This window comes from Pseudomonas sp. NS1(2017) (genome assembly GCF_002269425.1).
In the GTDB taxonomy this organism is placed as follows: Bacteria; Pseudomonadota; Gammaproteobacteria; order Pseudomonadales; family Pseudomonadaceae; genus Aquipseudomonas; species Aquipseudomonas reactans.
Window position 1 is genome coordinate 1,999,176 of record NZ_CP022960.1, and the last position, 88,116, is coordinate 2,087,291.

The 88,116-nt window shown below is 60.8% G+C and carries 74 protein-coding genes; 26 read left to right on the forward strand and 48 right to left on the reverse strand.

Translation table 11 applies throughout. The annotated features are described in order from the left end of the window. Positions 1 to 112: 112 nt before the first annotated feature. The 6 genes from CI807_RS09470 to CI807_RS09500 all read left to right on the forward strand — a co-directional run bounded on the left by CI807_RS09470 (position 113) and on the right by CI807_RS09500 (position 6,531). Entirely contained in the window at positions 113 to 1,027 is a 915-nt protein-coding gene (locus tag CI807_RS09470; protein WP_003188099.1) for a branched-chain amino acid ABC transporter permease, read from the forward strand. 2 nt (positions 1,028 to 1,029) lie between these two features. Further along, positions 1,030 to 2,307, forward strand: a complete 1,278-nt coding sequence (gene livM, locus CI807_RS09475) for a high-affinity branched-chain amino acid ABC transporter permease LivM (RefSeq protein WP_095014486.1) — start codon at positions 1,030 to 1,032, stop codon at positions 2,305 to 2,307. Then, a complete protein-coding gene (locus tag CI807_RS09480; RefSeq protein ID WP_028615532.1) occupies positions 2,304 to 3,179 on the forward strand; it encodes an ABC transporter ATP-binding protein in 876 nt (291 codons plus the stop codon). The genes livM and CI807_RS09480 overlap by 4 nt, the downstream gene beginning before the upstream one ends. Then, entirely contained in the window at positions 3,176 to 3,892 is a 717-nt protein-coding gene (locus CI807_RS09485) for an ABC transporter ATP-binding protein (RefSeq protein ID WP_016976934.1), read from the forward strand. The genes CI807_RS09480 and CI807_RS09485 overlap by 4 nt, the downstream gene beginning before the upstream one ends. A gap of 789 nt (positions 3,893 to 4,681) precedes the next feature. After that, positions 4,682 to 5,446 carry an SDR family oxidoreductase gene (locus CI807_RS09495; RefSeq protein WP_095014487.1) on the forward strand — a complete coding sequence of 255 codons (765 nt, stop codon included), beginning with the start codon at positions 4,682 to 4,684 and terminating at the stop codon, positions 5,444 to 5,446. Between the two features lie 179 nt (positions 5,447 to 5,625). After that, positions 5,626 to 6,531, forward strand: coding sequence for a cation diffusion facilitator family transporter (locus CI807_RS09500; protein ID WP_095014488.1), 906 nt, complete (start codon positions 5,626 to 5,628; stop codon positions 6,529 to 6,531). On the opposite strand, the gene CI807_RS09505 is transcribed toward CI807_RS09500, so the two are convergent. The 5 genes from CI807_RS09505 to ureE form a co-directional block, all read right to left on the reverse strand. After that, a complete protein-coding gene (locus tag CI807_RS09505; protein ID WP_095014489.1) occupies positions 6,503 to 7,621 on the reverse strand; it encodes an AGE family epimerase/isomerase in 1,119 nt (372 codons plus the stop codon). The genes CI807_RS09500 and CI807_RS09505 overlap by 29 nt on opposite strands. 182 nt (positions 7,622 to 7,803) lie before the next feature. Next, positions 7,804 to 8,376, reverse strand: coding sequence for a HupE/UreJ family protein (locus CI807_RS09510; protein ID WP_028615536.1), 573 nt, complete (start codon positions 8,374 to 8,376; stop codon positions 7,804 to 7,806). 22 nt (positions 8,377 to 8,398) lie between these two features. After that, on the reverse strand, positions 8,399 to 9,013 hold the full coding sequence (gene ureG, locus CI807_RS09515; protein ID WP_016972570.1) for an urease accessory protein UreG: 615 nt from the start codon (positions 9,011 to 9,013) through the stop codon (positions 8,399 to 8,401). A 13-nt stretch (positions 9,014 to 9,026) separates the two neighbouring features. Next, positions 9,027 to 9,701: an urease accessory protein UreF gene (locus CI807_RS09520; RefSeq protein WP_095014490.1), complete on the reverse strand. Its 675-nt coding sequence runs from the start codon at positions 9,699 to 9,701 to the stop codon at positions 9,027 to 9,029. Next, positions 9,698 to 10,213 carry an urease accessory protein UreE gene (ureE, locus tag CI807_RS09525; RefSeq protein ID WP_095014491.1) on the reverse strand — a complete coding sequence of 172 codons (516 nt, stop codon included), beginning with the start codon at positions 10,211 to 10,213 and terminating at the stop codon, positions 9,698 to 9,700. Before ureE ends, CI807_RS09520 begins: the two co-directional genes overlap by 4 nt. Before the next feature lie 277 nt (positions 10,214 to 10,490). Here ureE and CI807_RS09530 point away from each other — a divergent pair, with 277 nt between their 5' ends. After that, positions 10,491 to 10,988 carry a C40 family peptidase gene (locus CI807_RS09530; protein WP_016976943.1) on the forward strand — a complete coding sequence of 166 codons (498 nt, stop codon included), beginning with the start codon at positions 10,491 to 10,493 and terminating at the stop codon, positions 10,986 to 10,988. A 5-nt stretch (positions 10,989 to 10,993) separates the two neighbouring features. Here CI807_RS09530 and CI807_RS09535 read toward each other — a convergent pair whose 3' ends face one another. After that, positions 10,994 to 11,626: a TetR family transcriptional regulator gene (locus CI807_RS09535; protein ID WP_025857330.1), complete on the reverse strand. Its 633-nt coding sequence runs from the start codon at positions 11,624 to 11,626 to the stop codon at positions 10,994 to 10,996. Between the two features lie 151 nt (positions 11,627 to 11,777). Further along, entirely contained in the window at positions 11,778 to 12,230 is a 453-nt protein-coding gene (locus CI807_RS09540; RefSeq protein ID WP_095014492.1) for a hypothetical protein, read from the reverse strand. 359 nt (positions 12,231 to 12,589) lie between these two features. Between CI807_RS09540 and CI807_RS09545 the strand changes: the two genes are divergently transcribed. Continuing rightward, entirely contained in the window at positions 12,590 to 14,659 is a 2,070-nt protein-coding gene (locus CI807_RS09545) for an AsmA family protein (RefSeq protein ID WP_095014493.1), read from the forward strand. A 110-nt stretch (positions 14,660 to 14,769) separates the two neighbouring features. Here the strand turns inward: CI807_RS09545 and CI807_RS09550 are convergent, their stop codons facing one another. Both CI807_RS09550 and CI807_RS09555 read right to left on the reverse strand, forming a co-directional pair. Beyond that, a complete protein-coding gene (locus CI807_RS09550) occupies positions 14,770 to 15,300 on the reverse strand; it encodes a bacterioferritin (RefSeq protein WP_016976947.1) in 531 nt (176 codons plus the stop codon). Positions 15,301 to 15,398: 98 nt separating this feature from the next. Beyond that, entirely contained in the window at positions 15,399 to 16,298 is a 900-nt protein-coding gene (locus tag CI807_RS09555) for a LysR substrate-binding domain-containing protein (protein WP_095014494.1), read from the reverse strand. A 135-nt stretch (positions 16,299 to 16,433) separates the two neighbouring features. On the opposite strand from CI807_RS09555, the gene CI807_RS09560 reads away from it, so the two are divergent. Beyond that, positions 16,434 to 17,075, forward strand: coding sequence for an FMN-dependent NADH-azoreductase (locus tag CI807_RS09560; protein WP_095014495.1), 642 nt, complete (start codon positions 16,434 to 16,436; stop codon positions 17,073 to 17,075). An 80-nt stretch (positions 17,076 to 17,155) separates the two neighbouring features. After that, positions 17,156 to 18,046 (forward strand): triacylglycerol lipase, encoded by an 891-nt coding sequence (locus CI807_RS09565; RefSeq protein WP_095014496.1) that lies wholly within the window; start codon positions 17,156 to 17,158, stop codon positions 18,044 to 18,046. Here CI807_RS09565 and CI807_RS09570 read toward each other — a convergent pair. Then, on the reverse strand, positions 18,043 to 18,912 hold the full coding sequence (locus tag CI807_RS09570) for a DMT family transporter (protein ID WP_028615544.1): 870 nt from the start codon (positions 18,910 to 18,912) through the stop codon (positions 18,043 to 18,045). The genes CI807_RS09565 and CI807_RS09570 overlap by 4 nt on opposite strands. A gap of 97 nt (positions 18,913 to 19,009) precedes the next feature. Here CI807_RS09570 and CI807_RS09575 point away from each other — a divergent pair, with 97 nt between their 5' ends. The 3 genes from CI807_RS09575 to CI807_RS09585 all read left to right on the forward strand — a co-directional run bounded on the left by CI807_RS09575 (position 19,010) and on the right by CI807_RS09585 (position 21,364). After that, on the forward strand, positions 19,010 to 19,798 hold the full coding sequence (locus CI807_RS09575; protein WP_095014497.1) for a helix-turn-helix transcriptional regulator: 789 nt from the start codon (positions 19,010 to 19,012) through the stop codon (positions 19,796 to 19,798). Positions 19,799 to 19,869: 71 nt separating this feature from the next. Further along, positions 19,870 to 20,169 carry a PsiF family protein gene (locus CI807_RS09580; RefSeq protein WP_016976953.1) on the forward strand — a complete coding sequence of 100 codons (300 nt, stop codon included), beginning with the start codon at positions 19,870 to 19,872 and terminating at the stop codon, positions 20,167 to 20,169. A 181-nt stretch (positions 20,170 to 20,350) separates the two neighbouring features. Then, complete coding sequence (locus CI807_RS09585; protein ID WP_016976954.1) at positions 20,351 to 21,364, forward strand: AI-2E family transporter; 1,014 nt, start codon at positions 20,351 to 20,353, stop codon at positions 21,362 to 21,364. Between the two features lie 100 nt (positions 21,365 to 21,464). Here CI807_RS09585 and CI807_RS09590 read toward each other — a convergent pair whose 3' ends face one another. Beyond that, a complete protein-coding gene (locus CI807_RS09590; protein ID WP_095017527.1) occupies positions 21,465 to 22,733 on the reverse strand; it encodes an Hsp70 family protein in 1,269 nt (422 codons plus the stop codon). A gap of 238 nt (positions 22,734 to 22,971) precedes the next feature. Here CI807_RS09590 and CI807_RS09595 point away from each other — a divergent pair, with 238 nt between their 5' ends. From CI807_RS09595 to CI807_RS09605, 3 genes are all read left to right on the forward strand, one after another. Then, complete coding sequence (locus CI807_RS09595; RefSeq protein WP_095014498.1) at positions 22,972 to 23,916, forward strand: DnaJ C-terminal domain-containing protein; 945 nt, start codon at positions 22,972 to 22,974, stop codon at positions 23,914 to 23,916. A 182-nt stretch (positions 23,917 to 24,098) separates the two neighbouring features. Then, positions 24,099 to 24,443, forward strand: a complete 345-nt coding sequence (locus CI807_RS09600; RefSeq protein WP_157742014.1) for a hypothetical protein — start codon at positions 24,099 to 24,101, stop codon at positions 24,441 to 24,443. A 70-nt stretch (positions 24,444 to 24,513) separates the two neighbouring features. Further along, positions 24,514 to 31,527 carry an NEL-type E3 ubiquitin ligase domain-containing protein gene (locus tag CI807_RS09605; protein ID WP_095014500.1) on the forward strand — a complete coding sequence of 2,338 codons (7,014 nt, stop codon included), beginning with the start codon at positions 24,514 to 24,516 and terminating at the stop codon, positions 31,525 to 31,527. A 61-nt stretch (positions 31,528 to 31,588) separates the two neighbouring features. On the opposite strand, the gene ureC is transcribed toward CI807_RS09605, so the two are convergent. From ureC to CI807_RS09635, 6 genes are all read right to left on the reverse strand, one after another. Continuing rightward, entirely contained in the window at positions 31,589 to 33,289 is a 1,701-nt protein-coding gene (gene ureC, locus CI807_RS09610) for an urease subunit alpha (protein WP_095014501.1), read from the reverse strand. Between the two features lie 15 nt (positions 33,290 to 33,304). After that, positions 33,305 to 33,613 carry an urease subunit beta gene (locus CI807_RS09615; RefSeq protein ID WP_095014502.1) on the reverse strand — a complete coding sequence of 103 codons (309 nt, stop codon included), beginning with the start codon at positions 33,611 to 33,613 and terminating at the stop codon, positions 33,305 to 33,307. Then, positions 33,610 to 34,143 carry a GNAT family N-acetyltransferase gene (locus CI807_RS09620; RefSeq protein WP_095014503.1) on the reverse strand — a complete coding sequence of 178 codons (534 nt, stop codon included), beginning with the start codon at positions 34,141 to 34,143 and terminating at the stop codon, positions 33,610 to 33,612. Before CI807_RS09620 ends, CI807_RS09615 begins: the two co-directional genes overlap by 4 nt. A 5-nt stretch (positions 34,144 to 34,148) precedes the next feature. Then, positions 34,149 to 34,661 carry a GNAT family N-acetyltransferase gene (locus CI807_RS09625; protein ID WP_095017528.1) on the reverse strand — a complete coding sequence of 171 codons (513 nt, stop codon included), beginning with the start codon at positions 34,659 to 34,661 and terminating at the stop codon, positions 34,149 to 34,151. A 9-nt stretch (positions 34,662 to 34,670) separates the two neighbouring features. Further along, on the reverse strand, positions 34,671 to 34,973 hold the full coding sequence (locus CI807_RS09630; RefSeq protein ID WP_010213535.1) for an urease subunit gamma: 303 nt from the start codon (positions 34,971 to 34,973) through the stop codon (positions 34,671 to 34,673). A 160-nt stretch (positions 34,974 to 35,133) separates the two neighbouring features. Continuing rightward, positions 35,134 to 35,973, reverse strand: coding sequence for an urease accessory protein UreD (locus CI807_RS09635; RefSeq protein WP_095014504.1), 840 nt, complete (start codon positions 35,971 to 35,973; stop codon positions 35,134 to 35,136). Between the two features lie 339 nt (positions 35,974 to 36,312). On the opposite strand from CI807_RS09635, the gene CI807_RS09640 reads away from it, so the two are divergent. Then, entirely contained in the window at positions 36,313 to 42,204 is a 5,892-nt protein-coding gene (locus tag CI807_RS09640) for a DUF4329 domain-containing protein (RefSeq protein WP_095014505.1), read from the forward strand. A 22-nt stretch (positions 42,205 to 42,226) separates the two neighbouring features. Here the strand turns inward: CI807_RS09640 and urtE are convergent, their stop codons facing one another. The 18 genes from urtE to cbiE form a co-directional block, all read right to left on the reverse strand. After that, entirely contained in the window at positions 42,227 to 42,925 is a 699-nt protein-coding gene (urtE, locus tag CI807_RS09645; RefSeq protein WP_095014506.1) for an urea ABC transporter ATP-binding subunit UrtE, read from the reverse strand. Positions 42,926 to 42,937: 12 nt separating this feature from the next. After that, the gene (gene urtD / locus CI807_RS09650; protein ID WP_177409572.1) at positions 42,938 to 43,771 is read right to left on the reverse strand and encodes an urea ABC transporter ATP-binding protein UrtD; all 834 of its coding nucleotides are present in this window, start codon (positions 43,769 to 43,771) and stop codon (positions 42,938 to 42,940) included. After that, positions 43,768 to 44,835, reverse strand: coding sequence for an urea ABC transporter permease subunit UrtC (urtC, locus tag CI807_RS09655; RefSeq protein ID WP_095014508.1), 1,068 nt, complete (start codon positions 44,833 to 44,835; stop codon positions 43,768 to 43,770). Before urtC ends, urtD begins: the two co-directional genes overlap by 4 nt. After that, positions 44,835 to 46,337 carry an urea ABC transporter permease subunit UrtB gene (urtB, locus tag CI807_RS09660; RefSeq protein WP_095014509.1) on the reverse strand — a complete coding sequence of 501 codons (1,503 nt, stop codon included), beginning with the start codon at positions 46,335 to 46,337 and terminating at the stop codon, positions 44,835 to 44,837. The genes urtC and urtB overlap by 1 nt, the downstream gene beginning before the upstream one ends. A gap of 100 nt (positions 46,338 to 46,437) precedes the next feature. Beyond that, on the reverse strand, positions 46,438 to 47,703 hold the full coding sequence (gene urtA, locus CI807_RS09665; protein ID WP_095014510.1) for an urea ABC transporter substrate-binding protein: 1,266 nt from the start codon (positions 47,701 to 47,703) through the stop codon (positions 46,438 to 46,440). A 187-nt stretch (positions 47,704 to 47,890) separates the two neighbouring features. After that, a complete protein-coding gene (locus CI807_RS09670; RefSeq protein WP_095014511.1) occupies positions 47,891 to 48,901 on the reverse strand; it encodes an iron ABC transporter permease in 1,011 nt (336 codons plus the stop codon). Then, positions 48,898 to 49,845 (reverse strand): ABC transporter substrate-binding protein, encoded by a 948-nt coding sequence (locus tag CI807_RS09675; protein WP_095014512.1) that lies wholly within the window; start codon positions 49,843 to 49,845, stop codon positions 48,898 to 48,900. Before CI807_RS09675 ends, CI807_RS09670 begins: the two co-directional genes overlap by 4 nt. Continuing rightward, positions 49,842 to 50,624 carry an ABC transporter ATP-binding protein gene (locus CI807_RS09680; RefSeq protein WP_095014513.1) on the reverse strand — a complete coding sequence of 261 codons (783 nt, stop codon included), beginning with the start codon at positions 50,622 to 50,624 and terminating at the stop codon, positions 49,842 to 49,844. The genes CI807_RS09675 and CI807_RS09680 overlap by 4 nt, the downstream gene beginning before the upstream one ends. 124 nt (positions 50,625 to 50,748) lie before the next feature. Next, positions 50,749 to 52,857, reverse strand: coding sequence for a TonB-dependent siderophore receptor (locus CI807_RS09685; protein ID WP_095014514.1), 2,109 nt, complete (start codon positions 52,855 to 52,857; stop codon positions 50,749 to 50,751). A 150-nt stretch (positions 52,858 to 53,007) separates the two neighbouring features. Further along, on the reverse strand, positions 53,008 to 54,390 hold the full coding sequence (locus tag CI807_RS09690) for a PepSY domain-containing protein (protein ID WP_095014515.1): 1,383 nt from the start codon (positions 54,388 to 54,390) through the stop codon (positions 53,008 to 53,010). Between the two features lie 120 nt (positions 54,391 to 54,510). After that, positions 54,511 to 56,571 carry a TonB-dependent copper receptor gene (locus CI807_RS09695; RefSeq protein WP_095014516.1) on the reverse strand — a complete coding sequence of 687 codons (2,061 nt, stop codon included), beginning with the start codon at positions 56,569 to 56,571 and terminating at the stop codon, positions 54,511 to 54,513. A 93-nt stretch (positions 56,572 to 56,664) separates the two neighbouring features. After that, positions 56,665 to 57,054 carry a DUF2946 domain-containing protein gene (locus tag CI807_RS09700; RefSeq protein WP_095014517.1) on the reverse strand — a complete coding sequence of 130 codons (390 nt, stop codon included), beginning with the start codon at positions 57,052 to 57,054 and terminating at the stop codon, positions 56,665 to 56,667. Positions 57,055 to 57,065: 11 nt separating this feature from the next. Continuing rightward, positions 57,066 to 57,548, reverse strand: coding sequence for a copper chaperone PCu(A)C (locus tag CI807_RS09705; RefSeq protein ID WP_095014518.1), 483 nt, complete (start codon positions 57,546 to 57,548; stop codon positions 57,066 to 57,068). A gap of 47 nt (positions 57,549 to 57,595) precedes the next feature. Beyond that, a complete protein-coding gene (locus CI807_RS09710; RefSeq protein ID WP_095014519.1) occupies positions 57,596 to 57,991 on the reverse strand; it encodes a DUF2946 domain-containing protein in 396 nt (131 codons plus the stop codon). Between the two features lie 97 nt (positions 57,992 to 58,088). Then, positions 58,089 to 58,379 carry an addiction module antidote protein gene (locus CI807_RS09715; RefSeq protein ID WP_095014520.1) on the reverse strand — a complete coding sequence of 97 codons (291 nt, stop codon included), beginning with the start codon at positions 58,377 to 58,379 and terminating at the stop codon, positions 58,089 to 58,091. Positions 58,380 to 58,388: 9 nt separating this feature from the next. Beyond that, entirely contained in the window at positions 58,389 to 58,685 is a 297-nt protein-coding gene (locus CI807_RS09720; RefSeq protein WP_095014521.1) for a type II toxin-antitoxin system RelE/ParE family toxin, read from the reverse strand. Between the two features lie 370 nt (positions 58,686 to 59,055). Further along, the gene (locus CI807_RS09725) at positions 59,056 to 59,775 is read right to left on the reverse strand and encodes a cobalt-precorrin-6A reductase (protein WP_095014522.1); all 720 of its coding nucleotides are present in this window, start codon (positions 59,773 to 59,775) and stop codon (positions 59,056 to 59,058) included. Further along, positions 59,772 to 60,977: a precorrin-6y C5,15-methyltransferase (decarboxylating) subunit CbiE gene (gene cbiE / locus CI807_RS09730; protein WP_095014523.1), complete on the reverse strand. Its 1,206-nt coding sequence runs from the start codon at positions 60,975 to 60,977 to the stop codon at positions 59,772 to 59,774. The genes CI807_RS09725 and cbiE overlap by 4 nt, the downstream gene beginning before the upstream one ends. A 38-nt stretch (positions 60,978 to 61,015) precedes the next feature. On the opposite strand from cbiE, the gene cobG reads away from it, so the two are divergent. The 5 genes from cobG to CI807_RS09755 all read left to right on the forward strand — a co-directional run bounded on the left by cobG (position 61,016) and on the right by CI807_RS09755 (position 66,365). Further along, positions 61,016 to 62,362, forward strand: a complete 1,347-nt coding sequence (cobG, locus tag CI807_RS09735) for a precorrin-3B synthase (protein WP_095014524.1) — start codon at positions 61,016 to 61,018, stop codon at positions 62,360 to 62,362. Then, positions 62,355 to 62,981, forward strand: a complete 627-nt coding sequence (locus CI807_RS09740; RefSeq protein ID WP_016976987.1) for a precorrin-8X methylmutase — start codon at positions 62,355 to 62,357, stop codon at positions 62,979 to 62,981. Before cobG ends, CI807_RS09740 begins: the two co-directional genes overlap by 8 nt. Further along, entirely contained in the window at positions 62,981 to 63,712 is a 732-nt protein-coding gene (locus CI807_RS09745; RefSeq protein WP_095014525.1) for a precorrin-2 C(20)-methyltransferase, read from the forward strand. The genes CI807_RS09740 and CI807_RS09745 overlap by 1 nt, the downstream gene beginning before the upstream one ends. Beyond that, the gene (cobJ, locus tag CI807_RS09750) at positions 63,712 to 65,349 is read left to right on the forward strand and encodes a precorrin-3B C(17)-methyltransferase (protein ID WP_095014526.1); all 1,638 of its coding nucleotides are present in this window, start codon (positions 63,712 to 63,714) and stop codon (positions 65,347 to 65,349) included. The genes CI807_RS09745 and cobJ overlap by 1 nt, the downstream gene beginning before the upstream one ends. 236 nt (positions 65,350 to 65,585) lie before the next feature. Beyond that, positions 65,586 to 66,365 carry a hypothetical protein gene (locus CI807_RS09755; protein WP_095014527.1) on the forward strand — a complete coding sequence of 260 codons (780 nt, stop codon included), beginning with the start codon at positions 65,586 to 65,588 and terminating at the stop codon, positions 66,363 to 66,365. Here the strand turns inward: CI807_RS09755 and CI807_RS09760 are convergent. The 13 genes from CI807_RS09760 to CI807_RS09825 form a co-directional block, all read right to left on the reverse strand. Beyond that, entirely contained in the window at positions 66,362 to 66,958 is a 597-nt protein-coding gene (locus tag CI807_RS09760) for a MarC family protein (protein ID WP_003171467.1), read from the reverse strand. The two genes, CI807_RS09755 and CI807_RS09760, sit on opposite strands and share 4 nt — an antisense overlap. A gap of 176 nt (positions 66,959 to 67,134) precedes the next feature. Continuing rightward, positions 67,135 to 69,906: a hybrid sensor histidine kinase/response regulator gene (locus tag CI807_RS09765; RefSeq protein ID WP_095014528.1), complete on the reverse strand. Its 2,772-nt coding sequence runs from the start codon at positions 69,904 to 69,906 to the stop codon at positions 67,135 to 67,137. Between the two features lie 100 nt (positions 69,907 to 70,006). Further along, a complete protein-coding gene (purD, locus tag CI807_RS09770) occupies positions 70,007 to 71,299 on the reverse strand; it encodes a phosphoribosylamine--glycine ligase (protein ID WP_016976992.1) in 1,293 nt (430 codons plus the stop codon). A gap of 242 nt (positions 71,300 to 71,541) precedes the next feature. Further along, a complete protein-coding gene (purH, locus tag CI807_RS09780) occupies positions 71,542 to 73,149 on the reverse strand; it encodes a bifunctional phosphoribosylaminoimidazolecarboxamide formyltransferase/IMP cyclohydrolase (RefSeq protein WP_095014529.1) in 1,608 nt (535 codons plus the stop codon). 82 nt (positions 73,150 to 73,231) lie between these two features. Next, entirely contained in the window at positions 73,232 to 73,552 is a 321-nt protein-coding gene (gene fis / locus CI807_RS09785) for a DNA-binding transcriptional regulator Fis (protein ID WP_002555375.1), read from the reverse strand. Beyond that, the gene (dusB, locus tag CI807_RS09790; RefSeq protein WP_016976994.1) at positions 73,549 to 74,562 is read right to left on the reverse strand and encodes a tRNA dihydrouridine synthase DusB; all 1,014 of its coding nucleotides are present in this window, start codon (positions 74,560 to 74,562) and stop codon (positions 73,549 to 73,551) included. The genes fis and dusB overlap by 4 nt, the downstream gene beginning before the upstream one ends. A gap of 185 nt (positions 74,563 to 74,747) precedes the next feature. Continuing rightward, positions 74,748 to 75,962 carry a DUF3426 domain-containing protein gene (locus CI807_RS09795; protein ID WP_095014530.1) on the reverse strand — a complete coding sequence of 405 codons (1,215 nt, stop codon included), beginning with the start codon at positions 75,960 to 75,962 and terminating at the stop codon, positions 74,748 to 74,750. Positions 75,963 to 75,992: 30 nt separating this feature from the next. Beyond that, entirely contained in the window at positions 75,993 to 76,871 is an 879-nt protein-coding gene (gene prmA, locus CI807_RS09800; protein ID WP_095014531.1) for a 50S ribosomal protein L11 methyltransferase, read from the reverse strand. Between the two features lie 288 nt (positions 76,872 to 77,159). Further along, entirely contained in the window at positions 77,160 to 78,521 is a 1,362-nt protein-coding gene (gene accC, locus CI807_RS09805) for an acetyl-CoA carboxylase biotin carboxylase subunit (protein WP_010213490.1), read from the reverse strand. Positions 78,522 to 78,538: 17 nt separating this feature from the next. Continuing rightward, positions 78,539 to 79,000 carry an acetyl-CoA carboxylase biotin carboxyl carrier protein gene (accB, locus tag CI807_RS09810; RefSeq protein WP_095014532.1) on the reverse strand — a complete coding sequence of 154 codons (462 nt, stop codon included), beginning with the start codon at positions 78,998 to 79,000 and terminating at the stop codon, positions 78,539 to 78,541. A gap of 24 nt (positions 79,001 to 79,024) precedes the next feature. Further along, positions 79,025 to 79,480, reverse strand: coding sequence for a type II 3-dehydroquinate dehydratase (gene aroQ, locus CI807_RS09815; RefSeq protein ID WP_010213488.1), 456 nt, complete (start codon positions 79,478 to 79,480; stop codon positions 79,025 to 79,027). A 253-nt stretch (positions 79,481 to 79,733) separates the two neighbouring features. Next, complete coding sequence (locus tag CI807_RS09820; protein ID WP_095014533.1) at positions 79,734 to 81,695, reverse strand: methyl-accepting chemotaxis protein; 1,962 nt, start codon at positions 81,693 to 81,695, stop codon at positions 79,734 to 79,736. 53 nt (positions 81,696 to 81,748) lie between these two features. Beyond that, entirely contained in the window at positions 81,749 to 83,419 is a 1,671-nt protein-coding gene (locus CI807_RS09825; protein ID WP_095014534.1) for a PleD family two-component system response regulator, read from the reverse strand. A 234-nt stretch (positions 83,420 to 83,653) separates the two neighbouring features. Here CI807_RS09825 and CI807_RS09830 point away from each other — a divergent pair, with 234 nt between their 5' ends. From CI807_RS09830 to speA, 4 genes are all read left to right on the forward strand, one after another. Further along, complete coding sequence (locus tag CI807_RS09830; protein ID WP_095014535.1) at positions 83,654 to 84,721, forward strand: DUF2333 family protein; 1,068 nt, start codon at positions 83,654 to 83,656, stop codon at positions 84,719 to 84,721. A 2-nt stretch (positions 84,722 to 84,723) separates the two neighbouring features. Further along, a complete protein-coding gene (locus tag CI807_RS09835; RefSeq protein ID WP_095014536.1) occupies positions 84,724 to 85,260 on the forward strand; it encodes an NUDIX hydrolase in 537 nt (178 codons plus the stop codon). A gap of 316 nt (positions 85,261 to 85,576) precedes the next feature. Next, a complete protein-coding gene (locus tag CI807_RS09840; protein ID WP_012722004.1) occupies positions 85,577 to 85,948 on the forward strand; it encodes a translation initiation factor Sui1 in 372 nt (123 codons plus the stop codon). A gap of 143 nt (positions 85,949 to 86,091) precedes the next feature. After that, positions 86,092 to 88,005, forward strand: a complete 1,914-nt coding sequence (speA, locus tag CI807_RS09845) for an arginine decarboxylase (protein ID WP_095014537.1) — start codon at positions 86,092 to 86,094, stop codon at positions 88,003 to 88,005. The last annotated feature ends 111 nt before the right edge of the window (positions 88,006 to 88,116 follow it).

Here is an 88,116-nt window from a genome sequence, read left to right on the forward strand (position 1 = left end):
GGTTTTTCGCGAGCAAGCTCGCTCCTACAAGGGGTATCGCCGAGCCTCTGTTTTCCTCCAGAAGCGCCGCACACCCACCGGTGTGCAGGTGCTCACCGCGTGAGATTGCGTTATGGATGGTATTTTCCTGCAGCAACTGGTCAACGGCCTGACCCTCGGGTCGGTCTATGGCCTGATCGCCATCGGCTACACAATGGTCTATGGCATCATTGGCATGATCAACTTCGCCCACGGCGAGGTTTATATGATTTCCGCTTACCTCGCGGCGATCAGTCTGGCACTGCTGGCTTACTTCGGCATCGAATCCTTCCCGCTGCTCATTCTCGGCACCTTGATCTTCACCGTCGTCGTCACTGGCGTATACGGCTGGGTAATCGAACGTGTCGCCTACAAGCCACTGCGCAACTCCACCCGACTGGCACCGCTGATCAGCGCCATCGGTATCTCGCTGATCCTGCAGAACTACGCGCAGATCGCCCAGGGCGCCAAGCAACAAGGCATTCCCACCCTGCTGGCCGGGGCCTGGCGTGTCGATATCGGCACAGGTTTCGTTCAGTTGACGTACACCAAGGTGTTCATCCTCGTGGCGGCGTTTGCCGGCATGGCGTTGCTCACTTACATCATCAAATACACCAAGCTCGGCCGCATGTGCCGCGCCACCCAGCAAGACCGCAAGATGGCGTCGATCCTCGGCATCAACACCGACCGGGTGATCTCCTATGTGTTCGTCATCGGCGCCGCCATGGCGGCATTGGCTGGCGTGTTGATCACCCTCAACTACGGCACCTTCGACTTCTATGCCGGCTTCATCATCGGCATCAAGGCGTTTACCGCAGCGGTACTCGGCGGCATCGGCTCCCTGCCTGGGGCGATGTTGGGCGGGATCATCCTCGGTATCTCCGAGTCGTTGTTCTCGGGGTTGATCAACTCTGACTACAAAGACGTGTTCAGTTTCTCCCTGCTGGTGGTGATTCTGATTTTCCGTCCCCAGGGCCTGCTTGGTCGCCCACTTGTGGCGAAGGTGTAAACATGTCTGCTGCCAAACCCATCGATATCAAGAAAAGTGTGGTCGATACAGTCCTCGCCGGGCTGATTTCACTGGTCGTGTTCGGTCCGATCGTCGGCGTGGTCCTCGACGGCTATAGCTTCAACCTGGAACCGGCCCGCGTGGCCCTGTTGGTGGCCATCGTGATGGTCGGCCGCTTTGCCATGAGCCTGTTCCTGCAAACACCCAAGGGCCTGAAGATCCTGCAGGGCTTCGAGAGCACCGGCTCCGGCGTGCACGTGCTGGCGCCGGACTACAAGTCGCGGCTGCGCTGGATCATCCCGGCACTGATCGTGATCGCCATCGTGTTCCCGATCTTCGCCAACAAGTACCTGCTCACCGTGGTGATCCTCGGGCTGATCTATGTGTTGCTCGGCCTGGGCCTCAACATCGTGGTGGGCCTGGCAGGCCTGCTCGACCTGGGTTACGTGGCGTTCTACGCCATCGGCGCCTACGGCCTGGCATTGGGTTATCAATACCTCGGCCTGGGCTTCTGGACGGTGTTGCCACTGGCGGCCATCGCCGCAGCGTTGGCGGGGTGCATACTCGGGTTCCCGGTGCTACGAATGCACGGTGACTATTTGGCCATTGTGACCCTGGGCTTTGGTGAAATCATCCGTCTGGTGCTCAACAACTGGCTGTCGTTTACCGGCGGACCCAACGGCATGCCGGTGCCATCGCCGACCTTCCTCGGCCTGGAGTTCGGCAAGCGCGCGAAGGATGGCGGGATTCCCTTCCATGAATTCTTCGGCATCGACTACAACCCCAACATCAAATTCCTGTTCATCTACATCGTGCTGTTCCTGGTGGTGCTGGCCGTGCTGTACATCAAGCATCGCCTGACCCGCATGCCGGTCGGCCGCGCCTGGGAAGCCTTGCGCGAAGATGAAATCGCCTGCCGCTCCATGGGCCTGAACCACGTGTTGGTCAAACTTTCGGCGTTCACCATTGGTGCATCGACGGCGGGCTTGGCCGGGGTGTTCTTTGCCAGCTACCAGGGCTTCGTCAACCCGTCGTCGTTTACCTTCTTCGAGTCGGCGCTGATCCTGGCCATCGTGGTCTTGGGCGGCATGGGCTCAACGGTGGGCGTGGTGATTGCGGCGTTTGTTCTGACCGTCGCGCCTGAACTGCTGCGTAGCTTCTCCGAATACCGCGTGCTTCTGTTCGGCGTGTTGATGGTGGTGATGATGATCTGGCGACCACGCGGCTTGATCCGCATCAGCCGTACCGGTGTGACCCCACGTAAAGGAGTGGCGCCATGAGCAAGGAAGTCGTCCTTTCCGTGGAACATTTGATGATGCACTTCGGTGGCATCAAGGCCTTGAGCGATGTGAGCCTCAAGGTGGAGCGCAACTCGATCTTCGCCCTGATCGGCCCCAACGGCGCCGGCAAGACCACGGTGTTCAACTGCCTCACCGGCTTCTACAAAGCCAGCGGCGGCAAGATCCAACTCAACCTTCGCGGCAAGCAGACCGACGTGATCCAGTTGCTCGGCGAGCGCTTCCAGCCCACCGACTTTGTGTCGCCCAAAAGCTTCCTCAGCCGGGTGTACTACAAGATGTTCGGCGGCACCCACCTGGTGAACCGCGCCGGCTTGGCGCGGACGTTCCAGAACATTCGCCTGTTCAAGGAAATGTCGGTGGTGGAAAACCTGCTGGTGGCCCAGCACATGTGGGTCAACCGCAACATGCTCGCGGGCATCCTCAATACCAAGGGCTACCGCAAGGCCGAAAGCGACGCGTTGGACCACGCGTTCTATTGGCTCGAAGTGGTGGACCTGGTCGACTGCGCCAACCGCCTGGCCGGTGAACTCTCCTACGGCCAGCAGCGCCGCCTGGAGATCGCCCGCGCCATGTGCACGCGTCCGCAGATCATCTGTCTGGACGAACCGGCTGCGGGCCTCAACCCCCAGGAAACCGAAGCCCTCAGCGCGATGATTCGCCTGCTGCGCGACGAACACGACCTCACCGTGGTGCTGATCGAACACGACATGGGCATGGTAATGAGTATTTCCGACCACATCGTGGTGCTGGACCACGGCAACGTGATCGCCGAGGGTGGGCCGGACGCGATCCGCAACGACCCGAAAGTGATTGCCGCCTACCTGGGCGCCGACGAAGAGGAGTTGGTATGAGTGCACCTATCCTCGAAATGAAGGACCTGGACGTGTATTACGGCCCGATCCAGGCCCTGAAAAAAGTCTCGCTGCACATCAATGAAGGCGAAACTGTCAGCCTGATTGGCTCCAACGGCGCGGGCAAATCCACGCTGCTGATGTCGATCTTCGGCCAGCCACGTGCCGAGTCGGGGCAGATCCTCTACAACGGTGTCGACATTACCCACAAGTCGTCGCACTACATCGCGTCCAACGGCATTGCGCAATCGCCGGAAGGGCGGCGAGTGTTCCCCGATATGACCGTCGAGGAAAACCTGTTGATGGGCACCATCCCCATTGGCGACAAGTTTGCCCAGGAAGACATGCAGCGCATGTTCGAGCTGTTTCCACGGCTCAAGGAGCGGCGTACGCAGCGCGCCATGACCATGTCCGGTGGCGAGCAGCAAATGCTCGCCATCGCCCGCGCGTTGATGAGCCGACCCAAGCTGTTGCTGCTGGACGAGCCGAGCCTGGGCCTGGCACCGATTGTGGTGAAGCAGATCTTCTCGACCCTGCGTGAGCTGGCCTCAACTGGGATGACCATCTTCCTGGTGGAACAGAATGCCAACCACGCGCTGCGCCTGTCGGACCGCGCGTATGTGATGGTCAACGGCGAGATTCGCCTGACCGGCACCGGCAAGGAATTGCTGGTGAATGAGGAAGTGCGCAACGCCTACCTCGGCGGTCACTGATAGCACGCTGACTCTGTAGGAGCGAGCTTGCTCGCGAAGAACGCCAACGATAACGCGTGCATGCTGAATGAGCGCGGTGCCTTTGAGTTCTTCGCGAGCGAGCTCGCTCCTACAGTTGTTTTAGGGTGTCCTTTGGGGGGGCGCCAAATTGTGGAAAACAAATCCAGCCTCCCTCCAAAGCGCGACATATAGCCGCCGCAAATCCCTGTTTTGTCACAGTTTTGACTTGTCCCCATCCGCTGTGGAACCGGCTGTGGGTAACGTGGGAGTAGCTGGCTGGAAGCCAATGAATTCGGGGCTTGCAGCGCGGCGGTTGTTTTTTGATCAGGCGGTTTTTGGTCGCCGGTCCAAGCCTTTGTCAACCTGTTTAAAGACACAGGTATATGACCGGAATATGTCCCGCCAGCCTGTGGATAAGTCTGTGACTAAACTCTGGAAAGACCGCCGCAGAGGCCGGAATGACTGGCCTGGAGCCATCGTTCTGATTTTCCGCTTACCGAAGGGCCTTCATACGGCCTGGCCAAGGTCAAGCAAAAAACTTTCTAAAACTGCCTGCAGCCCTTGTTTATAGCGGCCTGAAGCATTGTGTAGTTGCCCCCAAAGACTGTGGGCGCAGCTGTGGATAACCTGCGCGCACATAGCTGCAGGCCACGTTCCGTATGGCTTTGAGAGATCTGATTAAAAAGTGACCAGTCATGTATCAAGTTGTGTGCTTAGCGGTTGCCGCCATCGCGGCGTACGGGCATTCTGCTGGCTGATTTTTTCCCCGATGCCCGCAAGGAGAACACCATGTCCGACACGCTGTTTATTACTGGCGCAACCTCAGGTTTCGGCGAAGCCTGCGCCCGTCGTTTTGCCGAAGCCGGCTGGAAACTGGTGCTCACCGGCCGTCGTGCCGACCGCCTGAATGCGCTGGTCGAAGAGCTTTCCAAGCAGACTGAAGTGCATGGCCTGGTCGTGGATGTGCGGGACCGCAAAGGCATGGAAGATGCCATCGCCAACCTGCCGCCGTCGTTTGCCAAACTGCGTGGGCTGATCAACAACGCCGGCCTGGCCGTGGGCACCGACCCTGCGCCCAAGTGCAGCCTCGACGATTGGGAAACCATGGTCGACACCAACATCAAGGGCCTGCTGACCACCACCAACCTGCTGCTGCCACGCCTGATCGCTCACGGTCGTGGTGCGGGCATCATCAACCTGGGGTCCATCGCGGGTAATTATCCGTATCCGGGCAGCCACGTGTATGGCGGTTCCAAGGCGTTCGTGAAGCAGTTCTCGCTGAACCTGCGTTGCGACTTGCAAGGCACGGGCGTGCGCGTGACCAACATCGAACCGGGCCTGTGCGAGAGCGAGTTCTCGCTGGTGCGCTTCGGCGGTGACCAGGCGCGGTATGACGCGACTTATGCGGGTGCCGAGCCGATCCAGCCGCAGGACATTGCGGACACGATCTTCTGGGTCATGAACACGCCGGCGCATGTGAACATCAATCGGTTGGAGCTGATGCCGGTGAGCCAGACCTGGGCTGGGTTTGCTATCGAGCGTGGGGCGAAGTAAGGCTATAGACCGAGTTGCTACTATCGCCGGCAAGCCGGCTCCTACAGAAGAACGCTGTCGACCTGTAGGAGCCGGCTTGCCGGCGAGGCGGCAAATCGGCCAAAACACGACATAAGGTACACTCCACCCGGTAAAACCCCTCCGCACCGTGCGGATTTAAGGTTTTGACGGGAGGAAATGTGAGTAACCGAGGTGAGCAGGCACTGCTCAAACAATCGACCATCCTGATGTTCGCCGTCGCGATCGCCGGGATTGTCACGGGTGTGATTTCTGGCGCCCAATCCATTCTGTTCGACGGCTTTTTCTCGCTGATCGCCACCGCCATCAAGGTGTTGATGCTGATCACGGCCAAGCTGATCGCCAAGAAAAGCAACGAGCGTTTCCAGTTCGGCTATTGGCACCTGGAGCCGATGGTGCTGCTGATCGAAGGCAGTTTCCTGCTGCTGATCGCCATCTATGCGTTCCTCAACGGCGTGTTCGGCATTATCAATGGCGGCCGCGAGATCGAGTTGGGGCTGGTGATCATCTACGCGACGGTGTTTACCGTCGTCGAGTTCGCCTACTTCTTTTACGTGCGTTATCGCAATCGCCGCCTGAAATCATCGCTGATCCAGTTCGACAACATCAGTTGGCTGGTGGACGCGATGTTGTCGGTGGGCTTGCTGATCAGCTTCCTGGCGGCACTGTTGCTCAAGTCCCAGGGCTACGGCGAGTGGGCGGTGTATGTCGACCCATTGATCCTGATCCTGCTGGCCCTGAGCATGCTGGCGCCGGCGTTCAAGATCCTGCGCCCGGCCTTGCGCGAGGTGTTGGGAATTGCGCCGGACCAGTTGGACGACACAGTGCGCGAAGTGATGGAAGCGGCGCAGGCCAAACATGGTTTCGACGACTACGTGTCGTACGTGCAAAAGCACGGGCGGGCGCGGTTTATCGAGATTCATGTGGTATTGCCGGCGGATTACCCGGTGGATAACGTCGCGACGCTGGACGCGCTGCGCGAAGAGATATCCACAGGGCTCGGCACGCCGGATGCGGCGCGCTGGCTGACGATCAGCTTTACCGGAGATCGCAAGTGGATTGCATAAGGCCCTGGTAACAGGTGGCCAAGTGATACGGCGTGGTCGACGGCATGTCCCGTCGGCTTACGGCGCCCTTGGCATCCAGGCATTCATTCCAGCCTTTTGCATGCAGAAAGTGCTGTTGCAGCGCCAGCAATTGGCGTTGCAGCACCGCTTTGCTGTCCGGTCGCAAGGTCAGTGCCCGCAGGTACTCGGCCTGGGCCCAGATACGTTGGGTGCCGTCACGCACGGTGCCGTCCAGCGCCAGCATGCCGCTGACCGAACCGCTGACGTTATCCACTCCCTTGAGTTCTGCGTAGGCGAAAGCCCGGGTCAGGGACGCATGCAGCGGCGTACCGCGCAGCACATCCGACGACTCCAGCAAGAAGAACCATTCGAACTGGTGCCCCGGTTCGAACCAGTTATCCACAGCGCCCAGCGGTTTTTCCATCATCACGCCGTGCTGGCGGTCGATGAAGCGCTGCTGCATGGCCGTCGCCAACGCCAGCAGGGCAGCTTGTACGTTGGCATCCTCACGCACGGCGAGGGTGGCGAGGAAGCCTTCGGCCAAGTGCATCAGTGGGTTTTGCAGTGGGCCCGACTTCAGTGACGACCAGTTGCGCTCCAACACGGCTTCGTACAGACCGTCGTCTGTGGAAAATCGCTCGGCGACCACTTCCAGGGCGGCATTGAGCACCGACTCCACCAATGGCTCACGCACTTTGGCCCAGTAATGGGCGCAGGCAAAGATGATGAAGGCGTGGGTGTAGAGGTCTTTGCGCTTGTCCAGCGGCTGACCGGACGGGTCGATGCTGTAGAACCAGCCGCCGTGCTCGGCGTCGTGGAAGTGCCGTTGCAGGGAGCGGAACAGTGCCGCTGCGCGTTCTTCAGCAAAGGCCGCGCCGGGCTCGCCGATCAGGCTGGCAAATAGGTACAACTGCCGGGCGCAGGCCATGGCGCGGTAGCGTTGCGGGGGCAGTGGGTGATGGTCGGCGTCCAGCGCCTCATAGGGCAATGCCAGGTCGGCATTCCAGCCCGGGCCTTGCCAGAGCGGCACGATCAGGCTGTGGAAGTGCGTAAGCACGGTGTTCAAGGAGGGTTGGGAAGCGCTGGGCATTGGCTGGCGTCGTCACGGCAGGGGTGTAGGCGCGCATGGTATCAGGCTTGGGTTCTGTGTTGTTTGTACTGCCGCCTTCGCGAGCAAGCCCGCTCCCACAATTTGACCGAGTACTTCCTTGGAATGCGGTTAAATTGTGGGAGCGGGCTTGCTCGCGAAGAGGCCCTTATCGGCGCCGAAAATCAGCCTGCGAGCAACCAGACCCCCGTCGCCGCCGACGCCGCCCCCGCAATCCGCACCAACGGCGCCGCCGCAGCCGGCAGGAAGCGCACCACCGCATAACCGGCCGCGTGCAGCACGGCAGTCGCACCGACAAAGCCAGCGGCATACGCCCACGGGCTGGACATGTCCGGCAGCTCCAGGCCATGCGCCACGCCGTGAAACAGCGCGAACAAGGCCGTAGCCCCCACCGCCATGAACAGCGGCGGGCGCACCGCCAGCGCCACCGCCAGGCCCAGGGCCAGCACCGACGCGGCAATCCCGCTTTCCAGCGCCGGCAACGCCAGGCCTTCAAAACCCAATACGCCGCCAATCAGCATGGTGCCGACGAATGTGCACGGCAGTGCCCAGCGCGCCGCGCCTTTTTGCTGGGCGGCCCACAAACCGACGGCGACCATCGCCAGCAGGTGGTCGATGCCGCCCAGGGGATGGCTGATACCGGCCACCAGGCCGTTGTCGCCGTGGCCCGGGTGAGCGAAGGCCAGGGCAGGGGCCAGCAGCAGAGCGGCGGCGGTGAAGAGTTTCTTGAGGCTCATGGACAGGTTCCTTATGGGTTGATCAGGCGGCGGTCAGCAGGCCTTGGCGTTCGATGAAGGCGACGATGTCATCCAGGCCGACACCGGTTTTCTGGTTGCTGAACACAAAGGGTTTGCCGTTGCGCATGCGGGTGGTGTCGCTGTTCATCAGCTCCAGCGACGCGCCGACCAAGGGCGCCAGGTCGATCTTGTTGATCACCAGCAGGTCGGACTTGCAGATCCCAGGTCCGCCCTTGCGCGGCAGCTTGTCGCCAGCGGACACGTCGATCACGTAGATGGTCAGGTCCGACAACTCCGGGCTGAAGGTGGCCGAGAGGTTGTCGCCGCCGGATTCCACCAGAATCAGGTCCAGGCCGGGGAAGCGGCGGTTGAGCTGGTCGACAGCTTCCAGGTTGATCGAGGCGTCTTCGCGGATCGCGGTGTGCGGGCAGCCGCCGGTTTCCACGCCGATGATGCGTTCCGGCGCGAGGGCCTGGTTGCGCACCAGGAAGTCGGCGTCTTCGCGGGTGTAGATGTCGTTGGTGACCACCGCGAGGTTGTAGCGATCACGCAGCGCGAGGCACAGGGCCAGGGTCAGGGCCGTCTTGCCGGAGCCCACCGGGCCGCCGATGCCGACACGCAAAGGTTGTGTGTTCATATGTGCTTTTCTCCTAGGAACGGAACAGGCGGCTGTATTGGCGCTCGTGGGCCATGCAGGCCAGGGACAGGCCAAACGCGGCGCTGCCGAAATGGTGGGGTTCGATGCGGCTGGCGTCCTGCTGGGCTTGTTGCAGCAACGGCAGCAATTCACTGGTCAGGCGTTGGGCGGCTTGCTGGCCCAGGGGCAGGGTTTTCATCAGCACGGCCAGTTGGTTTTCCAGCCAGCTCCAGAGCCAGGCGGCGAGGGCGTCGGCGGGGCTGATACTCCAGGCGCGTGCGGCCAGGGCCCAGCCCACAGCCAAATGCGGTTCTGCGCACTCTTGAAGGAAGGTGCGGGCAGCTTCATCCAGTTCCGGCAGGCCGTTGAGCAGTTGTTGCAGGGAGTAGCCCATCTGCCGGCTCTCCTGGTACAGCTCGCGGGTCTCACGGCTGGCGCGATGTTCTTCGCACAGCTGGGCCAGGCGTGGCCAATCGGCCTCACAGGCTGCTTGGCAATGGGCGAGCAACACCGGCGCTTCGAAGCGCGCCAGGTTGAGCAGCAACTGATCGCTGATCCAGCGTCGCGCACTGGCAGCGTCGTTGACGCGACCGTTCTCCACCGCCATTTCCAAACCCTGGGAATAGCTGTAGCCACCAATCGGCAATTGCGGACTGGCCAGACGCAGCAGCGCCCAGGCTGGGTTCACAGGCGCACGCCGAACTGGTGCACGCCGAACTGGTGCAGCTTGGGCGGGTAGTTGAAATCTTCATCGCCATGGCGCGAATGATGATGCCCGCCGCCGTAGGCGCCATGTTCCGGCTGGAACGGCGCTTCGAGGGTCTGCGTCTGCGCGCCCAGCTGTTCGAGCATGCCCTTGAGTACATAGTCATCGAGCAGGCGCAGCCAGCCATCGCCCACCTGCAACGCCACATGCCGGTTACCCAGGTGATACGCCGCGCGCGTCAGTTCAAATGCGCTGCTGCAGGTGACATGCAGCAGTTGTTCAGGCCGGGCGCACACGCGTACGACTCGTCCGTCTTCAGCCTGTAGGAATTCGCCATCGTGCAGCGGCGGCTGGCCGCGCTCCAGGAAAAGGCCGACGTCTTCACCGTCGGCACTGAAACAGCGCAGGCGGCTTTTGCTGCGGGCTTCGAAGTTCAGCAGCAACTCGGCGGCCCAGAGGGCTTGGGGGGCGATTCGACGGTGGATCACCAGCATCAGGAAGCTTCCAGCTATGAGCGATGAAACAGCTAGAGCAAGGGGCTTGCCAATCTCGATAGGGAGTAGGAATTGCCTGTAGGCAATGGTGGTAATGCCACTAAACAGGGCGAAGCAGAATTCCGGATATGCTCCAAAGTGGTGCGCAATGTTGCGTGTTGCACGCGTGCTGGGCGTTTTCGGATTTTCCCTACAGGGTATGAGGAATCGGCGTTCATCACCTTACCCGCGAGATGATTAGTCTGTGCGCCGTGTTTAATTCACTGCGACGTTCATCATGTTCAAGTCATTTTGTTGTCTGGTCATTGTCAGTCTGTCTTTCGCCCTTTCATCGGCCTCTGCCAATCTGAAACCCCCGCCGTCTTTCAGCGCTTCGCTGGCGCCAGCGTCTATCGAGGATGTGGTGGACCGCGCCCACGAATTGCTGGGCACGCCGTACAAATGGGGCGGCACCTCGGCGGATCAGGGGTTCGATTGCAGCAGCCTGCTGGTCTATCTGTTCAAGACCGAGGCCAATATCAAGATACCGCGCACCACCGCCGCCATGCACCGCTCCACGGCTCCGACCATCAAGCGCAACGCACTCAAGCCCGGCGATGCGGTGTTTTTCAAGGCAAACGGGCGTGGCCAAGTCAGCCATGTGGGGCTTTATATAGGCCAAGGCAAATTCATTCATTCGCCACGTACGGGCAAGAACATCCGTATTGATTCGTTGAGCAACAGCTACTGGAACAAAAACTACACCACGGCCAAGCGTTTTCACTCGGCGGGGTGATTGCATTATTCGGTACTGCCCAGCCCTTGCCAGTGCTTCAAACCGATAAAGATAAAGCGCAATTGCTGGGTGATCTTCGCCTGGGGCGTGAGGTGGTCAGGCAGGGCCTGGGCCGGTGGGTCGATGATGTCGGGGAGGGTGGCGAACACACTTTTGACGATCAGGTCGGCCATCACATGCAGGCCCTCTGCATCCAGGTGCTGCAGTTTTGGCATGAACGTCAGGTCGGCCGCCAGGTCGCGGGTGATGTCTTCACGTAGCGCACCGATGGCTTGGCGCACGGCCAGGCAGCCGCCGTATTGCTCGCGGGCCAGGAACAGGAATTGCGAACGGTTGGCCGAGACCACATCGAGAAAGATTCGCACCGAGGCATCGATAATGCCGCCCATCACGAATTCGTTATGGCGCACCAGGCGGATGGTGGCGCGAAAGGTCTGGCCGACTTCACTCACCAACACGAGCCCCAACTGGTCCATGTCGGCAAAATGCCGATAGAAACCGGTGGGCACGATACCGGCGGTCTTCGCCACTTCACGCAGGCTCAGGCTGCCAAACCCACGGCCACACTCCATCAAATGGCGGGCTGCGTCCATCAGGGCGAGGCGGGTCTGTTGCTTCTGTTCGGCGCGGGGCAGCATTGGCGGGCGGGCTTTGTTGGCAAGTACAGCGACGCACTCTAGCAAAACAGGTCTGTTGACGTCGAACTTGGCGGGAGACGGGCGTGACGCGATCTACAGGAAAGCAAAAGCCCGATCGACAGATCGGGCTTTTTTCTCGGCCACCACGGGGTTAGCTCTGTGCTTGATGCAGTTCTTGCAGACGATCAGCACCGCCCTCAGCAACGCCTTCGGTGTAGGCGCGTTTGTTGGCTTGTTCAGCACCGCCTTCGACCAGACCTTTCTGTTCCAGACGATCACGGCCACCTTCGGCAACAGCGTTGCGTTCCATCAGGCGATCAGCACCACCTTCAACCAGGCCTTTCTGTTCCAGGCGGTTGCGGCCGTTTTCGGTCAGGCCATCGGTGTAAGCGCGTTTGTTGGCTTGTTCCGAACCATTTTCGGCCACAGCGCCTTTAGCGTAGTCACGATTCTCTTCTTCTTGCGAACCGCTGCGAGCAACGGTCTGGCTGAAAGGAACGGCGTCAGCTTTGACTTGTGGAGTGGCTTGTTCGGCGGCTGGCAGGGCAAAGGCACTGGAAGCCAGGATGGATAACAGGGCGGTAGCGAGTAATTGGCGTTTCATGATGGGTTGCTCCTTGGGAGGGCGATAAAGTGGGTACAGGGCTAATGCTACTCTCGATAAGTCGATATAAAAGTTCATAAACACAATGGTAATAATCAACAGAATTGATTGTTCTAGGCGGAGGCTCTAGATCGGGCCTCTCAAGCACGCGGTTTTGCACCGGGGTGGGTATTTTCGACACGTGCGTGGGTAACAATGGTGCGAGGTCGTAGGGAGAATCTGTCGAAGTGGTCAGAAATTGAGGTTTTTCCAGGCAAATCGGGGATCGGGTTAAACCCCCAGGCGGTTTGCCAGTCGTAGTTCTATAAGCTGTCCTTAAAGGCTGTCACCCAGCCAGTCGTATTCAGGAGTCCTGTGCAATGACGCGCACTCGTAAAATCGTCGCTTGGAGCTGCGCCAGCTTCGCTTTGTTAATCGCCGTGGTGGTGTTGGTCCTGGTGTTCTTTGACTGGAACCGCATCAAGCCGCCCCTCAATGCCAAGGTCTCCGAAGAATTGCATCGACCATTTGCCATCAACGGCAACCTGGCGGTGGTGTGGGCGCGTGAGCCCGATGAAGGCGGCTGGCGCGCTTGGGTGCCGTGGCCGCATGTGATTGCCGAAGACCTGACCCTGGGCAACCCGGACTGGTCGAAAAACCCGCAAATGGTCACCCTCAAGAAGGTGGAGCTGCGCATCTCGCCCCTGGCGTTGCTGGTGCAGCGCGTGGTGATCCCGCGTATCGACCTCACCGAGCCGAGCGCGCAGTTGCAGCGCCTGGCCGATGGCCGCGCCAACTGGACCTTTAAGTTCGACCCCAAAGACCCGAACGCCGAACCTTCCAACTGGGTGGTGGATATCGGCGCCATTGGTTTCGACAAAGGCCATGTGACCCTTGACGACCAGACCCTCAAGACTCAGCTGGATGTGATCATCGACCCGCTGGGCAAACCCATCCCGTTCGGCGAAATCGTCGGCGACGCCGATGCCAAGAAGGCCCTGGAAAAAGGCTCCGCTCCCCAGGATTATGCGTTCGGCCTCAAGGTCAAAGGCCAGTACCATGGCCAGAAACTCGACGGCAGCGGCAAGATCGGTGGCCTGCTGGCTTTGCAGGACGCGGCCAAACCCTTCCCGCTGCAAGCCCAGGTCAAGATTGCCGACACCAGCATCGCCCTGGCCGGCACCCTGACCGACCCGCTGAACCTGGGCGCGCTCGACCTGCGCCTGAAACTCGCCGGTTCCAGCCTGGGCAATCTCTATCCCCTGACTGGCGTGACCCTGCCGGATTCGCCGGCTTACTCCACCGATGGTCATCTGATCGCCAAGCTGCACGAAGCCAATGGCGCGTCCTTTCGCTATGACAACTTCAACGGCAAGATCGGCAACAGCGATATCCACGGCAACCTTGCCTACGTCGCCAGCCAGCCACGGCCCAAGCTCAGCGGCGCGCTGGTCTCCAACCAACTGCTGATGACCGACCTCGCACCGCTGATTGGCGCCGACTCCAACGCCAAACAAAAAGCCCGTGGCGGCGACAGCAAACAGCCGGCGACCAAAGTGTTGCCGGTGGAAGAATTCCGCACCGAGCGTTGGCGCGTCATGGATGCCGACGTGGAATTCACCGGCAAGCGCATCGTGCACAGTGCCGATCTGCCGTTTACCGACCTCTACACCCACCTGGTTCTGAATGACGGCGTACTGAGCCTCGAACCCCTGCGTTTCGGCGTGGCTGGCGGCAAGCTGGATGCGCAGATTCGTTTGAATGGTCGCATCACGCCAATGGAAGGCCGCGCCAAACTCACCGCGCGCAACTTCAAGCTCAAGCAGCTGTTCCCAACCTTCGAACCGATGAAAACCAGCTTTGGTGAACTCAATGGCGATGCCGACATTTCCGGACGCGGCAACTCCGTAGCAGCCCTGCTGGGCAGCTCAAACGGTAACCTGAAGATGCTGATCAACGACGGTGCCATCAGCCGCAGCCTGATGGAAATCGCCGGGCTCAACGTGGGCAACTACGTGGTAGGCCGCCTATTTGGCGACAAGGAAGTGAAGATCAACTGCGCGGCGGCGGACTTTGGCATCAAGACAGGCTTGGCGACCACGCGGTTGTTTGTGTTCGATACCGAGAACGCCATCATCTACATCGACGGCACGGCGAACATGGCCACCGAGCAGTTGGATCTCACCATCACCCCGGAATCGAAAGGCTTCCGCCTGTTCTCCCTGCGTTCACCGCTGTACGTCAACGGGCCGTTCATCAAGCCCAATGCGGGTGTGAAAGCCATTCCGCTGGCGCTACGGGGGGCGGGCATGGTGGCGCTGGGTGTAATTGCCGGGCCGGCGGCCGGGTTGCTGGCATTGGTTGCGCCGAGTGGTGGTGAGCCGAATGAATGTGCGCCGTTATTGCAGCAGATGAAGGAAGGCAAGGCGCCGAAAACCGTAAAAGGTTGATCGGCCACAAAAATGTAGGAGCCGGCTTGCCGGCGATGAGGGCCTTGAACTCTGTCGAGATCGTGAGGCCAGCATCGCCGGCAAGCCGGCTCCTACAGGGTATTGCGGTGTTACAGGCTTTCTAGGATATCCGCCATATCGTCCGCGTGCTCTTCTTCCTGAGCCAGGATTTCTTCAAACAGGCGACGTGTGGTCGGGTCTTTATCGCCAATGTATTGGATGATTTCGCGGTAGCTGTCCACGGCAATCCGCTCGGCAACCAAGTCTTCGTAGACCATTTCCTTGAGGTCTTTGCCGGCCACGTATTGGGCGTGGGAGTTCTTGGTCAGCAGGTCCGGGTTGAACTCCGGCTCACCGCCCAATTGCACGATGCGTTCGGCGAGTTTGTCCGCGTGTTCGGCTTCCTGGGTGGCGTGTTCGAGGAACTCGTCGGCGGCGACGGACGCCTTGATGCCGCTGGCCATGAAGTAGTGGCGCTTGTAGCGCAGCACGCAGACCAGCTCGGTGGCCAGCGATGCGTTGAGCAGGCGGATGATTTCTTCGCGGTCGGCGTCATAACCTTCAGTCACAGCACCGTTTTCGACGTTCTGGCGGGCGCGGCTGCGCAGGGTCGCAACGTCAGTCAAGTTTGCTTCGGTCATCTCAATCTCCTGGTACTAATCCGGTTTTGCGCCACGCTCTGCCGGCGTGATCGCTCCAAGTTGTGAGTCCTGCACAACACAAAAAGTTTTATCGGATTTTACAAGGCGTGACCGGAGAGCCTGACTTCCTCCTGCATCCACTGGAAAAATGCCCGCACTGGCGGATGGCGCTCGCGGCCCGGTACGCACAAGGCGCTGTAACCGGCGCCGTCCACGCTGATCTGCGGCCGGTAAGGCACCAGTAAACCTGACGCGAGACTTTCCGATACCAAAATGTTGCTGGCCAGGACCAGGCCCTGACCTGCGATGGCAGCTTGCAGGGCGTAGTGCTCTTCATCGTATTCGCGCAATGCCGGCGCATCCTGCAACCAGCGTTCCCCGGCCTTTTCGCACCAGGCTTGCCAACCGAGCGCGTAGAGCTTGGAGTTGTGCCAGCGTACGCTGATCAATGTGGGGGCTTGCGTTTGCGCCAGCGCCACCTGCTCAGGGGAGCCGTATACCGCAAAGCATTCATCGAACAGGCACAGCCCATAGAGGTTGGGGTAGTCGTCAAGGCTGTAGCGGATCACCAGATCGACGCTGGCATCCTGCTGCAGGTCGACTACGTCGCATTGGGTATCCAGGCGCAGGTTGATACCGGGGTGCGCGGCGTAAAAACGCCCCAGCCGTGGTACCAGCCATAAGGCGGCGAAGGCTGGCGTGGTGGATACGGTGAGGTGCCCGGCGCTGCGTTGTGGGCGCAGGGTGTCGAGGCTTTGCGCCACGTCCAGCAGGGCGCCGTGCAAACTGTGGAACAGTCGCTCACCACACTCCGTCAGGCGCACCTGGCGTGGCAGGCGTTCGAACAATGGCACCCCCAGCCAGGTTTCCAGGCTGCGGATCTGGTGGGAGACCGCTGTCGGCGTGACCGACAGTTCCTGGGCTGCGGCCTTGAAGCTGAGCAGGCGCGACGCCGATTCAAAGGTGCGCAGGGCGGTGAGTGGCAACGAGGCAAACATTCCAGCTCCATGGATGAAATAGATTCATCCAGATCAATTATTGCTCATTTGTCGGAAGTACCACGCGGCTCTAGATTTGCCGCAAGAAAGGCGGTCGTCCAGGTCGTCCGAGTCTAACCCGCGAAGGTCCTACAGATGAAAAAAATGCTTGTTATTCATGCCAGCCCCCGTGGCGAACGTTCCCACTCGCGGCGTCTGGCCGAATCATTCCTCGATGTGTGGCAAGCCGCCAACCCGGACGCGCAGATCACGCGGCGCGAAGTGGGCCGAGCGTCCATTCCCCACGTCAGCGAAGCCTTCGTGGCAGCGAATTTCTACCCCGAGCCGCAATCCATGCCCAAGGTGATGAAGGCTGACCTGCAACTGAGCGATGAGCTGGTCGGCGAGTTGATCGACCACGAAATCCTGGTGATTTCCATGCCCCTATACAACTTCGGTGTGCCCAGCGGCCTTAAGGCCTGGATTGATCAGATCGTGCGTATGGGCCTGACCTTTGACATCACCCAGGACAGCCAGGGCATCGCGCAGTACCAGCCTTTGCTCCAGGGTAAGCGTGCGCTGATCATCACCAGCCGGGGCGGTAATGGCTTTGGTCCGGGTGGCGAGTTTGAATGGATGAACCATGCCGACCCACACTTGCGTACGGTACTGGGTTATATCGGTATCGATGACGTCCGGGTGATTGCTGCCGAGGGTGAAGAGTCGGACAAGAGTGTGTTCCAGCGTGCCTATGCAGAAGCCGAACGCCAGTTGCACGACCTGGCTGGGCATTTCTGAAAACACCCGGATGTCACGGGGCGGTCACGTTGATTGGTCTAGGATGGACCTATCACCTTATCGCCTTGGACGCCCGCTCCATGCCTCAATCCCTTGCCACGCGTTACCCTCTGGTGCTGGTCCCCGGCATGCTCGGGTTCGTACGCCTCGCAGGGTTCCCCTATTGGTACGGCATCGTCCCGGCACTGCAGGCGGGCGGGGCGCAGGTGTTTCCCGTGCAGGTGGCGCCGCTGGATTCCAGCGAAGTGCGTGGCGAGCAATTGCTGGTGCAGATCGAGCGCATTCGCCGTGAAACGGGGGCCGACAAGGTCAACCTGATCGGGCACAGCCAGGGCTCGCTCACCGCGCGGTATGCGGCGGCCAAGCGCCCGGAGTGGGTGGCGTCGGTGACGTCAGTGGCCGGGCCCAACCATGGCTCGGAGCTGGCGGACCACATTCACCTCAATTACCCGGTGGATGGCGTGAAGGGGCGGATCATGAGCGCGCTGTTTCACGGGGTCGCCTGGCTGATGGGCGTGCTGGAAACCGGCTATCGCGGGCCACGCTTCAAAGCGGATCTGCAGGCCTCCCACCACTCGCTGACCAGTGCGGGCGTGGCGCTGTTCAATCAGCATTATCCACAGGGGCTGCCGCAGACATGGGGTGGGCAGGGGCCCGAAGAGGTCAATGGCGTACGTTATTACTCATGGTCCGGCACCTTGCAGCCGGGCATCACCGACCGGGGTCGCAACCTGTTCGACGGCACGCACCGCAGTTGCCGCCTGTTCGCCCGCAGCTTTGTGCGCGAAAAGGGCCAGTGTGACGGCATGGTCGGGCGCTACAGCTCACACCTGGGGATGGTGATCGGCGATGACTACGCCCTGGACCACTTCGATATCGTCAACCAGTCCCTGGGTCTGGTGGGCAAGGGCGCCGAGCCGATCCGACTGTTTGTCGAACATGCCCGGCGCTTGAAGGAGGCCGGGGTTTAACGCACCGGCGTGGTCCAGCGCTCCGACAGAATGACCCCGCCCAAGGTCAGCAGGCCACCCACCAGGTGATATAGCGCCAACTCTTCTTTCAATACCACGGCGGCAATCAGCGCGGTGATCAATGGCAGCAGGTTGAAGAACAGCGTGGTGCGGCTCGGGCCCAAGGTCTTCACCGAATGCATCCACGCCAGCGGCGCGACCATCGAGGCCAACAGGCACGCATACAGCACCAGCGGAATGTTCGCCCAACCCAAGCCAGCCTTCGCCGAGAACAGGAACAGCGGAAACAGCACCACCACCGCCACCAGCACCTGCAGATACAGCAACACCAACGGTGGCAGGCGCAACTGCCATTTTTTCAGCAGGGTGCTGTAGACCGCGTAGGCCAGGGTCGCGACCAGCATCATGCCGTCCCCCAGGTTGACCCCGTGTTGCAGCAGTGCGTCGAGGCTGCCGGCGGAAACCACCACCACCACACCGGCGAATGACAGCACGGCACCGGTCATCGCGCCGTAGGTGAGGCGTTGGCCAAGGCTGATGATCGCCGCCGTCAGTGCCATCAACGGCATCAACGACAGGATGATGCCCATGTTGGTCGCCGTGGTCAGCGAAGCCGCGTAGTACGCCAGGCTCTGGTACACCGCCATGCCCAGCACGCCGAGGATGAACACCTTGCCCAGGTTCGGACGGATCAGCGCCCAGTTGGCGATCACCGGCTTGATCATGAACGGCGTGAACAGCAGCGCCGCCAGCAACCAGCGGTAAAAGCCGATTTCCGCCGGGAACAGTGCGCCCACAGCCAGCTTGTTGACGACGGTGTTGCCGGCCCAGATGAAAATGGCCAGCAAGGGATAAGCGTATTGCATCGAAAGTAACCAAGTGTGTTGATGAGGCAGGATTATCCATTGTCTGGATCGAAGCCTATACTGCGATCCAGACAAACCACCTCTGTATCCAGACAATATGGCCAAGCACAACGTACGTCTTGCGGATTTCCCTCGCCTGCCGAGTCCGGTGTACTTCCGTTATTCGGATTTCGCGCCCGACACTGAGTGCACGCCGCACCAGCATTTCTGGGGCTCGCTGGATTACTCGGCCAGCGGTGTGATGCGCATGGAAGTGGCCGGCAACCGCTTCATGTCGCCGCCGCAATACGCGGTGTGGGTGCCGCCGCACACCGAACACAGTTCCTACAATGCCGAGGCGATCGTCTATCACTCGGTAGGGTTGGCGCCGGAACTCTGTGAGCAGTTGCCCCAGCAGCCGTGCACCCTGGCGATCAGCGATATCCTCAAGGCCATCCTCAGTGATTTCGCCCAGCGTGACGTGAACATGCCGCAGACCGAGTCTGACATCCGCCTGGCCCAGGTGCTGGTGGACCAGCTCAAGCAGGCGCCGATACACGAATGTTTTTTGCCCTACGCCCGACACCCCGGTTTGCTCGGCGTGCTGGAAGGCATGCAGGCCGACCCCGCCGACAACCGCCCCTTGGCGCACTGGGCCGAACAAGTCCACGTGAGCGAACGCACCCTGGCGCGCCTCTTTGTGCGGGAGTTGGGCATGAGCTTCGGCGAATGGCGTCAGCGCCTGCGCTACCTGGCGGCCATCGAAGCCCTCGACAGCCCGCGCAGCGTGCAACATGTGGCGTTTGACCTGGGTTACAGCACCGCCTCTGCTTTTATCGCCATGTTTCAACGGCAGGCGGGCTGTACACCGGAGCAGTATCGACGGACGCATATCCGTACCCGGTGAAGTTGTAACAGGCTTTGACTACACTGCTGGGTAGTCCGTGCCCTTCGGTGCGGTAACAGGGAGAAAACTCCATGAAGATGCTGCGAATTCCGCTGTTGATGATGGGCCTGCTGCTGTGTTCCCAAGGCTTTGCTGCCACCGCTCAGCAAAATAAAATGACCACCTGTAACGCCGAAGCCACCACGAAGACGCTTAAAGGTGATGACCGCAAGGCCTTCATGAAGACCTGTCTGTCTGCTCCAGCAGCCAATGACGCCAAGACGCTTACGCCACAGCAGCAGAAGATGAAGGATTGCAATGCGGACGCCAAGACCAAAGCCTTGACCGGCGACGCGCGTAAAACCTTTATGAGCACCTGCCTGAAGAAATAATAGCCCCAGGCCATAGAAGGCTGCGACACTCGCACACAGCCCTGCTGTAGGAGCGAGCTTGCTCGCGAAAAACCTGAACGATAACGCGTGTCTTCAGACTAAAACGCGGTGTCCTTGCGTTTTTCGCGAGCAAGCTCGCTCCTACATCAACATCCTTTAACGCCGTTCGTTTTGAGGCTGTATGCCAACGTTTTCTCAGCGTCACGTGATATTGCTGGCCAGCTACATCATCATTTTCGGCGGTCTGCTGCTGGTACTGCCGCTCAAATTGCTGCCCAGCCTGCTGGCCGGTCTGTTGGTGTTCGAGCTGGTCAACATGCTCACTCCCCAACTGCAACGGCTGATCGAGGGCCGGCGTGCGCGCTGGCTGGCGGTGGCCTTGCTCGGCACTTTGATCGTCAGCGTGCTGACTTTGATCTTCGCCGGCGCCATCAGCTTCCTGCTCCACGAAGCGGAAAATCCCGGGGCTTCCCTCGACAAATTCATGGGCGTGGTCGACCGCGCGCGTGGCCAACTGCCGCCGTTCCTCGACGCTTACTTGCCTGCCAGTGCCGCCGAGTTCCGCGTGGCCATCGGCGACTGGCTGAGCAAGCACCTGAGCGAACTGCAGCTTGTGGGCAAGGACGCCGCCCACATGTTCGTCACCCTGTTGATCGGCATGGTGCTCGGCGCCATCATCGCTCTGCAACGCGTGCCCGACCTGACCAAACGCAAACCCCTGGCCGCGGCGTTGTTCGATCGCCTGCACCTGCTGGTCCAGGCCTTTCGCAACATCGTCTTCGCGCAAATCAAGATCGCCGCGCTCAACACCGCCTTCACCGCTGTGTTCCTCGCCGTGGTGTTGCCGCTGTGCGGGATTCACCTGCCGCTGACCAAAACCCTGATCGTCCTCACGTTCCTGCTCGGCCTGCTGCCGGTCATCGGCAATCTGATGTCCAACACGCTGATCACCATCGTCGCGCTGTCGCTGTCGATCTGGGTGGCGGTGGCGGCGTTGGGTTACTTGATCGTGATCCACAAGATCGAGTATTTCCTCAATGCGCGGATCGTCGGTGGGCAGATCAGTGCCAAGTCGTGGGAGTTGTTGCTGGCGATGCTGGTGTTTGAAGCGGCGTTTGGCTTGCCAGGAGTGGTGGCGGGGCCGATTTATTACGCGTATCTCAAGAGTGAGCTGAAGCTGGGCGGGATGGTTTGACGCAGTAACCTGTAGGAGCGAGCTTGCTCGCGAAGAACGCCAACGATAACGCAGCGCTCTCAGGTGTTTCGCGAGCAAGCTCGCTCCTACAGTTGATCTTTTAGTAGCCGTACCGCTTGCTGGCCTCAATCGCCAGACCACTGCCGATACTGCCAAAGATATTGCCTTCCACATGCCGCGCATTCGGCAACATCGCCGAAATGCTGTGGCGCAGTGCCGGAATGCCGCTGGAACCGCCGGTAAAGAACACCGTGTCCACTTGCGCCACGCTCACCGAAGCGTCGTTGAGCAACTGCGTCACGCTGCCACGCACACGCTCCAGCAAACTGTCGATGGACGACTCGAACAACGCCCGGCTCAAGTCCACGCTCAGGCCGGCTTCGATACGGTCCAGTGCCACATGACGGCTGTCTTCGTGGGTCAGTTGGATCTTGGTTTCTTCCACTTCCATGGCCAACCAGTGTCCGGCACGCTGTTCGATCAACTTGAACAGGCGGTCGATGCCACCCGTGTCTTCAATGTCATAGCGCATGCTGCCTAATGCCAACTGGGATTTTTGCGAGTACACCGAGTTGATGGTATGCCAGGTGGCCAGGTTCATGTGGTGGCTGGTGGGCATGTAGGCGCCGCTCTTCATGCGGCTGCCGTAGCCGAACAGCGGCATCATGCCGTTCAGCGAGAGCTGTTTGTCGAAGTCGGTCCCGCCGATGTGCACGCCGCCGGTGGCGAGGATGTCGCTCTGGCGGTTGTCGTTGTGGCGACGATTTGGTGACAGGCGCACCAGTGAGAAGTCGGAGGTACCCCCGCCAATGTCGACGATCAGCACCAACTCTTCTTTCTCGATGGTCGACTCGTAGTCGAACGCCGCCGCGATTGGCTCGTACTGGAACGAAATGTCCTTGAAGCCGATCTTGCGCGCCACGTCGACCAGGGTGTTTTCCGCTTCCTGGTCGGCCATTGGGTCGTCATCGACGAAAAACACCGGACGGCCCAGCACCACTTCTTCGAATTCACGGCCGGCGTTGGCTTCGGCGCGGCTCTTGAGCTGGCCGATAAACAGCGCCAGCAGGTCGGTGAAGGGCATCGCCGTGCCGAGCACGCTGGTGTCGTGCTTGATCAGCTTGGAGCCCAGCAGGCTCTTGAGCGAGCGCATCAGCCGGCCTTCGTAGTTTTCCAGGTACTCGTGCAGCGCCAGGCGACCGTACACCGGGCGGCGTTCCTCGAAGTTGAAGAACACCACCGACGGCAGGGTGATTTTGTCGTCCTCCAGCGCAATAAGCGTCTCCTCGCCGGGGCGGATCCAGCCGACGGTGGAGTTGGACGTGCCAAAGTCGATGCCGCAGGCACGGGCTGGGGATGAGTTTTCCATGACAATCAGGTTCCGGTTGAAAAACGGCCGCGCAGTGTATGCCAGTCGAGGGCGGATGCGTAGGCCGACCATCTGTTAAATCTTCCTTGAAACCTGGGGATTTGCCCCCACATCTGCTGCATACGGCAAGCGCCGATAACACTTTGACGCACCCCCAGGCCACATCACTCAACAGGTGCAAACCAGCGCACGTTGTGCCCCGGGCTGTGCGATCTCGATTAAGGATGGTGAACCGCCGATGGATTTCAAAGACTACTACAAGATATTGGGCGTAGAGCCGACGGCTGACGACAAGGAAATCAAGGCGGCCTACCGCAAGCTCGCGCGCAAATATCACCCCGATGTGAGCAAGGAAAAAGACGCCGAAGCCAAGTTCAAGGACGCGTCCGAAGCCTATGAGGCGCTCAAGAGCGCCGACAAACGCGCCGAATACGACGAACTGCGCAAATACGGCCAGCATGGCCAGCCGTTCCAAGGGCCACCGGGCTGGCAGAGCCGTGGCGGCTTTGGCGGTGGCGGCGGTGGCGAGGACTTCTCGGACTTCTTCAGTTCGATCTTCGGCTCTCGTGGCGACGGTTTCGGCGGCGGCCAGCGCCGTCCGACCGGGCGCAAGGGCCAGGATGTTGAGATGCAACTGACCGTGTCCCTTGAAGAGACGCTGTCCACCGAGTCCAAGCAGATCAGCTTCCAAGTGCCGCAATATGACCCTTCGGGCCGGCATGTGAGCAACACCACCAAGAGCCTGAACGTGAAGATCCCCGCCGGCGTGGCCGACGGTGAGCGCATTCGCCTCAAGGCGCAGGGCGCGCCGGGGATCGGCGGCGGGGCAAATGGTGATCTGTACCTGATCATCAAGTTTGCACCACACACCAAGTTCGAGGTGGAAGGTCAGGACCTGGTAATCACCGTGCCGCTGGCACCGTGGGAGTTGGCGTTGGGTACGGAAGTGGCTGTGCCGACGCTGACCGGCAAGATCAACCTCAAGGTGCCTGCCGGCAGCCAGAACGGCCAGCGCATGCGCGCCAAGGGCCATGGCTTGCTGAACAAGAGCGGGGAGCGGGGTTATCTGTTCATCCAGCTCAAGGCCGTGATGCCTAAAACGTCCGATGACGATACTAAGGCGTTGTGGGCGAAGCTGGCAGAAACCTGCGATTTCAACGCGCGGGAAGGCTGGAGCAACTGACTGGATAGTTAGGCCCAGACCTTGGTGGGCCATGAATATGCTCCTCATTTCTCGATGAGGTAACGATTCATGGCCCATTCTCAAGCCCCACCCATCCGGGAGACCAGGGGCAGCACTTCACGACGCTCGTCAACCATATACCGCAGGTTTTGGTCGGGGCATCCGAGCAAAATCGGGTTGCCTTGCGCCAGCTCAAGCCTGAACTGCCCGCCTGGTACATCTGCGCTACCCAAGCACAAAAAGACACGCTCAACAAAGGCAATGCCCTGGAAGACTTGCTGAAGGCACAAGAGGCATGGGCCGCCGATGGGCGCTTATCGGGCACGGAAAAAGCCGCCTTGCGCAAGACCTTCGACATAGCAGGTCGTAGGTTGGGCAAGCCCACTCAGGACATCCGTCCCGGCCAGGTGATGACGGATGAACAATACACAGCCGACTACTCCACGCTGGCCGAGGAAACTCAAAACATCCGGCGCAGGCCTTGCGACAAAACGATGGGCCGGAAAAGCGCGGAAACCAAGTCATAACTATGCAGGCCATCAACACCGGACCGCTCGATAGGCTGAGGTCTTTACCTCACCTCAAGGACGATCCGTCATGTCACAACGCAACTCAACTGCCACGCTCGTCGGCGTGTTCAACGCCGGCGCTCGCGGTGTTCATTACGACTTCCTGAAAAACCGCGTGCCCGCCTGGTTCAACCAAGCGAGCACGCAACGCCAGGAAGAACTCGCCAACCTTGAAATGGAGCAGTTGCCCAGTTGGTATCGGGCCGCTTCAGTCGAAGCGAAAGGCATCCTGGGTGACAGCCATACCCGCTATCGCGAGACGTTGAACACCATTGAGAATCGCCTTGGTGGCCTCACCGATATTTCGGAGTTTTCGGAAAAGCTGCTGAAAGAGGCGATCAAAAAAGAATTCAACCTGGACATCGATGTTCGCAACACCTACTTCGCGCGTAAATACCGCCGGGTACGTGGGCGCTCAGACATGTTTGGTGCTTTTGTACTGGAGCCGCAGGACAACTCGACGCTCAACGACCGGTATCAGGGTATTTCCCTGCTGGAAGCCGCCCTGGCCAACTTCGAGCCTGACGATGAGCTGCCGCTGACGTGTGCCGATTGCCGCGTCATCACCACGTTCAGCGCGTACGACGGCGAAATCATTCCAACGGTCTACGCGGTCACGTCCCAGGCCGTGGCAATCCCTGCGCATGCCTTTGCCAAGCTCTGTCGCACCCTGGACCTGGGCGCGCTCTATCAAGCACACCTCAAAGAAGTGCTGTATCCCGCAGCGCTGGCCGAGCGCAACGCCCTGGACCAACAGCTGCAAGAACATCACCGTCAACAACTGGCGCTCAGCGTTGAGGTCGCTCATCTACAGCTCACCACAGACCATAGCAGTGGCCGTGTTTTGGCAGGTATCAGCGACAGTGCCTACGAGATGCTCAAGCAAGTGCTGGCCGATACGCCGAACGTGAATCTGGATGGTCGGAGGGTCACGTTTGCGGCATTAAAAGCCTTCGGGATCGAGCTGGTCGGGCCCTTGCTTATCGGCCCGGATCGTACCGACAGCACCCGAGTCGAACGGCTGCTGGTGTACATCCCGAATGACCCACAGCAACCGCTCAGGGAATATGCCTCCAGCGCCGATTTCATGGCCGACCTCAGGACGCGCCTGCACAGCGTCTCTTACCGGCGCTTTTTCAGCCGGTTTATTTCGAAACGTGAGCAGGGCAACTTCTTCAAACAATTCAACCGTTTGTATCAGCCAGCGGGCAACGACGATGCGACGCTCGATTACCCGCTGCAGCCCAATCCTGGGCACTTGCGTCTGGATGACAGCCCCCTGTGGGGCAATGTGTGGGAGCGCATGGCCAACGCGTATACCGCTAAGATTTATGTCGATGCGCGGGCGGTCGCCGTGCCGACGGGAGACGAGGATGCCAAGGCTCGAACCGAGCGGTTGGAGAGCTACCTCGATGCGGTACTCAGTGTTCTAAACGTGGCTGCTTTTATGGTGCCGGGGCTGGGGCCGATCATGCTGGCCGTGGGCGCGGCGCAGATGTGTTACGAGGTTTACGAAGGGATCGCAGCGGCTGAGCAGGGTGATACGAAAGAGGCGTGGGCGCACTTTTCCTCGGTGGCACTCAATGTGGCGTTCTTTGCCGCCGGTGCCAAAGTGTTACCCAACGTCAAATACGTGAACACGCTGGATAATCTCAAGCCGGTCACGATGCCGTCGGGCAAGCAGATGTTGTGGAAGGCGGACCTTGACCCGTACGCGTCCACAGTCGAACTGGCGCCGCAGTCCAAGGCCGACAAACTGGGGCTGCACCAGGTCAACGACCAGAAGGTGTTGCCGCTGGAGGGCAAGCATTACCAGGTCAAACAGGACACGGACACCGGCCAATACCGAATCCAGCATCCGACCCGGCCCGACGCCTATGCACCAAAACTGGAGCACAACCATCAGGGTGTCTGGAGCCATGAGCTTGAAGAGCCGTTGACCTGGGACGACCCTACACTGCTCAAACGACTGGGATTGGCCGAGCACGCGGATCAAGTCCGTGTCAGTGGGGTAGAGCCTGATACCTTGCGGGAAACCTTCGTGAATCATGAGCCGCTCCCGCTGGTGCTTGAGGAAACCCTTCATCGTTTCGAGATCCATCAAGAACTCACGACGTTCGTCGAGCAGATGGGCAGTACCGATCCACTGGTTTACGCAAAAGCCGACCCCGCGTTGCAACTCGACCTCATGCAGCGCCGTGGCCTGCTGCCCGACACGCCATTGCTCAGGATCATGGACAGTAGCGCCAATGTTCTCTGGGAAAGCGCCGGCCCGGCATCGGCCCCAAAAAAAGTAGTGGCGCTGAGCCAAGGCAATATGGACCGGGGCGAACTGCTCAACGAGGTGCTGTACACCTTGCAAGGGGATGACCCTGCGCTTACGGAATTTCCCGGCAGCCCTCAGGACTCATTGCATTCTCGAGCCCAGCAACTGCGCCAGTTCATCGCCAGCACGGCGGCGTCCCTCAAAGGCACGTTGGTGGAAGAGCGTTTCAAGGCCTCTACCCGCACCGATGATCCAGATGTTCAACGGGTGCTGGATGCTTACCCAAAACTGTCGCCAGCGGTGGCCGCGCGCGTGCTTGAAACGCTGGGCGCTGATGATTTGCAGGTGTTTCGCCGCACCGGTCGCCTGCCTGAAACCCAAGCCGCGCAAGCGCAGTGGTTTGAGCAGGAAACCCGCGTATCCCGTGCCTATGAAGGGTTGCACCTGGACACGCTGACGGACATCGACAGCCAGCGGCTGGCCTTGCGTACCCTTGAAACCCTGCCGGGGTGGCGGCGTGGAACACGGTTTGAGTTACGTCAATATTCGGCGCAAGGGCCGACACTGGATGCCATCGGCTCCCCGGATATCACGCCGGCCAGGACGCTGGTTATCCAGGAGAACGGTGAGTTTGTAACCCAAGGGGCAGGGGACTTTTACACGGCGGCCTGGGAGGCAATGTCGCCTCTGGAGCGGCAGGCCATGAACCTGAGTGACAGTTCGCAACTCAAGCAAGCCATCAGGCAATCGCCTTTGCCACGGCCTCAATTACGCACGGTGCTGCTGGAACATCCGATCCTTAAGCCACCCTATGATCCTACGATGCGCTTGTTGGGCGGTGGGCCCGGCTGTAGCCGAATGCGCCGAGTGAGTGGCCCTACATTGCACTCTTCCGAGACACGGGTGCGCAAGCTGTACCCGGCGCTCAGTGAGGCACAAACGGTCGAGTTCATTCGGTCGTCGGGCGTGAACATCTACGGGGTGCTCACTCGATTAGAGGCCGAATACGAGGCTTTGGACAAAACGCTGAAAGCGTGGACGACAGAGCATGCGCCGCAATCGACGCTGACCGAGTTTGACCGTGCCGGTGGTGCGGCGGCAGTTAAGGCCAATGAAATCAGGCGCTGCTGGCGCCGGGAGACGGGGAATAAATTAAGCCTGTCAGGCTCCGATTCGGACCTGCCATTACCGGCCTTGAGCGGGGATTTTAGCCATGTCGAGACGCTTGAGTTGCGATTCTTCAAGTGGTCGGAGAGCGGCGACACGTTCCTCAAACAATTTACTCAGGTTAAACGTTTGGAGATATTCAGTTGCAACCTTACCGAGGTGCCGACGACGGTCGCTGATATGCAAGGCTTGACCTCTTTAAAGCTGCCACGAAATCAAATCCGGCTGACCCCGCCAAATGCCGCAAGACTAAGCGGTCTCAGTGGCCTTGAGACGCTTGACTTACGCCTCAACCCGCTGGGCACCTCCCCGGATGTCAGCGCGATGACCCAGCTCAAAGAGCTGAATCTTTACGCGACGCAACTGGACCAGTGGCCAGCGGGCTTGCAGAACCTTGCTGCTCCGGAGTCGATCAACCTTGAGTTCAACCAGTTACGCGAAGTACCCCAGGCTCACTTGAACCCGCCGCTCGAACGGGTAGAGGCGATGGCCAGGGTCAATCGCGTCACACTGCTGCAGGGGAACCCTTTTCCCGAGGATTACTGGCAGATCTTTGATGCCTACTGGAAACGCCTGGGTGAGACCCGACCCGATTTGGTCGACGGTGCGAAAGTTGGGGCGTTTGACTCTGGCAATCCAAGGTTCGAGGCTGCGCGACAGATCTATCAGGTCCTTATCGATCAGCGGCTCAGGGAGATCATCTGGCGGATGGGCGAAGGGGCGGATGTGGAGTTGGCCCGGCTCAAGCAGGAATACGATTCGCTCACCTCTCAGCTTCAGGCCTGGGAATTCTCAGGGCGTGGTGCGAATCAGCGTTATTTGCGGCCGCAGTTGTTTGATTTCGGTGCGACGATTCAGGATGTCCGTTTCGAGGCGAGGCAACGCATCATGGCGTGCTGGAGACGGCAGACGCCTCAATTGCATGCCTCCGACGGTACACCGATTGGTCTTGAATTGGACCTCAGTGGCCTGAACCTGCCGAGCTTGCCTGACCTTGATACAGATTTCAGCCATGTCGGCTCGCTCAAATTGAGCCGCATGAACCTGGCCACGTCTCCCGAGGGGTTTCTCGCAAGGTTCCAAGGTGTGCGTTGGTTGGATTTGTCAGGCAACCAGTTGCGTGAGCTACCACCTGCCGTGGGTGAAATGCGAGGTTTGACGCGTTTGTTTCTGCAGAACAACCGGATTCGCTTGAGCCCGGAAACGGCCAGGCTATTGTCGGAGCGTGTAACGCTCAGGGCTTTACTCATCAATGACAACGACCTGCGTATCTCCCCCGACTTCAGCCAGATAACCGATATGCGCACGCTTAACATGGCGCATACAGGTCTGACTGACTGGCCGACCGGTTTGGCCGAGCAACCGCTGCTGGACCGTATAGACCTCATCGGCAACCAGATGACCACGATCCCGGCGTCAGTCATCTCGCCACCACAGGAACTACTGGTCCAGAGTGCACGGGTCAATAACGTAACCGACGCGAGCGGCAATCCCTGGTCAGAGACCACATTGCAGCAGGTCCGAGAATATGGCGAGCGCCTTGAGCAGGCGGGGCTGGCCTCGCCCAACCGGCCGAATCGGCTGGTCGCCTCCGTGCCTTTGAACGCAAGCCGCGTCGCCGCTCGTACAGTGACTTACGACGCACCGTTCCAACGCTGGTCCGCAGGCTTTTCCACCGAGCAGGCGGTTACCAGAAAAGCTCAGTGGGATGATCTGCGTGGGCAGGCGGGCGCAGATGGCTTTTTCAATGTATTACGTGACCTGCAGGCGGCCGGCGCCGGCCATGAGGACCTGCAACGGCGGGTGTGGGAGGTCATCGACAGCATCACCGAGAACTCCACCGAATCCGAACACCTGCGCGAGCAAATGTTCGAATGGGCGGGCCGGCCAGCCTGTTGTGATCGTGCTGCATTGTCTTTCAGTAACCTGGAAATCATGACGATGGTTTACAAGGCCAGGCTCCAGGCCATGGATTCAACCCAGGGCTTGGCGCTGTCGAGTTTGTCCAGAGGCATGTTCCGCCTGGACGAAGTCGAGAAGGTCGCCTTGAACGATATTGATCAGCGCAGAACGGCGATTAACAACAATCGGAACCTGACGACGGAGCAAAAAAACCACCAGTTGGCACAATTGGAGGAAGTCGAAATCAGGTTGGCGTATCGGTATGGCCTCAAGGACCGGCTGCACTTGCCAGGGCAGCCGTCGCAAGTCAGGTTCACGGCGTTGGGCAACGTTACCCAAGCGATGCTGGACGCGGCCTACGACAGAATCATCGCGCTGGATAACTCGCCTGAAGAGTTTCAGGCGCTCCTTTCCCGCGAGTTCTGGCAGGACTATGTGACCCAGAAATACCGACCGCAATTCGAGGCACAGGGCAGGCCGTATCAAGAGGCGTTGGCCGCGTTGCACGACAGTTTTTCCGACGGCAGCCTCACGGCCACCGCGTACGACGCGCAGGCCAAGGACTTGCAGGCTCGCCTTGTGATTGAGGATGCCGCGTTGATCGATACGCTGACTCGCCAGGAGATCGCTGAGCGCCTGCTGCCTCGGGAGCCCCTTCAAACCCTGACGGATCCCGCTGAGCGACCGGCATTTGCGTTGGCACTGTCGGAGGCGCAAGCCATTGAGTTCAACGGCAAGCAGTATTTTATAACCAGCATGCCGGACGCCGGTGACGGGCAGCATTACCTGCTACGGGTGCAGAGCCCGAATAATCCGTTCGAACTGGTCAGCAGTGGGGTTGTGGCCAAGCCGGATGTAAAGGGCGTTTGGAGGCGCAGAGGCCAGGTTGGGGGAATGCGTGCGGGCTCGTCTGACGATGAATTTGAGCCCGCCTCGGAGTCCATGCCTGTGTCGCCCTACACCACGGCAGAGCTCAGGTTCATGCGCCAGGAAGCTCACTTTCTGACGCTCAAAAACGAACTGGGGACTTACAACCGTGCCAGTAACGGCAAGTACCCACTCAGGGATTTTCAGGGCAAGCCGATTCGAATCAAACGCCTGGAGACACAGGTAAAAATAGAGTCGGGTGAGACCTATTCCTCGGCGCAAATAAAGCCCTATATAAAGTTTGAAGGGTATGAAAACGTTGGGGCGCTCTATGAAGAGAAACTACAGTGGCGAACCTTTACGGCGGACGATGTGAAAGTGCCTGGAGAGAAGGCTTTGATAGGGCAATCCATGGTCGTGGCCAATCGACGCATCGTTAAAGGCGAGGTGGTGGGGGTGTACGGAGGGGTCGTTATACCTCATGGTTTTTCCGTGGGCACCGAGAGTACGTTTGGCATGGTCGTCGGTCACAAGATCGTGCCGGACGCAGGTTCTTTCCGCACCGAACCGATTTATCTCGTGGGCGACAACATAACGTCCAGAATCAATACCCACTTCGAATATGACGCCAGCGACAAGCCCGTACGACAGGCGCCGGCGGGGTACAACGTTGAAAGTATTGCCTTCAAGGTTGAAGCCGAACACGCGACCAGTCGCCCGGGGGTGAGGAGCGAGTATCTGTTGAGTGCTGTGTTTGCGACTGAAGATATCCCTGCAGGCGTCGAACTGCGGGTGAACTACCGATACTCCGAGGCGGCGATCAAAACCAAGTTTCCTTGAACCTGGTAGTTGAGCGTTCCCCCTTGAGGACGAACACCGTCTTCAAGGGAGCGGGACGTTGTTAAAACAGAAAGTAGCGCTGCGCCATCGGCAGTACATCCGCCGGCTCACACCATAGCAACACGCCGTCGGCCTTGACCTGATAGGTCTGCGGGTCCACCTCGATATCCGGCAGGTAATCGTTGTGAATCAGGTCGGCTTTCTGCACCTCGCGGCAGCCTTTGACCACGGCGATCTGCTTCTTCAATCCCAGGGCTTCGGGCAGGCCGGCGTCCTGGGCGGCCTGGCTGATAAAGGTCAGGCTGGTGGCGTGCAGCGAGCTGCCGAAGCTGGCGAACATGGGGCGGTAGTGCACCGGCTGCGGCGTGGGGATCGAGGCGTTGGCGTCGCCCATCAGGCTTGAGGCGATGGCGCCACCCTTGAGGATCAGGGTCGGCTTGATGCCGAAGAACGCTGGGCGCCACAGCACCAGGTCGGCCCACTTGCCCACTTCGATGGAGCCGACGATATGGCTGACGCCATGGGTGATCGCCGGGTTGATGGTGTACTTGGCGATGTAGCGCTTGGCGCGGAAGTTGTCGTTGCCGGGGCCGTCACCCGGCAGCGGGCCGCGCTGTTTTTTCATTTTGTCGGCGGTCTGCCAGGTGCGTGTGATCACCTCGCCGACGCGGCCCATGGCCTGGCTGTCGGAGCTGATCATGGAGAACGCGCCGAGGTCGTGCAGGATGTCTTCGGCGGCGATGGTTTCGCGGCGGATACGGCTTTCGGCGAAGGCCACGTCTTCGGCAATGCTGGGGTCCAGGTGATGGCAGACCATCAGCATGTCGAGGTGTTCGTCGATGGTGTTGCGGGTGAAGGGCCGCGTCGGGTTGGTCGAGCTGGGCAACACGTTGGGGAAGCCGCAGGCTTTGATGATGTCCGGTGCATGGCCGCCACCTGCACCTTCAGTGTGATAAGTGTGGATGGTGCGGCCCTTGAGCGCGGCCAGTGTGGTTTCGACAAAGCCGGATTCGTTGAGGGTGTCGCTGTGGATCGCCACCTGCACGTCGTATTCATCGGCAACGCTCAGGCAGTTGTCGATGCTCGCCGGGGTGGTGCCCCAGTCTTCATGCAGCTTCAAACCAATGGCACCGGCCTTGACCTGTTCGATCAATGGCTCGGGCAGGCTGGCGTTGCCTTTGCCGGTGAAACCGATGTTCATTGGGAACGAATCACTGGCCTGGAGCATACGCGCCAGATGCCATGGGCCGGAGGTACAGGTGGTGGCGTTGGTGCCGGTCGCCGGACCGGTTCCGCCGCCGATCATGGTGGTGACGCCACTGGTCAGCGCCTCTTCGATCTGCTGCGGGCAGATGAAATGTACGTGGCTGTCGATGCCGCCGGCGGTGAGGATCATGCCTTCGCCGGCAATCACCTCGGTGCTGGCGCCGATGGCCATGGTTACGCCCGGTTGGATATCCGGGTTACCGGCCTTGCCGATCGCGTGGATGCGACCGCTCTTCAGGCCGACGTCGGCCTTGACGATGCCCCAGTGGTCGATGATCAGCGCGTTGGTGATCAACGTGTCGACCACTTCATGGGCGAGCAATTGGCCCTGGCCCTGGCCGTCGCGGATCACTTTGCCGCCACCGAATTTCACTTCTTCGCCGTAAATGGTGAAGTCCTGTTCGACTTCAACAAACAGCTCGGTGTCGGCCAGGCGGACCTTGTCACCGACGGTGGGGCCGTACATGTCGGCGTAGGCTTGTCTGGAAATCTTCATGTGTCTGTCCTCAAGTTAATCCAGATTGCCCATGATGCGTCCGGCAAACCCGAACACCCGGCGACCGCCGCTCAAATCGACCAACTCAATCTCCCGACTTTGCCCCGGTTCAAACCGCACCGCCGTCCCCGCCGGAATATTCAGGCGCATGCCACGGCTTGCGGCACGATCAAACGTCAGCGCGTCATTGGTCTCGAAAAAATGGTAGTGCGAACCCACCTGGATTGGCCGGTCGCCGCTGTTGGCCACGCTGAGGGTGACGGTGCGGCGTCCCACGTTGAGTTCGATGTCGCCAGGCTGGATCTGATATTCACCAGGAATCATGCAGGTTGCCCCAGGGTCTTGAAGTAGATGGCGGTCGGGCTGTAGCGCCCGTCCGGGCTTTGGCAGTAGTCGGGCAATTCACCGATCTTGGTGTAGCGCAGCGACTGGTAGAAGGCTTCGGCGGGTGAGCCGGCTTCGGTGTCCAGGTACAGCAAACCGCGCTTGTGCTGGCGCGCGGCGAGTTCCAGGGTGCTCATCAATTGCTGGCCGAGGCCATGGCGGCGCGCGTTGCTGTGCACCAGCAGCTTTTGCACCTCGGCGCGGTTGAGGCCGTTGGCTTTCTGGCAAAGCGCCAACTGCACGCTGGCGATCACCTGTTCATCGCGCACCACCACCCAGAGCAACAGGCTGGCGTCTTCGATGCTGGCCTGCACGCCGCGCAGATACTCGCGGGCTTGGGCCTCGTCGAAATCGGCCATGAAACCGACGGAAGCGCCGTGCCTGACCGCGTCGAGCAACAGCTCGATCAAGCCCAGGCGATAGTGGGCAAAACTCTCCGCATTGACTCGACGCAGTTGCGCGGCGTTCATCGACGTCACTCCTTGGGCGGTTCGGCGCCCGGGTTCAAGGCCAGTTGCATAAAGGTCAGGTCCAGCCAGCGGCCGAACTTGATGCCCACTTGGGGCATCTGCCCGGTGGTGATGAAGCCCTGGCGCTCATGCAGGCGGATCGAAGCGTGGTTGCCGCTTTCGATGGCGGCGACCATCACGTGTTTGCCGCACGCGCGTGCGCGCTCGATCAACGCCGCCATCAGCAACGGACCGAGGCCCTTGCCGCGCTGGTCGTTGCGCACATACACCGAGTGCTCGACGCTGTAGCGGAAACCTTCGAACGGCCGCCAGTCACCGAAGGAGGCATAACCGGTGACTTCAGCGTTTTCCACCGAGACCAGGATCGGATAACCCTGGGCATGCCGCGCACTGAACCAGGCCTGGCGGTTGCCCAGGTCCACCGGTTGTTCATTCCAGATCGCCGTGGTGTTCAGCACCGCGTCGTTGTAGATATCGCGGATCGCCGGCAGATCATTTTGGGTTGCGTCACGAATCATCATCAGGCCTCACGCAATCGGCTGGTGCACGGTGACCAGCTTGGTGCCGTCGGGGAAAGTCGCTTCCACCTGGATATCCGGGATCATCTCCGGGATGCCTTCCATCACTTGTTCGCGGCTGAGCAGGGTGGTACCGAAGTGCATCAGGTCGGCCACGGTGCGGCCATCGCGGGCGCCTTCCATCAGGGCGGCGGAGATGTAGGCGATGGTTTCCGGGTAGTTGAGCTTCACGCCGCGTGCGAGGCGACGCTCGGCAACCAGGCCGGCGGTGAATATCAGCAGTTTGTCTTTTTCCCGTGGGGTCAGGTCCATGGTTCAAGGTCCTTTATCAAGCTATTCAAATAGAAGACGCCCACCCCTGTAGGAGCGAGCTTGCTCGCGAAAAACCTGAGAGCGCCACATTCATCCGGGATGTCCGCGTTATCGTTGACGCTTTTCGCGAGCAAGCTCGCTCCTACAGAGGGGCGGATGTTCATGTGCTCCAAATTCGTGGTGATACGGCTTCTCGGCCTAGCAGTGCCGGGCGTAGCAATTTCCATAAATCAATCAGCCAGGCGCGTGCATGCAGCGCCTCGCTGGCCAGGCAGCGTGCGACCAGCAGGCCAGGCAATTGGGTCAAATCGCCGCGTACCACGTGGGGCAGGGCGCGGCAGGTTTCCAGCAGTTCAGGATCGATATCGGCCGTCAGCAACAGTGTGGCAAACACCGGTTGCCCGTCCAGGCCGATGGGCGAATCGAGCAACCCATCGGCGCCCACAATGCGCTGGCGCTCATGCCAGAGCAACTGACCGTCGCGGCGGATATCCAGGTGGGATTGGAAGTGGCCGAGGTCGAAACGTTCGCCGCTGGCTGGACGGCCCAGGGCAACCACGTCCCAATAGAACAGGCGTGCATCGCCTTGCAGCGCGATGTGCGTTGTGAGTTCGGCCTGGGCCGCGCTGAACACGATGGTTTCCTGGGGCAGCCATTCGAGCGTGGCGCCGGCTTCCACGGTGAGGTCCAACTGCTGAAACGCAGGACTTTTGGCGCGATACCACTTGGCGGCGCCGGGGCTGGTCAATTGCACCCAGGCGCCGGCGCCGACGTGAGCGCTGATGTCCAGGCGATCACCGCCGGCAATCCCGCCGGGCGGGTGCACGATGATGTGCTGGCACACCTCGGGGCCTTCGGCATACAGGTGTTTTTGCACGCGCAATGGGCCGAGGTGGCGGCGCATCACCGGCCGTGTGGTGTCGCCGAGACGCGCGTAGCCGAGTTCCAGCTCGGCATGCCAGCTGGGGGTGAACAGGGCGGGAGTAACGGGCAGGTTCATGGCGTAGTGGTTGTCGTCAGGACGCTACAGATTAGTGCGTAGCACCGTGGGGCGTGCACGCTCGCTATGCAAATTCATGGAGTTTCGTTTGTACTAGCAAGGGCTATGCCCGCTTTGACTGTGTGGCGTGGCCGCGCACACAACGACAGGTCACAGGTATCAGCTTTGCGCGTATTTGGGGCGCGGCTCATCAATTGCACTGTTTTGGTGCTAGGCCTTGCCTGCCGCAGGAGATAACCAGGACTGCTAGCTACGAGGCCGTGAACTATGTAGCGCATGGCGTCGACGTGATTGGTTGAGGATGTTTGAACTTAATCCTCAACCCTGAAGGAGCCGAAAGTGGCTTTGGATCAATTGCATCAAAATGATAGTCCCTCCCCCTCAGTAGACATATCAGTGTTGGAAGGGCCTTTTTTATACGCGGACGATGCCGCGTATTGGGCGCATCGGCATATTGGTGGTGAGCGTAGCGTTGAGTACGGCGGCGTGATTCTAAAGAAAGGCGCTCGGTTTTTCGCCTCGATACCTCAGCCGAGTACAGGGCAGTTTGTCCGTAGCGATCTAGTCACGGTAAGCCCTGAAGGCAAGATGATTTTCCCCGATGGCTACACACCGTACGCGTTTTACCATTCACATCCGAAGCAGACCCAACCGGCTGGACAGCCTGCTGTGCCCGATGAAATGTGGTCTGTTTATTCCGGGATGTTTTCTTACACCGATATTGAGCGGATCATCGAGAATGGCTCCGTTGTACCCGCTCATTACCTATCTGGACCGGGAGATGCGCTGATCAAGTACGTGGTCAGCGGTTCGATCAGGGAGCGTGAGCTCGTCAGTCGCCTGCGGCCCGAAGACCGTCGACCGTTTGATTTTTTTACCGATTACATCCCGTTGATGGCTGGGGCCGGCGAGTTGAGTGTGGTGCTTGCCAGCAAGGCATGGGGTGGTATTCGTGGGCGTGTCGGCGAAGATTGGCGGATGGGCGTACCGTTGGCGGCAGAGGTGTTGCAGCCGCTTTTCGAGAAGATCACCTCCAGCCCGAACTTCGGCGACCTCTTGTGGGAGAGGGCAAGGTCCTTGGTCGGCTACCAACTCAAGGCCATCGACAAAGAGGAATACCTCGTCATGGTGAAGGAGTGGGAGCCCGCTAGGCTGACATCCCCCGAGCAGCTATTCCCACTGAACCCGGATGGCGGGGTAAGGCTGCCTGACAATTTCCGAATCAGTTCCCTTTACTGTTGGGAGGGCTCGCGCGAAACCCCGGGTAGCGGCCACTTCTTTTCCCCGACGCTACTTGCCGGAGTGGCGGAACAGCTGCGTACATCGCCTGAGCTGTACTTGCAGGAGCCACGTCTGCGACTAGTCATGTTAAGCGGCGATGGCGCATTGCTGTCTTACCGGTTTTCTGCAAGTGATAGCGAAGTGAAGTATCTGGGGAGGGGAGGCGCGACCGTTAACGCGCAATTGAAAGACGGTCGTCTAACCCCGCGTCATTTCGTCTCGCATATGGCTGGCATTGGCGAGTTGGAGACGCTGAGAGCTGGCAGTTCATGGCTCACCGTCGGTCGAGTTTTGCCGGAAGTGACTCTGGTCGATCAGTTGCGAGCGGCCATGAGCCCGGCGTTCATCACGGCGGACGATGCCGCCCGTTATTTGCATGATCGCGTGCGCGATCGCAGCGGGGACATGCTTGGTTTGGTCTTTCAGCGCAATGATGGCCGGTTTGTGTCAACACCGCCTATTTCCGAGCCTGATATGGTCAAGTATCTGGGCCCCGCTGATGCAAGCACCTTCGATACCATGGCGTTGCCGCCAGGCTATCGGGTCCACGGTTTTTTTGTCGCTCACAGCCTCTTTGACGAGACCCAATTGCCTCCCCTGTCTGATGAGACGGTACGGTCCCCACTCTCGCCAGGAGAACTCGCAGCGCTGTCCGACGCTATACCTGTTCATCTCTCAGTGGCAGGCATGATGCGCGGCGACCAAAAGATGTCTGCGTTTTATCATTCGAGCTCTCTGGGCTCATTGGTCAAATATGTCCGCAGTGGATCGCAAGCTGAGAGCACCTTCGGCGCCTTTCTGCAGGAGGCTATACGCACCGGAGTGTTTAAGGTCCAACTGGATGGATTTGACGGCACACCGATTGAAATGGTCAGGAAACTTGCACGTCTCGGCGAGTTTTCCGTTCTGGTTACGAGCCGGGTCTGGGGGGGGAGCCGAGGTCATGTGCCAGCAAATTGGGCGCCGTTCAAGCCCTTCGTCGCCGCATCGGCTATCCCGCCCGTATACAGCTGGATATTTCAGGATGCACCCACGGCTGCAACCTACGGCCACGACCAGTTGGCGTTAACCGCTGGCAATCAATCTGTCGTATTTATCCTTAAAGGCCTTGGGGCCGACGAGTATGTGACGGCGCTTGCGGGCACCGTTTCAGGCTTGAGAGTTTATTCGGGTGATTCACTTGGGCGCCCAGTGCTGGTCAGTGGATTTGAGTTGCACGGGATGTGTTTTTCATCCCGCCCAGCGTTGGGCCAAAATGTCGAACAACGCTGGTTGTATGAGTGTTTTGTGGCGCCGGGCGAGCTGGCGGTGGCGATCGCAGCGTCCCGTGAAGCAGGCGCTACCGTTAAAACCCTTTACTGGAATACGCGTGATGGCGCGCAACTGGAATATCAATTCAGTGGGACGGCGCTGGAAAGTCAGCTTTATGGCGTAACGCCTACCGGCGCTGTGACCGACAATGGCACCTTGGCAGAGCTGTTGGCAGGCAAGCTGACCCCGAGTGAGTTCGTCATGCGTGTCGTTGCCGCAGGTCGGTTGTCGGTGATGAAGACCGGTACGCTGTGGGACGTCCTCGGCCCAGTCGATGAGCGATGGAAACCTTTTGCAGCCTACCCTGAGCCCACCCTCAGTGCGCCGTTTCTAACGGCCGATGATGCCGCACGCTTTGCCCATGAGCAAATTGGCTCGCAGCGTTACGGTGAGCTGTGCGGGCTCATACTGAAAACCGCTGATCAACGATTTGTCGCCACCCTGCCACGACCCTGTCGCGCGGATGACCGGTTTGCAATCCGAGGCATCTTTGCCGCAGACCACGCTGGGGCGCTCATTTTGCCGTCGCTGCACACCCTTTATGGGCAGTACGCTTCATGTCGGGCGCTGGCAATGATGGACAGCGAGCGGATGGTTCGGTACGGCTGGTCGCGCACGCAAGCGTTGATCGACTGGCAACTGTTCGTTGATATCGACCTGCGTCACATCATGGACAATCGTCACGGGTTGTCGGTGGCTTATCTGTCCAGCGCTGAAGATGCCTTGATCGCCTACGACGTCACCGCTTCGGCTGCACAAAGAGAATTGCGCGAACTGCTGGAGCCAGGACCGCAGGGCAGTGCGCTGGACGCTAAGCGCGCTCGCGAGGAACTTGACCCGCAGGGCTGGGTTAGAAAGCTGGCAGCTACCGGGCTACGCATTGTGCAGGGCAACCCGCTGTGGGGCCGCAGCGTTGAGCTGGCGGATGACTGGCAGCCCTTTGCCGCCGAGACAGCCTATGCAAGACCCGACCAAGTGGCCTTCGGGGCGATATTTTCCAGTGTCGAGGAAGCTGTCCTTGATGTTCATTCGCGACAGACGCGTAGTTACCTAACCTCGCAGACAGATTTTCGTTTTGTGTTGAAGCATGGCCATAAAGACGCCTATGTCGTGTCCGAGGCCGTTCCTTGTGATGACAAGAACCCGTTGCTCAATGTGGCCAGCCTGTTCAAGACCGACGCGGGCGGCAGCTTCATTTTTCCTTCCGGTTTCACCCTGTATGGGCTCTTCTACGCGCGCCAGTGGATGCCGGAATCACTGCAGGGTGCGCAGCGCTGGTTGGCGAGGCATTTCATCTCCCCTGCAGACCTGAGTGAGGCCTTTTCCGTTGCTACACGTTGGCGCGACAAGGCGTTGAAGGTCACGTTACCGGTGTATATCTCCACACTGGACGATGCGCTGCTCGAATTTCAGACGCCGGTGTCGACCCGTCTGTTTGATGCACAACCACACGCTTCCGGAAGTTTCGAAGACGTTCACACCCTGCTGGTGAGTGGGCAATTGACGGCGAAGGGGTTTGTGTCCAAGGTTATTTCAGAGTCTTGGTTGAGCGTCATCCGGCCCAGCGAATGTTGGGATGAAACAGGCAAGCTGGGCGCGGACTGGGTGCCTTTCGCCGATTTCAGTCGACGCGCCCTGAGCCCGGCGTTTCTCAGTGAGGACGACGCCGCGCGTTACGCCAAAGCACTGATTAAGGATCACCAGGATCACGTATATGGAGGGCTGATACTCCGGCGAATGGACGGTCGGTATGTGGCCACCGAACCTCTTCCTGTCACGACTGAAAATTTCGACCCAAAATGGATTCTGCCGGATGAAGATGTGCGCATGGATTTTCTCGCGCCAGGCATGAAAATGGTGGCGCGTTATCGCTCTCGCCCGGACATTTTGCCCGGTTTCCCGCTCGCTGAAAAAGAACTGTCGGTGTATCGCAACATGTTATCCACCGAGGTGCTGGGTAAAGCACTCGAGTGTAATCATCTGTGGAGCCGTGAATACTTGTTCGGGCCGGATGGTTCGGTGATCAGTTTTACCTGCAACGACCCCGACCAGGACCTGCTCAGCGTTACGCAGCGAACGCAGCAGACCTTGAGCTATCAACAGTTCAAGCAAGCCCTGTCACCCTCCAGCCGAACGCCGCACAACCCCCAGAGCAACGAGATCGAGCAACAACTGCGTGACGGGCTCAAAACGCCGACCGAGTATGTCAATCTCGTACTGAAAGCAGCCTCCATGACGGTTGTGGAGGGCAACACGATGTGGGGGAGCGCACGCAAATTGCCTGCAGGCTGGTTCTATTCCTACGGTTTTACCGCCCCCGAAGATGGCCTTCATGCGATCGCGAACCGCGCCTTGAGCCCTGTATTCAGCCATATCGATGATGTAGCGCGCTTTGCCCATCACCAGGCCGGCGCGCGCACTGAACTGAGGTACGGCTATATTCTCAAGTCGGCAAATGATCACTGGATCGCCAGCCTGCCGGTCAAGGTGCACAACTTACGACTATCGCCAGACCAGGTGTTTTTTCGAGGCCAATTGCCCACCGGCTGGACAATCCAAGGGCTCTACCTGTGTGCTCCGACACGCCAACCTGACGAATTGACCGTATCACCGGTCTACCGCAGTTTCATCCCGCCACGCCTGCTGAGTGCAGCAATCGGCGCGTTGACGCGCACCACTGCGCGCGTTGTTGAATACCTGCCGCTTTATCTGTCTTGCGCTGACGGTGCGTTGCTCAGCTATCGAGCCACTTCCATCGACGGTGACTGGGGCAGTGAGCTGCGGTTGCAAAGCTACGTGCAAAAACTCAATGCAGCCTTCAACCCGGCCGACTATATCCGCCAAGTGGCTCGGGCGGGTGAATTGAAGGTATTAAGGACCGGGGAGATATGGGCGACCTCGGGTACAGTCGGCCCCGACTGGCTCCCACGACAAGCCCTCACGTTCACGCCTGGTGACAGCGAACGAGTGGCCCTGGGGCCGTTGTTTGCCCACGCCGACGACGCGGCCCGCTACCAGTGGCGCCGCTATCGTCATGAGCGCAACACCCCCCGATTGGCCGCTCTACTTGCCAATACGGCGAACGACACTTTCCTGGTAACTGAAGCGCTGGTCGACAGCGGCCTGAGTGCTGGATGGGGACGGGATGAAGCGCCTGCGAGCCGACGCTTGTTCATCGGAGCTATCAACCCCCAGCGTCCGGCGCGTGACGTTCGCTATCCCCAGGGGTACCGGGTAATGGGCGTGCAGCAATTGTATAAGCTCGCTGACAATCAACAGCTCCAGGTGAATCGCTTTCAACAAGCCCTCGCCGACAACTTCATTGGCCAACCGGAACTCAGTACATTTATCGGTATGTTCCGAGACAACAAAGTGACCGGCGCGCGTTACTACCTCACGCCACGAAACGGCGCGCTGTTGCTCTACTTGCCCAGTTTTCAAAGCGTTGAAACGAACATGCTGTTTTCGGGCTGGGTTGATCCTACCAGTGAAAAGCAAGTGGCGACCCCAAGCCAGGTGATCGCGGTCTTGATCAATTCCGGCCGGATGTACATTCTGGAAACAGACACGTTCTGGCAGCCTCGCGGTCATGTTGCTACTCGGCTGTTGCGCGAGTTACGCAAGGGTTTGCCGGGCTAATGCCGTTTGCGCGGCCTACCGATCAAATCGTGACGAGACCGCGCACACCTTCGCTTTCCATATTTTCACCACGGCCCTGCTGCACGATTTCACCACGGGACATCACCAGGTATTGGTCGGCCAACTCGGCGGCAAAGTCGTAGAACTGCTCCACCAGCAGGATCGCCATGTCGCCACGCTCCGCCAGTTTTTTGATCACCGCACCGATCTCCTTGATCACCGACGGCTGGATGCCTTCGGTGGGTTCATCGAGGATCAGCAGTCGCGGTCGACTAGCCAGCGCGCGGCCGATCGCGAGCTGTTGCTGTTGGCCGCCGGACAGATCGCCGCCACGTCGATGCTTCATTTGCAGCAACACCGGGAACAGTTCGTAGATGAAAGCGGGCACTTCCTTGGCCTCGGAGCCGGGGAAGCGCGACAGCCCCATCAGCAGGTTTTCTTCCACCGTGAGCCGCCCGAAAATCTCCCGGCCCTGCGGCACGTAGGCGATCCCGGCATGCACGCGTTGATGCGGCTTGAATCCGGTGATGGTTTTGCCTTCCCAACTCACTGCGCCTTCTTTGGCTGGAAGCAAACCCATCAGGCATTTGAGCAAGGTGGTCTTGCCCACGCCGTTACGTCCGAGCAGGCAGGTGACTTCGCCGATCTTCACGTCAAACGACAGCCCGCGCAGGATGTGGCTACCGCCGTAGTACTGGTGCAACTTGTCGACTTGCAGCATGTTCAGCTCTCCTCAGCGACCGAGATAGACTTCGATCACCCGCTCATTGTCTTGCACCTGTTCCAGCGATCCTTCGGCCAGCACGCTGCCCTGGTGCAACACGGTGACGTGGTCGGCAATCGCGCCGACAAACCCCATGTCGTGTTCCACCACCATCAGCGAGTGCTTGCCCGCCAGGCGCTTGAACAGTTCGGCGGTGAATTCGGTTTCGGCGTCGGTCATGCCCGCCACGGGCTCATCCAGCAGCAACAGTTGCGGGTCCTGCATCAGCAGCATGCCGATTTCCAGAAACTGCTTCTGGCCGTGGGACAGCAACCCGGCCTGACGCTCTGCTGACGCGCTCAGGCGGATGGTGTCGAGTACTTCGTCGATACGGTCTTTCTGCTCGCCACTCAAGCGTGCGCGCAGGCTGGCCCACACCGATTTGTCGGTCTTCTGCGCCAGCTCCAGGTTTTCGAACACGCTCAGGGCTTCGAACACCGTGGGTTTCTGGAACTTGCGGCCGATGCCGGCCTGGGCGATCTGCACCTCACTCATGCTGGTGAGGTCGAGGTTTTCGCCAAACCAGGCGGTGCCATGGCTGGGCCGGGTCTTGCCGGTGATCACGTCCATCAGCGTGGTCTTGCCCGCGCCGTTGGGGCCGATGATGCAGCGCAGTTCGCCGACGCCGATGTAGAGGTTCAGGTTGTTCAGCGCCTTGAAGCCATCGAAGCTGACGCTGATGTCTTCCAGGCTCAGGATGGTGCCGTGGCGGGTGTTCAGGCCCGGGCCTGCGGCCTGGCCGAGGCCGATCGCGTCGCGGCCGGCGCCTGCATCGAAAATAGGTTCAAGCATGACGTTCCTCATTTCTTCAGCAGGCCGATAACGCCCTTGGGCAGGTACAGGGTGACGATGATGAACAGCGCCCCAAGGAAGAACAGCCAGTATTCCGGAAAGGCCACGGTGAACCAGCTCTTCATGCCATTGACCACACCGGCGCCCAGCAGTGGGCCGATCAACGTGCCGCGCCCGCCGAGGGCCACCCACACGGCGGCTTCGATGGAGTTGGTCGGTGACATTTCGCTGGGATTGATGATACCCACCTGCGGCACATACAACGCTCCTGCCAACCCGCACAGCACTGCGCTCAGTACCCACACGAACAGTTTGAAGCCGCGCGGATCGTAGCCGCAGAACATCAGGCGGTTTTCCGCATCGCGCAGAGCAGTGAGCACCCGGCCGAACTTGCTGCGCGCCAGGCGCCAGCCGATGAACAGGCTCGCCACCAGCAGCGCGACTGTGGCGACAAACAACACGGCCCGCGTGCCCGGTTCGGTAATGCCGAAGCCGAGGATGCTGCGGAAATTGGTGAAGCCGTTATTGCCGCCAAAACCCGTTTCGTTCCTGAAGAACAACAGCATCCCGGCAAAGGTCAGGGCCTGGGTCATGATCGAGAAGTACACGCCCTTGATCCGCGAGCGGAAGGCGAAGAAGCCGAACACCAAGGCCAATAGGCCAGGCGCTAAAACCACCAAGCACATGGCCCAGAGAAAGTGTTGAGTGCCGACCCAATACCAGGGCAATTCGGTCCACGACAAAAAGGTCATGAACGCCGGCAATTCATCGCCGGAGGCCTGGCGCATCAGGTACATGCCCATCGCGTAGCCACCGAGGGCGAAGAACAGGCCGTGTCCGAGGGACAGCATTCCCGCATAGCCCCACACCAGATCCAGCGCCAGGGCGACGATGGCGTAGCAAAGGATCTTGCCCACCAGGGTCAGTGTGTAGGCCGACACATGCAACGGGTTTTCCGGTGACAGCAGTGAACATAATGGCAACGCCAGCAGCAGCGCGAGAATCACCACGCCCACCGCAATCGTTACCTTCGGGCCAGCCTTCTGCGTGGCCGTGAGCATCAATGGTTGGTTCATCAGTCGATCACCCGTCCTTTCAGTGCGAAGAGTCCCTGCGGGCGTTTCTGGATAAACAGAATGATCAGCGCGAGGATCAGGATCTTGCCGAGCACCGCACCAATCTGCGGTTCGAGGATCTTGTTGGCGATGCCCAGGCCAAAGGCGGCCATGACGCTGCCGGCCAACTGGCCGACACCGCCGAGCACCACGACCAAGAAGGAGTCGATGATGTAGCTCTGGCCCAGGTCCGGCCCGACGTTGCCGATCTGGCTCAGCGCGACGCCGCCCAAACCTGCGATACCGGAGCCCAAACCGAACGCGAGCATGTCCACACGCCCGGTGGGCACGCCGCAGCAGGCCGCCATGTTGCGGTTCTGGGTGACGGCGCGCACGTTGAGGCCCAGGCGTGTCTTGTTCAGCAGCAGCCAGGTCAGCACCACCACGCACAGCGCGAAGGCGATGATCACGATGCGGTTGTACGGCAGCACCAGGTTGGGCAGCACTTGAATGCCGCCGGACAACCACTCGGGGTTGGACACCTCGACGTTCTGCGCGCCGAACACCAGGCGCACCAACTGGATCAGCATCAGGCTGATGCCCCAGGTGGCGAGCAAGGTTTCCAGCGGTCGGCCGTAGAGGTGGCGAATCACCGTGCGCTCAAGGGCCATACCGATGGCGGCGGTGACAAAAAACGCCACGGGCAAGGCGATCAGCGGGTAGAACTCGATGGCTTGCGGCACGTAGCGCTGCATCAGCAACTGCACCACGTACGTGGAGTAGGCGCCGAGCATCAGCATCTCGCCGTGGGCCATGTTGATCACGCCGAGCAGGCCGAAGGTGATCGCCAAGCCCAGGGCTGCCAGCAGCAAAATCGAACCGAGGGACATGCCACTGAAGGCTTGCCCGAGGATTTCACCGAGCATCAGCTTGCGTTTGACTTGGGCCAGGCTGGTTTCGGCGGCGGTGTGCACGGCAGCATCGGTTTCGACGCCGGGGGCGAGCAGCGCCTCAAGACGCGTGCGCGCCAGTGGATCACCGGTGCTGCCGAGCAAGCGCACGGCGGCAAGACGAACGACGGGGTCGGGGTCGACCAGTTGCAGGTTGGCCAGGGCCAGGCTGAGGGCGGTGTGCACGTCCTCGTTGGTTTCGGCTGCCACACGCTGATCGAGGAATTTCAGTTGCGCGGGTTGTGCGCTTTTTTGCAGGGTCACCGCTGCGGCCAGGCGCACCTTGGGGTCGGCGGCGAGCAGTTGCTGGCTGGCTTGGACGTTGTCGATCAGGCTGCGCAGGCGGTTGTTCAGGCGCACGGTCTTGGTTTCACCGTTGAGCGTGAGTTGGCCTTGTTCAAGGGCGTCCACCAACTCGATGCGTGCCGGGTCGGGCTGGGCGGCCCAGTCCTGGAGCAGCTTGGCTTGTTGGCTGGGGTTGGCAGCCAGGAAGTCTTCGGCATCGCTGGCGTGTGCCGCCAAAGGCAGCAACAGCAGGGCCATGAGGATGAAGCGGTAAAAGGCAGTGGGCATAACAAAATGTCCTGATCATTCACGGACGGTGTGGGAGCTGGCTTGCCGGCGATGGCGATTTCAAGGACGCCATCGCCGGCAAGCCGGTTCCTACAGAGATTTAGTTGCTCTTGACGGCATAGTCCGGCTTCTTGTCATTGCCGGGGATGTACGGGCTCCACGGCTGTGCCCGGATCGGCTCCTGGGTCTGCCACACCACCGAGAACTGCCCGTCCGCCTGGATCTCACCAATCATCACCGGCTTGTGCAGGTGGTGGTTGGTCTTGTCCATGGTCAGGGTGAAGCCCGACGGAGCCGCGAACGTCTGCCCGGCCAGCGCTTCACGCACTTTGTCGACGTCGGTGGACTTGGCTTTCTCCGCCGCCTGCGCCCACATGTGGATGCCCACGTAGGTGGCTTCCATCGGGTCGTTGGTCACGGCTTTGTCGGCGCCCGGCAGGTTGTGTTTCTTGGCGTAGGCTTTCCAGTCAGCGACAAATTTCTTGTTGACCGGGTTCTCCACCGACTGGAAGTAGTTCCAGGCGGCGAGGTTGCCCACCAGCGGCTTGGTGTCGATGCCGCGCAGTTCTTCTTCACCCACCGAGAACGCCACCACCGGAACATCGGTGGCCTTCAAGCCTTGGTTAGCCAACTCTTTGTAGAACGGCACGTTGGAGTCGCCGTTCACGGTGGAGATCACCGCGGTCTTGCCGCCCGCCGAGAACTTCTTGATGTTGGCGACGATGGTCTGGTAATCGGCATGGCCGAACGGGGTGTAGACCTCTTCGATATCTTTATCCGCTACGCCTTTGGAATGCAGGAACGAACGCAGGATCTTGTTGGTGGTGCGCGGGTAAACGTAGTCGGTGCCCAACAGGAAGAAACGCTTGGCCGCGCCGCCTTCTTCGCTCATCAGGTATTCCACGGCCGGGATCGCCTGCTGGTTCGGCGCCGCACCGGTATAGAACACGTTTGGCGACATCTCTTCGCCTTCGTATTGCACCGGGTAGAACAGCAGGCCATTGAGCTCTTCGAACACCGGCAATACCGATTTGCGCGACACCGAAGTCCAGCAACCGAACACCACGGCGACCTTGTCCTGGGTCAGCAACTGCCGGCCTTTTTCGGCGAACAGCGGCCAATTGGAGGCGGGGTCCACGACTACTGGTTCAAGCATCTTGCCGTTCACACCGCCTTTGGCGTTGATCTCGTCGATGGTCATCAGCGCCATGTCTTTGAGCGAGGTTTCGGAGATCGCCATGGTGCCGGACAACGAGTGCAGGATGCCGACCTTGATGGTCTCGGCGGCCTGGATCGTCCAGGTCATGCCCATGGCGGCAATGGACGCCGAAAGAGTGAAAGCCTTGATCAAGCTGCGACGCTTCATGGTGCGATCTCCGTGAACTCAAGATTGTTATGAGGGGGACAAAGTCAAGGAGGTGATTGCAAGCGCTGTGCCTAGTCGGGAAAGGGCATGAAATAGTCGCTTCGCCGCGTGTTGCGCGCGGGTTGCGCACCATCAAATGGCAGGGCGGGGTGCCAGGTGCATCGCGATGCGCTACAACGGGGCGCGGTCAGCGCTTGCGCATCAGCCCGATGAAAAACACCCCGCCAATCGCCGCCGTGGCCACGCCGATGGGCAGGTCTTCAGGGGCGATCAGCGTGCGCGCAGCCACGTCCACCCATACCAGGAACAGGCTGCCGAGCAGCGCGCACACCGGTAGCAGCCGGCGATGTTCGGCACCCACCAGGCGCCGGGCAATGTGCGGGATCATCAGGCCGACAAAGCCGATGGAACCGCTGATGGACACCAGCACCCCGGTCATCAACGAGGCCACTAGGAACACCTTCAGCCGCACATTGCGTGCATTCAGGCCAAGGGTCACGGCGGTTTGTTCGCCGGCCATCAGCGCGTTCAACGGGCGGGCCATGCTCGCCAGTACCAGCAGGCCCAGTACGACCGTGGCGGCGGGAATCGCGAGCAGTTCCCAGCGTGCCAGGCCCAAGCCGCCGAGCATCCAGAACATCACCGCTGATGCTGCGCGATGGTCGCCCATGAACAACAACAGATTGGCCGCGGCCATCATCACAAACGATACCGCCACGCCGCACAGCAGCAGGCGATCACTCTCCAGCCGGCCGTTGCGACTGGCCACCGCCAGCACCACCAGCATGCTCAGCAGTGCGCCGATAAACGCCGCGATGGGCAAGGTCAGCAGGCCGATGATTTCACCCACATGCAACACCACGATCACCGCGCCCAGGGTGGCGCCTGAGGTGACGCCCAGCAGGTGCGGGTCGGCCAACGGGTTGCGCGTGACGGCCTGCAGCACCGCGCCGATCAATGCCAACCCAGCCCCCACCAACGCGCCGAGCAACATACGCGGCACGCGGATCAGCCAAACGATATGTTCCTGCCCCGCCGGCCAATTCGCCTCACCGAGGCCGAAGGTCTTGTACGCCACAATCCGCCACACCACCTCCACCGGCACCCGCGCCGGGCCAAAGCCCAGCGAAATGACGCAAGAGACCAGCAACGCCGCAGCCAGGGCAATGAGTAGGAAGGTGTAGCGACGGCTGATCATTCGCCGTGGAACCCCTTGGCCAGTGTCTCGACGGCCAGCACGTTATCAATGCCTGGCGTGGCTTGTACGTAAGGGATCACGATGAACCGTTGGTTCTTGATCGCGTCCACCGCTTGCAGCGCCGGGTTGTTCATCAGGAATGCCTGCTTCTGTTCGGCAGTGATTTCGCTGTAGTCAACGATCACGATCACCTGCGGGTTGCGCTCCACCACAGTCTCCCAGTTGACGCGGGTCCAGCTGGCATCCACGTCATCGAGAATATTGCGCCCGCCAGCCGCCTCGATCAGCGCCTGGGGCATGCCGAGGCGGCCGGATGTCATGGCGCGGTCTTCACCGCTGTCGTAGAGGAACACACGCGGTTTATCGGCGGGCAGGTCTTTCTGCACTTCGTCGACCTGCGCCTGCATTTGCGCGATCAAGGTATTGGCGCGGTCCTGCACGTCGAAGATCTTGCCCAGGTTGCGTAGGTCGTTGTAGGTGTCTTCGAGGGTCGCCGCCGGGCGCTTCATCACGAAGGCGCAGGACTCGGTCAACTCGTACACGTTGATGCCCAAGGGTTGCAGGGTGCTTGGCGTAAGGTCGCCGCCCACGCGCATGCCGTAGTCCCAGCCGGCGAAGAAAAAGTCGACGTTGGCGTTGAGCAGGGTTTCCACCGACGGGTATTTGCTCGCCAGCTCCGGCAGGCCGTCGAGGATCTCGGCCATTTCCGGGGTGACCGACTTCCAGCCGGTGACGCCGCTGTATCCGGCCATGCGCGGCTTGAGGCCGAGGGCGAGCATCATCTGGGTCATGTTGATGTCGTGGCTGACCGCGTGTTTCGGCGCTTCCTGAAAGGTCACGTCGCGGTTGCAGCTTTTGATGGTGACCGGGTAATGGGTCGCTTCGGCGAACGCATGTGCAGTGCCGAACAGTAACGCGAGAGACAGCAGGGAGCGCAGGATCATGGTTGGGTTATCCAGGTGATTCGGGGGTAGCCGGACAAGGGATGGGTGTCGATCAGTGCTTCGACGCCAAACACCTCGCGCAGCAACTCGGCGGTCAGCACTTCATGGGGCGTGCCGCTGGCGACGATGCGTCCGTGGTTGATCACATACAGGCGATCACAGAAGGCGGCGGCCAGGTTGAGGTCGTGGATGCTCGCCAGGGTGCCGATGTTCAGGCGCTTGACCAGCCGCAGCAGTTCCAGCTGATAACGTGGGTCGAGGTGGTTGGTGGGTTCGTCGAGGATCAGCAGTTGCGGTTGCTGGGCCAGGGCGCGAGCCAGGATCACTCGTTGTTTTTCGCCGCCAGAAAGGGTGGCGAAGGCGTGGTCTTCAAAGCCCTGCATACCCACTGATTCAAGTGCCTGTTGGATCAGTTGCCGGTCGTGCAAGGTATCGCCATCGAACAAGCCCTTGTGGGGCGTGCGACCCATGGCGACCACTTCATCCACGCGCAGGCCGAAGGCGTCAGGGAACTCCTGCAGCACCACTGCGATGCGCTGCGCGCACCATTTTGCGCTTTGCTTCCACACGTTCTGGTGGTCAAGTAACACGTTGCCCTGCGCCGGCCTGCTGAACCGATAGGCGCAGCGCAACAGGCTGGTCTTGCCGCTGCCATTGGGCCCGATCAGCCCGACAAACTCCCCCGCACCGACCTGCAGGCTCGCATCACGCAGGTGGAACTGGTGATGGCAGTGGCCTGTTGGGGACCAGGACAGGTCGGTGAGGGCAAGCGAATTCATGAAACCCCTGTAGGAGCGAGCTTGCTCGCGAAGAAATCACAGGCACCGGGTGCATCCTGAATGCGCGCGTAATCGTTGACGTTTTTCGCGAGCAAGCTCGCTCCTACGGGGATTTGTGGGGGCATTAGAAGGTGTAGTCCGCCGTGACGAAGAATGAGCGCGGCTCTCCCAGAATCCACTGTTGCCCGTCGTTGTACTGGCTGACGGCATAGGTACGGTCGAACAGGTTGTTCAGTTGCAGGCCCAGGGTGGTGTTGCGCATGGCCTTCCACGACACAGTGGCGTCGACCACGGTGTAGCTCGGCAGCTCGTTCTGGTTGGCCATGTCGGCATAACGCGCATCGACATAACGCACACCGGCACCGGCGCGTATGTCGTCGGTCACGGCCTTGCTCAGCCACAGGTTGGCGGTACGGCGTGGCACGTCCACTGGGCGGTTGCCGTCGCGGGAGACTTGCACCCCGTTGACGTCCTGGCTGAAGTCGTCGTACTGCGCATGCACGATTGCCGCGTTGGCTTGCAGGGCCCAGGCATGGGGCAGTTGCAGGTCGAGGCTGGCCTCCAGGCCACGGGAGGATTGCTGGCCGACTTGCTGCTGATGCTCCGGGTCACCGGGGATGTCGGTGAGCAGTTTCTTTTTGACGATGTGATAAGCCGCCAAGGTCCATTCGCCGCGTTGGTCCCAGAAGGCTTGCTTGATGCCGATCTCGGTCTGCTTGGCGGTGGACAGGTCGAATTGCTGCTGGCTCGGGCTCAGGGAAATCAGGCCGCCGACGCCGTCGGTGCTGGTGGAATACTGGCCGTAAACCGATGTGTCCGGTGTGATTGCGTAGACCAGGCCGGCTTTCCAGTTATTGCCGGTGAGGGTCTTGTCGGACTGGGCGCCTGTGCGCAAGTCATCGCGGTCGACGTGGGCATAGTCGCGACGAATGCCAGTGATCAACGACAGTTGGTCGGTGAGTTGCAGGCGGTTTTCGGCGAAGCCGGCGACGGTTTTGGTGGTGGTAGAAAACAGCGGCGAAAACGCGTTTTGGCTAATGAACGGCGCCGGCGCAGGGTGATTGATATCGATCGGTTGGCCGCTTGGCAGTACATCGTTGAACGGCGAGTTACTGGCGAGGCGGAAGCGAATCCGGTTGTACTCCACGCCGGTCACAGTCTGGCTGTCGAGGCCGAACAGCGTGTGCTTGAAGGTGAAGGTCTGGCGGTCGCCCACCTGTTCCTGATTGTGCTTGATGCCGAAATTGCCGCTGCGGGTGAGCTGGCCTTTGGTGAAGTTGTAGTTCTCGGCGTTCTGCCAGCGGCGTTGGTTTTTCAGGTAATACAGCTCGTTGGCGGCGCTGACGCTGTCGTTGATCTGCCACTCGCTGGTCAGGCGTGTCCACTGGTCGTTGTAGTGCTGGGTGTCGTTGCTGACGTTGTAGTTCTTGTCGCGCAGGCCCTTGTGCAACTGGCCGTTGATCAACGGGGTGCCGAAGTAGTTTTGCGGGCGCTGGTCGCCATAGTCGCTGGCCAGGGTGAAGCTCAGGTTGTCCGCCGCTTGCCAGCGCAGGGCGCCGCTGACGAAGTCGCTGCTGGAGTCGCCACGGTCGATGAAACCGTTGCTGCGCAGGCGATTGAGGTTCAGGCGATAGCTCAGGGTGTCGGTCAGCGAGCCACCGCTGTCCAGGGCTTGCTGCTGGCGATCATAGGAGCCGTAGCCCAGGCGGATATGGTTTTCGATCTCGCCTGCAAACGGCTTTTTCGGCACGGTGTTGATCACTGCACCGGTGGCGCCTTCGCCATACAGCACCGAGGCTGGGCCGCGTAAAACGTCTACCCGCTCCACCGACCAGGTGTCCACCGGGAAAGTCGACGTGCCCATGCCCATGTACATACGGTTGCCGTCGTACAACTGCATCACCGAGCCCTGGCCGGTAAAACCACGGGCCGACAACGAGGTGCCGCCATCGCCCGGCGTGCCGGTGCGGCTGATGCCGGTGGCGCGGGAGATTGCGTCCTGCACACTGGCATCGCCGCGTTCGCGGATTTGCGCGCCGGTCTGGCTTTCGACGCTGCCAGGGGTTTGCAGCGACGTGAGGTTCAAGCGCGAGCCGGCGGTGGTCGGGGTCTTGAGGTCGACGCGTTCGTCATCCACGGCGGGCGCGGTGACGGGGCTGACGGGCAGGGTCAGGGCTTGGGCGTTGTTTTGCAGGGCGAGCAGGCACAGCCCGGACGCAAGGTACTTGTTCATCGGTCGATCAGTCTTCTTGGAGGGATGCTCGCCGCAGGGCGCGGCGAGCAACGATAACGCAGAAAGTGTTATAAGTTAACACTTATTCGCTGCGCGGCAAAAGTCCGCGCAAGGCTACAGAAGGCCTCTGTGTCGGGCATCTCGCCGGTTTCATGCTGAACCTGAGGCAGATTCACGTTGCGCAAAAAAGCGCGACAGCACCAGGCGATCCAGTGCCCACACCGCAATCAAAGACGCGCCAACAAGGGGGAAAATGATCGCCAGGGCGAGCATGATCACCATCGCGGTTTTCCACTTCGGCAGGTCATGACGCAGCGGCGGAACGCCCAGCCCGCCTTGAGGGCGACGCTTCCACCAGATCACCACGCCGCTGACCGCGCTGAGCAAAATCATCAGGCAGATCAACAGCACGATCAGCTGATTGACCCAGCCGAACATCTTGCCTTCGTGCAGCATCACGCCGGTCTCGGTGGCTCGCGCGACCAGGTTGTAATGCTCCCAACGCACATCGGCCAGCACCTTGCCGGTGTACTGGTCCACGTGCAGGGTGGCGTCATTGCGCGGGTCGTTGGCGAACACCGCGACGGTGAATACACCTTCGGCGGTGGTGGGGAAGGTGATGCTGTAGCCGGGCTCGACGTGGCGTGCGTTGGCCAGGTCGACCACCTGCTGCAAGCGCAAGGTGGGCGCCGCCGGACCCGAGTGCATGGCGCCGTGGTTCATGTGTTCGGCGTGGTCGCCGGACATCGGCATCGGCGTGTTTTCGATGGCCCAGGGCACGGTCTGTTGGCTGGCGGTATTGAGCACGCGCGCCTGCTGATCCGATTGCGGCACGTTGTTCCACATCGCCGCTGGGAAGGTGTTCCACAGGTCGGCATATTGCTTGCCCCAGAAGCCGGTCCAGGTCATGCCGCTGAGCAGCATCACCAGCAACAAGGACGCGCCCCAGAAACCGGTGACCGCATGCAGATCGCGCCACAACACCCGGCCACGACTGTTGAAACGCGGCCACAGCACCCCTGCCGAGGACTTGCCACGCGGCCACCACAGGTACAGGCCTGACACCACCAGCATCACGCCCCAACCGGCGGCGAGTTCCATCAGGCGATCGCCGACGGTGCCGATCATCAGCTCGCCATGCAGGGCGCGGGCGATGGCTTGCAGGTTGTATTTCGAGTCCTGCTCACCGAGGACCGTGCCGCGATAGGGGTCGACGAACACGGTTACTTCGCGGCCTCCGTTGTGCATCACGAATTGTGCGCTGCTGGTACTGTCGGCAGGGGGCAGGTATTTGCTGATCGCGGCGTTGGGGTAGGCGGTTTTGGCGCGTTGCAGTTGCTCGTCGGCGCTCAGGGCGTGCTCGGCGGTTTGGACCTTGAGCAGGTCGCCGTACATCAGTGGGTCGAGTTGGGGTTTGAACAGGTAGATGATGCCGGTCAGCGCCAGCAGCACCATGAACGGGGCGACGAAGAGGCCGGCGTAGAAGTGCCAGCGCCAGGCCAGGTTGTAGAAGGAAATCTTTTGAGTGCTCATCAGGGGCTCCGCAAGGCTTGTTATTTATTGATTGTTAACGCAGGACCTGTAGGAGCCGGCTTGCCGGCGATGGCGATCTCACGGGCGCTATCGCCGGCAAGCCGGCTCCTACAAGGTGCGTTAGAAGCTCATGTCTACCTTGGTCCACAGGGTGCAACCAGGCTCCTTGATGGCCTGCGGGTCACTGGCCGGGTAGCCGAAGCCGGCGTTGCCGGCCAGGTTCAGGTGTTCGGCGTAGGCCTTGCCGAACAGGTTGTCGACGCCAGTGCTGACCTTGAAGTGTTTGTTGATGCGATACGCCGCGTTCAGCGAGAACACGCCAAAACCGCCGCTCTTGTCGAAGTCCTTGCCGACCACGTTGCCCTTGTTCTGGTCGATGCGGTTTTGTGCGGCGACCACACGCCACAGCGCGCCGGCACTCCAATCATCTTCGCTGTAGGTGAGGCCCAAGCGTGCATCCAGTGGCGGCATTTGCGGCAGGGCCTTGCCATCGCTGCTGTTCTTGCCCCAGGCGTAGGCGAGGGTCGCGTCGGCCTTCCAGTTGCGCGTCAGTTTGTACGCCGCACCCAATTCGCCACCCATGATGCGCGCGTCGACGTTGCGGGCCTGGGAGGTGGTGCCCATCATTCCGGGCCGGTAGTCGAACAGGATGAAGTCCTGCACTCGACCGATGTAACCCGAAGCCCAAGCTTCCAGGTCGTCGGCTTTGTATTGCGCGCCGAAATCGAGTTGGGTGGTTTTCTCAGGCTTCACGCCGTCGAAGGCATTCACTGAACCGCTCGCGCCGGTGTTGGGCGAAAACAGCTCCCAGTAATCGGGGAAACGTTCCGAGTGGCCCAGGCCTGCGTAGAGGGTGGTGGGGCTGTCGGCCAGGTCGTGTTCATAGCGCACGAAGCCCGAGGGCAAGGTGTCCGCGCGGGTGTTGTCAGCCGTCGGATTGGGGCGCGTCATCATGCCGGAACCGGTGCTCTGCCGGAAATCCTTGGCCGAGGCGCGGTCCAGGCGCGCGCCAGTGATCAGCCGTTCGCGGTCGGCGGCGTACCAGGTCAGTTCGCCAAACACACCATAGTTGTGGAAGTTGGCGTCCTTGACCCGTGGCAGATCTTTGTAGGTATCGATACCCATGCTGCTGCGCTGACGGTGTTCGTTGGTCTGCGCATCCAGGCCGCTGATCAACTGCACATCGGCCCAGCGCCAGGTGGCCTTGATCCGCGCGCCGAGGGTGCGGCGATCAACGTTGGACGCCATCGGCCCGGCCATCATGCCGGTGCCCGAGGGCGTGCGCAGGCTGTAGTTGTCCATCACATGGTCGGCGTAGTTGTAGTAGACCTGGGCTTCGACCTTGTCGAGGACTTCGCCAATGTTGGATTTTTCGAAACGCAGCCCCAGGCTTTCGCGCAGGAACTGCGAACCATCCATGCCGCGCCCGGCGTATCGCGCTTCGCCATCGCCACGGCCGGCAGTGAGTTCCAGCAGGGTGTCGGCGTCGGGGGTGAAACCGACAGCGACGTCGCCGTTCCATTTGTCGTAGCGCGAGGCGACGGTGTCGTTATTGCCGTCCTTGTAGTCGTCAGCGTGGGCTTGGTTGCCGATCACGCGCACATAGCCCAGCGGGCCACCGGCGGCGGCATCGATGACCTTGTCAAAACGTCCGTTGGAACCGGCCAGCACACTGGCGTTGAGGCGCGTGCCCAGCTCGCCGAATTGCTCAGGCTCACGCTCGAACAGCACGGTGCCAGCCGACGCTCCAGGGCCCCAGAGTACGGTTTGCGGGCCTTTGATCACGGTGAGCTTGTCGTAGGTTTCCGGCGAAATGTACGAGGTGGGCGCATCCATGCGGCCCGGGCAGGCGCCGAGCATCATGCTGCCGTTGGTGAGGATGTTCAGGCGCGAGCCGAACATGCCGCGCAGCACCGGGTCGCCATTGGTGCCGCCGTTGCGCACCAGGGCGAAGCCGGGGATGGTCTTGAGGTAGTCTCCGCCATCGCTGGCGGGCACCGGTTGGCGCGGGTCTTTCGGGTTGGTGATCACGGTCAGCGGTGAGCTGGGGGCGATCGCCGTAATGACGGTGGGGCTCAATTCATTTTCATCGGCGTGAGCCATCGGAGCCAGCAGTGCGCCGCACAGAACGGCGAACACGGGAGTACATCCCAAACGGGTGTCAGCAGAAAACCTGGACATGACAAATTCCATCAATCAATCGTAAACAACACGGCCAGCAGCCTGCGGCTGTCTGTCTAAAGTCGGCCGGGGTGAAGTAACGCTGTGAAGTGCTTACGAAGCGATGGGCGGCGCGCGGCTGCGGGCGCCGGGGAAGATGCTTTGCCGGGCATGGCCCAGGCGCGTGGCGGGGGTGAGGGCGTTGGCGGGTGGCGGACTGCTCTGGGTGAAGCTTGAAACGCCGCCGGGCAGGGCGGGGCAGCTGTAGAGCAGGTCGCAATAGCCGCACTTGGACCAGAGGGCGTGGTGTTCGTCAGGGGCTTTTGGGTGATGGGACTCGCCGTGGTCCATCGGCATGTCCATCGACATACCGGCGTGATGGTCCATCGGCATCGCTTGGGAAATCAGCGGACCGATAAAGATCATCAGCATGGCGAACAGGCTGATCCAACCGCCGCGCCTTACGCGGGCGTGCGGGGAAGGCCTGGCGCGAGGGGCGCCCATTACGTGTCAGTCTATTGCGGGTGCTTGTGTGCGTGGCCGGCCATCGGCGGTACTTTCTGTACTGACACTTGCACCGCGACCTTGCCGGCTTTTTCGAAGGTCAGGGTCAGCGGGAATTGCTTGCCGTCGGCCAACAGGCTGCGGTCTTTGATGTCGAGCAGCATCACGTGGTACGCCATCGGGGCGAAGGTCAGGTCACCCTTGGCTGGCACGGCGACGCTAGGCACTTGCTGCATCTTCATCAGATCGCCCTGCATGACGTGTTCATGCAGCTCGGCCTTTTTCGCCACCGGCGTTTCGACGCTGAGCAGGCGGTCCGGGGATTCGCCGGTGTTATGAATCACAAAATACGCGGCGACAGTCGGCGCATTCGGCGGCAACTCCTGGGACCAGGGTTCGCTGACCACCAGGTCGCCGGACTTGTAGTCCTCGGCATTGGCAGCACTGAACACCGGCAGCAGCAACGCAGCCAGAAGCAGGGAAGATTTAAGCATGGCAGTTCTCCAGAACGGTTCTAAACGCAGTTCACTTGCGAAGAAAATCAGACCGTTGGAGAGGCGCGGGGGTTGAGGCTTGGCCATTGCTGGCGCGGGGTCGGGCTTTGCAGCCGGGGCGACGGTAAGCTCTGGGAGGTACTGAATTGGGTGAGATACAACTGCGGCACATGCCCCGGCAACGCCACCAACGGCGCCGAGCCCGAGCAACACCAGCAATGCTGCATGGTGGAATGATCATCCTGCTGCGGCGCCGGAATCTCCAGCTTGCCCAGGGCGATAGTCTTGAGCGTAGCGCCATTGGAGGAACAGAAACTGCCCCACAGCAACTGCTGCACCGGGTCCTGGGACTGTTGCATTGCGCTGGCCATCGGCATGGCAAAGGCGTTGAACAGCACTGCGAGGCAGGCGATCCAGGCGATTGCGAAGCGTTGACGGGCCATGGCGGACAATCCGTAGGGTTAAACGATCAGGGGGGTATTTAGCCTGATCGTAGGAGATAAGTAAAAACAGGGCATGTGGTTTGGTGTCGCACTGCTATCAGATAGCGGTGGCGTGAAGCTTCAGGCCCAACGCTTTCATGACTTTCATGATAGTCGCGAATTCGGGATTGCCAGTGGCGGAGAGGGCTTTGTATAGGCTTTCGCGGCCGAGACCGGCGTCGCGGGCGATTTGGGTCATGCCTTGGGCGCGGGCGATATCGTTGAGAGCGGTGCGAATCAAGAGACCATCGCCTGCATCGTCTTCAAAGCAGGTCTCCAGGTAGGCGGCCATTTCCAAAGGGGTTTTCAAATATTTTGCCGCGTCGAAGCGAGTATAGGATTCGCTCATGAGTCATTCCTAATTGCCAAGGTTTAATGCAATTTGCTTTGCACGCTTGATGTCCCGGCTTTGTGTTGATTTGTCACCACCGACTAGCAGCAAATAAACCGCCTTGTTTCGACGAGTGAAGTAAACGCGATACCCAGGACCGTAGTGGATTCGCATCTCGGACACCCCATCACCTACAGGCTCACAGTCACCGAAGTTTCCGGCTTCTGCCATTCGAATTCTCTTCACAACACGCACTTTTGCGAATGGATCCCGAACGGCCTCCAGCCATTGGACGAACTCAATGGTTTCATTGAAATCAATCATCTCGGATCGTATTCCTTGGGATACATCATGGCAAGTGCGACGCACTGTGAAAACAGTGCATCTCCATCGCGGATGCTGGTGCGAATTCGCGAGGAGAGAGGTTAGGGCGGGGGCTTTTTGCTGAACCAGCCAGCTCGTTCGGAAGTGTTTGTAGGGGGATTCGGCTTTTATGAGAAGGCCAAATGCTTGGTCATTTTGCGGGTTATTTGAAACGAGAGGAATTGCTCGGCGTTGCGCAATTGATTGAGCTGGCTCAGCTGCTGGCGGATCGCGTACACGCCACGTCCCCATTGTAGGAGCCGGCTTGCCGGCGATGAGGTCCCTGAGACTTGCGGTGAGCGTACGGGCCTCATCGCTGGCAAGCCAGCTCCTACAAGGATTGCAGTGTATGCAGGAGGTCTTGGACGTTGGTGAACTCTCGGTCGACGGTTGCCAGAGCGGGGCGTTTCAATACAAGCACCGGCACGCCTCGCTCTCTTGCCACTTCCAGCTTTGGTTCTGTGGCGGTGCTACCGCTGTTCTTGCTGATCAACACATCAATCCCGCGGCGCCTGAACAGCGCGCGCTCATCCTCAATCAAAAACGGTCCCCGCGCCCCGATCACTTCACACCGCTCATTCCCCGGATACACATCCAGTGCGCGCAGCGTCCAGAATTGCTCCGCTGGGATCTCATCAAGATGCTGCAACGGCTCGCGCCCCAACGTGAACAGCGGACGCATGAAGGGCTTAAGTGCTTCAATCAATGAGGCCCAATCACTGACTTCCCGCCAGTCATCCCCCGCCTGCGGCTGCCACGCCGGGCGGCGCAACGCCCAACACGGCACACTGCTCAACCGCGCAGCCTCGGCAGCATTGCGGCTGATCTGCGCCGCATACGGATGGGTCGCGTCGAGAATCAGGCTAATCCCCTCATCCCGAACAAACTGTGCCAAGCCCTCAGCGCCACCATAACCTCCGACCCGCACTTGGCAGGTCAGGTCGGTGGGCACGCGCCCTACGCCGGCCAGGCTGTAGATATGTTCCGGGCCCAAGGTGCGGGCAATCGCCAATGCCTCAGTCACGCCACCCAGCAGCAGAATGCGCTTCATAGCGGCTTGACCACTTCCAGCAAGGTAATCGGCAACGCTTGGCGCCACGTATCGAATTCCCCCAGCGGCTGGGCTTGGGCGACATGGATACGCGTCAGTTCGCCGCCATGCCGGGCGCGCCAGTCCATCAAGGTCATTTCGCTTTGCAAGGTCACGGCGTTGGCGACCAAGCGTCCGCCCGGCCGCAGGTTTTGCCAGCAGGTATCTAGCACGCCGTCGCGGGTGACGCCGCCGCCGATGAAGATGGCGTCCGGTGCCTCCAGGCCGCTTAAAGCCTCGGGCGCTTTGCCGCGAACCAGTTGCAGGCCCGGCACGCCGAGGGCGTCGCGGTTGTGTTCGATCAGGCCTTGGCGACCTTCATCCGCTTCAATCGCCAGGGCGCGGCAGCTCGGGTGAGTACGCATCCATTCGATCCCGATGGAGCCACTGCCCGCGCCCACGTCCCACAGCAGTTCGCCGGGCATCGGCGCGAGACGGGCCAGGGTCATGGCGCGTACGTCGCGTTTGGTCAGTTGGCCGTCGTGTTTGAAGGCTGAATCCGGCAGGCCTGCCAGGCGCGACAGACGGGGTGTTTCGTCAGAGGCCACGCAGTCGATGGCAACCAGATTCAAATCGGCGACTGCCGCGTGTTGCCAATCAACTGCCTGCCCGTCGATGCGCCGCTCATGCGTGCCGCCCAAGTGCTCAAACACACTCATTCGGCTCGGCCCGAAGCCGGACTGAGCCAGCAACGAGGCAATCAACGCCGGACTCCGCCCGTCATTACTCAACACCAACAACCGCACGCCACTGGCCAGATGAGCATTCAGCGCCGCCAACGGCCGGGCGACCACGGATAAGGTCACCACGTCCTGCAACGGCCAGCCCAACCGCGCCGCTGCCAACGACACCGACGAAGGCGCCGGCAAAATCAGCAACTCTTCAGCCGCCACCTGTCGCGCGAGGCTCGCGCCCACGCCATAGAACATCGGGTCCCCACTGGCCAACACGCACACCGGCTCGCCGCGCCGCGCCAGCACCGGTTCCAGGGAAAACGGGCTCGGCCATAACTCACGCTCGCCGCGAATACACACCGGCAACAGGTCCAACTGGCGCTGAGCACCTATAATCCGCGTGGCGCGCAACAGGGCATGCCGGGCATTCCTGCCGAGCCCCTTGAAGCCGTCTTCACCGATGCCTACAACCGTCAGCCAGGGCGACATAACAACTCCTTGAACGACATCCGACGGGCAGGCTTTTCATGCCGCCGGACAAAGCAGGCATAATACCGCGCCTTTACCCATCAACCGGTAGCCCCGTGAACCCAACGCCCGCTGTCAATACCTTGCGCCCCTCGGCTTGTCCGGGGTTGCTGCGTATTGTCCAGGCGCTGGACGGCGGCATTTGTCGGATCAAATTGGCCGGTGGTTCGATCACTACCGCCCAAGCCCACGCGGTGGCGGATGCCGCCCAGGCCTATGCGGGCGGCGTGATCGAGGCGACCAACCGCGCCAATCTGCAGATTCGTGGGATTGGCACTGAAGAAAGCGCGCTGATTGCGATGCTGCTGGCAGCCGACCTCGGCCCCAGCAATGCCGCCGGCGACGACGTGCGCAACCTGATGCTCAGCCCGAGCGCCGGGATCGATCCGCAGATGCTCTTCGATACGCGCCCGCTGGCCGAACAGATCCTGAATACCCTGCAAAGCCACCCGCGTTTTCATGAGTTGTCGGCCAAGTTCGCCGTACAGTTGGATGGCGGTGAGGCGTTGGCGATGCTCGAACATCACCATGACCTGTGGCTGTCTGCGTTCGTGCGCGATGGCGAGACGCTTCTCGCCTTTGGTCTGGCAGGTTGTCCGGGGCTGGATGCACCGCTGGCCGCCGTGCCATTGGACCAGGGCCATGCACTGGTGGTGGCCGTGCTGGAAGCATTTCTCGATATTGCCACTCCCGAACAGACCCGCATGCGGCATCTGTCTGTGGATAACTTGCTGAGTCGTCTAAGCCTGCCGCTGCTGCCTGTCGATGGCTTCAAACGCCCGCCCAGTGGCGCTTTGCTGCACCTTGGCACTTATCCACAAGCGCAAAAGAACCAATGTTACGTCGCCGCCATCGCACCCTTGGGCCGCCTGGATGCGACGATGCTCAGGGGCGCCGCGCAACTGGCCAGTGAGTACGGCGACGGCACGCTGCGCTTCACCCCCTGGCAGGGGGTGCTGCTGCCCAATGTCGAAAAACCGCACGCCGTGACCGAACACCTGGCGCAGCTCGGTTTTCTTTGCTCAATCGACCAGCCCCTGTCGCGCATGACCGCCTGTACCGGCTCCAGCGGCTGCGGCAAGGCCCTGGCCGACACCAAGGCCGACGCCGTCCAACTCGCTGCCCTGGACACCGGGCACAACGTGCACCTGTCCGGCTGCCCGCGCTCTTGCGCCGCCGCACACACCGCGCCGGTGACCTTGCTGGCGGTGAGCCCCGGCCACTACGACCTCTATTTCCGCGAGGCAGCCCACCCCGGTTTCGGCCGGCTGCACGCACGCAACCTTTCTATTGAAGCGACGGGCGCCTTGCTGCGCGCTCGCCCACGGAGCAACACCGATGATTGATTACATCCGCGACGGTCAGGAGATCTATCGCAACTCCTTCGCCATTATTCGCGCGGAAGCCAAGTTGGACCGCATCCCGGCTGACTTGGAAAAACTCGCGGTGCGGGTGATTCATGCCTGCGGCATGGTCGACGCCATCGACGGCCTGCAGTTCTCCGAGGGCGCGGGCAAGGCTGGGCGCGATGCGCTCGCCGCGGGCGCGCCGATCCTGTGCGATGCGCGGATGGTTTCCGAAGGTGTGACCCGCGCACGCTTGCCGGCCAATAACCCAGTGATCTGCACCCTGCGCGACGACAGCGTGCCGGAGCTGGCGCGCGAACTGGGCAACACCCGCTCCGCCGCCGCCCTGGAGCTGTGGCGTCCGCACCTGGAAGGCAGTGTGGTGGTGATCGGCAATGCACCGACCGCGTTGTTCTATCTGCTGGAAATGCTGGATGCGGGCGCGCCGAAACCGGCGTTGATCCTCGGTTTTCCAGTCGGTTTTGTCGGCGCCGCTGAATCCAAGGCGATGCTGGCCGCCGACAGCCGTGGCGTGCCGTTCGTGATCATGCAGGGCCGCCTGGGCGGTAGCGCCATGGCGGCCGCTGCGGTGAATGCCTTGGCCACGGAGGTCGAATAATGCAGGCACGCGGACGTTTGATCGGCCTGGGCGTGGGCCCTGGTGATCCGGAACTGATCACCCTCAAGGCCCTGCGCCTGCTGCGCGAATCGCCCGTGGTGGCGTACTTCGTGGCCAAGGGCAAGAAGGGCAACGCCTTTGGCATCATCGAAGATCACCTGGTGCCGCAACAGACGCTGATGCCGCTGGTGTACCCGGTGACCACCGAAGTGTTGCCGGCGCCGATGTCCTACGAGCAGGTGATCAGCGATTTCTATGACGCCGCCAGCGTTGACGTCGCCGCACATCTGGACGCGGGCCGTGACGTGGCGGTGATCTGCGAAGGTGACCCGTTCTTCTATGGGTCTTACATGTACTTGCACGACCGCCTCGCCGAGCGCTATGGAGCGCAGGTGATTCCAGGTGTGTGTTCGATGCTCGGCGGTGCCTCGGTGCTGGGGGCGCCGTTGGTGTATCGCAATCAGAGCCTGTCAGTTCTTTCGGGTGTATTGCCCCATGAAGACCTCAAGCGCCGCCTGGCGGATGCCGATGCGGCCGTGATCATGAAGCTGGGTCGCAACTTCCCGAAGGTGCGCCAGGTGCTGGAAGAGCTCGGCCTGGCCGGACGTGCGTTGTATGTGGAACGCGCCACCATGGCGAACCAGAAGATCGTGCCGCTGGATCAGGTCGATCCATCGTCGTCGCCGTACTTCTCGCTGATCATCGTGCCCGGTGAACGGTGGCAAGGTTGATGAGCCCGGCGATTGTCATTCTGGGCCAGGGCAGCCTGGCCACTGCGCGCAAGATCCAGCAGGTGTACCCCGGCGCGTTGATCCACGGCCTGGCCGGACGGGTCGACGGCGCGGACCAGGCCTACAGTGAATTCGGCGCGACCCTGCGCCAACTGTATCAGCAAGGTACGCCGCTGATTGCGCTGTGCGCGGCCGGTATCGTTATTCGTACCCTGGCGCCGCTGCTGTTGGAAAAAGGCGAAGAACCCGCCGTGCTGGCCGTGGCCGAAGACGGCAGCGCGGTGGTGCCGTTGCTTGGCGGCCTTGGCGGTGTGAATGTCATGGCGCGCGAAATCGCCGCTGCGTTGAACGTAGCTGCTGCGATCACCACCAGTGGCGAGCTGCGTTTCGGCACCTGCCTGCTCAATCCACCAGCGGGTTATGAACTGGCCGACCTGGAGCTGGGCAAGCGTTTTGTCTCCGACCTGCTGGCCGGCGAAAGCGTGCGCATCGAAGGCGCCGCGCCGTGGCTGGACCAGGCCAACCTGCCCCAGGACCCACAGGCACACCTGGCGATTCATGTGGGCAGTGCCGAGCGCACGCCTGCCGCCAATGAGTTGCTGATCTACCCGAAGACCATCAGCGTGACCTGCAAGCCAGGTGCGCAGCTGGCTGAGCGTGTGCGCACTGGGTTGCATGAGGCGGGCATCGCCGTGCAATCCCTGGCGTGCCTGCTGGCCAGTGATACGCAGATGGCCGAAGTGTCGTTGCATGAAGCGGCGTTGGAGCTGGGTGTACCGCTGCGTTTTGCCAGCGTCACCCAGGACGCCGATATCGTCATCAACGTTGCCGAGCAACCCTTGGACCTGTCGCAAGTCGGCCGTGTGCGTGGTCGTCTGGCCGTGATCGGCCTGGGCCCCGGCGCCGCTGAGTTGATGGTGCCAGCGGTCAAGGCTGAATTGGCACGCTGCACCGATGTGTTGGGTTACGAAACCTACGTGCGCATGGCCGGGCCCTTCCGTGACGACCAGGTGCAGCATTGCACCGACAACCGCGAAGAAATGCAGCGTGCCCGCCATGCCTTCGAACTGGCGGCCCAAGGTCGCTCGGTGGTGGTTGTGTCGTCCGGCGACCCCGGCGTGTTCGCCATGGCCGCTGCGGTGATCGAAGCCCTGCACGAATCCAGCGATCCGGCCTGGCACCAGGTCGACCTGGAAATCCTGCCGGGCGTTTCGGCCTCGCTCGCTACCGCCGCCCAGGCGGGCGCGCCGTTGGGGCATGACTTCTGCGTGATGTCGCTGTCGGATAACCTCAAGCCTTGGTCGATCATTGAAAAACGCCTGGACCTGGCGTCCCAGGCCGACCTCGCGCTGGCGTTCTACAACCCGATTTCGCGTTCACGGCCGTGGCAGTTGGGGCGTGCCCTGGAAATCGTCGCGCTGCACCGCACGCCTGAAACGCCGGTGGTGCTGGGCCGTGATATCGGTCGGCCGGGGCAGACCCTGCGTGTCACCACGCTGGGGCAACTGACGCCGGAGCAGGTGGACATGCGCACCATGGTGCTGATCGGTTCGTCCACCACCGTCACCTTCCCGCGTGCCGGTGGCGGTGAGTGGGTGTACACACCGCGCTGGTACGGCGAGAAACCCGCCACCTGAAAGCCGCCCAACAGGCGCCTGAAAGCTCCGAATGACCCAGGGATTTTCCTGGTGTTGTCCGGGGCTTTTTCTTTTTTCTGCGACGAAATCCGGAAGCCCGCCAGGCATGCCGCGTGATTGCTGGGCGGCGCGGTTTGACGGGGTGCGCCAAGGGATGTTTGTCGTCTGGAAAACGCTTCAGCCAGTGGACTAGGGTGGACATAAGCCCCGAGTTGGGGTGCTTGTGGAGAACCAAAATGGAGCGACATCACAGAAGGATCAACAATAAAAAAAGGCGCACGTTGATTGCCGCCTACAAGCTACCGGGAGCGTCCGGCAAACACGCGGCGCTACCGTTGGACATCGAGGACGACTTCAATGCCGCCGTGGTCAACAACGGCGTCATCTCGTTTGCCGAAGGCTTGTCCGGGTTGAACCGGGAGTACGTGCGTAAAAGCTATTTGCTGGCCAGCAGTTACGTCAGCGATGTGTTGAAAGTCCCGCGTGGCACCGAACGCTGGTACGACGAATTCATCAAGGTAATGGTCAGCCTGGGTTGGTTGCCGGTGCGCAGCCGCTTCGAACGGGTTTCGCGTTCCGGCAAGGGCCTGACCGTACAATTGGCGGCGTTGAACATCATCGCGGCCCTGCTGGCGTCGACATCATTGTCCGGCCACTTGCTGAGCGTTTTGCCGAAATTGGCGGCCGATGCATTGGAGGCGTTGAAGCAGGCACCTGGGACTTTCGAGCTGTTCAAGCGCAACAGCGCGGTACACCAGGGCGGTGATTTCGGCCTGGCGTCCTGTGCAGAAACAGACAGCGAACTGATGATGGTGCTGGTGACCTACAGCAGCCATGGCGTGAGCAAACAGGTGGGTCTGCCTTTCCTGGAATGGGACAGTTCCTCGTTCGAGGCCTTCAGCGGGCAGACGTGCCTGGTGCTGAATACCTCGGTGGTCAACGAAAAGACGATCCAACTGATGCGCGAGAGTGCGGGTGACAAGGTGCAGTCGGCTATCGCCAAATACCGGATCTAAGGCACCAGGTAACCGCGCACACCGGTGAAGATGATTTGCGCGGCCAGGGCACACACGAACAACCCCATCAACCGACTGACAATCTGTAAGCCCTGGTCACCGAGGATGCGTTCGATGCGGTTGGACAGGTACAGCACCACACCCACCGTGAGGCTGGCCAGGGCGATGCTGAGGATGGCGGTGAGCTTGTCATCCCAGTGCGGCTGGCTCACGCCCATCACCAGCAGCGCACCGATGGTGCCGGGGCCGACGGTGAGGGGGATGGTCAGCGGCACGATGGTCACGTCCTGCTGCACGTTGTCGGTCTGCACCGCCGACTTGCCTTGGGCCATGCCCAGGGCGGAGATAAACAGCACACTGCCGGCACCGATGCGGAAGGCGTCGACGGTGATGCCGAATACACTGAAGATCACGCGGCCGAACAAGTAGAGCAACACGCTCGATACCAGGGTCGCCAACGCCACCTTCCACGCCAGGCGCCGCCGTTCTTTGCTGGAGTAGCCACGGGTGAGGCTGATAAAGCAGGACAGCACGAAGAACGGGCTGTAGAGCACCAGCATTTTCAGGTAGACGCTGAATAACACGTGGAGCATGGGGGGCGGCTCGCGGTAGAAGGAGGAAATCCTAGGGGAGTCTATCAGGCCTGTGTTCCACTGTAGGAGCGAGCTTGCTCGCGAAGTGTGTTAACGATGACGCAGCTCATCAGGTTGCACGCCGTGAGCTTGCATTTTTCGCGAGCAAGCTCGCTCCTACAGAAGGTTTGTTTCAATCAGGAAGGGGCGTGCTCGGGCCGCTGTTGGCGCTGCGCCACCCAGAACTCCACCAGCTCACGCAACTGCGACAACTCCACCGGCTTGGCCATGTGCCCGTCCATTCCGGCCTGGCGCGCACGCTCTTTATGTTCCGACAGAATGTGCGCCGTCAGCGCCACCACCGGTGTGCGAATACGCTGGTGGCTGACTTCCCACGCGCGCAGTTGCTGGGTGGCCGAGAAGCCATCGAGGATCGGCATTTCACAGTCCATCAACACCAAGTCATAGCGCTGGGCTTTCATCGCTTCCAGCGCTTCCTCGCCATTGCTGGCAGTGTCCGGGTTGAGATTGAGCTTGCCGAGCATGCCACGGATCACCTTGGTGGAGATGCTGTTGTCTTCGGCCACGAGGATGCGGAAATCCGTCGGCACGGTGATGGCCGCCGGGGCATTGAGGACCGGGCGGGGTGGGACGTTGCCCTTGCTGCGCTGGGTCAGTTCGTCGGCCAGGGTGGTCTTGAGCGTATAGCCGGCCACGGGTTTGGCGAGGATGCGCTTGATCCCGCAATTGCGCGCGATGATCTTGCTCGGCGCGTTGCTGATGCCGGTGAGCATGATCAACAGGATGTCGTGGTTCAGGCTCGGGTCTTCCTTGATCTTCGCCGCCAGTTGCATGCCGGTCATGCCGGGCATGTTTTGGTCCAGCAGCACCACGTCGAAGTAATCGCGCAGGTGCGCCTTGGTGCGCAGCAGTGCCAGGGCTTCCTTGCCCGAAGGCACGGCGCTGACGTTGAGGCCCCAGGCCGAGCATTGTTGCACCAGCACTTTGCGGCAGGTGTCGTTGTCGTCCACCACCAGCACTCGCGCGCCTTTGAGGGGGCCGTCGAGGTCGGAGGTCGGGTGCTCCAGGCGTTCCGGGTCCAGCGGCAGGGTCAGCCATAAGGTGCTGCCCTGGTGGCTGCCGCTCTTGATGCCGAATTCGCCGTTCATCAATAGGATCAACTGGCGGGCGATGACCAGGCCCAGGTGACCGTTCAGGCGGGTGGCGGAGAAGAAATTCTTGCTGTGCAGTTCGCTGTGCAGCAGGGCGTCACGCTCGGCGGCTTCCATCGGCAAGCCGCTGTCTTGCACGGCGATGCGCAGGCGCGGCTTGGTGCTGCGGTCGTCCAGTGCGACGACGATCAGCACTTCGCCTTCGTCGGTCTTTTGCAGGGCGTTTTCCAGCAGGCTCAACATGGCCTGGCGCAGGCGCGTCGGGTCGCCGCTGATCACGCGGGGCACTTGGGGCTGGATAAAGCTGATCAGTTCGACGTTCTGTTGCTCGGCCTTGGCGCGGAAAATACTCAGGCAGTCTTCGATCAGCGCGTTGAGGTCGAACTGCACGTCATCCAGTTCGATCTGGCCGGACTCCAGCTTGGAGATGTCGAGGATTTCGTTGATCAGCGTGAGCAGTTCATTGCCTGCACTGTGGATGGTCTGCACGTAGTCGCGCTGTTTCACCGACAGCGGTGTGCCCAGCAGCAATTCGGTCATGCCCAGCACGCCGTTCATGGGCGTGCGGATTTCGTGGCTGATCTTGGCCAGGAACTCTGCCTTGGCGGCAATCTCTGCGTTGCTTGCCGCCAGGTCGCGGCTGAGGCTGAAGCGCGCTTCAACAATCGCGCGCTGGCGTTCGCCCAGTGCCAGGCTCATCAACAGGCCGCTAAGGCAGATGAAGGCCAGCAACGTAACGATCAGGCCCTGAGGCGAAACCATCGTCAGACCCAGTAGCGCCGGCAAAATGATCAGCGTGCCGATGTTGAACACCACCATCGCCGCCACGAACAGGCGTGCCGGACGGTAGCCTTTCTGCCAGTGATAGGCCGAGACAAACAACATGCTCAAGCCAGCCAGGGCCACCAGGGCATAGGTGATGATGTTCAGCGGCAGGGTGTTGACGAACAACAGCAGCAAGCCGCACAGCACGATGAACAGGATGTCGGCCATCAACAGCTTGTTCAGCGGGTGTGGGCCCAGGGGCATGAAGAAACGGTAGGCAAACATCAATCCGCACGGCGCCGTCAGCAGCAGGGCCAGATAGGCGCCTGGGGTCTGGATTGCGTGCCAGTTGGGCAGCCAGGGGCCGATCAGGTTGAGCAGCAGTGCGAGGCTGAGCATCAGCAGGATTTCGCAGGCCGCCAGCCACAGGCTGCTGCGCGAGCGGTGGTAGGCGAAACGGGTGATGTTGTGCAGGATCAGCATCAGCAGACAGCCGAACAGCAGGCCGTAGATCAGCGTCTGGGTCTGGTCGGCGGCGGCAAGCACGGCCGGTTCCAGGGTGATATAGGGGCGCAGCTCATGTTCCGAGACCAGGCGCAGGTAGACCTCTAAAGGTTTCTGGCTCTGGGGCATCGGCAGCATGAAGTCGCTGCTCGGCAATGGGCGCTCCGCCTGGGGCTGGCGTGTGCCGGTGCTCTGCTGCTCCACCAGGGTGTCGCCGTCCAGTACATAGAGGCTCAGGTGGGACAAATCCGGAGCAAAGACCCGCAGCACTTGTTCGTGCTTGCCGGGTTGCAGTTTGAAACGCACCCACAACGCACCGTCCGGTTCCGCGGCGGTAATGCGGTCCAGTTCGATGGGGCTGAATTGATTGGTGTAGCGCGAGGAACGGATGTCGCTCAGTTGCAGGTCGGCCTGTTCATCAAGCAATACTGCCCAGCCACTGCCTTGTGCGGCGGCCTGGGCCGGGAACAAGCAGAGCAGTGTCAGCAGACTGACAGTAAAACCTATGGCGATCCTGAGCCAGCGCACGGCGAAATCCCTTCGTAGGTTGATGCACGGTTAACTATGCGCGGGTAGGGCTGCATACGGCAAGGGCCAGAGGCCCCTGCCTAGCCGAACGGATAGCGACTTACTGTTTCTCGCCACGCTCCCGCGCAATGGCGCGATAGCCGATGTCCTTGCGATAGAAGCAGCCTTTCCAGTCGATCTTTGCAGCCAGCTTGTAAGCCTGTTGCTGCGCGGCGTCGACACTGGCGCCCATGGCGGTGGCGCACAACACACGGCCGCCGGCTGTCACAACCTGGCCGTCCTTGAGCGCGGTACCCGCGTGGAACACTTTGCCTTCCAGCGTAGCAGCGGCGTCGAGACCTTCAATGACGTCGCCCTTGGCGTAGTCGGCAGGGTAGCCACCGGCCGCCAGCACAATGCCAACGCTCGGACGTGGATCCCACTGGGCTTCTACCTTGTCCAGGGCCTGGGCCAGGGCAGCTTCCACCAGCAACACCAGGCTCGATTGCAGGCGCAGCATCACCGGTTGGGTTTCCGGGTCACCGAAGCGGCAGTTGAACTCGATGACTTTCGGGTTACCGGCTTTGTCGATCATCAGGCCGGCATACAGGAAACCGGTGTACACATTGCCTTCGTCGGCCATGCCACGCACGGTCGGCCAGATCACCAGGTCCATGACGCGCTGGTGCACGTCGGCGGTGACCACCGGGGCAGGGGAGTAGGCACCCATGCCGCCGGTGTTCGGGCCGGTGTCGCCGTCGCCGACGCGTTTGTGGTCTTGGCTGGTGGCCATTGGCAAGACGTTCTTGCCGTCGACCATCACGATGAAGCTGGCTTCTTCGCCGTCGAGGAATTCCTCGATCACCACGCGTGAACCGGCGTCACCGAACGCGTTGCCGGCGAGCATGTCGCGCACGGCGTCTTCGGCTTCCTGCAGGGTCATGGCAACGATCACGCCTTTGCCGGCGGCCAGGCCATCGGCCTTGATCACGATCGGCGCACCTTTTTCACGCAGGTAAGCCAGGGCCGGCTCGATCTCGGTGAAGTTCTGGTAGTCGGCGGTCGGGATTTTGTGGCGCGCCAGGAAGTCCTTGGTGAACGCCTTGGAGCCTTCCAACTGGGCAGCGCCAGCGGTCGGGCCGAAGCAGTCCAGGCCACGGCTGCGGAACAGGTCCACGACGCCGGCAACCAATGGCACTTCCGGACCGACGATGGTCAGGGAAACATTCTTTTCAGCAAAGTCGGCCAGCTGCTCAAGGGCCAGCACGTCGATTGCGACGTTCTCGCACTTGGCTTCAATGGCGGTACCGGCATTGCCGGGTGCTACGAATACTTTCTGGACGCGCGGGTCCTGGGCAACTTTCCAGGCCAGGGCGTGTTCACGGCCACCGCTGCCAATGATCAAAACATTCATTTCAAAAACCTCAAATTCTGTAGGCGCTGCTGAAGCGCTTCAATGTGGCGCCGAACTCATGTGGCGAGCGGGCTTGTCGAATCGTCGCACCGCCCGCGTTGGGCTGCGAAGCAGCCCTAAAACCAAACACCGCAGATTATCTGACGCACCGCGTTCTGCTTGATTGGGGCCGCTGCGCAGCCCAACGCGGGACAAGCCCGCTCGCCACAACAAGCCCGCTCTCACATCTCTATCGAGTTGGATCAGTGGCGGAAGTGGCGCATGCCGGTGAAGACCATGGCGATGCCGGCTTCATCAGCGGCAGCGATGACTTCTGCATCGCGCATCGAACCACCCGGTTGGATCACGGCGGTAACACCGGCTTTCGCAGCGTTGTCCAGGCCGTCACGGAACGGGAAGAACGCATCGGAAGCCATCACCGAACCCACGACTTGCAAGCCAGCGTGTTCAGCCTTGATCGCGGCGATACGCGCCGAGTTCACGCGGCTCATCTGGCCGGCGCCGACACCGATGGTCTGGCGGTTCTTGGCGTAGACGATGGCGTTGGACTTAACGTACTTGGCCACTTTCCAGGCGAAGATCAGGTCGTTGATCTCTTGCTCGGTCGGTGCGCGCTTGGTCACGACTTTAAGGTCTTGGCTACCGATCATGCCGATGTCGCGGCTCTGTACCAGCAAGCCGCCATTGACGCGCTTGTAGTCCCAGGCAGCCGCACGCTCGGCCGACCACTCGCCGCAGGCCAGCAGGCGCACATTGGCTTTGGCGGCAACGATGGCGCGGGCTTCTTCGCTCACGCTTGGGGCGATGATCACTTCAACGAACTGACGCTCGACGATCGCCTTGGCGGTCTCGGCATCCAGTTCACGGTTGAAGGCGATGATGCCGCCGAACGCCGATTCGGTGTCGGTGGCATAGGCCAGCTCGTACGCCTGGCGGATACCGCCTTCAGCGTCCGGGCTCACGGCCACGCCGCACGGGTTGGCGTGCTTGACGATCACGCAGGCCGGCTTGACGAAGCTCTTCACGCATTCCAGCGCGGCGTCGGTGTCGGCCACGTTGTTGTAGGACAGCTCTTTGCCTTGCAGTTGGGTCGCGGTGGCGATGCCCACTTCAGCCGGCTTGGCTTCCACGTAGAACGCCGCGCTCTGGTGCGGGTTCTCGCCGTAGCGCATTTCCTGGGCCTTGATGAACTGGCTGTTGAAGGTACGCGGGAACTGGCTGCGGCCTTCGGTGGACAGTGTTTCAGCCGCCTGGTTAACAGTGCCCATGTAGTTGGCGATCATGCCGTCGTAGGCGGCGGTGTGTTCGAACGCCTTGAGCATCAGGTCGAAGCGCTGAGCGTAGGTCAGGCCACCGGCTTTCAGGCTTTCGAGCACGTTGGCGTAATCGCTGGCGTTTACCACGATGGCCACGTCTTTGTGGTTCTTGGCAGCCGAACGCACCATGGTCGGGCCACCGATATCGATGTTTTCGATGGCGGTGGGCAGGTCGCAGCCAGGCTTGGAGATCGTTGCTTCGAACGGGTAGAGGTTAACGGCCACCAGGTCGATCGGCTTGATGCCGTGCTCGGCCATGATCGCGTCGTCGGTGCCGCGACGGCCGAGGATGCCGCCGTGGATTTTCGGGTGCAGGGTCTTGACCCGACCGTCCATCATTTCTGCGAAACCGGTGTAGTCCGCCACTTCCACTGCGGCCACGCCGTTGTCCTGCAGCAGTTTGAAGGTCCCGCCCGTGGAGAGGATTTCCACGCCCAGGGCTTCCAGCTCCCGGGCAAATTCGAGGATCCCGGTCTTGTCGGAAACGCTGATCAAGGCGCGGCGGATCGGCAGGCGGGTAGTCTGGTCGGTCATTTCAATTTCCATCAAAAGCAAAGGAAGTCAGCAAAAAAGGCGACCGGTTTTACGCGGGCGCCTTTCTGGTTTGATTGAATGCTTACAGCAAATCGTATTGCTTGAGCTTTTTGCGCAAGGTGCCACGGTTGAGGCCCAGCAGCTCACTGGCTTTGGTCTGGTTGCCCTTGACGTAGTTCATCACGCTTTCGAGCAAGGGCGCCTCGACTTCGGAGAGCACCAGGTTGTACACGTCCGTGACGGAAGCGCCCTCAAGGTGGGCGAAATAATTGTGCAGCGCCTTCTCGACACTCCCGCGAAGGGTCTGGCCTTCTTCGCTCGGCGTGTTGAGGTGCTGTTTCAAATTGACGTTGTCGCTCACGGGTGTTGTTCCACTCACTAAAGTCTCGGTCATCATCGTCATGCGGCCACCCCCTCTCCGTCCCCTGTCCCCAGGCTCTTGTAACGCTCGCTGAAGAACTCACGAACGTTGGCGCACTGTGCTTCCGTATCATCCAAACGATTGAAGTGGGCGCGAAACTCCCTGGCGCCCGGCAAGGTTGCGAGATACCAGCCCACATGCTTTCGAGCAATGCGTACTCCCATCACGTCTCCATAGAAGGCGTGCAGGGCGGCCAGATGCTCTAGCAGAATACGTTCCACCTCGATCAGCTCCGGTGCCGGCAATACTTCGCCAGTACGCAGAAAATGCTCGATTTCACGAAAAATCCACGGCCGCCCCTGGGCAGCCCGGCCAATCAACAAACCATCGGCACCGGTCGCGTGCAGCACGCGCCGGGCTTTCTCGGCAGAGTCGATGTCGCCATTGGCAAACACCGGCATCGATACCGCCTGCTTGATCGCAGCGATGGTGTCGTACTCGGCTTCACCGGTGTAAAGGTCGGCGCGGGTGCGGCCATGCACTGCCAGCGCTGTAATGCCTGCCTGTTCAGCGATCTTTGCCACTGTCAGGCCGTTCTTGTTGTCCCGGTCCCAGCCGGTACGGATCTTCAGGGTGACCGGCACATCCACTGCGGCGACAACGGCCTGCAGGATCTCGGCAACCAATTGCTCATCTTTCAACAGCGCGGAGCCGGCGGCCTTGTTACAGACCTTCTTGGCCGGGCAGCCCATGTTGATGTCGATGATCTGCGCCCCCAACTCCACGTTGGCCCGGGCCGCATCCGCCAGCATCTGTGCATCGCCACCGGCGATCTGTACCGAGCGGGGCTCGGGATCACCTTCGTGGATCATGCGCATCCGCGATTTGCGGGTGTTCCACAAGCTCATGTCGCTGGTGACCATTTCCGAGACTACTAGACCCGCGCCCAAACGCTTGCATAGCTGACGAAAGGGCTGGTCGGTGACGCCCGCCATAGGGGCGAGGATCAAGCCGTTCTGCAATGTATATGGGCCGATGCGTACCGCCGACATAGGACTTCCCTGTTGTGGGGCCGGATCATTAGAGTTCGAAAAAGGGTTGGCATGATACCCGCTCTCGATGACTGGATAAAGGCTGAATTGGATAAAATCTGAACAGTTATTTCTTTATCGCCACAGGTTTGGTTGCGCAGGCGAAAGTCAATAACCTGCCGTCAAATCTCTATGCATGAAGCGATTCACTCGGGCGAGTGAAAGCTCAGGCTGTAATTCACGGCTTTGTTGCCCGGATCGAGGATATCCAGGGAAATATGGATCGGGGTTTGCGAGGGCATTTCGCTGACACCGGCCAGCTCACCGCTGAGGTATTCGGCGGGTTTGAAGCGACGACTGGCAATCAGGCTGCCGTTCATGTCGGCAAAACGCAGTTCAAGCAGCGGGAAGGGCTGGGAGAAGGTTGCGCGGTTATAGATGATCGCGTCCACCACCAGTGCCCCGGCGAAATCCGGGTGGCTGCGCACCACCAGGTTGCTGCTCTTGATGTGGGCGATATCGACCCGTGATGGCACGGTGCAGCCCAGTGTGGGGCACAGTTGCTGGAACCACGGGCGATAAGTGTCCTGGCGGGCCAGGTCGTCAAATTGATAGGCGATGTACTGGCCTGCAAGTCCGGCGGCGGCGATCAGTACCAGCAACAGCCAGATCAGGCGACGGCCCCAGCTCGACGGGCGTTTCTGCGCGTAGAGGTGCAGCGGGTCGTCTTCCAGGTCCAGCAGTTGGTCGTCTTGCACGCTCGTTTCGGCGCGCGAGCGCTTGCGACGCGGTTTGGGGCGTTCTTCGGGTTCTACGTCATCGGCCGATTGGGTCAGTGGCGTGAACGGCGGGTCGTCATCGTCCGGCGTTGAGCGCAGTGGCGGCTCATCGCCGAGGTCGTCGGTGTGCAACGACATGGACGGTTCGGTGCGCTGCTGGGTCGCAGGTACAGGCTCGTCTTCAGTGACGCGGATGCGTTCTTCAGGCGGCTCGCTGAACAGGCTTGCCGCCCACATTTCCTCTTCGGCCTTGACCGTGTCGCGGCTGGCGCTGAAGGACTCTTCCTTTTGGCGGCGGTCGGTGCCGGGCTGGCGACGGTCTGCACCGACAGGCAGCGTGTGCTGAATCTCGCGGCGTTCCAGTTTGGCCAGTTCTTCGTCCAGGTCCAGGTTGTCCAGGTCCAGCTCTTCGGCGGTCCACTGTTTCTGGCTGATGGCCCGTGGTGGCTCTGGCTCAACCGCAGCCGGCGGCTCGGGCGTGGTTGTGCCGGCCGCGCGCTGCTCCAGCAACTGACGAGCGGCATTGAACACTTGCAGGCACGAGCCGCAGCGCACCACGCCACGGGCCACGCTCAACTGAGCGTGGCTGACGCGAAAGCGCGATTGGCAATGCGGGCACTGGGTGACGAAACTGTCGGTCATGCGGCCATCCGATTCAGGCAAGCGCTCATTCTAGCGCCGACGACCGCTGATGCGTACCCAGCCATCGCGGTTGGCGATCGGATCCAGCTCGAAATCCTTCGCGTAGGCGGCAGCGACGTCTTCGCCTTGCTCGGCCAGGATGCCCGACAGCGCCAGGCGTCCGCCTGGCTTGACCAGGCTCGACAACTGCGGCGCCAGGGACACCAGCGGGCCGGCAAGAATATTCGCCACTAGCACATCGGCTTTTACTTGGGGCAGTTGCTCTGGCAAGTAAAGTGGGAATTTGCCTTCAGGAATGTTGTTGCGACCAGCGTTATCACGGGAGGCTTCCAGGGCCTGCACGTCGATATCGGTGCCCACGGCTTCCTTGGCGCCCAGCAACAGGGCGGCAATTGCCAGGATCCCCGAGCCGCAGCCGAAGTCCAGCACGTGGCTGTCGGTCAGGTCCTGGCCGTCCAGCCACTCCAGGCACAGCGCGGTCGTGGGGTGGGTGCCGGTGCCGAACGCCAGGCCTGGGTCGAGCAGCAGGTTGACCGCGTCCGGCTCGGGCGCGGCGTGCCAGCTTGGCACGATCCACAGGCGCTGGCCGAAACGCATCGGCTGGAAGTTGTCCATCCAGCTGCGTTCCCAGTCCTGGTCTTCGATGACTTCGCTGTGATGCTCTGGCAGCGGGCCGCCGGTGAGCAATTCCATATGGGCCAGCACGGCGGCAGCATCGGTGCCGTCTTCGAACAGGGCCAGCAAGTGGGTGTGGGACCACAGCGGCGTAGTGTTGAGTTCCGGTTCGAAGATCGGCTGGTCTTCGGCGTCCATGAAGGTCACCGAGACCGCGCCGACTTCGAGGAAAGCGTCTTCATAGGTTTCGGCTTGTTCTGGGCTGATGGCGAGACGGACTTGCAGCCAAGGCATGGCGGGCACCTTTGAAAAAATTGAATGTGCGACGGGGTGGGTCGCGAAAGGGCGCAAGTTTACGCGAGCCGGCGTAATAACACGACTGTGCTGGATGCGTTGAACAATCGGCATTGTACGTAGCGGACCCGTAGGAGCCGGCTTGCCGGCGAAAAACTCACAGGCACCGCGTTTCTTTCTGATGCCCCGCGCTATCGTTAACGATTTTCGCTGGCAAGCCGGCTCCTACACAGTAAGTGCTCTGAAACAACAAAGCCGCCCGGAGGCGGCTTTGTTGTTTCAGAGCACTTACTGGTTGGCCAGCTTGTGTTCCAGGTAGTGAATGTTCACACCACCTTCGCAGAAGCCTTCATCGCGGACCAGGTCCCGGTGCAACGGGATGTTGGTCTTGATGCCGTCGACCACGATTTCGTCCAGGGCGTTACGCATACGGGCCATGGCCTCGTCGCGGGTAGCGCCCCAGGTGATCAGCTTGCCGATCAGCGAGTCGTAGTTGGACGGAACCTTGTAGCCGCTGTACAAGTGCGAATCCACGCGTACGCCGTTGCCGCCGGGCGCGTGGAAATGCTTGACCAGGCCAGGGCTTGGGATAAAGGTTTTCGGGTCTTCGGCGTTGATGCGGCACTCCAGGGAGTGGCCGTGCATCTTCACGTCGTCCTGGGTGAAGGACAGCGGGTTGCCGGCGGCGATGCTGAGCATCTCCTTGACGATGTCGATACCGGTGACCATCTCCGACACAGGGTGCTCTACCTGCACACGAGTGTTCATCTCGATGAAGTAGAAACGACCGTTTTCGTAAAGGAACTCGAAAGTGCCCGCGCCACGGTAGTTGATGTCGATGCACGCCTTGACGCAACGAGCCAGTACTTCCTGACGCGCTTTTTCATCCAGGCCCGGTGCCGGAGCTTCTTCCAGAACCTTCTGGTGACGACGTTGCAGCGAGCAATCGCGGTCGCCCAGGTGGATGGCGTGGCCTTGGCCGTCGGACAGTACTTGCACTTCCACGTGACGTGGGTTGGTCAGGTACTTCTCCAGGTAGACCATCGGGTTGCCAAACCAGGCGCCCGCTTCGGAGCGAGTCTGCTTGGCCGCTTCGATCAGGTCTTCTTCCTTGTGCACCACGCGCATGCCGCGACCACCACCGCCACCGGCGGCCTTGATGATCACCGGGTAGCCGACTTCGCGACCAATGCGCAGAGCGGTTTCCTCGTCTTCCGGCAGCGGGCCGTCGGAACCTGGAACGGTTGGCACGCCGGCCGCGATCATCGCGTCCTTGGCAGAAACCTTGTCACCCATCAGGCGAATGGTTTCGGCTTTCGGGCCGATGAAGGCAAACCCGGACTTTTCCACCTGTTCGGCGAAATCGGCGTTTTCCGCGAGGAAGCCGTAGCCAGGGTGGATGCCATCAGCGCCGGTCACTTCCGCGGCCGCGATGATGTTCGAGACTTTCAGGTACGAGTTCGTGGCCAGTGGCGGGCCGATGCAGATGCTTTCGTCCGCCAGTTTCACGTGCATCAATTCGGTATCGGCCGTCGAGTAAACAGCGACGGTCTTGATGCCCTCTTCCTTACAGGCGCGCAGGATACGCAGCGCGATCTCGCCGCGGTTGGCGATCAGGACTTTTTGCAGTTTCTTCGCAGGTTTCAACATCGAAGGCGCTCCGCGGTTCAAACGATGGTGAACAGCGGCTGGTCGTACTCAACCGGCTGACCGTTTTCTACCAGGATGGATTCGATGACGCCGGCTTTTTCTGCAGTGATGTGGTTCATCATCTTCATCGCTTCAACGATGCAGATGGTGTCGCCCACTTTCACGGTTGCGCCGACTTCAACGAAGGCTGGCGAGGTCGGTGCCGGGGTGCGGTAGAAGGTACCGACCATTGGCGACTTGACCACGAAGCCGTTCAGCGCAGGAGCAGGTGCGGCGGCAGGTGCAGCGGCAGCAGCAGGTGCGGCGGCTGGAGCAGCAACCGGAGCGGGTGCTTGCATCTGTGGCGCGTAGAACTGCTGGGCTGGAGTCTTGCTGTGGCGGCTGATCCGTACGGACTCTTCGCCTTCCTTGATTTCCAGCTCGTCGATACCGGATTCTTCCAGCAGTTCGATCAGTTTCTTAACTTTACGGATATCCATGAATCATCAACTCCCAAGGGTCGGTCAGGGGCGCTTGGCCGGTTGTTCAAGTTGTTCCAGGGCGGCCTCCAGGGCCAGTCGGTAACCGCTGGCGCCAAGGCCGCAGATCACACCTACCGCAACGTCGGAGAAGTAGGAGTGATGGCGGAAAGCTTCGCGTTTGTGCACGTTCGACAAATGCACTTCGATGAATGGGATGCTCACCGCCAGCAACGCGTCACGTAATGCAACGCTTGTATGTGTAAAAGCGGCGGGATTGATCAGGATAAAGTCCACGCCTTCGCCACGCGCGGCATGGATGCGATCAATCAATTCGTACTCGGCATTGCTTTGCAGGTAGAGCAGATGGTGGCCGGCTTCACGGGCCCTGCGCTCCAGGTCGAGGTTGATCTGGTCCAGGGTGACTGCCCCGTAGACGCCCGGTTCACGGGTGCCAAGCAGGTTCAGGTTGGGTCCGTGAAGAACCAGTAAGGTCGCCATCGGCTGTTCCTTGTTATTGATGTGGGTACGGCAGAACCCGGCGACTATGCCGCAAAGCCTTTGTGACTGTCCAGTTCTATGCAGTAGGCAGCACGATTAGCGAGGATAGCGCGAAATTTGTGACTGTGAGGCCGGATTCGGTCAGTGTAGGAGCGAGCTTGCTCGCGAAAAACGTCAACGATAACGCGGGGCGTCTGGATTAAAGCGGTGCCTGCGCGTTCTTCGCGAGCAAGCTCGCTCGTACAGTGGATGTTCAGACGCGAAACGCCTGCACGGCAGTGTTGAGCTGCCCACCCAGCACCAGCAAGTGCTCACCCTGGCTGCGGCCCTGGCCGATTCGCAGCAAGTTATCCTCACCCAACTGGTGAATCCGCTCGCTGTTGTCGCGAATCTCACTGACGGCGCCACTCTGCTGTGCCGTCACATCGGCGATGCGCACGGCGGTGTCGGAAATGGTCTGGATAGCCCCGACGATTTCATCCAGCGCGCCGTCCGCCGCCTGGGCTTGCTGGGCAGTGGCCTCAGCGTGTTCGACCTGGGCGCGCATGCCTTGCACCGATTGATGGGCGGCGCTTTGCAGGCCGGCGATCAGGGTCTGGATCTCTGCGGTGGCGCCTGCGGTGCGCTGGGCCAGGGAGCGGACTTCGTCGGCGACCACGGCAAAGCCACGGCCGGCTTCACCTGCGCGAGCGGCCTCGATGGCGGCGTTGAGGGCGAGCAGGTTGGTCTGGTCGGCAATCGAGCGGATCACCGTCAGCACGCCACCGATGGTGGCGGATTCTTCGGCGAGTTTTTCGATCATCTGCGCATTCTGCTGCACTTCGCCCACCAGGGCATGCAGCCCGGTCAGACTCAGGCCGATCACGCGTTGACCCTGTTCCACCGCCTGGCCAGCACTGCGGCTGGCGCCCGCCGCCTGGCTGGCATCACCCGCGACTTGCTGGATGGTCGCTTCCAGCTCACCCAGCGAATCACGGATTTGCGCGGTATCTCCCGCCTGGCGTTCGGCGCCGTCGTGCAGGCCGCTGCTTAATTCGGCCAGTGCGCGGCTACTGCCGGCGACTTCCTCGGCATTACCGCGAATCGTACCCACCAAATCCACCAGATAGGCGCGCAGCCGGTTCAAGGAGGCTTCAATGTCGTGCAACTCGCGATTGGTCTTGCCCAGGGCAATCGGCTGGCTGAAATCGCCCTCGGCCCAGGTCGACAGGGCCGGTGCCAGGTTGGTCAGCACCCGTGCCAGGCGGCGTTGCAGGGTGTCGATCAGCAGTGCGATCAGCAGGATCAGGCCTATCATCACGCCTTGCATCAGGCGCACTTCGCCCTGGATCTTGCCGTGCTGCGCGCGCACCACCGGTTCCAGGCCGGCAATGGCTTGTTGCACGGTGTCGATTTTATGGTGGGTCTTGGCGGCCAGGTCGGTGCGCTGCTGGATCTGTTCGCGGGTGCGCTTGAGTTCGGCGGGGTAGCGGGTGAGCAGGCTGTTGAGTTCACGCTTGAGATCGACGCCGGTGTCCTGGGCTTCGGTTTTCTCGGCGTTCTCCAGGCCCATCAGTGCGGAAAAGTCGTCGGCGCTGGATTCGGCGCTGGCCTTCACGCCGAGCAATGGCAGTTGTTCCAGCACATCGGCTTGGCTGCGGATGTTGCTGACTTCGCGCTCCACATCATCGGCCAGTTCCGCGCGCCCGCTGCTCACCAGTTTGTCGCGGGCCAGGGACAGTTTGCCCAGGTGCTGCGACGCAGCCAGCAAAGGCGGCAGATAGCGGACGGCGTCAGGAGTATTCACGCCGATGGCGTACTGACTCAGTTGCTCCAGGTTCGCACCTAATTCACGCTCGGCCTGCAGCAACAAGGCTTGCGGGTCGCCGGCCAGCTTGCCGGCCGCCAGCAGGTCAGTCTTGCTGAACGCATCGAGGTCCACCAGGCTCGGGCGCAGGTTTTGCGCGAGGTCCGCCGGCAACTCATCCAGATGCTGCAACAGGTTTTCCAGGCTCTGGCTGGCGCTGCTCAAGCGCAGGGCGTCGCCGCTGGCGAGGTACTCGTCGATATTACGCGCCGCTTGGTTCTGGAAAGTCTGGGACAAGCCCAGGTAGCGTTCCATCAGCAAATACGGCCGTTCCAGCGCGCGCTGCGACCACCACAGGGTCGCGCCCAGCGCCAGGCACACGGCCACAAGAAGAAGGGTATTGAGATTGGTCAGCAGCTTCAGGCGCATGCGTGGTTTCAACCGACAGCAAAAGATAAGTGCCTGAAGTTATTGCGTTTTCATTACAGGGTTATGACCGAATCAGTGGATTCTGGTGAAAAGGTGGCACTTTGCTTTGACGTGCGCGCAGCTTGCACGCGGTTGCGTCCCGCATCCTTGGCGCGGTACAGCGCCTCGTCGGCCTGAGCCGCCATCATCAGGCTGTCGGAACCGTCGCACAGCTCCACCAACCCGGCGCTGAAGGTGCACCACAAATCCTGGGGTTGGGCGGGGTAGTGGATTTCGGCAAAGCGTCCACGAATCTCATCCAGCACCCGGCACGCGGATTCCAGGTCGGTGTCGGGCATGACGATGGCGAACTCTTCGCCGCCGTAGCGGCCGATATAGTCGGTCTTGCGCAGGCGCTGCTTGAGAAACAGCGCCAGGCTCTTGATCACACGATCGCCCATGGGGTGGCCGTGGCTGTCGTTGACCCGCTTGAAGTGGTCGATATCGAGCATGGCGAAGCTCAACGGCTTGTTCTCGCGGCGCGCGCGGAAGCTGCAGTCTTCGAGCAATTGCAGGATGTGGGTGTGGTTGTACAGGCCGGTCAGGCTGTCGCGCACCATCCGCGCCTTGAGGTTGCGCGCACGCGCCGCGCGGTTGCGCACGGTGGTGATCAGGTGGCGCGGCTTGATCGGCTTGGTGAGGAAGTCGTCGCCGCCTTCGCTCATGGCGTCCAGTTGCTTGTCCAGGTCGTCCTCGGCCGACAGGTAAATGATCGGCACGCTCACATAACGGTCGTTATGGCGGATGACCTTGGCCAGTTCGGTACCGGTACAGGCCGGCATATACATGTCGAGGATGATCAGGTCGGGTTGGAAATCCGCCAGCTCGGCCATGGCTTGAATCGGCTCGATCAGCGTGCGCGTGACGATGCCGGCGCTGTTGAGCAGGCGCTCGGTGTGCAGCGCCTGGGCCCGCGAGTCGTCGATGATCAGCACTTTATAGGGCTCGTACTGGGCGACGCAGGTCAGTACCTCGATCTTCTCCAGCAGGCTGGAAGCTTCCAGGGTGCCGGTGAGGAATTCCTGGCCGCCGGCGCGTACGGCCGCGAGGCGGGTCGGGGTGTCGGTTTCGTGCAGGCTGAAAAACAGCAGCGGCAACTTTTGCTCCAGGCCTTCCTGGGCTTCGGCGGCGAGCTTGAGGCCCAGGCCGGCGCCGCAGAAATCCACGTCCATCACAATGGCCGAGGGCAAGCGCTCGGCCATCGATGCGCGAAACGCCGCCACGCTGTCCAGGGATTGGGCGCTCATGCCAAAGAATTCCAGTTGCTTGGCCAGGCGCTCGGCGCGGTCGTGATCGGCCAGCATCACGTAGATCGGCTTGCGCATGGGCGGCAGGAAAGTCTGTTCGAGCTGGTCGCCCTGGCGCAGGCCGGTACGGGACAGGCGCTGCATCAAGCGGTTGAGTTCGGTGATCAGGTGGCTGCTCAGTCGGCCCCGGTTCTCGTCCACCGCTCTGAGGGAGTCGCCGATGTGTCGCGCCAACTGGCTGTGTTCCGGCTGTTCGAAGCGCTCGGCAAAACGCAGCAGGCGCAAGTTGGCCTCGCTGAGTTCGGAGAGGTCGGCGCCGGACCATTCGGTGCGTTGCAGGCGCTGCCAGATCTCAAGAATTTGACGTGCCTGATGAATTACCCGCTGGGCAAAATGCTGCTTGAGACGCTCACGGCTGGGGTCTTCTGGCTCGGTCATATCCTGACTACTAGTTAGGGTGCATGCTGAGGTCGACTGATGGCTCTATGCTAGCACCTCTTTTCAATAGGATGAGTGTCATACGTCAATAAACTGTGTCTCAGTAGTATTCAGTTGCTGACTGGGTGGTCGCGCACGGTAAAAAGCCCCGCACGGGCGGGCACGATGCGGTAGGGTTGTGGTCGGAGTGTTTGAACGTACGCCCTGAACTCAAGTGATTGAAAGGATATCGCCATGCTGGACTGGAAAAACCGTGCAGGCAGCGCCAAAGGCCCCGCGCCTGAGCCCAAGTCGGCCAACCGCGGCTATTTTCGTACCGTGCTGATGAGCCGCGCCGTGCTCACCGTGCTCGGCCTGTACCTGTTGGTCACCGGCGCCCTGGGCTGGTACTGGAGCGAAGAGCCGGCGCTGTTTCCGGTGCAGCAGAATGCCCAGCTGGCCGCTGAGAAGGAAGGCAAGCAGATGGTGGTGGGCTACACCACGGTCGAAACCCTCAAGACCGTGGTCGGCACCTTGCTGAACAAGCCCGGTGGCTATATTTCCAACGACCGCTTCCCGCCAGGCTTGTGGATGGACAACATGCCGAGCTGGGAATACGGCGTGCTGGTGCAGGTGCGCGACCTGACCCGCGCCCTGCGCAAAGACTTCGCCCGCTCGCAGTCGCAGTCAGCCGAAGACGCGGATCTGGCCAAGGCCGAGCCGCGCTTCAACTTCGACAACAAGAGCTGGGTGCTGCCGTCCAGTGAGTCGGAGTACCAGGAAGGCATCAATTCCCTGAGCCGCTACGAAGCACGCCTGTCCGACCCGAACCAGCGCGGCGCGCTGTTCTATGCACGTGCCGACAACCTGAACAACTGGCTGGGCGACGTCGCCACTCGCCTGGGCTCGCTGTCGCAACGCCTGTCGGCCAGCGTCGGCCGGGTGAAACTGAACACCGCACTGAAAACCGAAGCCTTGGCGCCGGGTGAAGTGCCGCAGGTCGATGAAGAAGTGGTGGAAACCCCATGGATGCAGATCGACAACGTGTTCTACGAAGCCCGTGGCCAGGCCTGGGCCTTGTCACACTTGCTTCGCGCCATCGAAGTCGACTTTGCCGACGTGCTGGCCAAGAAGAACGCCACGGTCAGCGTGCGCCAGATCATTCGTGAGCTGGAAGCGTCGCAAGAGCCTGTGTGGAGCCCGATGATCCTCAATGGCAGTGGTTTTGGCGTTCTGGCCAACCACTCGTTGGTCATGGCTAACTACATTTCCCGGGCCAACGCTGCAGTGATCGACTTGCGTCAGCTCCTCAATCAGGGTTGATGATGGACGCTACCCAAATGGAGGCCGCCCACCGCGCGGCTTCCGATGCCGAACTGATCTGCTGGGTCGACGAGCAGGACAACCTGCTCGGTCACCTCGTCAGGTCCGACCTTCGCCAGCGCGGCCTGATCGGCCGTTGCACCTTCATATTCCTGTTCAATTCCAAGGGTGAGCTGTGTGTGCATCGGCGCACCCTGAGCAAAGCCTTGTACCCCGGTTTCTGGGACACGGCGGCGGGTGGGATGGTGGCGGCGGGAGAGTCGTATGCCGTGTCGGCGGCGCGCGAGTTGGAGGAGGAGCTGGGTGTTGGTGGAGTGGAATTGGTCGAACATGACCATTTCTACTTCGAGGATGGCGACAGTCGGCTCTGGTGCACCTCCTACTCTGCCGTTTGGGACGGGCCGTTGCGTTTGCAGCCGGAAGAAGTCATGGAAGCGCGCTTTTTACCCCTTGAAACGGTCCTGCAGGAGGCTGGGCAAAAGCCTTACTGCCCGGATGCCCAGGAAGGGTTGCGTCGTTATCTGGCCTTGCGTCGCTAAAGTTGCATAAATTGGCGCCATTTGGCTCTTAGCAAGTCGGCTTTTTGTGGTTACACTGCGCGACTTTTCACCCGAACCACCATTGTTTCACCCCGGAATCACTGTAGGAGCGAGCTTGCTCGCGAAAAACGCAAGAGCGATGTGGACATCCTGAATGCCCGTGTCATCGTTGGCGATCTTCGCGAGCAAGCTCGCTCCTACAGGTAGGGTTGACCTTGGCGGTTCGGTAGCGCTGCCCCTGCCTGAGTGGGGCTTCGCGGTCGGTTCACCGCTTTGCGGGTGCCGATCAGTCTTCATCCTCCCAAGAGGATTGCCGGTGGCCAAAAAAGCCGCATCCTTCGCCGCCCTTGGTGGCCTGGTATTTTCCACCGATGCAGGTCGACACTGCCCGGACTGTCGCCAGCCCGTGGATTCGTGTACCTGCAAACAGACCCTGATCCCTGAAGGCGACGGTATTGCCCGCGTACGCCGCGAGAGCAAAGGCCGTGGCGGCAAGACGGTGACCACCATCACCGGTGTGCCGTTGGCCGAAGAGGCCCTGAAGGAACTGGCCACCACGCTGAAAAAGCGCTGTGGCACCGGAGGCGCGTTGAAAGACGGCGTCATCGAGATTCAGGGCGATCACGTCGAGTTGCTGTTGGCCGAGCTGATCAAGCTCGGGTACAAGGCCAAGAAGTCCGGCGGCTGAAAGCCTCTTCCCGACCTGTGTCTAAACTCTGTCCTGCGCGTGGGGTCCTACCTTGCACGCAGGCAAATCGTCATTTTCATTCTTTAGACTGCGCCAGCCTCTGATAGGGGCGGTGCCTTCGACTTCATTTATAGGGGACTTCGATGTCCGTACGACGCACACGCAAAGACGATGGCAGCCAATGGACAGTTGCGGACAGCCGCAGTGTTTACGGGATTCGCCATTGGGGGGCCGGGTATTTCGCGATCAATGAAGCCGGTCGCGTAGAAGTCCGTCCGAACGGCCCGAACAGCACGCCGGTCGACCTGTACGAACAAGTCGACGAGTTGCGTAAGAGCGGCCTGTCGTTGCCGCTGCTGGTGCGCTTCCCTGACATTCTGCAAGACCGCGTACGCCAACTGACCGGCGCCTTCGATGCGAACATCGAACGCCTGGAATACCAGAGCAAGTACACCGCGCTGTACCCGATCAAGGTGAACCAGCAGGAAGCGGTGATCGAGAACATCATCGCCACCCAGAACGTGTCCATCGGCCTGGAAGCCGGCTCCAAGCCTGAGCTGCTGGCCGTGTTGGCCCTGGCGCCGAAGGGCGGCACCATCGTCTGCAACGGTTACAAGGACCGTGAGTTCATCCGCCTCGCGCTGATGGGCCAGAAGCTCGGCCACAACGTGTTCATCGTGATCGAGAAAGAATCCGAAGTTGAACTGGTGATCGAAGAGGCCGCCAGCCTCAAGGTCAAGCCACAGGTCGGCCTGCGCGTGCGTTTGTCGTCGCTGGCATCGAGCAAGTGGGCGGACACCGGCGGCGAAAAATCCAAGTTCGGTTTGTCGGCGGCGCAACTGCTGTCGGTGGTCGAGCGCTTCCGCGCGGCGGGCCTGGACCAGGGCATCCGCCTGCTGCACTTCCACATGGGCTCGCAGATCGCCAACCTGGCCGACTACCAGCACGGTTTCAAGGAAGCCATCCGTTATTACGGCGAGCTGCGCAACCTTGGCCTGCCGGTGGACCACATCGACGTCGGCGGTGGCCTGGGCGTGGACTACGACGGCACGCACTCGCGTAACGCCAGCTCCATCAACTACGACATGGACGACTACGCCGGCGTGGTCGTGGGTATGCTCAAGGAATTCTGCGACGCGCAGAGCCTGCCGCACCCGAACATCTTCTCCGAAAGCGGCCGTTCCCTGACCGCCCACCACGCCATGCTGGTGGTGCAGGTGACCGACGTCGAGAAACACAACGACGAAATCCCGACCATCGAGAACAAGGAAGCCCTGCCCGAAACCGTGCAATGGCTGGTGGACCTGTTGGGTCCGACCGACATCGAGATGGTCACCGAAACCTACTGGCGCGCCACCCACTACATGAGCGACGTGGCCACCCAGTACGCCGATGGCAAGCTGACCTTGGCCGAGAAAGCCCTGGCCGAACAGTGCTATTTCGCCGTGTGCCGCCGCCTGCACAACTCGTTGAAAGCCCGTCAGCGCTCGCACCGCCAGGTGCTGGACGAACTCAACGACAAGCTGGCCGACAAGTACATCTGCAACTTCTCGGTGTTCCAGAGCCTGCCGGACACCTGGGCCATCGGCCAGGTATTGCCAATCCTGCCGCTGCACCGCCTCGACGAAGAGCCGCTGCGCCGTGCGGTATTGCAGGATCTGACCTGTGACTCCGACGGCAAGATCAAACAATACGTCGACGAGCAGTCCATCGAGACCAGCCTGCCGGTGCACGCCTTGAACGAAGGCGAGGACTACTTGCTGGGGATCTTCCTGGTCGGTGCTTACCAGGAAATCCTGGGTGACATGCACAACCTGTTCGGTGACACCGACTCGGTGAACATCTACCAGCGTGAAGACGGTTCGGTGTACAGCGCCGGTATCGAGACCCATGACACCATCGAGGACATGCTGCGTTATGTGCACTTGTCGCCGGAGGAGTTGATGACGCATTACCGTGACAAGTGTGCGAGCGCGAAGATCAGTGCGTCGGAGCGTACCCAGTTCCTGGATGCGCTGCGTTTGGGCCTGACGCGCTCTTCGTACCTGTCCTCCTGATTCCCCTGTAGGAGCGAGCTTGCTCGCGAAGAACGTTAACGATAACGCGGGCAGCCAGAATGCCCGCGTCGCCTGCGGGTTTTTCGCGAGCAAGCTCGCTCCTACAGTGAG

What these genes read in the sequence shown, in the direction of transcription:
- CI807_RS09695 (WP_095014516.1), bottom strand. Translation starts at nt 56,571, where the DNA reads ATGTCCAGGTTTTCTGCTGACACCCGTTTGGGATGTACTCCCGTGTTC.
- CI807_RS09670 (WP_095014511.1), bottom strand. Translation starts at nt 48,901, where the DNA reads ATGATCAGCCGTCGCTACACCTTCCTACTCATTGCCCTGGCTGCGGCG.
- CI807_RS09830 (WP_095014535.1), top strand. Translation starts at nt 83,654, where the DNA reads ATGCTGGACTGGAAAAACCGTGCAGGCAGCGCCAAAGGCCCCGCGCCT.
- CI807_RS09820 (WP_095014533.1), bottom strand. Translation starts at nt 81,695, where the DNA reads ATGCGCCTGAAGCTGCTGACCAATCTCAATACCCTTCTTCTTGTGGCC.
- CI807_RS09535 (WP_025857330.1), bottom strand. Translation starts at nt 11,626, where the DNA reads ATGCTGCCCCGCGCCGAACAGAAGCAACAGACCCGCCTCGCCCTGATG.
- CI807_RS09710 (WP_095014519.1), bottom strand. Translation starts at nt 57,991, where the DNA reads ATGGCCCGTCAACGCTTCGCAATCGCCTGGATCGCCTGCCTCGCAGTG.
- CI807_RS09795 (WP_095014530.1), bottom strand. Translation starts at nt 75,962, where the DNA reads ATGACCGACAGTTTCGTCACCCAGTGCCCGCATTGCCAATCGCGCTTT.
- CI807_RS09675 (WP_095014512.1), bottom strand. Translation starts at nt 49,845, where the DNA reads ATGATCCTGCGCTCCCTGCTGTCTCTCGCGTTACTGTTCGGCACTGCA.
- CI807_RS09755 (WP_095014527.1), top strand. Translation starts at nt 65,586, where the DNA reads ATGGAGCGACATCACAGAAGGATCAACAATAAAAAAAGGCGCACGTTG.
- CI807_RS09595 (WP_095014498.1), top strand. Translation starts at nt 22,972, where the DNA reads ATGGATTTCAAAGACTACTACAAGATATTGGGCGTAGAGCCGACGGCT.
- urtB (WP_095014509.1), bottom strand. Translation starts at nt 46,337, where the DNA reads ATGCCCACTGCCTTTTACCGCTTCATCCTCATGGCCCTGCTGTTGCTG.
- CI807_RS09680 (WP_095014513.1), bottom strand. Translation starts at nt 50,624, where the DNA reads ATGAATTCGCTTGCCCTCACCGACCTGTCCTGGTCCCCAACAGGCCAC.
- CI807_RS09690 (WP_095014515.1), bottom strand. Translation starts at nt 54,390, where the DNA reads ATGAGCACTCAAAAGATTTCCTTCTACAACCTGGCCTGGCGCTGGCAC.
- CI807_RS09590 (WP_095017527.1), bottom strand. Translation starts at nt 22,733, where the DNA reads ATGGAAAACTCATCCCCAGCCCGTGCCTGCGGCATCGACTTTGGCACG.
- aroQ (WP_010213488.1), bottom strand. Translation starts at nt 79,480, where the DNA reads ATGGCGACCTTACTGGTTCTTCACGGACCCAACCTGAACCTGCTTGGC.
- CI807_RS09825 (WP_095014534.1), bottom strand. Translation starts at nt 83,419, where the DNA reads ATGACCGAGCCAGAAGACCCCAGCCGTGAGCGTCTCAAGCAGCATTTT.
- CI807_RS09725 (WP_095014522.1), bottom strand. Translation starts at nt 59,775, where the DNA reads ATGAAGCGCATTCTGCTGCTGGGTGGCGTGACTGAGGCATTGGCGATT.
- CI807_RS09545 (WP_095014493.1), top strand. Translation starts at nt 12,590, where the DNA reads ATGACGCGCACTCGTAAAATCGTCGCTTGGAGCTGCGCCAGCTTCGCT.
- CI807_RS09530 (WP_016976943.1), top strand. Translation starts at nt 10,491, where the DNA reads ATGTTCAAGTCATTTTGTTGTCTGGTCATTGTCAGTCTGTCTTTCGCC.
- CI807_RS09485 (WP_016976934.1), top strand. Translation starts at nt 3,176, where the DNA reads ATGAGTGCACCTATCCTCGAAATGAAGGACCTGGACGTGTATTACGGC.
- CI807_RS09685 (WP_095014514.1), bottom strand. Translation starts at nt 52,857, where the DNA reads ATGAACAAGTACCTTGCGTCCGGGCTGTGCCTGCTCGCCCTGCAAAAC.
- CI807_RS09495 (WP_095014487.1), top strand. Translation starts at nt 4,682, where the DNA reads ATGTCCGACACGCTGTTTATTACTGGCGCAACCTCAGGTTTCGGCGAA.
- urtE (WP_095014506.1), bottom strand. Translation starts at nt 42,925, where the DNA reads ATGCTGCAAGTCGACAAGTTGCACCAGTACTACGGCGGTAGCCACATC.
- CI807_RS09480 (WP_028615532.1), top strand. Translation starts at nt 2,304, where the DNA reads ATGAGCAAGGAAGTCGTCCTTTCCGTGGAACATTTGATGATGCACTTC.
- CI807_RS09470 (WP_003188099.1), top strand. Translation starts at nt 113, where the DNA reads ATGGATGGTATTTTCCTGCAGCAACTGGTCAACGGCCTGACCCTCGGG.
- CI807_RS09705 (WP_095014518.1), bottom strand. Translation starts at nt 57,548, where the DNA reads ATGCTTAAATCTTCCCTGCTTCTGGCTGCGTTGCTGCTGCCGGTGTTC.
- accC (WP_010213490.1), bottom strand. Translation starts at nt 78,521, where the DNA reads ATGTTGAAACCTGCGAAGAAACTGCAAAAAGTCCTGATCGCCAACCGC.
- CI807_RS09510 (WP_028615536.1), bottom strand. Translation starts at nt 8,376, where the DNA reads ATGAGCCTCAAGAAACTCTTCACCGCCGCCGCTCTGCTGCTGGCCCCT.
- CI807_RS09570 (WP_028615544.1), bottom strand. Translation starts at nt 18,912, where the DNA reads ATGCAATACGCTTATCCCTTGCTGGCCATTTTCATCTGGGCCGGCAAC.
- CI807_RS09555 (WP_095014494.1), bottom strand. Translation starts at nt 16,298, where the DNA reads ATGTTTGCCTCGTTGCCACTCACCGCCCTGCGCACCTTTGAATCGGCG.
- CI807_RS09835 (WP_095014536.1), top strand. Translation starts at nt 84,724, where the DNA reads ATGGACGCTACCCAAATGGAGGCCGCCCACCGCGCGGCTTCCGATGCC.
- CI807_RS09700 (WP_095014517.1), bottom strand. Translation starts at nt 57,054, where the DNA reads ATGGGCGCCCCTCGCGCCAGGCCTTCCCCGCACGCCCGCGTAAGGCGC.
- CI807_RS09565 (WP_095014496.1), top strand. Translation starts at nt 17,156, where the DNA reads ATGCCTCAATCCCTTGCCACGCGTTACCCTCTGGTGCTGGTCCCCGGC.
- CI807_RS09585 (WP_016976954.1), top strand. Translation starts at nt 20,351, where the DNA reads ATGCCAACGTTTTCTCAGCGTCACGTGATATTGCTGGCCAGCTACATC.
- CI807_RS09715 (WP_095014520.1), bottom strand. Translation starts at nt 58,379, where the DNA reads ATGAGCGAATCCTATACTCGCTTCGACGCGGCAAAATATTTGAAAACC.
- urtA (WP_095014510.1), bottom strand. Translation starts at nt 47,703, where the DNA reads ATGAAGCGTCGCAGCTTGATCAAGGCTTTCACTCTTTCGGCGTCCATT.
- livM (WP_095014486.1), top strand. Translation starts at nt 1,030, where the DNA reads ATGTCTGCTGCCAAACCCATCGATATCAAGAAAAGTGTGGTCGATACA.
- purH (WP_095014529.1), bottom strand. Translation starts at nt 73,149, where the DNA reads ATGACCGACCAGACTACCCGCCTGCCGATCCGCCGCGCCTTGATCAGC.
- CI807_RS09550 (WP_016976947.1), bottom strand. Translation starts at nt 15,300, where the DNA reads ATGACCGAAGCAAACTTGACTGACGTTGCGACCCTGCGCAGCCGCGCC.
- cbiE (WP_095014523.1), bottom strand. Translation starts at nt 60,977, where the DNA reads ATGTCGCCCTGGCTGACGGTTGTAGGCATCGGTGAAGACGGCTTCAAG.
- prmA (WP_095014531.1), bottom strand. Translation starts at nt 76,871, where the DNA reads ATGCCTTGGCTGCAAGTCCGTCTCGCCATCAGCCCAGAACAAGCCGAA.
- cobJ (WP_095014526.1), top strand. Translation starts at nt 63,712, where the DNA reads ATGAGCCCGGCGATTGTCATTCTGGGCCAGGGCAGCCTGGCCACTGCG.
- fis (WP_002555375.1), bottom strand. Translation starts at nt 73,552, where the DNA reads ATGACGATGATGACCGAGACTTTAGTGAGTGGAACAACACCCGTGAGC.
- ureG (WP_016972570.1), bottom strand. Translation starts at nt 9,013, where the DNA reads ATGAACACACAACCTTTGCGTGTCGGCATCGGCGGCCCGGTGGGCTCC.
- CI807_RS09540 (WP_095014492.1), bottom strand. Translation starts at nt 12,230, where the DNA reads ATGAAACGCCAATTACTCGCTACCGCCCTGTTATCCATCCTGGCTTCC.
- speA (WP_095014537.1), top strand. Translation starts at nt 86,092, where the DNA reads ATGTCCGTACGACGCACACGCAAAGACGATGGCAGCCAATGGACAGTT.
- CI807_RS09505 (WP_095014489.1), bottom strand. Translation starts at nt 7,621, where the DNA reads ATGCCCAGCGCTTCCCAACCCTCCTTGAACACCGTGCTTACGCACTTC.
- CI807_RS09760 (WP_003171467.1), bottom strand. Translation starts at nt 66,958, where the DNA reads ATGCTCCACGTGTTATTCAGCGTCTACCTGAAAATGCTGGTGCTCTAC.
- CI807_RS09620 (WP_095014503.1), bottom strand. Translation starts at nt 34,143, where the DNA reads ATGAACGCCGCGCAACTGCGTCGAGTCAATGCGGAGAGTTTTGCCCAC.
- CI807_RS09580 (WP_016976953.1), top strand. Translation starts at nt 19,870, where the DNA reads ATGAAGATGCTGCGAATTCCGCTGTTGATGATGGGCCTGCTGCTGTGT.
- urtD (WP_177409572.1), bottom strand. Translation starts at nt 43,771, where the DNA reads ATGAGGAACGTCATGCTTGAACCTATTTTCGATGCAGGCGCCGGCCGC.
- CI807_RS09745 (WP_095014525.1), top strand. Translation starts at nt 62,981, where the DNA reads ATGCAGGCACGCGGACGTTTGATCGGCCTGGGCGTGGGCCCTGGTGAT.
- CI807_RS09720 (WP_095014521.1), bottom strand. Translation starts at nt 58,685, where the DNA reads ATGATTGATTTCAATGAAACCATTGAGTTCGTCCAATGGCTGGAGGCC.
- CI807_RS09740 (WP_016976987.1), top strand. Translation starts at nt 62,355, where the DNA reads ATGATTGATTACATCCGCGACGGTCAGGAGATCTATCGCAACTCCTTC.
- accB (WP_095014532.1), bottom strand. Translation starts at nt 79,000, where the DNA reads ATGGATATCCGTAAAGTTAAGAAACTGATCGAACTGCTGGAAGAATCC.
- ureE (WP_095014491.1), bottom strand. Translation starts at nt 10,213, where the DNA reads ATGCTGGTGATCCACCGTCGAATCGCCCCCCAAGCCCTCTGGGCCGCC.
- CI807_RS09630 (WP_010213535.1), bottom strand. Translation starts at nt 34,973, where the DNA reads ATGGACCTGACCCCACGGGAAAAAGACAAACTGCTGATATTCACCGCC.
- ureC (WP_095014501.1), bottom strand. Translation starts at nt 33,289, where the DNA reads ATGAAGATTTCCAGACAAGCCTACGCCGACATGTACGGCCCCACCGTC.
- CI807_RS09575 (WP_095014497.1), top strand. Translation starts at nt 19,010, where the DNA reads ATGGCCAAGCACAACGTACGTCTTGCGGATTTCCCTCGCCTGCCGAGT.
- dusB (WP_016976994.1), bottom strand. Translation starts at nt 74,562, where the DNA reads ATGTCGGCGGTACGCATCGGCCCATATACATTGCAGAACGGCTTGATC.
- CI807_RS09615 (WP_095014502.1), bottom strand. Translation starts at nt 33,613, where the DNA reads ATGATTCCTGGTGAATATCAGATCCAGCCTGGCGACATCGAACTCAAC.
- urtC (WP_095014508.1), bottom strand. Translation starts at nt 44,835, where the DNA reads ATGAACCAACCATTGATGCTCACGGCCACGCAGAAGGCTGGCCCGAAG.
- CI807_RS09605 (WP_095014500.1), top strand. Translation starts at nt 24,514, where the DNA reads ATGTCACAACGCAACTCAACTGCCACGCTCGTCGGCGTGTTCAACGCC.
- CI807_RS09560 (WP_095014495.1), top strand. Translation starts at nt 16,434, where the DNA reads ATGAAAAAAATGCTTGTTATTCATGCCAGCCCCCGTGGCGAACGTTCC.
- CI807_RS09635 (WP_095014504.1), bottom strand. Translation starts at nt 35,973, where the DNA reads ATGAACCTGCCCGTTACTCCCGCCCTGTTCACCCCCAGCTGGCATGCC.
- purD (WP_016976992.1), bottom strand. Translation starts at nt 71,299, where the DNA reads ATGAATGTTTTGATCATTGGCAGCGGTGGCCGTGAACACGCCCTGGCC.
- CI807_RS09625 (WP_095017528.1), bottom strand. Translation starts at nt 34,661, where the DNA reads ATGATTCGTGACGCAACCCAAAATGATCTGCCGGCGATCCGCGATATC.
- cobG (WP_095014524.1), top strand. Translation starts at nt 61,016, where the DNA reads ATGCCGCCGGACAAAGCAGGCATAATACCGCGCCTTTACCCATCAACC.